Origin of the sequence: Pedobacter sp., from assembly GCF_046462515.1 — a bacterium.
Taxonomy (GTDB): Bacteria; Bacteroidota; Bacteroidia; order Sphingobacteriales; family Sphingobacteriaceae; genus Pedobacter.
Genome location: NZ_JBKGVD010000009.1, coordinates 57,672 through 173,014 on the forward strand (window position 1 = coordinate 57,672; position 115,343 = coordinate 173,014).

At 35.6% G+C, this 115,343-nt stretch carries 114 protein-coding genes (2 of these 114 cut by a window edge); 61 read left to right on the forward strand and 53 right to left on the reverse strand.

Annotated features, from left to right (window positions below; all coding sequences use genetic code 11):
• Nucleotides 1-321 carry the 3' portion of a DUF6265 family protein gene (locus ACLHG9_RS12090; protein WP_410221760.1) on the forward strand. 90 nt of this gene lie to the left of the window's left edge, so the window shows 321 of its 411 coding nt (coding positions 91-411); its start codon lies off the left edge, out of view; it ends in the stop codon at nucleotides 319-321.
• A 162-nt stretch (nucleotides 322-483) separates the two neighbouring features.
• Here the strand turns inward: ACLHG9_RS12090 and ACLHG9_RS12095 are convergent, their stop codons facing one another.
• From ACLHG9_RS12095 to ACLHG9_RS12135, 9 genes are all read right to left on the reverse strand, one after another.
• The gene (locus ACLHG9_RS12095) at nucleotides 484-2,616 is read right to left on the reverse strand and encodes a multicopper oxidase family protein (RefSeq protein WP_410221761.1); all 2,133 of its coding nucleotides are present in this window, start codon (nucleotides 2,614-2,616) and stop codon (nucleotides 484-486) included.
• 7 nt (nucleotides 2,617-2,623) lie between these two features.
• Nucleotides 2,624-2,839 carry a heavy-metal-associated domain-containing protein gene (locus ACLHG9_RS12100; protein WP_410221762.1) on the reverse strand — a complete coding sequence of 72 codons (216 nt, stop codon included), beginning with the start codon at nucleotides 2,837-2,839 and terminating at the stop codon, nucleotides 2,624-2,626.
• Nucleotides 2,840-2,962: 123 nt separating this feature from the next.
• A complete protein-coding gene (gene ygiD / locus ACLHG9_RS12105; protein ID WP_410221763.1) occupies nucleotides 2,963-3,787 on the reverse strand; it encodes a 4,5-DOPA dioxygenase extradiol in 825 nt (274 codons plus the stop codon).
• A gap of 73 nt (nucleotides 3,788-3,860) precedes the next feature.
• Nucleotides 3,861-4,433, reverse strand: a complete 573-nt coding sequence (locus ACLHG9_RS12110) for a YceI family protein (RefSeq protein ID WP_410221764.1) — start codon at nucleotides 4,431-4,433, stop codon at nucleotides 3,861-3,863.
• A 102-nt stretch (nucleotides 4,434-4,535) separates the two neighbouring features.
• Nucleotides 4,536-5,093: a helix-turn-helix domain-containing protein gene (locus ACLHG9_RS12115; RefSeq protein WP_410221765.1), complete on the reverse strand. Its 558-nt coding sequence runs from the start codon at nucleotides 5,091-5,093 to the stop codon at nucleotides 4,536-4,538.
• A gap of 1 nt (nucleotide 5,094) precedes the next feature.
• On the reverse strand, nucleotides 5,095-5,598 hold the full coding sequence (locus tag ACLHG9_RS12120) for a DUF3347 domain-containing protein (protein WP_410221766.1): 504 nt from the start codon (nucleotides 5,596-5,598) through the stop codon (nucleotides 5,095-5,097).
• Nucleotides 5,599-5,631: 33 nt separating this feature from the next.
• On the reverse strand, nucleotides 5,632-6,441 hold the full coding sequence (locus ACLHG9_RS12125; protein ID WP_410221767.1) for a hypothetical protein: 810 nt from the start codon (nucleotides 6,439-6,441) through the stop codon (nucleotides 5,632-5,634).
• Nucleotides 6,442-6,447: 6 nt separating this feature from the next.
• Nucleotides 6,448-6,984, reverse strand: coding sequence for a heavy-metal-associated domain-containing protein (locus ACLHG9_RS12130; RefSeq protein WP_410221768.1), 537 nt, complete (start codon nucleotides 6,982-6,984; stop codon nucleotides 6,448-6,450).
• Between the two features lie 75 nt (nucleotides 6,985-7,059).
• A complete protein-coding gene (locus ACLHG9_RS12135; protein ID WP_410221769.1) occupies nucleotides 7,060-7,461 on the reverse strand; it encodes an HYC_CC_PP family protein in 402 nt (133 codons plus the stop codon).
• A 104-nt stretch (nucleotides 7,462-7,565) separates the two neighbouring features.
• Here ACLHG9_RS12135 and ACLHG9_RS12140 point away from each other — a divergent pair, with 104 nt between their 5' ends.
• From ACLHG9_RS12140 to ACLHG9_RS12155, 4 genes are read left to right on the forward strand one after another with little or no spacing between them, the layout of a single operon-like run.
• Nucleotides 7,566-8,264: a peptidylprolyl isomerase gene (locus ACLHG9_RS12140; protein WP_410221770.1), complete on the forward strand. Its 699-nt coding sequence runs from the start codon at nucleotides 7,566-7,568 to the stop codon at nucleotides 8,262-8,264.
• A 7-nt stretch (nucleotides 8,265-8,271) separates the two neighbouring features.
• Nucleotides 8,272-9,039: an exodeoxyribonuclease III gene (locus tag ACLHG9_RS12145; RefSeq protein ID WP_410221771.1), complete on the forward strand. Its 768-nt coding sequence runs from the start codon at nucleotides 8,272-8,274 to the stop codon at nucleotides 9,037-9,039.
• A gap of 24 nt (nucleotides 9,040-9,063) precedes the next feature.
• A complete protein-coding gene (hutI, locus tag ACLHG9_RS12150; protein ID WP_410221772.1) occupies nucleotides 9,064-10,305 on the forward strand; it encodes an imidazolonepropionase in 1,242 nt (413 codons plus the stop codon).
• The gene (locus ACLHG9_RS12155) at nucleotides 10,283-11,299 is read left to right on the forward strand and encodes a formimidoylglutamase (RefSeq protein ID WP_410221773.1); all 1,017 of its coding nucleotides are present in this window, start codon (nucleotides 10,283-10,285) and stop codon (nucleotides 11,297-11,299) included. The genes hutI and ACLHG9_RS12155 overlap by 23 nt, the downstream gene beginning before the upstream one ends.
• On the opposite strand, the gene ACLHG9_RS12160 is transcribed toward ACLHG9_RS12155, so the two are convergent.
• From ACLHG9_RS12160 to ACLHG9_RS12195, 8 genes are all read right to left on the reverse strand, one after another.
• Nucleotides 11,262-11,423, reverse strand: coding sequence for a hypothetical protein (locus ACLHG9_RS12160; protein ID WP_410221774.1), 162 nt, complete (start codon nucleotides 11,421-11,423; stop codon nucleotides 11,262-11,264). The genes ACLHG9_RS12155 and ACLHG9_RS12160 overlap by 38 nt on opposite strands.
• A 4-nt stretch (nucleotides 11,424-11,427) precedes the next feature.
• Nucleotides 11,428-11,997, reverse strand: a complete 570-nt coding sequence (locus ACLHG9_RS12165) for a 5-formyltetrahydrofolate cyclo-ligase (RefSeq protein WP_410221775.1) — start codon at nucleotides 11,995-11,997, stop codon at nucleotides 11,428-11,430.
• A gap of 85 nt (nucleotides 11,998-12,082) precedes the next feature.
• Complete coding sequence (gene efp / locus ACLHG9_RS12170; protein ID WP_410221776.1) at nucleotides 12,083-12,643, reverse strand: elongation factor P; 561 nt, start codon at nucleotides 12,641-12,643, stop codon at nucleotides 12,083-12,085.
• A 130-nt stretch (nucleotides 12,644-12,773) separates the two neighbouring features.
• Complete coding sequence (locus ACLHG9_RS12175; protein ID WP_410221777.1) at nucleotides 12,774-13,406, reverse strand: ATP-binding cassette domain-containing protein; 633 nt, start codon at nucleotides 13,404-13,406, stop codon at nucleotides 12,774-12,776.
• Nucleotides 13,407-13,410: 4 nt separating this feature from the next.
• A complete protein-coding gene (lpxA, locus tag ACLHG9_RS12180) occupies nucleotides 13,411-14,196 on the reverse strand; it encodes an acyl-ACP--UDP-N-acetylglucosamine O-acyltransferase (protein ID WP_243359212.1) in 786 nt (261 codons plus the stop codon).
• Nucleotides 14,197-14,215: 19 nt separating this feature from the next.
• Nucleotides 14,216-15,610 carry a bifunctional UDP-3-O-[3-hydroxymyristoyl] N-acetylglucosamine deacetylase/3-hydroxyacyl-ACP dehydratase gene (locus ACLHG9_RS12185; protein ID WP_410221778.1) on the reverse strand — a complete coding sequence of 465 codons (1,395 nt, stop codon included), beginning with the start codon at nucleotides 15,608-15,610 and terminating at the stop codon, nucleotides 14,216-14,218.
• 5 nt (nucleotides 15,611-15,615) lie between these two features.
• On the reverse strand, nucleotides 15,616-16,683 hold the full coding sequence (lpxD, locus tag ACLHG9_RS12190; RefSeq protein ID WP_410222288.1) for a UDP-3-O-(3-hydroxymyristoyl)glucosamine N-acyltransferase: 1,068 nt from the start codon (nucleotides 16,681-16,683) through the stop codon (nucleotides 15,616-15,618).
• A gap of 99 nt (nucleotides 16,684-16,782) precedes the next feature.
• The gene (locus ACLHG9_RS12195) at nucleotides 16,783-18,006 is read right to left on the reverse strand and encodes an HD domain-containing protein (protein WP_410221779.1); all 1,224 of its coding nucleotides are present in this window, start codon (nucleotides 18,004-18,006) and stop codon (nucleotides 16,783-16,785) included.
• A 101-nt stretch (nucleotides 18,007-18,107) separates the two neighbouring features.
• Between ACLHG9_RS12195 and ACLHG9_RS12200 the strand changes: the two genes are divergently transcribed.
• The 4 genes from ACLHG9_RS12200 to ACLHG9_RS12215 all read left to right on the forward strand — a co-directional run bounded on the left by ACLHG9_RS12200 (nucleotide 18,108) and on the right by ACLHG9_RS12215 (nucleotide 22,050).
• Nucleotides 18,108-19,661, forward strand: coding sequence for a PglZ domain-containing protein (locus tag ACLHG9_RS12200; protein ID WP_410221780.1), 1,554 nt, complete (start codon nucleotides 18,108-18,110; stop codon nucleotides 19,659-19,661).
• 6 nt (nucleotides 19,662-19,667) lie between these two features.
• Complete coding sequence (gene tsaE, locus ACLHG9_RS12205; protein WP_410221781.1) at nucleotides 19,668-20,084, forward strand: tRNA (adenosine(37)-N6)-threonylcarbamoyltransferase complex ATPase subunit type 1 TsaE; 417 nt, start codon at nucleotides 19,668-19,670, stop codon at nucleotides 20,082-20,084.
• 64 nt (nucleotides 20,085-20,148) lie between these two features.
• The gene (locus ACLHG9_RS12210; protein ID WP_410221782.1) at nucleotides 20,149-21,375 is read left to right on the forward strand and encodes an alanine dehydrogenase; all 1,227 of its coding nucleotides are present in this window, start codon (nucleotides 20,149-20,151) and stop codon (nucleotides 21,373-21,375) included.
• 3 nt (nucleotides 21,376-21,378) lie between these two features.
• Nucleotides 21,379-22,050 carry a M15 family metallopeptidase gene (locus ACLHG9_RS12215; RefSeq protein WP_410221783.1) on the forward strand — a complete coding sequence of 224 codons (672 nt, stop codon included), beginning with the start codon at nucleotides 21,379-21,381 and terminating at the stop codon, nucleotides 22,048-22,050.
• Nucleotides 22,051-22,060: 10 nt separating this feature from the next.
• On the opposite strand, the gene ACLHG9_RS12220 is transcribed toward ACLHG9_RS12215, so the two are convergent.
• Genes ACLHG9_RS12220 through ACLHG9_RS12240 form a run of 5 tightly spaced genes read right to left on the reverse strand, consistent with a single transcriptional unit; the run spans nucleotide 22,061 to nucleotide 26,817 of the window.
• Nucleotides 22,061-22,570, reverse strand: coding sequence for a SixA phosphatase family protein (locus tag ACLHG9_RS12220; RefSeq protein WP_410221784.1), 510 nt, complete (start codon nucleotides 22,568-22,570; stop codon nucleotides 22,061-22,063).
• A gap of 4 nt (nucleotides 22,571-22,574) precedes the next feature.
• The gene (locus ACLHG9_RS12225; RefSeq protein ID WP_410221785.1) at nucleotides 22,575-23,627 is read right to left on the reverse strand and encodes an aminotransferase class I/II-fold pyridoxal phosphate-dependent enzyme; all 1,053 of its coding nucleotides are present in this window, start codon (nucleotides 23,625-23,627) and stop codon (nucleotides 22,575-22,577) included.
• Nucleotides 23,627-24,670, reverse strand: a complete 1,044-nt coding sequence (locus tag ACLHG9_RS12230; RefSeq protein WP_410221786.1) for a glycosyl hydrolase family 18 protein — start codon at nucleotides 24,668-24,670, stop codon at nucleotides 23,627-23,629. Before ACLHG9_RS12230 ends, ACLHG9_RS12225 begins: the two co-directional genes overlap by 1 nt.
• Before the next feature lie 2 nt (nucleotides 24,671-24,672).
• Nucleotides 24,673-25,476: an alpha/beta hydrolase gene (locus ACLHG9_RS12235; RefSeq protein ID WP_410221787.1), complete on the reverse strand. Its 804-nt coding sequence runs from the start codon at nucleotides 25,474-25,476 to the stop codon at nucleotides 24,673-24,675.
• A gap of 12 nt (nucleotides 25,477-25,488) precedes the next feature.
• Nucleotides 25,489-26,817, reverse strand: coding sequence for a D-alanyl-D-alanine carboxypeptidase/D-alanyl-D-alanine-endopeptidase (locus ACLHG9_RS12240; RefSeq protein WP_410221788.1), 1,329 nt, complete (start codon nucleotides 26,815-26,817; stop codon nucleotides 25,489-25,491).
• Nucleotides 26,818-26,870: 53 nt separating this feature from the next.
• On the opposite strand from ACLHG9_RS12240, the gene ACLHG9_RS12245 reads away from it, so the two are divergent.
• The 4 genes from ACLHG9_RS12245 (at nucleotide 26,871) to ACLHG9_RS12260 (ending at nucleotide 30,274) form a co-directional block, all read left to right on the forward strand.
• The gene (locus tag ACLHG9_RS12245) at nucleotides 26,871-28,115 is read left to right on the forward strand and encodes an aspartyl protease family protein (RefSeq protein WP_410221789.1); all 1,245 of its coding nucleotides are present in this window, start codon (nucleotides 26,871-26,873) and stop codon (nucleotides 28,113-28,115) included.
• Between the two features lie 3 nt (nucleotides 28,116-28,118).
• Nucleotides 28,119-28,994 carry a phosphodiester glycosidase family protein gene (locus ACLHG9_RS12250; RefSeq protein WP_410221790.1) on the forward strand — a complete coding sequence of 292 codons (876 nt, stop codon included), beginning with the start codon at nucleotides 28,119-28,121 and terminating at the stop codon, nucleotides 28,992-28,994.
• A gap of 33 nt (nucleotides 28,995-29,027) precedes the next feature.
• A complete protein-coding gene (locus ACLHG9_RS12255; protein ID WP_410221791.1) occupies nucleotides 29,028-29,987 on the forward strand; it encodes a hypothetical protein in 960 nt (319 codons plus the stop codon).
• 95 nt (nucleotides 29,988-30,082) lie between these two features.
• Complete coding sequence (locus ACLHG9_RS12260; RefSeq protein WP_243359170.1) at nucleotides 30,083-30,274, forward strand: cold-shock protein; 192 nt, start codon at nucleotides 30,083-30,085, stop codon at nucleotides 30,272-30,274.
• 40 nt (nucleotides 30,275-30,314) lie between these two features.
• Here the strand turns inward: ACLHG9_RS12260 and ACLHG9_RS12265 are convergent, their stop codons facing one another.
• A complete protein-coding gene (locus tag ACLHG9_RS12265) occupies nucleotides 30,315-31,103 on the reverse strand; it encodes a glycerophosphodiester phosphodiesterase (protein ID WP_410221792.1) in 789 nt (262 codons plus the stop codon).
• A 93-nt stretch (nucleotides 31,104-31,196) separates the two neighbouring features.
• Between ACLHG9_RS12265 and ACLHG9_RS12270 the strand changes: the two genes are divergently transcribed.
• From ACLHG9_RS12270 to ACLHG9_RS12280, 3 genes are all read left to right on the forward strand, one after another.
• Complete coding sequence (locus ACLHG9_RS12270) at nucleotides 31,197-34,508, forward strand: hypothetical protein (protein WP_410221793.1); 3,312 nt, start codon at nucleotides 31,197-31,199, stop codon at nucleotides 34,506-34,508.
• Between the two features lie 25 nt (nucleotides 34,509-34,533).
• Nucleotides 34,534-34,953: an rRNA maturation RNase YbeY gene (gene ybeY / locus ACLHG9_RS12275; protein WP_410221794.1), complete on the forward strand. Its 420-nt coding sequence runs from the start codon at nucleotides 34,534-34,536 to the stop codon at nucleotides 34,951-34,953.
• Between the two features lie 128 nt (nucleotides 34,954-35,081).
• On the forward strand, nucleotides 35,082-36,515 hold the full coding sequence (locus ACLHG9_RS12280; protein ID WP_410221795.1) for a serine hydrolase domain-containing protein: 1,434 nt from the start codon (nucleotides 35,082-35,084) through the stop codon (nucleotides 36,513-36,515).
• 34 nt (nucleotides 36,516-36,549) lie between these two features.
• Here the strand turns inward: ACLHG9_RS12280 and ACLHG9_RS12285 are convergent, their stop codons facing one another.
• Nucleotides 36,550-37,182 (reverse strand): PepSY-associated TM helix domain-containing protein, encoded by a 633-nt coding sequence (locus tag ACLHG9_RS12285; protein WP_410221796.1) that lies wholly within the window; start codon nucleotides 37,180-37,182, stop codon nucleotides 36,550-36,552.
• On the reverse strand, nucleotides 37,183-38,703 hold the full coding sequence (locus ACLHG9_RS12290) for a DUF2271 domain-containing protein (RefSeq protein ID WP_410221797.1): 1,521 nt from the start codon (nucleotides 38,701-38,703) through the stop codon (nucleotides 37,183-37,185).
• Between the two features lie 273 nt (nucleotides 38,704-38,976).
• Here ACLHG9_RS12290 and ACLHG9_RS12295 point away from each other — a divergent pair, with 273 nt between their 5' ends.
• The 5 genes from ACLHG9_RS12295 to ACLHG9_RS12315 all read left to right on the forward strand — a co-directional run bounded on the left by ACLHG9_RS12295 (nucleotide 38,977) and on the right by ACLHG9_RS12315 (nucleotide 46,134).
• Nucleotides 38,977-39,594, forward strand: coding sequence for a GIN domain-containing protein (locus tag ACLHG9_RS12295; RefSeq protein ID WP_410221798.1), 618 nt, complete (start codon nucleotides 38,977-38,979; stop codon nucleotides 39,592-39,594).
• A 182-nt stretch (nucleotides 39,595-39,776) separates the two neighbouring features.
• Nucleotides 39,777-40,454, forward strand: coding sequence for an MCP four helix bundle domain-containing protein (locus ACLHG9_RS12300; RefSeq protein WP_410221799.1), 678 nt, complete (start codon nucleotides 39,777-39,779; stop codon nucleotides 40,452-40,454).
• A 127-nt stretch (nucleotides 40,455-40,581) separates the two neighbouring features.
• Entirely contained in the window at nucleotides 40,582-42,441 is a 1,860-nt protein-coding gene (locus ACLHG9_RS12305; RefSeq protein ID WP_410221800.1) for an ABC-F family ATP-binding cassette domain-containing protein, read from the forward strand.
• Between the two features lie 83 nt (nucleotides 42,442-42,524).
• Nucleotides 42,525-44,387: a tRNA uridine-5-carboxymethylaminomethyl(34) synthesis enzyme MnmG gene (gene mnmG / locus ACLHG9_RS12310; RefSeq protein ID WP_410221801.1), complete on the forward strand. Its 1,863-nt coding sequence runs from the start codon at nucleotides 42,525-42,527 to the stop codon at nucleotides 44,385-44,387.
• Nucleotides 44,388-44,508: 121 nt separating this feature from the next.
• Complete coding sequence (locus ACLHG9_RS12315) at nucleotides 44,509-46,134, forward strand: Ig-like domain-containing protein (RefSeq protein ID WP_410221802.1); 1,626 nt, start codon at nucleotides 44,509-44,511, stop codon at nucleotides 46,132-46,134.
• Here the strand turns inward: ACLHG9_RS12315 and ACLHG9_RS12320 are convergent, their stop codons facing one another.
• Both ACLHG9_RS12320 and nadB read right to left on the reverse strand, forming a co-directional pair.
• Entirely contained in the window at nucleotides 46,135-46,647 is a 513-nt protein-coding gene (locus ACLHG9_RS12320) for a gamma carbonic anhydrase family protein (protein ID WP_410222289.1), read from the reverse strand.
• A gap of 30 nt (nucleotides 46,648-46,677) precedes the next feature.
• Nucleotides 46,678-48,264 carry an L-aspartate oxidase gene (gene nadB, locus ACLHG9_RS12325; RefSeq protein ID WP_410221803.1) on the reverse strand — a complete coding sequence of 529 codons (1,587 nt, stop codon included), beginning with the start codon at nucleotides 48,262-48,264 and terminating at the stop codon, nucleotides 46,678-46,680.
• Nucleotides 48,265-48,712: 448 nt separating this feature from the next.
• Between nadB and nadA the strand changes: the two genes are divergently transcribed.
• The 3 genes from nadA to ACLHG9_RS12340 all read left to right on the forward strand — a co-directional run bounded on the left by nadA (nucleotide 48,713) and on the right by ACLHG9_RS12340 (nucleotide 52,144).
• Nucleotides 48,713-49,705: a quinolinate synthase NadA gene (nadA, locus tag ACLHG9_RS12330; RefSeq protein ID WP_410221804.1), complete on the forward strand. Its 993-nt coding sequence runs from the start codon at nucleotides 48,713-48,715 to the stop codon at nucleotides 49,703-49,705.
• A gap of 85 nt (nucleotides 49,706-49,790) precedes the next feature.
• On the forward strand, nucleotides 49,791-50,831 hold the full coding sequence (thiL, locus tag ACLHG9_RS12335; RefSeq protein WP_410221805.1) for a thiamine-phosphate kinase: 1,041 nt from the start codon (nucleotides 49,791-49,793) through the stop codon (nucleotides 50,829-50,831).
• 71 nt (nucleotides 50,832-50,902) lie between these two features.
• A complete protein-coding gene (locus ACLHG9_RS12340) occupies nucleotides 50,903-52,144 on the forward strand; it encodes a hypothetical protein (RefSeq protein ID WP_410221806.1) in 1,242 nt (413 codons plus the stop codon).
• Here ACLHG9_RS12340 and ACLHG9_RS12345 read toward each other — a convergent pair.
• On the reverse strand, nucleotides 52,139-53,422 hold the full coding sequence (locus ACLHG9_RS12345; RefSeq protein WP_410221807.1) for a DNA recombination protein RmuC: 1,284 nt from the start codon (nucleotides 53,420-53,422) through the stop codon (nucleotides 52,139-52,141). The two genes, ACLHG9_RS12340 and ACLHG9_RS12345, sit on opposite strands and share 6 nt — an antisense overlap.
• A gap of 12 nt (nucleotides 53,423-53,434) precedes the next feature.
• Nucleotides 53,435-54,574 (reverse strand): NAD(P)/FAD-dependent oxidoreductase, encoded by a 1,140-nt coding sequence (locus ACLHG9_RS12350; protein ID WP_410221808.1) that lies wholly within the window; start codon nucleotides 54,572-54,574, stop codon nucleotides 53,435-53,437.
• 85 nt (nucleotides 54,575-54,659) lie between these two features.
• On the opposite strand from ACLHG9_RS12350, the gene ACLHG9_RS12355 reads away from it, so the two are divergent.
• Nucleotides 54,660-55,352, forward strand: a complete 693-nt coding sequence (locus tag ACLHG9_RS12355; protein WP_243359136.1) for a zinc metallopeptidase — start codon at nucleotides 54,660-54,662, stop codon at nucleotides 55,350-55,352.
• Between the two features lie 68 nt (nucleotides 55,353-55,420).
• On the opposite strand, the gene ACLHG9_RS12360 is transcribed toward ACLHG9_RS12355, so the two are convergent.
• Nucleotides 55,421-58,090 (reverse strand): M14 metallopeptidase family protein, encoded by a 2,670-nt coding sequence (locus ACLHG9_RS12360; protein ID WP_410221809.1) that lies wholly within the window; start codon nucleotides 58,088-58,090, stop codon nucleotides 55,421-55,423.
• A gap of 144 nt (nucleotides 58,091-58,234) precedes the next feature.
• Between ACLHG9_RS12360 and ACLHG9_RS12365 the strand changes: the two genes are divergently transcribed.
• Nucleotides 58,235-58,621: an acyl-CoA thioesterase gene (locus ACLHG9_RS12365; protein ID WP_410221810.1), complete on the forward strand. Its 387-nt coding sequence runs from the start codon at nucleotides 58,235-58,237 to the stop codon at nucleotides 58,619-58,621.
• A 40-nt stretch (nucleotides 58,622-58,661) separates the two neighbouring features.
• Here ACLHG9_RS12365 and ACLHG9_RS12370 read toward each other — a convergent pair whose 3' ends face one another.
• Nucleotides 58,662-59,468, reverse strand: coding sequence for a phosphatidate cytidylyltransferase (locus ACLHG9_RS12370; RefSeq protein ID WP_410221811.1), 807 nt, complete (start codon nucleotides 59,466-59,468; stop codon nucleotides 58,662-58,664).
• Nucleotides 59,458-60,390: a type II CAAX prenyl endopeptidase Rce1 family protein gene (locus ACLHG9_RS12375; protein WP_410221812.1), complete on the reverse strand. Its 933-nt coding sequence runs from the start codon at nucleotides 60,388-60,390 to the stop codon at nucleotides 59,458-59,460. Before ACLHG9_RS12375 ends, ACLHG9_RS12370 begins: the two co-directional genes overlap by 11 nt.
• Nucleotides 60,391-60,443: 53 nt before the next feature.
• On the opposite strand from ACLHG9_RS12375, the gene dusB reads away from it, so the two are divergent.
• Both dusB and apaG read left to right on the forward strand, forming a co-directional pair.
• Nucleotides 60,444-61,436: a tRNA dihydrouridine synthase DusB gene (gene dusB / locus ACLHG9_RS12380; protein WP_410221813.1), complete on the forward strand. Its 993-nt coding sequence runs from the start codon at nucleotides 60,444-60,446 to the stop codon at nucleotides 61,434-61,436.
• 44 nt (nucleotides 61,437-61,480) lie between these two features.
• Complete coding sequence (gene apaG / locus ACLHG9_RS12385; RefSeq protein WP_410221814.1) at nucleotides 61,481-61,867, forward strand: Co2+/Mg2+ efflux protein ApaG; 387 nt, start codon at nucleotides 61,481-61,483, stop codon at nucleotides 61,865-61,867.
• A 4-nt stretch (nucleotides 61,868-61,871) separates the two neighbouring features.
• Here apaG and upp read toward each other — a convergent pair whose 3' ends face one another.
• Nucleotides 61,872-62,516: a uracil phosphoribosyltransferase gene (gene upp, locus ACLHG9_RS12390; RefSeq protein WP_410222290.1), complete on the reverse strand. Its 645-nt coding sequence runs from the start codon at nucleotides 62,514-62,516 to the stop codon at nucleotides 61,872-61,874.
• A 24-nt stretch (nucleotides 62,517-62,540) separates the two neighbouring features.
• Nucleotides 62,541-63,857, reverse strand: a complete 1,317-nt coding sequence (locus tag ACLHG9_RS12395; RefSeq protein ID WP_410221815.1) for a polysaccharide deacetylase family protein — start codon at nucleotides 63,855-63,857, stop codon at nucleotides 62,541-62,543.
• A gap of 181 nt (nucleotides 63,858-64,038) precedes the next feature.
• Between ACLHG9_RS12395 and uvrB the strand changes: the two genes are divergently transcribed.
• Nucleotides 64,039-66,087: an excinuclease ABC subunit UvrB gene (gene uvrB, locus ACLHG9_RS12400; RefSeq protein ID WP_410221816.1), complete on the forward strand. Its 2,049-nt coding sequence runs from the start codon at nucleotides 64,039-64,041 to the stop codon at nucleotides 66,085-66,087.
• 6 nt (nucleotides 66,088-66,093) lie between these two features.
• A complete protein-coding gene (locus ACLHG9_RS12405; protein WP_243359116.1) occupies nucleotides 66,094-66,294 on the forward strand; it encodes a YwbE family protein in 201 nt (66 codons plus the stop codon).
• Here ACLHG9_RS12405 and ACLHG9_RS12410 read toward each other — a convergent pair.
• Nucleotides 66,291-67,040: a glycosyltransferase family 2 protein gene (locus tag ACLHG9_RS12410; RefSeq protein ID WP_410221817.1), complete on the reverse strand. Its 750-nt coding sequence runs from the start codon at nucleotides 67,038-67,040 to the stop codon at nucleotides 66,291-66,293. The two genes, ACLHG9_RS12405 and ACLHG9_RS12410, sit on opposite strands and share 4 nt — an antisense overlap.
• A gap of 1 nt (nucleotide 67,041) precedes the next feature.
• Nucleotides 67,042-68,316 (reverse strand): glycosyltransferase, encoded by a 1,275-nt coding sequence (locus ACLHG9_RS12415; protein WP_410221818.1) that lies wholly within the window; start codon nucleotides 68,314-68,316, stop codon nucleotides 67,042-67,044.
• 95 nt (nucleotides 68,317-68,411) lie between these two features.
• On the opposite strand from ACLHG9_RS12415, the gene ACLHG9_RS12420 reads away from it, so the two are divergent.
• From ACLHG9_RS12420 to ACLHG9_RS12430, 3 genes are read left to right on the forward strand one after another with little or no spacing between them, the layout of a single operon-like run.
• Nucleotides 68,412-69,161, forward strand: a complete 750-nt coding sequence (locus ACLHG9_RS12420) for a class I SAM-dependent methyltransferase (protein WP_410221819.1) — start codon at nucleotides 68,412-68,414, stop codon at nucleotides 69,159-69,161.
• Between the two features lie 6 nt (nucleotides 69,162-69,167).
• Entirely contained in the window at nucleotides 69,168-70,694 is a 1,527-nt protein-coding gene (locus ACLHG9_RS12425; RefSeq protein ID WP_410221820.1) for a rhomboid family intramembrane serine protease, read from the forward strand.
• A 7-nt stretch (nucleotides 70,695-70,701) separates the two neighbouring features.
• Nucleotides 70,702-71,265 (forward strand): hypothetical protein, encoded by a 564-nt coding sequence (locus ACLHG9_RS12430; protein ID WP_410221821.1) that lies wholly within the window; start codon nucleotides 70,702-70,704, stop codon nucleotides 71,263-71,265.
• A gap of 8 nt (nucleotides 71,266-71,273) precedes the next feature.
• Here the strand turns inward: ACLHG9_RS12430 and ACLHG9_RS12435 are convergent, their stop codons facing one another.
• Genes ACLHG9_RS12435 through ACLHG9_RS12455 form a run of 5 tightly spaced genes read right to left on the reverse strand, consistent with a single transcriptional unit; the run spans nucleotide 71,274 to nucleotide 75,413 of the window.
• Complete coding sequence (locus ACLHG9_RS12435) at nucleotides 71,274-72,185, reverse strand: glycosyltransferase (protein WP_410221822.1); 912 nt, start codon at nucleotides 72,183-72,185, stop codon at nucleotides 71,274-71,276.
• Nucleotides 72,186-72,190: 5 nt separating this feature from the next.
• Nucleotides 72,191-72,838, reverse strand: coding sequence for an FkbM family methyltransferase (locus tag ACLHG9_RS12440; RefSeq protein ID WP_410221823.1), 648 nt, complete (start codon nucleotides 72,836-72,838; stop codon nucleotides 72,191-72,193).
• Nucleotides 72,835-74,157 (reverse strand): flippase, encoded by a 1,323-nt coding sequence (locus tag ACLHG9_RS12445; RefSeq protein ID WP_410221824.1) that lies wholly within the window; start codon nucleotides 74,155-74,157, stop codon nucleotides 72,835-72,837. Before ACLHG9_RS12445 ends, ACLHG9_RS12440 begins: the two co-directional genes overlap by 4 nt.
• Before the next feature lie 18 nt (nucleotides 74,158-74,175).
• Nucleotides 74,176-74,700 (reverse strand): DinB family protein, encoded by a 525-nt coding sequence (locus ACLHG9_RS12450; protein WP_410221825.1) that lies wholly within the window; start codon nucleotides 74,698-74,700, stop codon nucleotides 74,176-74,178.
• Between the two features lie 14 nt (nucleotides 74,701-74,714).
• A complete protein-coding gene (locus tag ACLHG9_RS12455; protein ID WP_410221826.1) occupies nucleotides 74,715-75,413 on the reverse strand; it encodes a YjjG family noncanonical pyrimidine nucleotidase in 699 nt (232 codons plus the stop codon).
• A gap of 132 nt (nucleotides 75,414-75,545) precedes the next feature.
• Between ACLHG9_RS12455 and ACLHG9_RS12460 the strand changes: the two genes are divergently transcribed.
• Nucleotides 75,546-76,259: a DsbA family protein gene (locus ACLHG9_RS12460; protein ID WP_410221827.1), complete on the forward strand. Its 714-nt coding sequence runs from the start codon at nucleotides 75,546-75,548 to the stop codon at nucleotides 76,257-76,259.
• Between the two features lie 160 nt (nucleotides 76,260-76,419).
• Here the strand turns inward: ACLHG9_RS12460 and ACLHG9_RS12465 are convergent, their stop codons facing one another.
• Nucleotides 76,420-78,609, reverse strand: coding sequence for a carboxy terminal-processing peptidase (locus tag ACLHG9_RS12465; protein ID WP_410221828.1), 2,190 nt, complete (start codon nucleotides 78,607-78,609; stop codon nucleotides 76,420-76,422).
• Between the two features lie 165 nt (nucleotides 78,610-78,774).
• Nucleotides 78,775-79,458: a tetratricopeptide repeat protein gene (locus ACLHG9_RS12470; RefSeq protein ID WP_410221829.1), complete on the reverse strand. Its 684-nt coding sequence runs from the start codon at nucleotides 79,456-79,458 to the stop codon at nucleotides 78,775-78,777.
• Between the two features lie 158 nt (nucleotides 79,459-79,616).
• On the opposite strand from ACLHG9_RS12470, the gene ACLHG9_RS12475 reads away from it, so the two are divergent.
• The gene (locus tag ACLHG9_RS12475; RefSeq protein WP_243359096.1) at nucleotides 79,617-79,946 is read left to right on the forward strand and encodes a YbjQ family protein; all 330 of its coding nucleotides are present in this window, start codon (nucleotides 79,617-79,619) and stop codon (nucleotides 79,944-79,946) included.
• Nucleotides 79,947-80,033: 87 nt separating this feature from the next.
• On the opposite strand, the gene ffh is transcribed toward ACLHG9_RS12475, so the two are convergent.
• Nucleotides 80,034-81,368: a signal recognition particle protein gene (ffh, locus tag ACLHG9_RS12480; protein ID WP_410221830.1), complete on the reverse strand. Its 1,335-nt coding sequence runs from the start codon at nucleotides 81,366-81,368 to the stop codon at nucleotides 80,034-80,036.
• A gap of 216 nt (nucleotides 81,369-81,584) precedes the next feature.
• Between ffh and ACLHG9_RS12485 the strand changes: the two genes are divergently transcribed.
• From ACLHG9_RS12485 to ACLHG9_RS12495, 3 genes are all read left to right on the forward strand, one after another.
• Complete coding sequence (locus tag ACLHG9_RS12485; RefSeq protein WP_243359092.1) at nucleotides 81,585-81,947, forward strand: BlaI/MecI/CopY family transcriptional regulator; 363 nt, start codon at nucleotides 81,585-81,587, stop codon at nucleotides 81,945-81,947.
• A complete protein-coding gene (locus ACLHG9_RS12490) occupies nucleotides 81,944-84,019 on the forward strand; it encodes a M56 family metallopeptidase (RefSeq protein ID WP_410221831.1) in 2,076 nt (691 codons plus the stop codon). The genes ACLHG9_RS12485 and ACLHG9_RS12490 overlap by 4 nt, the downstream gene beginning before the upstream one ends.
• A gap of 248 nt (nucleotides 84,020-84,267) precedes the next feature.
• A complete protein-coding gene (locus ACLHG9_RS12495; protein WP_410221832.1) occupies nucleotides 84,268-86,700 on the forward strand; it encodes a DUF5916 domain-containing protein in 2,433 nt (810 codons plus the stop codon).
• Here the strand turns inward: ACLHG9_RS12495 and ACLHG9_RS12500 are convergent.
• The 7 genes from ACLHG9_RS12500 to ruvX all read right to left on the reverse strand — a co-directional run bounded on the left by ACLHG9_RS12500 (nucleotide 86,697) and on the right by ruvX (nucleotide 91,530).
• Nucleotides 86,697-87,689: a DUF3078 domain-containing protein gene (locus tag ACLHG9_RS12500; protein ID WP_410221833.1), complete on the reverse strand. Its 993-nt coding sequence runs from the start codon at nucleotides 87,687-87,689 to the stop codon at nucleotides 86,697-86,699. The genes ACLHG9_RS12495 and ACLHG9_RS12500 overlap by 4 nt on opposite strands.
• A gap of 132 nt (nucleotides 87,690-87,821) precedes the next feature.
• The gene (locus tag ACLHG9_RS12505; RefSeq protein WP_410221834.1) at nucleotides 87,822-88,142 is read right to left on the reverse strand and encodes a hypothetical protein; all 321 of its coding nucleotides are present in this window, start codon (nucleotides 88,140-88,142) and stop codon (nucleotides 87,822-87,824) included.
• Nucleotides 88,142-88,894 (reverse strand): hypothetical protein, encoded by a 753-nt coding sequence (locus ACLHG9_RS12510; RefSeq protein ID WP_410221835.1) that lies wholly within the window; start codon nucleotides 88,892-88,894, stop codon nucleotides 88,142-88,144. The genes ACLHG9_RS12505 and ACLHG9_RS12510 overlap by 1 nt, the downstream gene beginning before the upstream one ends.
• Before the next feature lie 49 nt (nucleotides 88,895-88,943).
• Nucleotides 88,944-89,780, reverse strand: coding sequence for a glucosaminidase domain-containing protein (locus ACLHG9_RS12515; RefSeq protein WP_410221836.1), 837 nt, complete (start codon nucleotides 89,778-89,780; stop codon nucleotides 88,944-88,946).
• 9 nt (nucleotides 89,781-89,789) lie between these two features.
• Entirely contained in the window at nucleotides 89,790-90,464 is a 675-nt protein-coding gene (locus ACLHG9_RS12520; RefSeq protein ID WP_410221837.1) for a glucosaminidase domain-containing protein, read from the reverse strand.
• A 12-nt stretch (nucleotides 90,465-90,476) separates the two neighbouring features.
• Nucleotides 90,477-91,109, reverse strand: a complete 633-nt coding sequence (locus tag ACLHG9_RS12525; RefSeq protein ID WP_410221838.1) for an O-methyltransferase — start codon at nucleotides 91,107-91,109, stop codon at nucleotides 90,477-90,479.
• 4 nt (nucleotides 91,110-91,113) lie between these two features.
• Nucleotides 91,114-91,530 (reverse strand): Holliday junction resolvase RuvX, encoded by a 417-nt coding sequence (gene ruvX, locus ACLHG9_RS12530; protein ID WP_410221839.1) that lies wholly within the window; start codon nucleotides 91,528-91,530, stop codon nucleotides 91,114-91,116.
• A gap of 136 nt (nucleotides 91,531-91,666) precedes the next feature.
• Here ruvX and ACLHG9_RS12535 point away from each other — a divergent pair, with 136 nt between their 5' ends.
• The 19 genes from ACLHG9_RS12535 to ACLHG9_RS12625 all read left to right on the forward strand — a co-directional run bounded on the left by ACLHG9_RS12535 (nucleotide 91,667) and on the right by ACLHG9_RS12625 (nucleotide 111,827).
• Nucleotides 91,667-92,218 (forward strand): RNA polymerase sigma factor, encoded by a 552-nt coding sequence (locus ACLHG9_RS12535; protein WP_410221840.1) that lies wholly within the window; start codon nucleotides 91,667-91,669, stop codon nucleotides 92,216-92,218.
• A complete protein-coding gene (locus ACLHG9_RS12540) occupies nucleotides 92,215-92,742 on the forward strand; it encodes a hypothetical protein (protein ID WP_410221841.1) in 528 nt (175 codons plus the stop codon). Before ACLHG9_RS12535 ends, ACLHG9_RS12540 begins: the two co-directional genes overlap by 4 nt.
• 83 nt (nucleotides 92,743-92,825) lie before the next feature.
• A complete protein-coding gene (locus tag ACLHG9_RS12545; RefSeq protein WP_410221842.1) occupies nucleotides 92,826-94,091 on the forward strand; it encodes a hypothetical protein in 1,266 nt (421 codons plus the stop codon).
• A gap of 177 nt (nucleotides 94,092-94,268) precedes the next feature.
• Entirely contained in the window at nucleotides 94,269-95,072 is an 804-nt protein-coding gene (locus ACLHG9_RS12550) for a TerC family protein (protein WP_410221843.1), read from the forward strand.
• A 150-nt stretch (nucleotides 95,073-95,222) separates the two neighbouring features.
• Nucleotides 95,223-95,687: a T9SS type A sorting domain-containing protein gene (locus ACLHG9_RS12555; protein WP_410221844.1), complete on the forward strand. Its 465-nt coding sequence runs from the start codon at nucleotides 95,223-95,225 to the stop codon at nucleotides 95,685-95,687.
• A gap of 3 nt (nucleotides 95,688-95,690) precedes the next feature.
• Nucleotides 95,691-102,296, forward strand: a complete 6,606-nt coding sequence (locus ACLHG9_RS12560) for an RHS repeat-associated core domain-containing protein (protein ID WP_410221845.1) — start codon at nucleotides 95,691-95,693, stop codon at nucleotides 102,294-102,296.
• 78 nt (nucleotides 102,297-102,374) lie between these two features.
• The gene (locus ACLHG9_RS12565) at nucleotides 102,375-102,683 is read left to right on the forward strand and encodes a DUF1493 family protein (RefSeq protein WP_410221846.1); all 309 of its coding nucleotides are present in this window, start codon (nucleotides 102,375-102,377) and stop codon (nucleotides 102,681-102,683) included.
• A 273-nt stretch (nucleotides 102,684-102,956) separates the two neighbouring features.
• Nucleotides 102,957-103,289, forward strand: coding sequence for a hypothetical protein (locus ACLHG9_RS12570; RefSeq protein WP_410221847.1), 333 nt, complete (start codon nucleotides 102,957-102,959; stop codon nucleotides 103,287-103,289).
• 223 nt (nucleotides 103,290-103,512) lie between these two features.
• Nucleotides 103,513-103,938, forward strand: coding sequence for a hypothetical protein (locus ACLHG9_RS12575; protein ID WP_410221848.1), 426 nt, complete (start codon nucleotides 103,513-103,515; stop codon nucleotides 103,936-103,938).
• 556 nt (nucleotides 103,939-104,494) lie between these two features.
• Entirely contained in the window at nucleotides 104,495-105,085 is a 591-nt protein-coding gene (locus tag ACLHG9_RS12580; protein WP_410221849.1) for a hypothetical protein, read from the forward strand.
• A gap of 38 nt (nucleotides 105,086-105,123) precedes the next feature.
• Nucleotides 105,124-105,480, forward strand: coding sequence for a hypothetical protein (locus ACLHG9_RS12585; protein ID WP_410221850.1), 357 nt, complete (start codon nucleotides 105,124-105,126; stop codon nucleotides 105,478-105,480).
• Nucleotides 105,481-106,080: 600 nt separating this feature from the next.
• Complete coding sequence (locus ACLHG9_RS12590; RefSeq protein ID WP_410221851.1) at nucleotides 106,081-106,467, forward strand: hypothetical protein; 387 nt, start codon at nucleotides 106,081-106,083, stop codon at nucleotides 106,465-106,467.
• Between the two features lie 174 nt (nucleotides 106,468-106,641).
• Entirely contained in the window at nucleotides 106,642-107,259 is a 618-nt protein-coding gene (locus ACLHG9_RS12595) for a hypothetical protein (RefSeq protein WP_410221852.1), read from the forward strand.
• 58 nt (nucleotides 107,260-107,317) lie between these two features.
• Nucleotides 107,318-107,815 (forward strand): hypothetical protein, encoded by a 498-nt coding sequence (locus tag ACLHG9_RS12600; RefSeq protein ID WP_410221853.1) that lies wholly within the window; start codon nucleotides 107,318-107,320, stop codon nucleotides 107,813-107,815.
• An 86-nt stretch (nucleotides 107,816-107,901) separates the two neighbouring features.
• Complete coding sequence (locus ACLHG9_RS12605; RefSeq protein WP_410221854.1) at nucleotides 107,902-108,489, forward strand: hypothetical protein; 588 nt, start codon at nucleotides 107,902-107,904, stop codon at nucleotides 108,487-108,489.
• A gap of 397 nt (nucleotides 108,490-108,886) precedes the next feature.
• On the forward strand, nucleotides 108,887-109,210 hold the full coding sequence (locus tag ACLHG9_RS12610; RefSeq protein WP_410221855.1) for a hypothetical protein: 324 nt from the start codon (nucleotides 108,887-108,889) through the stop codon (nucleotides 109,208-109,210).
• Between the two features lie 101 nt (nucleotides 109,211-109,311).
• Complete coding sequence (locus ACLHG9_RS12615; protein WP_410221856.1) at nucleotides 109,312-110,202, forward strand: hypothetical protein; 891 nt, start codon at nucleotides 109,312-109,314, stop codon at nucleotides 110,200-110,202.
• Nucleotides 110,203-110,311: 109 nt separating this feature from the next.
• Nucleotides 110,312-111,367: a nucleoid-associated protein gene (locus ACLHG9_RS12620; protein WP_410221857.1), complete on the forward strand. Its 1,056-nt coding sequence runs from the start codon at nucleotides 110,312-110,314 to the stop codon at nucleotides 111,365-111,367.
• A 1-nt stretch (nucleotide 111,368) separates the two neighbouring features.
• Entirely contained in the window at nucleotides 111,369-111,827 is a 459-nt protein-coding gene (locus ACLHG9_RS12625; RefSeq protein ID WP_410221858.1) for a low molecular weight protein-tyrosine-phosphatase, read from the forward strand.
• Here the strand turns inward: ACLHG9_RS12625 and ACLHG9_RS12630 are convergent.
• Nucleotides 111,824-112,495 carry a hypothetical protein gene (locus ACLHG9_RS12630; protein ID WP_410221859.1) on the reverse strand — a complete coding sequence of 224 codons (672 nt, stop codon included), beginning with the start codon at nucleotides 112,493-112,495 and terminating at the stop codon, nucleotides 111,824-111,826. The genes ACLHG9_RS12625 and ACLHG9_RS12630 overlap by 4 nt on opposite strands.
• A 79-nt stretch (nucleotides 112,496-112,574) precedes the next feature.
• On the opposite strand from ACLHG9_RS12630, the gene ACLHG9_RS12635 reads away from it, so the two are divergent.
• From ACLHG9_RS12635 to ACLHG9_RS12650, 4 genes are all read left to right on the forward strand, one after another.
• On the forward strand, nucleotides 112,575-113,135 hold the full coding sequence (locus ACLHG9_RS12635; RefSeq protein ID WP_410221860.1) for a DUF1543 domain-containing protein: 561 nt from the start codon (nucleotides 112,575-112,577) through the stop codon (nucleotides 113,133-113,135).
• A gap of 87 nt (nucleotides 113,136-113,222) precedes the next feature.
• Nucleotides 113,223-114,044 carry an OmpA family protein gene (locus tag ACLHG9_RS12640; protein WP_410221861.1) on the forward strand — a complete coding sequence of 274 codons (822 nt, stop codon included), beginning with the start codon at nucleotides 113,223-113,225 and terminating at the stop codon, nucleotides 114,042-114,044.
• A 77-nt stretch (nucleotides 114,045-114,121) separates the two neighbouring features.
• Nucleotides 114,122-114,427, forward strand: a complete 306-nt coding sequence (locus ACLHG9_RS12645; RefSeq protein ID WP_410221862.1) for a YbaB/EbfC family nucleoid-associated protein — start codon at nucleotides 114,122-114,124, stop codon at nucleotides 114,425-114,427.
• 25 nt (nucleotides 114,428-114,452) lie between these two features.
• Entirely contained in the window at nucleotides 114,453-115,130 is a 678-nt protein-coding gene (locus tag ACLHG9_RS12650) for a metal-dependent hydrolase (protein ID WP_410221863.1), read from the forward strand.
• A 55-nt stretch (nucleotides 115,131-115,185) separates the two neighbouring features.
• Here the strand turns inward: ACLHG9_RS12650 and ACLHG9_RS12655 are convergent, their stop codons facing one another.
• On the reverse strand, nucleotides 115,186-115,343 hold the 3' portion of the coding sequence (locus ACLHG9_RS12655) for a hypothetical protein (RefSeq protein WP_410221864.1). The gene runs 238 nt beyond the window's last position; 158 of the gene's 396 nt are visible here — the last part of the coding sequence; its start codon lies beyond the right edge, outside the window; it ends in the stop codon at nucleotides 115,186-115,188.

Consider the following 115,343-nt stretch of genomic DNA (forward strand, 5'->3'; position numbering starts at 1 on the left):
CAGGGAGATAGTTTAATTGGAAATTCGTATCAATATAACCACAAAAACGAAGGTAAATTAACCGAAACCATGGTATTGAAAAAAATTAATGGCATATGGTATCTGTGCGTTACTGGATATGAAGCAGGTAATGAAGGTGAAACCAATTTCAAACTGGTATCGTTTAAGCAAAAGACTTTCACTTTTGAAAACAAGGGGCACGATTTTCCTCAAAATATTTACTATCAGAATCAGGGGAAGAAATCTTTACTCGCTTGGATAGAAGGGTTTATTGATGGAAAAACAATGAAAATAACATTTCCATATAAACGAAAATATTAATTTCTCTCTTGATCCTGCTGGTTTTGTAAAGGAAATGGGATTAGTCCCAAATTTCTACGCTAAGTGCATTAAATAAATTATAAAATTCATCGCTTGCAAACCCGGAAATAAATTCGGGGTAACAGATATTTTCTTTATCAGGTATATTGTTGGTATTACGGATTAGTAATTTAAGGTAATTCCTGCTCCCAAACCCATATCACTATCATAATGCGAAGATATGGCCAGATTCTTGGAGGCAATAAATTTCAATCCACCCATATACTCTTTATCTGTATTCCACATTATACTTGCTCTTAATCTTTTTGAAACAGGAATATCTTCTCTCATAAACTGCAATCTTAATGTTCCATCATGGTAAACTTCTGCTTGAGCCTGTACCAACATTGGCAATAGGTAGGTAAACCCCACACTAAACATTGCTCTGCTGTCTTTAGTGTTTTTCTGTCCAAAGATATTCTTTTCATGTTCATCTGTCCCCATTTTACGGTATCTCCAATCGAACCCTACAAAGGGCATGAACCATTGCATGCGGTCAACATATCTTCCAAAATGTGTTTCAACTTCATAGCCATGCATATTATTATAGCCTAAACGCCATTCGGTTGTCAGGTTCCAACGGGTATTTGCCAGCATGGCCATACCGTCATTACCATTACTGGCAAAATCATTCTGCGCCATAAAATGGAACATCCTATCGTCTGCATACAATTTACGCTGCGCATATTTAGGATCAGGGATTTCCGGATTTTTAGGTGAGTTCTCATAACTGAAAATTCTGCCCATACCGCTCATCATGTGATACAGAATATGGCAATGGAAGAACCAGTCTCCGCTGGTATTAGCCGCAAACTCAATGGTATCTCGTTCCATTGGCATGATATCCAATACGTTTTTTAATGGCGCATTTTTCCCTTGTTTGTTCAACAATCTAAAATCATGCCCGTGTAAATGCATAGGGTGTCGCATCATACTATTATTATATAAAATGATGCGTACATTTTCTCCTTTTTTAATCAGGATACGATCTGTTTCTGAAACAGTTTTATTATCCATCGTCCACACATAACGGCTCATGTTACCCGTAAGTTCAAAACTAAGTTCTTTTACAGGTCCTTTTGGCAAGGTTGTTTCTTCGGGAGATTTCAGCATATCATAATTCAGGGTTACAGGTATCTCTTTTTCGGCTTCAGGGTACATAACCATGTTCATATCCATAACCTGATTCTGCATTTTCATCCCTTTCATCTCTATAATGTTCCCCTTCATATCCATCATATCATTCATCATCTTCATGCCTTCAAAATATTTCAGTTTAGGCATTTTTGTTGCTTCAACCTTTTCTCCCGAACCTAACCATAAAGAAGCATGTTTTGTCCTGTCTTCAGGTGTTATCAGAAATTCATAGCTTTTATTTTCAGGTAAGGTAACTTCTACATCATACGTTTCAGAAACTGCAATTAAAAGCCTATCCACTTCAACAGGAACCACATCATTCCCATCATTTGCAACCACTTTGATTTTGCCTCCGGCATAACTCAACCAGAAATAAGAAGAAGCGCCAGCATTTGCAATTCTCAATCTTATTTTTTCTCCAGCTTTCAGATTCTTATATTCAAAGCTCTGTTTTCCATTAACCAAAAACCTATCATAATACACATCACTTACATCCATAGCGGTCATTCTCTTCCACTCATTTGTAATCTTAGTATCCAAATGGCCTGCTTTCATGGCTTCTGCATAACTTTGCGTTGCCCCCTTTTTAATGGCAAACCAATCTGAGGCATTATGCAAACTCCTATCAATTTGTTCAGGTTTCATATCTGCCCATTCACTTAATATAACCGGTAGCGTTTTGATTGAAGGTTCTTGTTTTTTATTGAGAATCATAGCCCCATACATGCCAATCTGCTCTTGAAAACCACTATGACTATGGTACCAGTATGTTCCATTCTGAATGATAGGGAAACGATACAGATAAGTTGTATTAGGTTTAATTGGCATTTGTGTTAAATACGGAACGCCATCATATTGGTTGGGTAAAAACAGTCCATGCCAGTGCAAAGCTGTTTCTTCTTTAAGTTTGTTATGTACGTAAATTTCTGCGGTATCGCCTTCGGTAAAGGTTAATGTTGGCATAGGTATGCTTCCATTTACAGCTATTGCCCTTTTTACCTTACCTGTATAATTTACAAGAGTATCGGTTACATATAAATCATATCTAACTACTTTTTGTGCCTTCGCCGTATTACCTAACTGCAACAGCAACGCAATACCCAACAGAAAATAACGCATATCCCGATTAAATTTGTTCGCTAATCTGGTAGTTCGAATTTGTACCTCCAAGCGCTTCCTGTAGTTTATCAGTTGCCACATGTTTATCCATCGTAATTACCGCGGTTTTTGTGTCTTTTGAAGGGATAACTTCTGTAATTTCTGGGATAGACATTAATTTGGTTTTCACGGCATTTTCACAGCCTGAACAGGTCATGCCTGTTACGTTATAAGTATGTTTCATAATCAATAATTTTGATATACAAAGTTACTGCAACACACAGGGTAGGCTGTTATACATTAAGCATAAAAGTTTATAAAATTTTATGCTGACGCATAAAACTTAAAAAATAATTTTAAGGAAAGACTAAGCGATTAGAACAGACGTCATGGTTAAAGAACCTCCTACTTCTTTATCGTTAAAAAGCAATGTGTTTTCTTTTTCTCCTTGTAGCGCAAGGCTATAGATCAATGGTAAATAGTGCTCGGGAGTTGGTACTGCCAAACGAGCCTCGCTACCCATATTCTGATAGTTGATCAAAGTCTGATGATCACGGTCTATGATGGCTTTTTTAAAGCGATAACTCGCTTCTATTGCCCAGTCGTATCCGCCGCCATTAATCATCTCCCAGCTCATCATCCTTAAATTGTGAACAATATTTCCACTGCCTAATATCAATACGCCTTTTTTACGCAATGCCGAAAGTTCTTTGGCTAAACTATAATGATATGCCGGACCTTGTGTAAAATCTATACTCAATTGTAGCACCGGAATATTTGCCTCTGGATACATATGACGAACCACTGTCCAGGCACCATGATCTAATCCCCAATCATGATCCAGTTCTACATGAGCAGAAGTTAATAATTCTGCTGTTTCTCGAGCTAAAAGAGGATTTCCGGGAGCAGGATATTGCACATCAAACAAAGCCTGAGGAAAGCCACCAAAATCGTGTATAGTTGGAGGAAAATCCATGGCTGTTATCTTAGTACCTCTGGTAAACCAATGCGCAGAAATTACCAATACTGCCGCGGGCTTTTCTATTCCCTGCGCTACATTTGTCCAATTGGTACTGAATTCATTATTTTCAATACCGTTCATAGGCGAACCATGCCCCATAAACACAACAGGCATTTGATCTGTTTTTGCCAGGTTTTGCGTAAAGTTTTTAAATTGGTTTAAGGTTTCCATATCTCCTGCCTTTAAAAAAAATGAGCTTGTTAAGTAAAACCCAACAAGCTCATTTCTGATTATTTTTATGCTATTATTTAGATTTTACGAACTGTAGGTTTAAAGTAATGTCTACATCTTTTGCTACCCCTGCACCTGTAGGATCATATTTTATATTATAATCTAAACGGTTAATCGTAGTTGTTGCGGCAAATCCCGCTTTTACATTACCTCTTTGGTCTTTCACTTCTCCACCATAAGTAACTTTAAACGTGACATCTTTAGTTACATCTCTAATGGTTAATTTACCATTAAGTTCATACTCATTGCCTTTAAGCTTTTTCATTGATGTACTTTCAAAAGTCATTTTAGGATATTTCTCTGCATTGAAGAAATCATCAGTTTTTAAGTGGTTATCTCTCATCTCAACACTGGTGCTTACACTGGCTACCTCTACTGTAAAAGAAACTTTTGCATCAGTGAAGTCAGCTTTATCAGAGGTAAACTCTCCGTTAAACTTTTTAAAAGATCCGTTTACCAGAGATATTCCCGAATGTTTTACCGAAAAATTCACGAATGAATGCATCGGATCCGTAGTCCATTTAGTTTGTGCAAATGCAGCAACGCTAAATGTAGCCGCAATTAAGAATAGAAATAATTTTTTCATAAAATGATACTTTTAGGGTTTTTAATTTTTCCGCTTTATTTGTTCTTAATCATGCAAAAATACAATCCTGGTTTTATCAGATCGTTGATGTATGATAAGAAATCAGATCTTATCTATGGTATTACGTTCGCTACTGCTCTTAAACTGAGAAGGTGTTAAACCCGTTTCTTTTTTGAACTGAGCCGAAAGATGTGCCACACTACTATAATTAAGTTGAAAAGCAATTTCACTTAAAGTTAACTCATTATAAGCTAAAAGTTCTTTTACCCGTTCAGTTTTTTGTCTGATATAGTAATGTTCAATGGTAATCTTAGCCGTATTAGAAAATAGGGAACTCAGCTGTGAGTAATCCATCCCTAATTTATCGCTTAAATAGCTAGATAAATTAACCTTAAGCGGCTCTGCTGTATAATGAACCAAATCTATAATCAGCGTTTTGATTTTTTCTGTGATCACTTTGGCCCTGTCTTCTAAAAGTTCAAAACCTACTCTGGCTAAAGCTGCTTTTACTTTATCTAACTGCGCATCACTTAGGGTTTTATCTAACAAGGTCACTTCTCCCAGTTCAATACCAACAGGGTTAAGGCCGATACTTTTCAGCTCGGCCTTAACCACCATTTTACAGCGGTCGCATACCATATTTTTGATATGCAGCTTCATCTTATTTTTTAGCTATGGTTTCTGTTACTTCTCCACAGGCAAACATTTTGCTTCCATAAAATGGATTTTGAACTGGTTTTACCTCATTTAGCCAACTTTTCTTAACCATAGGGCAGTACTGCACATAAACTTCTTCATTATTCAAGTTAAGATTTTTAACCAGCTTGATCATTGAAGTAGCCACGCCGTCGAAGTTTTTTCTTTGTGCTTTTAAATCTGTTTCTGCTGGCATAGGTTGTAGAGATTTTTTCAATTCTCCATTTACTTTATTCCACTCTGCTTGTTGCGTTGCACTTAATGTTTTTACCGGAAATTCTTCAATTACTGTTAGCAGCTTTTGAGCTCCCGCGCCCGCTTCTGTCGCGTTATCTTTAGTTAAAGCATTTTTGGTTTCAAAATATGCTTTAAGAGCGTTGTTAAACTCTCTTTTGGCAACTACACTTTGTGCGTTTACATTTAAGCCTATTATCATCAACATGGCTACTAAATAAAATATCTTTTTCATATCGTTCTTTTTGTTTTATGTTTTGTTATTTTTTTATTTTAATGCGTTAAAGAAGTTTAATTCCAAACGGGCCAGATACATGTTCTTTAGGTATCTGTTCTGCATATCGCCCGCAACCTGAAACCTGTACCCTAAATCAATCCGGGTGCGGCTGTTAAAAATAAACTGAACTGCCGGAGCAAAATCAAGATAAGATTTTCCATTTTCGGGATTGGTTTTTCCTAAAACCTCAAAATAAAGGTTAAAGTTTGGTTGCTTGTAGTTTTTGTACACAAAAGGCAGGAGCAAATAACCTGAAGATACACTGTAGTTTATCATTTTATCAGGAGTGGGCATTCCTGCCACCTGCTTGCTTTTTACATCAAAAGCCTGGTTATAGCCAACAGTACCTGAGATGGCTAATTTATGTAACAATTGCGTAAATATAACTCCTGCCTGCCAACCAGAATTATCTCCCTCTAAATTGATGTCTTCTGTTACTAGCGGTAAATTGCTTGTACTTACTCTTCCAAATACAGCGCCTCTAAAATGGCTATGCGCTTCATCTAAAGACAAGAAGCGATATTTTGCATACACACTTCCGCCCTCAATAGCATACCTGCCTTTTGCATCAGAAACAAATCCTTGTAAATGAAACATCAAATTCTTGTTTAATCCAAACATCACTTCGGGCATTAATCTATTGGTAAATTTAGGATTTATTGCTCCTTCGGTAGTTAAACGTACACCAATAGATTTTGTGGGCATGTTGCTTGCAGGTTCAGAATAGATATACAGTTCTTGTGCAATTGCCGATAGGCCTGTTAATAAACCCATCAGCAATATCAATATTCCTCTTTTCATCCGTTATTAAATACTTAAATGGTAAACTCTGGTTTTTTTGCCATTTATTACGCCTGTTCCTGTTGTGTAAGTATTTAATTTTAATTCTTTTGATTTTTGTTTGAAGGTGTTGTTAGAAACAAAATTTTTATCAATTACCGTAACTCTTGTAGGACCGCTAAGGGTTTTTTCTTTGGCATTTACAAAATGATAAACCTTGCCTTTTATCACAGTTTGTCCGTTTGAATCAACCTTTGCATTATCAAAGTCAATTGTTGCGTCCAGTTTTCCAACAGAAAAACCGGCATCGATAACTTTTTTGCTCAGATCATCAAAATTTACTTCTGCGTCTTTTTTGAATGTAATTACAAAAACATTTTTGTTCAGGTCTGGCTGAACATCGCTTACATATGATAATGATCTGATAGATTTTTCTGTAGCCTGCGAACACATTGAACAGGTTAAACCTGTAGCCTGTAATTCAACTTTAGAAACTTGTTGAGCAGATACTTTATTTATAGCAAAAAGCACCAAAAAGCTTAAGATAACTTTTAATGATTTCATGATTTTTAATTTAAGATTTATAAAATTTTATCCGATAAAATTTCTTCCGCAAACCTTTTGTTCGCGGTATAAATCCTAAATTCTAAAAACACGGTTAAGCACATATAACCCAAGTTTTGGAGGTTCGGGAGGTGCTTTATTAAAGAAATGTATTAAAGCTGGCTGATCAAATATTACATCATTTGCGATTATCGGAAAAGGTAAAGCCACATCTACTGAAAAAACTTCTGGCAATTTAACCGCAACAGTCATTTGATGACTGTCTTTTATTTTTAAATCTACCTGAGTATTTTTACAACATTTGTTATCTGCTTTATTTACCGGTTCATTCTTGCAAATTCCACAAGCCGTTTCATTGGTAAAAAGATCAACCGATGCTAATTTGCCTCCGCAAAAATGCATACTCAAAGCCAGGCCCAATACACTTACAATGTAGAAGACACAAAGACTAAAAGCTATTTTTCGGTTAAACCTCATAAAGTACAAATGTAAAATATTTTTTTTTAACCCTTAAAATGCACCGTAGTAACCAAGGCTCAAAAATTTTAAATATCTTAGCAAGATTACTAATAAACCACATTATGAAAAGATTTTTAGCTCTTTTTTTTACATTTCTGTGCCTTAATGCTTTTGCTGCAAAACCCAAACATCAATACATAAAAATCACGACCGAAAAGGGAGAATGTATCATTATGCTGTATAATGAAACGCCTTTGCACCGCGATAATTTTATCAAACTGGCAAAACAGGGTTATTTTAACGGCTCGTTATTTCATCGGGTAATTAAGAACTTTATGATACAAGGTGGGGATCCTACCTCAAAAAATGCTCATCCTGATTCTCTTTTGGGTAATGGTGGACCAAAATACACCATACCGGCAGAATTTAGAGATAGCTTATTTCACAAAAAAGGCGTGCTTGCGGCTGCCAGAGAAGGTGATGGAGTTAATCCCGAAAAGGCTTCGAGTGGCAGCCAGTTTTATATTGTTCAGGGCAAAACATTTACAGATGAGCAGCTTGATCAGTTAGAACAAAAGAGATTGAAACACAAAATTCCAAGTTATCAGCGTGAGGTTTATAAAACCATTGGCGGTACTCCTCATTTAGACAGAAATTATACTGTATTTGGCGAAGTAATAAAAGGCTTGGACATGGTTGACAGTATTTCTGATGTAAAAACCGGGAAAGCCGACAGACCTGTTGAAGATGTGGCTATGACGGTTACTGTTTTAAAAAAGAGGGAAGCTAAAAAATTAGAAAAAGCATTAGGATTAAAATAAAGTTTAGATGAAAATCATATCATACAATGTTAACGGCATTCGTGCTGCTGCAACAAAAGGTCTTTTTAACTGGTTGCAGGCCACTGATGCTGATATGGTCTGCTTACAGGAAGTAAAGGCATTAAAAGAGCAAATTCCTGATATTATAGCGCTAATTGAACAATTAGGTTACCATCATTACTGGTTTGCTGCAGAAAAAAAAGGATACAGCGGGGTAGCTATTTTAACTAAAATCAAACCCAATCACGTAGAATACGGATGTGGTGAAGAATGGATTGATAAAGAAGGCCGGATATTGAGAGCCGATTTTGATTCCTTTTCTTTAATGAGCCTTTATATGCCATCGGGTTCTAGCGGAGATGAAAGGCAGGCAAAAAAATATGAGTTTATGGCTTTCTTCAACAATTACATTCATGGGCTGCGAAAAGAACACCCTCACTTGATTATCTCTGGCGATTACAATATTTGCCATAAGCCTATCGATATCCATAATCCTAAATCAAATGCCAATTCATCTGGTTTCTTGCCAGAGGAAAGGGAATGGATGGAAATTTTTATCAATAATGGTTTTATCGATTCTTTTAGGCATTTTAACCAAGACCCTCATCATTATACTTGGTGGAGTTACCGCGCAGGAGCTAGAGGAAAAAATTTAGGTTGGCGTATTGACTACCATTTAACCACACGTGAAATGGAAAACAGCTTAAAAAACGTAAGGATTTTACCCGATGCTATACATTCTGATCACTGCCCTGTTTTACTTGAACTCAACTGATTTTATTTTCTTAAACCCTGAGTTATGCTAATCACACATATTAAAGGACTTGTAGGCACACACCATAAAGATGTATTATCGCTTCGTGGCAATGAGCTTGCCCATTTGCCCATATTGGAAAACGCATGGCTTTTAATTAAAGATGGGTTAATACATGATTTTGGAGAAATGGATAGCATACCTGCCGAAATAGCCCAGGTTCAACCTCACATTTCTGCAGAGGGGCGCTTTGTTTTTCCTTCGTGGTGCGATAGCCATACCCATATTGTATTTGCTGCTCCTCGCGAAGAAGAATTTGCAATGAAAATAGCAGGAAAAACTTATGAAGAAATTGCAGCAGCGGGGGGAGGAATTTTAAATTCTGCGAGTAAAGTGCAAACAGCAACAGAAGATGAGTTATTTGATGCTGCAAGCATTCGCTTAAATGACATGATCAAACAGGGAACAGGCGCTGTTGAGATCAAAAGTGGTTACGGATTAACCGCTGAAAGCGAACTGAAGATGCTCAGGGTAATTAAACGGCTTAAAGAACGTTTCCCTATTCCGGTTAAAGCCACATTATTAGCAGCTCATGCCTATCCTACAATATACAAAGAAAACCACCAAGGTTACATAGACCTAATCATCAATGAGCTTTTACCTCAAGTTGCTGCAGAAAATTTAGCAGATTATATAGACGCTTTTTGCGAAAAAGGTTTTTTTTCTAACGAAGAAACCGCACAAATACTTGAGGCCGCAGCCCTATATGGTTTAAAGCCGAAGATCCACGCTAACCAGTTATCTTCAAGTGGGGCTGTACAAGTTGGCATTGCGCATCATGCTATTTCGGTTGATCATCTGGAAGAAACCGATCATGAAGTATTAGAAGCATTGGGAGAAAGCACTACCATCGGAACCTTACTTCCATCCTGCTCTTTTTACATCAATATTCCTTTTGCCAACGCCAAAGGTCTTATACAAAATAATGCAATTGTAGCGCTGGCCAGCGATTACAATCCTGGCTCTACTCCGTCAGGAAACATGAATTTTGTGGTTTCATTGGCTTGCATCAAATTAAAAATGCTGCCAGAACAAGCTGTTAATGCTGCAACCTTAAATGGAGCGGCCGCAATGGAAATCAGCGATAAACTGGGTAGTATTACTAAAGGCAAAACAGCAAATATTTTCATTACGCGTCCCATGTCTTCGTTGGCTTATCTGCCTTATAGCTTTGGCCAAAGCCAGGTAGAAACCGTAATTTTAAATGGTAAACTTTATCATGGATAGCTTTAAAATCTATACAAAAGAAGACATTAAGGTTTATGTAAAACCTCGTAAAGGTGAAACCAAATTGGGTGAAAAAATCCAAATCCTCAATGGCCCTTTATCAGCTCAACACCTTAAGATCTTTGAGGCCAAAGTTGTACTATTGGGTATTCCTGAAGACATTGGTATTAGAGCAAATTATGGGATAGGAGGTGCCAAAACAGCATGGCCGACATTTTTAACCGCTTTTCTTAACTTACAGCAAAACATTTTCTTAAATGGAGAAGATATTTTGCTACTTGGGCATTTTGAAATTGGCGAACCAGAAGAAGACAATATCGAATCGCTACGCCAAAAAACAGCCCTAATCGATGATTTAGTTTCTCCCGTAATTGAAACCATTGTAAAAGCGGGCAAAATTCCTGTAGTTATAGGTGGGGGACATAATAATGCTTATCCTATTATTTCTGGCACAAGCTGGGCCTTAAGTCAGAAAATCAATGTTATTAATATTGATGCCCATACTGATTTACGTGACGTAGATGAAGGGCGACATAGTGGAAATGGTTTTAGCAGCGCTTTTGCGCATAAACTTTTAGCAGGATATACAGGTTTTGGCATCCATCAGAATTATATTAGTGAAACCCTGATGAACTATAGCCAGAACAATCCTGTAAAACTCGTTTATTTCGACGATTTTCTCTCTAAAGACCAAAGCCCTATAAATACTTTTAAAAGCATTACAGAAAGCGTAAAATCACCTTGTGGTTTAGAAATAGACTTAGATAGTATTGCCGGAGTTTTAGCAAGCGCAGCAACCCCTTCTGGATTTGGATTAAATGAGGTAAGAAAGATGATTTTGGCCACAGCAAAGAAATTTTGCTATCTGCATTTATGTGAAGGCGCCCAAAAGCTTGAAAATGGGCAAACAGATCTTTTTATTGGTAAAACCTTAAGCTACTTGGTAAGCGATTTTGTTAAAGCTCTTCATCTTCGTAGCGCTGTGCTTCTCTAAGCATGATCTCCATATCTGCCAATTGCTCATCTGTAAGCGGATCTTCTTGTTCCTGCATTTCAAAAATTGCAATCATGGTTTCTTCGTATTGCTTTGCATTGGTTATTTTAAAATCCGCGTTCATGACATTAATTTTTGAAAATAATTAATTTTTGAGGTGTTATACAGGCATCAAGCTTGATATCATCCAAATTTACATCTTTAATTTCATCTATTGCATCAAAAAGACTCAACCCTATTTTCTGTGTATTCATGCCAGCCAGAAATCTGTCATAAAAGCCTTTGCCATACCCCACTCTGTTCCCCTTTTGATCAAAGGCCAATAAGGGGATAATTGTCATGTCTATTTCTCCATGATAAGCCTTTGTTTCTGAATCTGGTTCGGGAATACCATAACTATTTATTTTAAGCTGCTGCTTTCCAGCATAAATGTAATTTTCCATTAAATTTTGGGCAAAATCAGCTTTTGAAACCAGTATTTTAATTTCAGGGTGATTTTGTTCAAGCCAGTTAATGAGCAGAAAAGTATCTGGTTCTCTCTTTTTGATAATGGGCAAAAAAATATGAATGGTTTTTACAGATGTAAAATCCAGCTGCATAAATTGCTGTAAAAGCTTTTTGTTCAGTTCTTTAAATGCTTCTTCAGAAAGTTGACTTCTTTGCAGTAAAGATTTTTTTCTTATTTCATCTTTTAGCATGTAAACTAAGGTATAAAAAAAAGATGGCTTCGGGAACCACTCCGAAGCCATAATCAACCTAAACCTAAAACTAAACTATGAAAATTTATTTTACTCTTTCTATATAATCGCCAGTGCGTGTATCAACCTTAACTTTATCGCCTTGGTTAATGAACATCGGCACTTTTATTTCAACACCTGTTTCTACAGTAGCATATTTTAATGCGTTTGTTGATGTATTACCTTTTACGGCAGGCTCTGTATATGTTATCTCTAATTCAACGTTTGAAGGTAATTGTGCCATAATTGGCTCTTCACTTTCAAAGGCCACAATTACATTGGTGCCTTCTTTTATGAATTTAATTCCTTCGCCAAACAAAAACTTTGGAACATTGTACTGCTCAAAAGTATTGTTATCCATTATTACCAAATGATCTCCATCTTCATATAAATATTGAAAATCATTTGTTTCTACCCGGCAAATTTCTACCTCTTCATCAACACGGAAACGGTATTCAACCAGTTTGCCTGTTTTTACGTTACGCATTTTTGCCTGATAGAACGCTCTTAAGTTTCCTGGAGTACGGTGGATAAATTCTTCTACCGCAACTAAATCTCCGTTAAAACGAAGAATATTTCCATTTTTGATATCAGATGCTTTTGCCATTTTCTTTTTGAAATTTAGCGTCCAAAACCCGCCTCATTTCGTGGCGCAAAGGTATAGACATTTTTTTAATTATACAATAGTCTTTTTATTTTTTTATTTTATGATTTGTAAACAGCTGTTACAGTGCCTTTTAAACCATTTTTTGTTTTAATTTATAGGCCATGATCTGGATCTGTTCTTTACAAAAATCATATTCATGTTGTTGGTTAGACCCCAATACAACTAATTTGTTTGCCGTAAATTTTTCTACCAAAGACAAGTACCAGCTGGTTCCCTGAGTATCTAAATTGGATGTCGGTTCATCAAGAACCAGCATTGGGGTATCCGAACAGAATGCCAAAGCAAGTTTTGTACGTTGTTTCATTCCCGAAGAAAAATATTTTAGCGGCTTATTTTTTGCTCCGGCCAAAGCGAGAAGATCTAAAACACCTTCTGCATCAAATCCCTTTACATAATTTTTAAAGCTAAAGTGAAACGCTATAGTTTCAGCAAGTGTAAACTCTTCAATTAAATCAAGATACGGCCCAGCAAAACTAATATGGCTGAAAATCTGTTCGGGTATGATTTCTTTATCTTGTTGATATATAATCGTTCCCTCAGAAGGGCTAAGATTGGCCATTAGTATGCTCAACAATGTTGATTTACCTGAGCCATTTGGTCCTAATACGGCGTAGCTGTTTCCTGCTTCAAAGGAATAATCAATCCCTTTAAAAATCCACTCTTTATTAAATCTCCTACCTATATTTTTCAGGGTGATATGCATCTATTTACATATTTGACCCAAAGCCACGCATTACCCCACGAGCAGAATTGCGAATAAAATCTACGATTTCATCCCTGATTTCTGTAGGCTGAAATTCTGCTTCGATTTTATCTAATGCTTTGGTTACGTTGTTATTCTGTACAAACAATACCCTATAGATTTCCTGTATCTCGTTAATCTGTTCTGATGAAAATCCCCGGCGACGCAACCCAACGGAATTGATACCCACATAAGAAAGTGGCTCTCTTGCTGCTTTTACATAAGGAGGCACGTCTTTACGCACCAAAGAACCTCCGGTAACAAAAGCATGCGATCCTACCTTCACAAACTGGTGAATAGCCACCAAACCTGCTAAAACCACATAATCGCCAATGGTAATATGCCCTGCTAAAGTTGTACTGTTAGAAAAGATACAATTGTTCCCTACCTGGCAATCATGTGCAATGTGCGAGTAAGCCTGTATTAAGCAGTTACTGCCAACCACTGTTTTCCATTTATCTTTGGTACCTCTGTTTATGGTAACACACTCTCTGATTACGGTATTATCGCCTATTTCTACGGTGGTTACTTCTCCGGCAAATTTCAAATCCTGAGGAACGCCTGAAATCACCGCTCCGGGAAAAATGCGACAGTTTTTTCCGATACGGGCTCCATCCATAATCACTACGTTAGAACCAATCCAAGTTCCTTCTCCAATTTCTACGTCTTTATGAATTACCGCGAAAGGCTCAACAACTACATTATCGGCAATTTTTGCCTGAGGGTGTATGTACGCTAAAGGTTGTATCATGTTTCTTTGTTGGGTTCGTTTATTTAACTTTTGTTATTTGAGCCATCATTTCTGCTTCTACAGCAATTTTATCTCCTACCATACCTATACCTTTCATCTGTGCAATTCCACGGCGTATAGGCTCCATCAAATCGCAACGGAAAATAAGCGTATCTCCCGGTTGTACCTGCGCCCTAAAGCGCACATTATCTATTTTTAGAAAATAAGTAAGATAGTTTTCGGGATCAGGAACAGTATTTAACACCAAAATACCGCCTGTTTGAGCCATTGCCTCTATTTGTAAAACTCCTGGAAAAACAGGGGCGCCCGGAAAATGTCCTTTAAAAAACTCTTCATTCATGGTTACGTTCTTAACGCCCACTACATAGGTTTTTGTCAGCTCAATTACCTTATCAACAAATAAGAACGGTTGACGGTGAGGTAAAATATTCATGATCTGAACAGTATCAAAAACCGGTTTAGCATTGATATCGTAGTTCGTGATCTTTTTCTTTCCTTTTTCTTTTTTGATAGCGGCTTTAATTTTTTTAGCAAATGCCACATTAGCAGCGTGTCCTGGCCTTGCAGCCATAATATGACCTTTTAAGTGAACTCCTACCAGAGCAAGGTCGCCGATCATATCTAAAAGTTTGTGTCGGGCTGGCTCATTCTGATAGCGCAACTCCATATTGTTTAATATGCCCTGAGGTGCTACATCAATCTCTTTACGGTTAAAAATTTTGGCCAAATGTTGTAATTCCTGTTTGGTAACTTCCTTATCAACAATTACAATGGCATTATTTAAATCTCCCCCTTTAATCAGATTGTGATTAAGCTGGTATTCCAGTTCATGCAGGAAGCAAAAAGTTCTGCATGAGGCAATTTCTTTTTTAAACTCATCAATAGTAGAAATTCCTGCATGTTGGCTACCTAAAACGGGCGAGTTATAATCGATCATACAGGTAAAGCGATAATCGTCAAGTGGCATCGCCACAATTTCTACTTTCCTGTCTGGCTCTGTATAAGTAATGTTATGAGGGATTGTGTAATATTCTCTGTCTGCATTCTGAATAGCCACACCTGCCTCTTCTAAAGCCTCTACAAATTTAATTGAGCTTCCGTCCATGATTGGTGTTTCCGGACCATCTACCTTAATCAGTACATTGTCCAGATCCATTCCTACCAATGAGGCCATAACATGCTCTACTGTGCTTATACTAGCCCCGTTTTGGGTAAGTGTTGTTCCCCTTGCGGTATCTGTTACATTATCGCAATCAGCATCAATTATTGGTTGTCCGGGAAGGTCCACTCGCTGGAATTTAAATCCATGATTATCGGGTGCCGGGCAAAATGTTAAAGTGACATTAGCTCCGGTGTGCAGACCAACACCTTTCAATGAAATTTCTCCCTTAATTGTCTTCTGCTTAACGTTCATGCTCATTATTCTGTTTCCTTAATATTATCTATTACAGCATTAAGTGCCGCAACTTTTGCTTCAAGTTCTCTTAGCTTTCTTTCTACTTCCGGCAAGTGTTTAAATATAACTGTAGATCTCATCCATTCTTTTAATGGCTGAGCCGGACTACCATGCCATTGCTTATTTTCTTCGGTATTAAAATTTATGCCCGCTTTTGCTCCAACCTGAGTTCTTTTGCCCAAATTTAAATGGCCGGCAATGCCCACTTGTCCTCCTATTACCGAATTAGAGCCAACTTTAGTGCTTCCAGAAATGCCTGTTTGCGCTGCAATAACTGTATGTGATCCTACATCTACATTATGTGCGATCTGGATCAGGTTATCTAATTTCACACCTTCTCTTACATAGGTTGAGCCCATTGTCGCCCTATCTATAGTTGTATTAGCCCCAATTTCTACATTGTCTTCTATAATAACGTTGCCTATCTGCGCAATCTTACTGTAAGAACCGTTTGTTTGTGGTGCAAAACCAAATCCATCACTACCTATAACGGTGTTGGAATGTATAATTACTTTATTGCCTATTTGGCTGTGTTTATATATTCGCACTCCAGGGTTAATCTGGCAATTGTCTCCCAATGTAGCGGCGGCGCCAATAAATACCTGGGCGTAAAGCTTGGTGTTATTGCCTATAACTGCATTTTCTTCAATGCAGCAAAAAGGCCCTACATATACGTTCTCTCCTATTTTAGCCGAAGGATGTACAAAACTCAGGTCTGAAATGCCTGATTTATGCTGTTCGCTGTTTAAAACTTCATCATACTTTTCTAAAAGTACGGAAAAGGCGCTGTAGGGGTCTTTTACCTTAACCAAGGTACTACTTACCGGTTTTGTAGGTTCAAAACTCTGAGCCACAATAATTACAGAAGCTCCCGTAGTATAAATAAAGTTCTCGTATTTAGGATTAGACAAAAAGCACAAGGAACCCGGAACACCATCTTCTATCTTAGAAAGCCTGTCAACCAATACCTTTTCATCACCTACTATGGTGCCGTTTAAAAATTCGCTAATCTGCTTGGCAGTAAATTGCATCATGCAAAGTTAAATGTTAAAATGATACGAACAAAAAACCTGTAACGTTAAGATAACGTAATTATCGTACTTTTTTATTTTGTCATTAGTTAAAAGTTGCTAAAATTCTTTACTATAACATAAAATATGCTTTTTCACTGTTTTGTCTAACGATTGTATATTAGACAGATCAGAAGCTTTTGCAATATCAACCAATTTTCCTGTTTTCATCAAAATATTGGTGTTGGCTGTACTCATGTTATAGGCTCGGTTTTTAATTGTATCCGTAAAAACAAAATAAGAAACTTCTTTCTCGTTTAAGCCCAGCTTATTTTTTGTGTTTTTTGCCAGCTGCATTACACGATTCTGATCTGGTTCTTCATTTGTGATCTCTACTTTATACAGTTTTCTGGCTTTTAACATTCTGCACATTCTGGCTAAAATCTCATCTTCTGAGTCTGCCCACACTTTTATAGCCGCGTGGATATCCTGATCGTCGAGTTGGGTAAATTTATTTAAATGGATTTCTTCATTAAAGAAATTTTCATCGTTTACATTATTTTGTAGAAAATGTTGCAAAGCTGGAGTAGCAAACAAGATATGCCCCTTTGATGAAAGTTCTTTGGCCCGCTCAAGTATTTTTACCAGTAATTGCTCTGCAGCAATAACTGTTTTATGAAGATATACCTGCCAATACATTAACCTGCGGGCTATTAAGAATTTCTCTACAGAATAAATTCCTTTTTCCTCTATCACCAGTTCATCATTAACTAGATTAAACATCTTGATAATGCGATCAAAACTGATCACACCTTCACTTACGCCGGTAAAAAAGCTGTCTCTGTTAAGGTAATCCATTCTATCCAGATCTACTTGGCCCGAAATAAGCTGGCTGAAAAAGGCTCTGTGATATTGGTTTTTAAAAATTGAAAGCGCAAGGTCCAGCCTCCCATCAAATTCTTCATTCAGCTTATTCATAATGAGCTGAGAAATGTCCTCATGCTGAATTCCACGAGCAAGAGTATGTTCTAAGGAATGCGAAAAAGGTCCATGGCCTATGTCATGCAATAAAAGTGCAATTGTGGCGGCTTCTTCTTCCTCTGCACTGATAAAATGCCCTTTGTTTCTTAATACTTCCAATGATAATCCCATTAGATGCATTGCTCCGAGCGCATGATGAAAACGGGTGTGTAATGCTCCGGGATAAACCAGATGGGTCATTCCCAATTGCTTAATATATCTTAATCTCTGAAAGTAAGGATGCGAGATAAGGTCGTAAATTAAATCAGAAGGAATAGTAATGAATCCATAGACCGGATCATTTATGATTTTCTTTTTGTTCAAATTCTAAATTGTAAATATACGGTACAAAAATTGTTAATTTTATCGACAGTAAAAAAGCGATGTCTTTTTTTACTTGTTAATTTACATAAAAAGGAGAGAAAATGCAGAAAACCAAAATTTTATGGGCCGATGATGAGATCAACCTTCTTAAACCTCATATATTATTGCTGAATGAAAAGGGATATGATGTTGCTACATTTACCAATGGCAATGATGCTTTGGAAGCATTCGGAAAAGAGCATTTTGACCTTGTTTTTTTAGATGAAAATATGCCCGGCTTAAGTGGTTTGGAGACCCTTACAGCGATTAAAAATATTAGATCGGATATCCCGGTAGTACTCATTACCAAAAGTGAAGAAGAAAACCTGATGGAAGATGCCATAGGCTCTAAAATAGATGACTATTTAATTAAACCTGTTAATCCAAAACAAGTTCTTTTAACCATTAAAAAGTTAATTGACAACAAACGTTTAGTTAGCGAAAAAACATCATCAGCTTATCAGCAGGATTTTAGAAAACTGGGTATGACCCTTAATGATAAGCTAAACTATGATGAATGGGTAGATGTTTATAAAAAGCTCGTTTTCTGGGAACTGGAATTAGAGAAACTCGACGACCCGCAGATGCATGAAATCTTAACCATGCAAAAATCTGAGGCCAATGCGCAGTTCTCTAAATTTGTTGAAGACCGCTATTTAAACTGGGTAAATGACATGGATCCCGCTCCTCTATTCTCTCACCAATTGTTAAAGAGTAAAGTTTTTCCTTTAATCAATAGTGGAACACCTGTTTTTTTCATATTGATTGATAATCTGAGATATGATCAGTGGAAAGTTATTCATCCGCTTATTACAGAACACTTCAGGCTTGAGGAAGAAGATATTTATTGTAGCATTTTACCTACAGCAACTCAATACGCTCGTAATGCCATTTTTTCAGGGCTAATGCCTTTAGATATGGAAAAAAGATTTCCTGCTCTGTGGCAGAATGATGACGATGAAGGTGGAAAAAATTTACATGAAGAAGCCTTCCTTGCAGACAATATTAAACGTACTTTAAGAAAAGAGTGCAGATTTTCATATCATAAGGTCTTAACCTTTGATCAGGGCAAAGATCTTACAGATCAGGTAAACAATTTAATGCACAATGATTTTAATGCTATTGTTTACAATTTCGTGGATATGCTTTCTCATGCCAGAACCGATATGCAAATGATCAGAGAGCTTGCCAACGATGATGCGGCTTACAGATCTATTACCTTATCATGGTTTGAACATTCGCCTTTGCTTGATCTACTTAAGAAATTAGCCCAAAAAAGAGTTAAAATAGTTTTGACCACAGATCATGGAACTATCAGGGTAAAACACCCGAGCAAAGTTATTGGCGACAGATCTACTAATACTAATTTACGTTATAAACAGGGTAAAAACCTTAATTTTAATCCTAAAGAGGTATTTCTCATTAAAAACCCTCATGAGGCCAAATTACCAAAGATCAATATCAGCTCTAATTACATTTTTGCAAAAGAAGATCAATATTTTGTGTACCAGAACAATTACAACCAGTTTGTAAATTACTATAATGAAACTTTTCAGCATGGAGGTATTTCTATGGAAGAGATGATTATCCCGATTGTAACTTATACTTCAAAATAGAACAAGATGATTATTGAAATAAATAGTGAAGATCAGCTCAGAGAGGTTGCGAAAAGCTTACTCAAATTTACACAGGGACAAAAATTTATTGTGTTTGAAGGTGACATGGCCGCCGGAAAAACCACTTTTATTAAAGCTTTTTGTAAAGAGTTAGGGTCTGAAGATGTTATTAATAGCCCTACGTTTTCAATCGTAAATGAATATGACAGCTCTCACGGCATTATCTTTCACTTTGATTTTTATCGCCTTAAAAACATACAGGAAGCTTATGATATCGGTTATGAAGAATATTTTTACAGCAATCTATATTGTCTGGTAGAATGGCCCCAAAAGGTAGAAGAACTGTTGCCAGACCATTATATAAAGGTTAAAATAGAGGTTTCCGGATCTTCTGGGCGCAGATTTGAATTCATACGATTTTAAATTATTAATCCCGTTTACCCATCTTTTTTTGCTAACTTTATAATATTATAACCAGCTAATACTCATGGCGTCAGGATTAAAAGATGTTATAGCCAGCATTGCGCAAAGAGGACTAATTCAAACGCAGGAAGCTTTACTAAAAACGGATAAAAAAAATAACAGCCTACATATTGGTATTCCTAAAGAAACTTCTTTTCAGGAGGCCAGAATTGCGCTTACTCCTTTATCTGTTGCTTTATTGATTAATAACGGACATAAAGTCATTATTGAAGCAGGAGCAGGTGATGGCGCTAATTTTTCTGATAAAGATTACAGCGAACAAGGTGCTCAGATTTCTTATAACAAAAAGGATATTTGGGCAGCAGATATTATTGTTAAAGTTGCTCCGCCCTGTATAGAAGAAATAGAGCTCATGCACAAAGGGCAAACCCTTATTTCTTCTTTGCAATTTGGCATGTTAAAAGAACCCGTATTAAAAGCTCTTTTAGAAAAAAAGATCAATGGCCTTTGCTTTGAATATCTGCGTGATGAAGGGAATGTTTTAAGTGTGGTACGGGCAATGGGCGAGATAGTAGGTGCAGCATCCATCTTCATTGCAGCTGAGTATTTAAGTAGTGTACATGATGGAAAAGGCCTGATGTTAGGCGGATTCACCGGCGTTCCACCAACAGAAATTGTAATCTTAGGCGCAGGTACCGTGGGCGAATATGCTGCAAGAACCGCCCTGTCTTTAGGTGCAGAAGTAAAAGTATTTGACAGTTCGATCTTTAAATTACGGCGGTTACAAAATAATTTAGGAAGTCGTGTTTTTACTTCGGTAATGCAACCCATTGTTTTAGAAAAAGCCATTACAACCTGCGATGTTGTTATTGGTGCGATCCGTTCTGAGCATGGCCGTAGCCCCTGTGTGGTTACAGAAGAAACGGTAAGTAAAATGAAACCTTTTTCGGTTGTGGTAGATGTAAGCATTGACCAGGGTGGCTGTTTCGAGACTTCAAGAGTAACCAATCATAAAGACCCGGTTTTTATTAAATATGGCGTAACGCATTATGGTGTCCCCAACATTGCTTCAAGGGTGCCAAGAACCGCTTCATATGCTTTAACAAATATTTTTGCACCAATATTAGTTGATATTGGTGAAATGGGCGGGCTTATGAATATGATCTGGAATAAACCCGGGATAAGAGAAGGTTTATATTGTTACAGAGGTCATTTAACCAATAAAGATCTGGCCAATCTGTTTAATCTTCCGTATAAAGATTTAGACCTTCTTGTCCTTTCTAACCAATAAACTATGAAACTGATCTTATCTCTTCTTTTTTTCTGTATCACTACTTTGGGCCATGCACAAAATCCTTACGGCTTAGAGGTCATTAGCAATTATAATGCATACAAAAAAAGTATCATCCAAAACCCAGATAATGAGCTTATAGAAATAAAAAAAGCCATTCCTTCTGTTGTTCTCGACATCAGATATGCTACAACCAATAACTTTATGCACCAGATTATGTACAAACAGGCCAGGGCATTTGCCCGTAAACCCGTTGTAGAAAAACTAAAAGTTATACAGGCCCGGCTAAAAAAAGACGGTTATGGGTTAAAAATTTTTGATGGCTACAGGCCTTATGCCGTTACGGTTTCTTTTTATGAAAAAGCCACAGATAAAGCATTTGTTGCTAATCCAAATAAAGGCTCAAAACATAACAGAGGTTGTGCATTAGATTTAACACTTATTGACCTTAAAACGGGTAAAGATATCCCTATGCCCACACCTTATGACAGTTTTGAAGATGCCGCATCTCCTACTTATGCCAATTTACCAGCTAACATTATTAAAAACCGCGATTACCTGATAAAAATCATGCATGACAACGGTTTTAAGGTCGTTAACAATGAGTGGTGGCATTTTGATTTTAACGGATGGCAGAATTACAGTCTGATGGATATTCCTTTTGGAGCTTTATAGCCCAATTTGCTTAATTATCTCCGTATTTACTTATTTCTACATCGGTTTTATTTGCTTTAACCAATAGAGTAAAAAGATAGCTGTATTCCTCATCTTTGATTTCTTCAATAGGAGCTTTGCCTCCAAAAGCTTTAATCAATGGCAAAATGGTATTGGAGTGACCTACAATCAGGACTTTTTTCCCGTCGCTATACTTTCTGATTCTTTGTACCAAAAGTTCGGGCTTAGCAGGATCATAAGTATTTATAACCAAACCTATTCTGTCTGCCAAAGGAAAAGCTGTAAACTTGGTTCTTTTATAAGGCGTAGAAAAAATAGAGTCAATCCCTTTACCCCTTAATTCTTTCATTAAAGCCTCTGCCCTTATTTTTCCTTTTTCAGATAGATCCGGGTCTTTATCTATAGCATTACCGATGTCTTTTTCGGCATGTCTTACGATCCATATTTTAACAGATTTTTGTGCTTTAAGGTTTAAACTTAAGGTAACTGAGAGGAAAAGGAGTAAAATTAATTTTCTCATGTCATTAGCATTTTAAAGCTGATTTTAATTGTTCTATTTGTTGTTTTGAATGCCAGCTGCAAACAATAATCCTGTTTATAACGGGGCTGCTTGCGGTTGGATAGGGAAACGACGAAACCAATATATTATTTTTAAGCAGTTTTTTCTCCATATCTTCTCCTTTATATAAGAAAACCGGAAAATCCTTTGCAAAATGCCATTTATCTGTTTCAAGGCCTGAAGAGAATTCTTTATTTAGCAACATTAAATGCTCATAAGACTGCTTATAAATGCCTTCTGCTTGCATAAAGGCATATAACCCCGCAGCAGATGAAGGAGAAGCGCCTATAAATTCATCTGTCTGTTTTAATGCTTTAATTAGCTGCTGAGGACCTAAAACCAATCCTGCATCAACACCTAAAGCTTTAGCCATTGAGGCTACAAGCAAAACTTTAACATGATTTGTTTGAGGTACAGATTTCAATACGCAACTTCCTTCATTTAATACTCCTATACCATGCGAATCGTCAACAATTAAAATCACTTCTTTACCAGGATCAATTTTACCAATAAACGAGAAATCGTAAATCTCTGGCCATAGGTTGTTAATGGAATTACTTACCAGAACCCATTTTTGTTGCTTGCTTTGGTTAATTTCTCCCAGCAGATTTTCTGCCCACTGGGCAAAGGTTCCCTTAATTTCCGGATCACCCTTTGTCCACAGAGAAGGATGTGTATCTGGGGCATACCTTAGCGTTCCCCAATCTGCAAAATGAGTTACCGTTAGCTTTGCGGCTAGATACCCACTTGATGAAACTAAAGCGTCTTCTGCACCGTATTTCAATGCTGTAAAGGCTTCAAATTCGTTATAAATACCAAGTTGTACGTTATTACCCCTGCTGGTTCCGTTATTAAGCCCATATTTTTTTATCCCTTCTATAAAAAGTTTTATGAAAGAGGTATTCTGCGGTATTCCTAGATAGGCCGTACCGCCAAAATAAAGATAGTTTTTACCCTCTATTTTTATAGATGGCGCTAAAGCTCTGTTAAGATTTTTAAATTGGTGTTCAATGTTCATTAGTATTTCCGTCCTAACTGATCATTTGCTGCTTTAATTAAAGAGTTGGCATTGTTAGAATCATTGGCAAACTCCCAGAACATAATGCCGTTTGCCTGTTCTTTTGCCAACTGTGTTTTCAATTTAATGGTGTTTATGCCATTAAACCAGTAATCTACCCCCGCAAGCGTTACTTTATCCTGGGTTATATCTAAGCCCGCTGTTTCAAATTCTCTGTAAGCTTTAGAGCTTCCGGCTGCATTTTTACCATATAAAGGCATGCCCAATACTGCTTTACTTCTTGGTAATCCTTTTGTATTAAGCCATATATCTGTGCTATAAACACTCATTTTATAACTTGCGTGCTGATTAGGATCATCTTTATCCCAAGTCTGGCCATCGTACTGCATAATATTAAAAAAGTCAATATACGGATAAACCTCTGGTTTAATACCATCTCGTATCCCCCCTGTATACACAGCAGGCGTTACGGCAGCACTTAAAAATTTACCTGTTTTATGTAGCTCCGTTGATAATTCTCTCATCAATAAGGTATAATTATCAGCAGATTCAACACCTGCAGATGTAGAAGGATACTCCCAATCCATATCTACACCATCAAGATTGTTTCGTTTAGCAAAATCTACAATAGCTGTTACAAATTTTGTACGGGCAGTGGAAGATTTTGCAATATTTTCAAAAACGGTTTTAGCTCCTGAAACCGATATTCCGAATTTTATTTTATTAGCTTTGGCATTTGCCGAAACCGTACCAAAACGCACAGATTGAGATAAAGCTTTTAATGAACCATCTGCAGCATCTGCAGGCTCTAAAAAAGCATAAAACAGGTGTGTAATCATTTTGTACTTACTTGGGTCAATTGTTGCCGGATCTCGATAACTAGGCATATATGCCACAATCTTGAAACTGTTGTCTTCTATAAAGGGGGTTGGGGTTACCTCTATGGATTTAGGGACATCTGTTTCTGGCAAAGGATCCGATTTCTTACAAGATGTTACAAAAAAAATAAGAGCGCCTACTACGGTTAAAATTCTTTTATACATTTTTATTTAGTAAGCTGCGAAGTAAAAAATTCAAATTGCTGTTTAATAGATTTAGACCAATAAGCCCTGTTGTGCTTTCCGGGTTGTGAAATATAGGTGGCGTTGAGCTTCAGTTCATCGCATTTTTGCTTAAGATCATTATTGGATTTATAGAACATGTCTTCATTTCCACAATCGAAAATTATAGGTTTGGGATTTCCTTTCAGCAATTGAATATTATCTATTACAGAGTATTTTTTCCACAGATCATTTTCTGCGTGCTCCTCACCCAGTAATGCCGCTATGCCATATTTCCCAAAACTATCTAATAAGCGCACGCCGCCACTTGTACTGCCCGCTCCGCTAAACAATTCTGGTCTTTTGATAAAAAAGTAAAGCGCACCGTGTCCGCCCATGCTTAACCCGCTGATAAAGATATTACGTGTATCTACTTTGTATTTTTTCATAATATCCGGATAAAGTTCATCAAAGAAAAAACTTTCATATTGCCCATCTTTCTTAACCGGACTGTTGATATACCAGCTATTGTTTAAACCATCCGGGCATACAATCGTAAAACCATATTCATCCGCGTATTTTTGTGCATTCATAATGGAATTCCATTGTTTATAGGTACCTCCGTAGCCATGCAACAGAAAAATAACAGGTGTTTTTACTTGCTTAGGATTATTCTTTGGTGTAAATACCCAAACGGTATCGGGCTTAGAGAGATTCTTACTTTGATAAACTAACTGATCTTGAGCAGAGGCCAAAAAGCTTCCTGATATAAATAAAGAGAAAAAGAGCAGTTTTTTAATGGTTTTCATATTTAAGCAATACTAAAAATTATCGTGTATATAGGTAACTATTCGTACCATTTCATTTCTAACTTCAGAGGTAGGCATTACAAAGTTGTTGTTCATAAATGAAAATAAAAACAACTTCCCCTTTTTCGTAATAATATAGCCACTTTGATTATGGTTGTTACTTAATGTCCCGGTTTTACCAAAAACAAAAGGATGATCAGTTTTTGGATATGCATTTCTAAGGGTTCCGGCTTTACCTCCTGCCGGAAGCATATTAAATAATTTCTGTTGATTATTTTCCTCCTGATATATTTTCTCAAGAAGCTTTATGATATCTCTCGGAGTAAAAAGGTTTCCTCTCGATAATCCTGAACCATCTACCCAACTAATTTTTTGAGGTAGGTCGTTAAGGTATTTTTCTTCAATGTACTTAATTACTTTTTTTGCGTTAAGCTCTAATCCTAGCTTATCAGCATAGGTTAATAACAATTGTTCTGCCACGAAATTATCTGAGGGCAGCATCATACGCTTTAATATCGTGTCGGTTTTCAAGTTGTAAATGGTCTTTGCATTGGCCGGCATTTTTTCATCGATTACTTCTATTTGTTTTTTCAACGTATCTGCAAGTAAATTAACCGTAAGACCTAAACTTACTTTATAAGGAATTTCCTGGCTAAAATTATTTGGAATGGCTACGTTTGGTGTAGTAAAATGATTTTGCAGAAAATCTCTTTTAACATTAAAGCTCCCCTGTGTTTTTGGGCTGTCGATACTTACACATGAAGAAAACAACCGAGGAGAAACCTGAATACCTCTTTTTTTATTTGAAGCTATGGTTACAAGATTGTCCATGAGAGGCAACTCGTTAATTTCTGCTTGATAATAATCATTATAATCATCCCATTGCCAACCGTTACCATAAAAATCGCCAGTATATCTGCCCGGCGCATAAAAAAGCTTTTTATTGGTATTTTTTAAAAAGTTAAAAGCTTTTGTTCCTTTTAAGCTGGTATGCAAAAAAGATGGGTCGCCCGTTCCCCAGAAAATCAACGAATCTCCTCTTTCTACATAACGTAGTGAAGGAATAGAATCAGGAGCCACTTTTAAAGCTGCATAAAAAGTAAACAATTTGGTGTTTGATGCCGGAGTAAAGTACCGATCTCCGTTATGCTCAAAAATCATTTCTTTATTGGCCAGATCATATAGCGCAAAACCGTAAAGATATTTATCTGTAACCTTAGAGTTTTTAAATTCGTTCTTAACCTTTTTTGCTATAATCTGATTAGTTTTACAAGCGGTGAAGCTTAGGGCAAATAGTAAAACAGCAGCTATTTTAGCCAGCCACAAATACTTTTTAAACATGTATTTTGATTTAGTTGTGTTTATTATGGCTTCGAATTTATTAATTTAGTTTTATGAAGTTTCACAAAAAGAACAATTGTGTTAATTTTTTTTGTTTTTGCGGCATCGTTCTTTTATTGATAACTTCTGTTTTCAAAAGAGCTCAGGCTCAGTATTTTCAGTTTCCAGAGCACCGAAAAAGACAAACCCTCTCGTTTGAATTAGTAAAAAACATTGCCATCATTAAACTTTACATTAACGACAAGGGTCCTTTTAATTTTATTTTAGATACCGGTGTTGATCCCATGGTTGTTACAGATCCTTCACTAAAAGAAAGTTTAAAAGCAAACAACACCCGCAAAATAATGATAACGGGTTATGACAATACCAATACCGTTGAGGCTTATGTTACACATGAGTTACCCGTAAAAATAGGCGATGCAGAAGCTTTAAACTCGCCTGTCGTTTTTCTTAAAGAAGATGTTTTTAACCTTTCGGGCTATTTAGGTAAAAAGATATCTGGCTTAATTGGTTATAATTTTTTCAGCAGCTTTATAGTTAAAATAAATTACATTAACAGAACGCTCACTTTTTATTCCCCAAAGAAAAGGGTTAATCCAAAAGGCGATAAAATTCCGTTTGAATTTATCAACCGCAAGCCTCACATTACTGCACAAGTTCGTTTTAACCAAAGCAACTACCCTGTTAAGCTGATTGTAGATTGTGGCGCCAGTCATTCTTTATCCTTAGAAACCTTTAATAATCAATCTTTTGCTGTACCTTCTCCAAATATTGATGCTAACCTGGGTGTTGGTTTAACTGGGGTAATTAGCGGTAAGAAAGCCCGGATCGATGGGTTAAAAATAGGGCGTTTCGACTTTAGTAATATCATATCAAATTTCCCTGAACTTATCCCTGATAGTGTTAAAAAAATAGCCCGTAATGGCAATTTAGGTGCAGAAGTATTGAATCGATTTAACGTTACTTTTGATTATCCCAACCAGATCATGTACCTGAAAAAAAACAGTCGGTATACAGAGCCCTTTGAAGATGACATGATGGGTATTGAAATTTATATGGAAGAGGGCCCGCCATCACGTTACCTAATTACAAGAGTAGATGAAGGATCTGTGGCTCAGAAAGCGGGTATATTGCCTAACGATGAAATCATTGCACTAAACTTTAAACCTATAGATAGTTATACCGTAGATGAAATAGCTAATTTGTTCAAAGCCCGTGATGGCAATGCTATTTTAATGGAATGCTGGCGAAAAGATCAAAGAATTATTAAGTTAATCCGATTAAAAAAAAGAATATAACCCATGTTTAAACAATTTATTTGCATAACCGCCTTTTTAGCGCTTTTCTCTTCATCATTTGCACAACAAGCCGATTCTGTTGTTTTTGTAAACGCCCACTGGAACAAAAAGAAAGTTTCTAAGCGTACACACCTTCTTACTCATCATTTTAATGAAAAGAATCTGTTCGCTGCAAACCAGAATATTTCTTACCTCGAGGTAAAAAACAGAGGAGAAAAACCATTTATTACCTTTGGTTTTGATCCCCGCACACTTAAAGAAACACGAACTTTCGCAGATGAAAATAACGCTTTTGCAGCCATTAACGGTACTTTTTTCGATATTAAAAACGGTGGCTCTGTAGATTATTTACGTGTTAACGGCCAAACCATAAACGAAAACCAGTTGGGAAAAGGGGGCAGCAGGGCTCTTCACCAAAGAGCAGCTATTGTAATTGATCGTAACAAATTGCAGATCAAAAAATGGGACGGCAGTCCTGATTGGGAAAAAAACCTGGGAGAAAGTAATGTAATGTTAAGCGGTCCTTTACTCATCATAAATAACCAAAAGGAAACCTTAGATACAGTTGCTTTCAATAAACTGCGTCATCCACGCACAGCAATTGGCATAAAACCCAACGGCAATCTGTTATTTTTAACGGTAGATGGCCGAAATGAGAATTCTGATGGAATGAGCTTATTTGAATTAAGTAAAATCATGAGCTGGCTGGGCTGTACCAGCGCTATTAATTTAGATGGTGGTGGCTCTACTACACTTTGGGTAAGAGGTCAAAATGAAAATGGCATAGTCAATTATCCTTCGGATAATAAAAAATGGGATCATAATGGTCAACGTAAAGTAGCTAACGTAATTTTATTAAAAACATCTCCTAAACAATAATATATTTGCGGCCAAATCGTTTCCGGTGGCATTATGAAAGTTCATTTTAAACTCTTTTCTATATACAGCCTACTTATTTTCAGTGGCACATTTCTTTTTTCATGTGGTGGTTCTGAACAGCAAAATTCTTCAGATAAAAAGCAGAAACCAGATAAAGAACTTACTTTTAGAGAGATAAACGGTATTCGTTATTATGAAGTGAAACGACGCTTTAGCAATGGCTTGTCTTTTAACAAAGATGGCTTTATGCAGATTCCAACCTGGATTATAGAATACAAGCATCCAGATACGATGTTAGCTTATAGTCCTGAGAAAAAGGGTATGGAAGCATTTTACCTGCATTTTGACCATGGAAGGGTATATAATTTTGCACGAGAATATTTCAGACTCAGAAAGGTTACCAAAGACAGCATTGTATTACAGCGCTTAGAAGTAAAAGCCAGAATGATAGAGGGTGGAGAGGTTTCTGATGTTATCTCAACTTATTATACGATGGATTATATCCAGAACGTGCTTAAAACAACTGTAGGAGAATTGCAACGCCCTACAAAAGCAGATACAGCATATATCACATCACTTTCAGAAAGAACATATCGAAATCCGGGAAATCCTGATACCGCATTTGCTGCAACAGAACCTGTAATATTTAAACCTAAGAGTAATTTTGTTACTGCCGCAAAGATCAATGAGAGAGATACCATGAATAACCGGCAATCTTATGCTTATATGTATCCCGAATATCGGTTAGAAATAAAAAGAGCTTACAGAGATTTTAATTATAGGTTTTCTGTGGTGGTTGATGTAAAAGGAAATCTTTATGTAAACCGGGTTGAAGGCGTAATGCCAGATGATATGCCTGCCAGAAAAAAATTATTGCAGGGTATTACCGATGTTTACCTTAAAAACTTGTTTACTGTCATTCCGGGCAAAACTTTGGGCATTCCTCATTCAAGCGAAGTAACCATAAATTTAAAGGGCATTTTTTCACAGTAGCGTGTCATAAAAAATATTTTTTCAATGTATTTTCTTCTTTTTGCTTTTTTAGAATTTTAAATCCGTACATTGCACCTTATTTAAAATTAATTCTAATGCAAGAAGGAACAGTAAAATTCTTTAATGTTACAAAAGGCTTCGGATTTATCATTCCTACAAACGGAGGTCCTGAAGTTTTTGTACACTCAACAGGCCTTATTGACGAAATTCGTGAAAACGATAAGGTACAATTTGATGTTGAGCAAGGTAGAAAAGGCTTAAATGCCGTTAATGTGAAAGTAATCTAATTATTATCATATATTTTTTTTACCAAAAAAGGCGATGTTTTTATTCATCGCCTTTTTTATGCTTAAGCCTCTCGAATAAGAGCTCTGGCTCGTTTGTAGTAATATAATCTATATTTCGCTCTATGAGTTTATCCATATCTTTTGCATCATTTACCGTCCATGCATTGGTACTCAAACCTATCTCGGCCGCCCTTTCTATCCAATTATTTTTATTTAAGGCTGTGTAATGGTAGTCGAAACCAGAAAGCCCATCCCTTTTTAACTGATCAGGATCTATATTGGCCTCTAAATATGAAACCTTAGCCCCTTTTTCATGAGCCACCAAATATTGACAGATATGGTAGCTGAAACTAATATATTCTATCCATTCCTGAGCTTTTAATTCATGTACAATTTGCAACACTTTTTGCGTAAGCAAAATTTCCAGGTCTTTATTTTTCTGAGGCTTGATCTCTAATATGAGCTTTGTAGATTTTTGAGATAAAGCCGCTTTGATATAAGATTCCAACGTGGGGATATACTCTCCGTTACTCAATTGTTTCGCTCTCAACTGCTGATAAGTTGACGTTGCTATAGGCAATCCCATAAAATCAGGATCATGATTAACAACGGGAATACTGTCTGATGTGAGCTGTACATCAAATTCAGAACCATAACAATTTAACTTTATGGCTTCCTGCAATGATGCAATTGAGTTTTGAGGTAAATTTTTAGCTTTCCATGCTCCTCTGTGCGCAATAACCTTATTCATATTCAAGATACTATGATTTTGTGCCATTATTTTTGTGCTGAATACCAACACCATAAAAACTAATCTGATTAAATTCATTTTATTTAAAATTACAAATTCAGCAACATTTAATGGTATTTGCGTTATAAATGCACCTACATTTTTTTAACTTTAGTTTTCGTTATACCTAATATGGGCAGTAATTACGATTTATTGATCGAAAAGATAAACGAATTTATCCGTAAATTCTACCTCAACAAGCTTTTGAGAGGCAGTATATACGCAGCTGCAACCATATTAGCTTTATATCTTATCCTTTTTGTTTGGGTTTATTACAGTTATCCTGGAACCACTGCAAAAACCATTTCTTTTTTTGCTTTTATAGGTATAGCTCTCGCAGCTGTTTTTTTCTGGATTATTAAACCAGCTCTATCCTATTTTAATTTAGGGCGGATCATTAGCTTTGAGGAGGCCGCTAATTTAATTGGTAATCATTTTTTTAATGTTAAAGATAGGTTATTAAATACACTGCAGCTGCACGAGCTGGTAAAAACATCTTCGCAGAATACAGATCTTATTCTTGCGGGTATAGATCAGAAGATTAGCGAATTAAAGCCTATACCCTTTGCGCAGGCTGTAAACATAAGCGACAACAGAAAATACCTTAAAATTCTATTTATTCCTTTAGGTATCATCTTACTTATTGCTATTATAGCCCCTGCTATCTTAAAAGAAGGCACCCATGGCTTTATTCGTTATAATCAAGAAATATTGCCTAAAGCTCCTTTTGAGTTTGCTTTGGAAAATAAATCTCTTATGGTTACCCAAGGAGACGATATTACCTTGAAATTAAAATTGAAAGGCGATCATTTTCCTCAGGATATTTATATAGAAGATGGCAGCAATTCTTACAAGTTAGATAAAGAGAACATCAGTACTTTTTCTTATACATTTAAAAACTTACAGCAGAGTAAGCACTTATTTTTTAATGGTGGAGGCTTCAGATCAAACACTTATTTTATCGAGGTAAAACCCAGACCAAGCCTGTTAAACCTAAGTGCCGATTTGGTATTTCCTGTCTATCTGAACCGCGAAAACGAACACATTTCCAATGCCGGGGATCTGTTGGTACCTGAAGGCACAAAAATAACGTGGATACTCAAAACGGAGAACAGCGATAACATTGACTTTACCTTACAAAAGCGAAAAGAAATTATTGCCGTGAAAGACAATATTGCGCAATTTAATGCGATCCTAAGGTATAATGCCGATTACAGCATAACTCCGCTTAATGGATTTGTTGCAAATCGTGATACTTTGAAACACCAGATCAATGTGATTGATGACCAGTATCCCGCAATCACCGTTACTGAAACACCCGATAGTTTAAGTCGTAAAGCACTTTATTTTAGTGGGAATATTTCCGATGATTATGGTTTTTCTTCACTCAGATTTAAGTTTATCCTTAAGGAAAAGAACTGGAAGATAAATGAAACTTCAACAATAATCCCTATTAAAAATAAGCAGACTGAAAATAGCTTTTTCTTTTTGTGGAATCTCAGAAATATGGAGCTGAAACCCGGCCAACAAATCGAATATTTTTTTGAAGTAGCAGATAATGATGGCGTAAATGGCCCTAAAAAGACCAGGTCGGAGGTTAAGATTTACCAGGAACCTACACAGCAACAAGTGGCCGAGCAGATTGCAGAAAACAGTAACACACTCAAACAAAAAGTAGAACAGACCATAAAACTGGCCAAGACCATAGAAAAGGAAAGCAAAAAGTTAAGTGAAAATCTACTTCAAAAAAAGACGCTCAACTTTGAAGACAAAAAAGCGATAGAGCAACTACTCGAAAAGCAGAAACAACTTGATCAATCTATCAAAGATATTAAAGAACAAAACCAGAAGAACTCTTTTCAGAAAGAAGAGAACAATGCCCTGAACGATGAGCTAAAAGAAAAACAAAAGAAAATAGATGACCTGTTCAACAACGTTCTGGATGAAAAAACCCGTGATCTGCTTAAGAAGTTACAACAGCTCATGGACCAGAATAACAAAGACCAAACGCGTAATGAACTGTCTAAAATGCAGATGGACAACAAATCGTTAAAGAATGAACTAAATCGTATTTTAGAATTGTACAAACAACTTGAATTTGAACAAAACCTGCAAAATAAAATAGACCGACTTAATGATCTTTCTCAGCAACAAAACGAGTTAAGCAAAGAAAGTAAGGACAAAAATTCGCCGTTAAATAACCTTAAGGAAAAGCAGGAACAGCTTAACAAAGAATTTAACGACCTGAAAAAAGAGCTTAAACAGCTTGATGAGAAAAATCAAAGCTTAGATCGTCCCAATAGCTTTAAAAATCCTGATAAAGAAACTGCTGAAATTGAGAAAAACCAACGAGAAAGCAGTGACCAGCTTAATCAGAATAACAAGCAAAAAGCCTCTGACAAACAACAGAAAGCAGCTCAGCAAATGCAAGATTTAGCCCAACAAATGCAAGAACAACAACAAGCAGGTGCAGAGCAAGAAAATAAAGTAAACGCTCAGGAGCTCAGAAAAATTTTAGAAAATTTGCTAAATACTTCTTTTGAGCAAGAGAAAGTGATGTTGGCCTTAAGAAAAATGGCTTCAACAGATCCTGGCTATGTAGCACAAGCGCAGCAGCAGAGTCTCATTAAAGATAACATGAAAACAATTGCCGATAGTTTACATACACTTGCTAAAAGAGTTCCACAAATAGAAAGTACAGTTAACGATGAGGTAGAAAAGATCAATTTCAATATGGCTAAGGCTTTAGAACTTTTAGGCGACAGAAGAACACCTGAAGCTAATCGTTCGCAACAGTTTGCCATGACTTCCATTAATAACCTTGCTTTAATGCTAAATGAGGCGCTTGAACAACTTCAAAATGCGATGAAGAACTCTAAAGGCGGTAAGGGTAAAGGACAGCAAAGCCTACAGGAACTACAAAAAATGCAGGAACAACTTAACAAGAACATGCAAAATGCCAAGGAAAAAATGCAAAATGAAGGCAATAAAGGAACTGTACCTAAAGGACAAATGAGCCAAGAATTTGCAAAGATGGCACAACAGCAGCAGATGATAAGAGAAGCCTTAGAGAAACTTAACCGCGAAGAAAACAAAGACGGGAAAAACGGATTGGGAAATCTTGACCAAACTGTACAAGAAATGAAGAAAACCGAGAATGACTTGGTAAATAAGCGTATATCAGACGAGACCATGAACCGGCAACGAAATCTAATGGTTAAATTACTGGAAGCAGAAAAAGCACAGAGAGAACAAGATGAAAGCTCTAAAAGAGAAAGCAAGTTGGGAAAAGAATTTCCGCCACAATACAAGCAGATGCTAGATAAATTCAATAAGCAACAGCTTATAGAAACAGAATTATTGCAAAAACTTCCCCCTAACCTTAATTATTATTACAAAATAAAAGTGGCCGAATATTTCAAATTACTAAATTCGCCCCGTTAATCATTAACCGGTAGAGAATAAGCTCATGGCAAAAATCAATTTTTTTAACGAAGATACCACTTATAACCTCAAAGGAAAACGGGCTTTAAAAGGCTGGGTAGAAAAAGTTATTATTGCCGAAGGCTATAAATTAGAGGAACTGAACTTCATTTTTTGTTCTGACGAATTTTTATTGCGTATAAACCAAGATTTTCTACAACATGACTATTATACTGATGTAATTACTTTTGATAACTCAGAGGAGCCAAAAACCATAGTGAGTGATATTTTTATCAGTATAGACCGTGTTAAAGATAATGCCAAGCTAAATAACGTTACTATACATGATGAGCTTTGCCGCATTATGATACATGGAACTCTGCATCTTTTGGGCTATAAGGATAAAACCTTAAAAGAAAAATCTTTAATGACCCAAAAAGAAGACTACTGCCTAAGTTTACGCTAACCCTCTTTTCCTATTTTTGCAACATTCTGCAGGTTTAAACACGTTATTTCCTGATAGCTTCTTTTTGTTAGGAAAATTTTATACATTGGTTTTATTGTAAATAACTAACCAAACACCTGTTTTAAGCTATGAATTTTAAGTTGACATCAAAAAGTGTTGCAAGATTACTTGCATTCTTAATGCTCTTTTCTGCGTTTTTGTCTTCGTGCTCTAAAAAAGGAGACCCTAAACCAGAAGAAATACAAAAGCCCAAATCGGATGCTAAAGATCTGAGCGGTTTAAGCATACTAAAATCTGAGAACCCTTCATTAACAGGTGATGGCTATGTTTACAAATCGGGGGCTAAATTCTATGTAACCTTACCAATGGGCTCAACCATCAATGCTGTAAAAGTTAAATTCAATTTTTCAGATAACGCTACTTTAAAAATTAACGGATCAACCGTTTCTGGCAATACCGCAACTGTAGATTTGAACAGTACGCAGGATGTAGAGATTACCTCTGAAAGCGGTTTCAAATCAAATTATACCATTCTTGCTCAGGTGGGAATCAAAGAAATCGACGAAATGGTTTATCCTTTTATAGAAAAGTATGGTATGCCTGCAGTATCTTATGCGATCGGCAAAAACAGCATAGAAAACGTGGTTTATAAAAATGCCACGGGTTTTGCTGTTGTAGAAACCAAAGAACGGGTAAGACCTGATTATATGTTTAGACTTGCTTCTATGTCTAAACAACATACGGCTATTGCTATTATGACCTTAATTCAGCAAGGCAAAATAGGTATTGACGATTTGGTTTTTGGCCCTACAGGAATTCTCAAAGATTCTTTTCCCTCAGTAGGTCCTAAATCTGCAAAAGTTACCGTCAGACATTTATTGGAACATACAGCTGGCTACACCGGAGATCCGATGTTTTCTGCTGCTTATAATGGTTATACATTAGACCAGCGCATACAGGTTATGCTCAACTCAGCTCAAAGTGAACCTGGAACTGTATTTTATTATTATAATATGGGTTATGGTGTTTTAGGAAAAATTATAGAAGTGGTTTCGGGAAAAGACTATGAAACTTACTTAAAGGAAATATATGCACCAACAGGTGCGCAGGTTTATATTTGTGGAACCAGTCCAAGTCAGAGGCGACAGAAAGAAGTGGCTTATTACGCTCAAAACGGCTCATCCGGTTATGGAAATGATATGAATGTGGCAAAAGCAGCCGGAGGTGTGCTAATTAACACAGAAGATCTGTTCAAAGTATTATATAGCGTAGATGGGGGCACTATTAGGCAAGATATTTTAAATTCAGCCACAAGAACATTAATGTTCACGCCTTCAGCCGTAACCAAAGGTTATGCAAAAGGGTGGCGAACCAATCATTCGCTTTTCAATGGTTTTTACCATGGTGGAAATCTGGCCGGAACCGCAACCTTCTGGATATATGGCGAAGAATACAGTGTGGCTGTATTATTGAACTCAAGAAGCGAGGATAGCCAGTTTGATGTTGATTTGATTGTGTTAACTAACAATATTATGAAAAAAGCCAAAGAATTAGGCTTGTAACAAAAAGCGGAGAAAATCTCCGCTTTTTGTTTTTTTAAGGCACCAGTAAAATATAAAGCAGGTAACAGAATATTAATCCTGCAATAGCAGTAACTATTCCTGGGGCCCGTTTCTTTTTTATAAAAAGTAATAAGATCAATCCTGTTAATGAGATAATGATAAGCAATATTGCCGAAACATCAATGACCCAGCCCCAACCTTTTCCTGAATCACGGCCTTTATGAAGGTCATTCATCAGTGCCATCAATCCCATTTTTATTTCTGTTATCTCATATTTGCCCGTTTCTCTGTCTATAAAAACATCGCATGAATATGCGGGCCCTTTAAACGTAACTGCCACCTCATAATCATCCGTTTTAAATTCGGTAACGGCTCCTCTAACACCGTACTTATTCCTTATAAATTCTACAATTTCTAATTTGGCTACTTTTCCTGTATCGGGCATATCTACCCATTTTACATTTAACTGTCCCGAATTTTTTACATCTACCTGCTTATCTCCACCAAGCCAGGAAGGGTGATTTAAAGTTAATCCTGTAAAAGCAAAAAACAGCACAATGGCAAAACTTATCATCGAAAGATAAATATGTAGCCATCGTGATAACTTTGCCAGTTCTTTTTTAGGTTTTTTGGTTTTGAATCCTGTTGTTTTCTTAATTTCCGTCACTTATTTCTTTTTTACAAAATCAAAAACAACATTTGATATTTCTACATTTCCTGCATTAGTTTCACGCTTAGCTGATTTTTTCAACTCCATTGGTTGTCGTAAAATTTCATCAGTACCATGCTCTTTAGAAGTTTCTATGATAATAGTATAATTACCCTGAGGTACATAATTGCCATTATCATCTTTCCCATCCCATTTTATGGTGTATTTACCAGGATTTCTGGTTGCACCGGTTACAGAAGCATAATTCTCTTTATCTGCTTTAAATCTTTCTCCATTTATTCGATACCAGTTTTTAAGATCAGGTACCCATTTAGTTTTATTGTACATTAAGGCCAGGTTCCGAACAGGTTCTCTTTTGTCATTTTCAACCCATATAGCCACAAACGGCCGATGTGAATTTCCCTGAATGGCGTTAAATTCAAAGTTAATAATCAACTCGTATTTTGTATCCCAAGGTTTTTCTGCCTGATTAAAAAATGTAGGGGTATTAATTGTTTTAAGGGTATGGCCTTCTTTTACAAGATAATCTTTCCAGTTATCACTCTCTATAATTTTGCCATTTTTAGTTACAATAAGATAGGCTGCGCCTTCAACGGTTTTAGCCAATTCTTTGCTTTCATTTATACTCAATACATTAAAAGCGGTTGCCAAAGCACCGGCATCAGTTGCGCTCGGTGCAATTACTGTGGCACTAATAATCTCATTAACCGGTTGAGCGGTTTTAGGATTGATGATGTGTGAATACCATTCCTTACCTATCTGAAACCCCCTACGATAATTGCCACTGGTTGCTACAGCATTATTGCCAACATTTAATTTAGCTAAGGGTAAATCGTTTTCTGCACTGGCTAAAGGATTAGTTACATAAATTAAATCTTTTTCGTCTCCTTTAATAACCAGATCTCCCCCTATGTTTATTACGATATTGTCAATTTTTGCCACTTTTAATGCTGCTTCGCAAGCTTTGTTAATGATGTAACTTTTTGTAAAAGTATTCATGGCTAAAGGTACGTTATCTAATCTTGTAGCAGTTAAATTTCCCTGATTTAAGCTATAATGCTGTTCCTGCATCTGGCTAACAGCTAAAGCAAGTTCCGCTTTCAATGGTTTTTTCTGTTTTTTTTCAGCTTGTGCCCATAAATTCCCGGCAACTGTGGCAGATATATTTAAGGCTCCATTAGTCTTAGTTTTCCATTGCTCAAAAAGATTAAGCATTTCAAACAGCTCTGCAGAAATCTTAATTGATTTATTTGTTCCGGCAGTCATCCACTTATTGAATTCGCTATTGCGATCATAAGAGCTTAAAATAGCCGAAAGCCTGTTAATTTCGGTTAAAGCCGCCTGTTCTGCCAGTTCTACCTGTTTTTCTGAACTGCTGCTTATTTTGAACTCTAAAGAAGTACCCAAAACATTTTCATAGTTATTTACATAGAGCTGTTTAAGAGGTTTCCCATCTGCTTTTACTATTGAAACAGAAAATGATAAACCTAACGCCAGTACCAAGGCTGAGAATTTCATGTCTTATTAAGTTTAATTCTAAATAATAAGCAAATGTAAAAGCCTTATTCTATATAAACGATTCTTTCAGGATTTTTTTTAGCTGTCACTCATGAATTTATAAAAGTTTTTGTCGAATAATAATGCCCGTTCGTCGATAAGTACGGTTTGCATGTATAATACAAACCATAGTCATGCAACCTTTTTAACGATTTACGGTCTTATAGATGTAACCATTTGGTTGACAGGTTAAGAAAAAGACACACAAATTTTTAAATATAAAATAACACACAAATGAAAACCTCTATTAAAAACATCATTATTTTAAGCATAAGTGCATTTACTTTAATATTCTTTGGTTTTACAGCTAATGCAACTGAAACAAACAAAGTTACTAGCCTTACTCAAATCAGAACATTTAACCAACTTAATGTAAGTGGTAATGTAGAGATCATCGTAGTACAAAGTGAAACACCTGGCGTTAAAGTTTATGATAGTTATTATTCAAAAAACGCCTTAGTGCAGGAAAAAAATGGCGAATTGAGAATAAGTTCTTTTGATAAAGAGCCTCTAACAGTAGTTGTTTATGCAAGCACATTAAAATCTATTACTGCCAGCGGAAATGCCAAGGTAAGTACTTTAGGAAAATTCTCTGGTTTATTCTTAGATATTGATCTGAAAGATAATGCAAATGCAACTTTAAACAGCCAGACTTTAAGCCTTTCTGCTAAAGTAAATGACAAAGCACAACTTACGTTAACAGGTAGTTCTAATGAGTACAATGCGGTATTAAATAATTTGGCAAAACTTAATCTAAATCAGTTTGTTACAGAAAGTACAAACATTGAAACACAAAATTTAGTTAGTCAAAACAAAAGCGTAAATACACTTGTTATTTCACAAACACTTTAAAAATCATTATACATCATAAATTTAGTTTAGTTTTAGTTAGTTAGAAAATGCGGGTGGATGTCCGCATTTTCTGCTTTTATACCTTTTCATTCCTGATAACGTCTGTATCATTTTTGTCGCTTTATGCTCCGATATGGGTATAATTTAACTATTTTGTAAGTATAAATCTGTTCGTTATGAAAATGGCTTATACCCTCAAGCAAAAAACTAAAATTGCCTTACTATTATTTGCTATTATGGCTTGCATGTTACTAATACGTATACTGGAAGACAGAAGCGTGGTTAAAATGGAGAAAGCATTCAGTTCTTTATATAACGACCGTCTTATTCCTGCAACAGACCTTTTTTTCATTTCTGAAAAGCTTTACACCAAAAAATATTACTTGGAAGACTATGTATATCGTTCAGAAAAGTCTTTAACTCTGCAACGGCTTAAACTTAATTTCAATGATCTCAACAACGGAATAGACTCTTTAATTGGAGCGTATGAAAAGACTTTTTTAATAAAAAAGGAGAAAGTAAGCCTGGCTAATCTAAAAGTCAAACTTGCTGAAAACAGAAAACTTGAGGAAATTTTAATGAGCACTTCCTATTCTGATGAAGCACAAATCAGAGAATTATACCATTCTATAAACGAAAAATCGTTCAGAAATATAACAGCGCTCCTAAAAGAACTTACTCAAGTACAATCTTCAACAGGCAAAGAAATTAGCAGTGAAACCGAAAAAATTATAAAAGGGACCAAATTATATAGCAATGCCCAATTGGTTTTGGCTATCATTATTGGCATTCTTATCGTAGGAATTATTTTTACTTCAAATGCCATTAAGATAAAAAACGATAATTTCAGGCTCAACTAATTACCTTATATCTATTTTCTGTTTAACTATCGTAAAAAACTTTAGCCCTTATAAACATGTAAACCTGATTAAAATTATTAATGTTTACTTTTGCATCTAATTTCTTATCAGCTAATACATTAATAATTTGAGCACATTAATCGCAGCAGAAGGTCTTGGCCATGCATATAACGACGAGTGGTTATTTAAAAATCTTACCCTGGGCATCAATGCCGGGCAACGTGTTGCACTTGTTGGCATAAACGGAGCAGGTAAAAGCACCTTACTTAAACTTCTTGCAGAGCAGTTTCCCCCCTTAGAAGGAAAAATTGTAAAGAATAAATCTGTAAAAATTGGTTTTTTAAATCAGGATCCTTCTTTCCCTTCAGAATATACAATAAGTGACTTCATTTTTTCTGCTGATAACAAGCAGCAACAGTTGATAAAAGAATATGAAGAATTACTTGAACAGAAAGATATAGACCAATATAAAATCAATGATTTATATGACAAATTAACTGAACACAATGCTTGGGAATACGAGCATCAGATTAAGACCATTTTAAGTCGAATGGGTATAAATAATCTGGGGCAAAAAATAGATACTTTGTCGGGTGGACAGAAAAAGAGGTTAGCTTTGGCCAAATTATTAATAGAAGATCCAGAAATCTATGTCTTGGATGAGCCAACTAACCATTTAGATATAGATACCATTGAATGGTTAGAGAAATTATTGACCACCGGCAATAAAACCATTTTATTAGTTACACACGACAGATATTTTTTAGACAATATATGTAATGTAATTATTGAGTTAGATAGAGGTAAAACATTTAATTACAATGGAAATTACGCTTATTTTTTAGAGAGAAAGGCAGAGAGAGAAGCATCAGACGTAGCGACCTTTCAAAAAAATAAAAACTTATTAAAAAAAGAGCTGGAATGGATGCGCAGAATGCCACAGGCTAGGGCAACAAAGTCAAAAGCAAGAATAGAAGCTTTTTATAATCTGGAAGAAAAAACAAAACAGAAATCAGACCATCAAAAAGTAAATTTAAATATAAAAATGTCCCGCCAAGGAGGTAAGATTATTGAGTTAGAAAATATTTCTCATGGTTTTGATGAGAAGTTGCTTATCACTCATTTTAGCTATACTTTCAAAAAGGGAGATAGAATTGGATTGGCAGGAAAGAACGGAACCGGTAAATCTACTTTTCTAAATATCATTACACAGAATATTATCCCTAATTCTGGAAAAATCGAAACCGGAGAAACAACTGTTATTGGTTATTACAAACAAGGTGGTTTAAGTTTTAATGAAAAAGATCGGGTAATAGATGTAGTTAAAGCAGAAGCAGAATATATAAAAATGGCCGACGGTCAAACTATTTCAGCCTCTGCCCTGCTTACGTTATTTTTATTTCCTCCAAAAAAACAACATGGTCTTATAGAGAAGTTAAGCGGAGGAGAAAAAAAACGTTTGCATTTAATGAAAGTATTAATGCAAAACCCTAATTTCTTAATTTTAGATGAGCCAACTAATGATCTGGATATAGACACTTTAAATGTACTCGAAGAATTTTTAGAAAATTATCCGGGTGTTTTAATACTTGTTTCGCATGACAGATACCTCTTAGATAAAATGAGTGAACAGCTTTTTATTCTTGAAGGTAACGGTAATATTAAAATATTTAATGGAAATTATTCTGAATATCGTTTAGATCTGGAAGCACAAAAAGAAGCTTCAGTTAAAAAATCTAAATCTACAGAAATTCATAAAACTGAAAACAACAGTAAAAAATTAAGTTACAAAGAGCAAAAAGAATTAAACGATCTGGAACTTAACTTAGCTAAACTTGAAAGTGATCTCAAAGAGAGATCAGAGTTATTAAATAACATTGATCCTTCTGACTATTTAAAAATTCAAGAAGTTTCTGCAGAGATGGAGAAATTAAATCAAATGCTCGAAACAGAAATGATGCGGTGGATAGAGTTATCCGAAAAATAAAAAATATTTTTCGGATGTTTCACGTGAAACATCCGAAAACAAGTAACGTTAAATACACGTGTTTCACGTGAAACAAAAAATATATGTTCAAAGAATATGATGTAATTGTGGTGGGCGGTGGCCATGCAGGATGCGAAGCAGCGGCAGCAGCAGCAAATTTAGGTTCTTCTGTCTTACTGATAACCATGAATATGGAAACCATAGCACAGATGAGTTGTAATCCTGCTATGGGTGGGGTTGCTAAAGGACAAATTGTACGTGAGATAGACGCGATGGGTGGCTACTCAGGTATTATTGCCGATAAAACAACTATTCAGTTCAGGATGTTAAATAAATCTAAAGGTCCTGCCATGTGGAGCCCACGTACACAAAATGATAGAAAACGCTTCGCAGAAGAATGGAGATTAGCTTTAGAAAGAACTTCAAATATTGATTTTTGGCAGGAAATGGTAAGCTCATTGCTCATAAAAAACAATACTGTTGTAGGTGTAAAAACAAATTTAGGAGTAGAAATAAAAGGAAAATCTGTAGTATTAACCAATGGAACCTTTCTAAATGGGGTAATTCACATTGGCGAGAAAAAAATGGGTGGTGGCAGAACGGGTGAAAAATCTGCAACGGGCTTAACAGAACAACTGGTAGAATTAGGCTTCGAAGCAGGAAGAATGAAAACTGGAACTCCTCCACGCATCGATGGAAGATCTTTAAATTATGCAATGATGGAGGAACAGTGGGGAGATGAAGAACGAGGCAGGTTTTCTTATACCAATGTTGAATTGCCACAAGAACAACGTTGTTGCTGGATCACTTATACCAATGAAAAAGTTCATGAAACTTTGAAAGAAGGCTTTGAAAAGTCTCCTATGTTTACAGGCAGAATAAAAGGTTTAGGTCCAAGATATTGCCCTTCAATAGAAGATAAAATAAACAGGTTTGCCGAACGTGAAAGACATCAGATCTTTGTAGAGCCTGAGGGATGGAATACTTGTGAAATCTATGTAAATGGTTTTTCAACTTCTTTACCTGAAGATGTCCAATATAAAGCACTCACACAAATACCTGGTTTTGAAAATGCAAAAATGTTTAGACCGGGATATGCTATAGAATATGATTTCTTTCCTCCTACGCAGTTAAGTTTAACCTTAGAAACCAAATTAATCAGTAATTTATTTTTTGCAGGCCAAATAAATGGCACAACAGGCTACGAAGAAGCTGCAAGTCAAGGGTTTATAGCAGGAATCAATGCCCATCAAAAAATAAATGAACAGCATGAACTTATATTAAAAAGGTCTGAATCTTATATCGGTGTTTTAATTGATGATTTGGTAACTAAAGGCACTGAAGAACCTTATAGAATGTTTACTTCAAGAGCAGAACACCGTTTGTTATTAAGACAAGATAATGCAGATATACGTCTCTCTCCTATCGCACATCAATTAGGCTTGATAAATGATGATCGTATGGAAATTGTAAACAGAAAAATTAAAAACGCAGATGATATTTTTTCCTTTACAAAAAAACAAGGCGTTGATATGAACGAAGTAAATCCTTTATTAGATGAATTAGGTAGTTCGCCATTAACACAAAATGTAAAACTCTTTAATTTATTAAGTCGCCCGCAAGTAAGTATAAATGATATCAGAAAAGCAAACAGTTCTTTTAACGAATTCTTAAATAACTTTGACAAAGAAACGATAGAGCAAGCTGAGATTAAAATTAAATACGATAGTTATTTTGAAAAAGAAAATGAAATTGTAGCCAAAATGCAAAAGATGGAAGACAAAACCATTAACCCTGAATTTGATTACAATCTTCTTACCTCATTGTCAAAAGAAGCAAGAGAAAAACTTTTAAGGATAAAACCAAGAACTTTAGGCCAGGCATCAAGAATTTCTGGGGTTTCACCTTCAGATATTTCAGTTTTAATGATTCATATGTCTAAATAATTGATTTTCAATAAGATAATATTAAAAATAAGCAAATTAAAAAATTTACATATAAACGATTATCTTTTTGTTTTAATGATATTCATCCAAAAACGATAAAAACCAATTAAATCGCTTAAAAATGGCTAAAAATAAAAAGTATAAAAATTTAGGGTCTTTTTTAACTTATTCTCTCTTGATGATGTTCATTTTTGGTTGTGCAAGTATGAGAACACCAGAAGGAGGTCCTAGAGATACAACTCCTCCAAAGGTTTTAAAAATGGAACCTAAAAATTTTACCACAAATTTTTCGGCCAAGAAAATTTTCATAGATTTTGATGAATACATCAAACTTCAAAATGAGTTTAAAGAATTTTCTATCTCTCCTGAATTAGAAACCCCTGCTCAGCTTAAATACAAGTTAAGAAGATTAGAAATAACTTTGCCAGATACACTTGAAAAAAACACAACTTATACTTTAAACTTTGGAAAAGCAATCACGGATATCAATGAAGGAAATATTTTAAAGAATTTCACTTATGTATTTTCTACCGGTCCTACTCTCGACTCTTTAAGTATATCAGGAAATGTTCGTGACGCCATTACTTTAGATCCTGTATTAGATGCAACCGTTTTAATTTTTCCATTAGAAAGAGATAGTCTTTTCGGGAAAAGGAAAGCTTCTATTTTTACAAGTACAGATAGCAGCGGAAATTTCAAACTGAACAATCTAAAAAAGGATAAATATAAAGTCTATGCTATTAAAGAAAATAACGGTGATAGAATCTATCAGCAGGAAAATGATCAGCTGGCTTTTATAAAAGAGCCGATTACTTTAAATAATAATATAGATTCTATAAACTTGCTCTTATTCAAAGAAAAAGCAAAGAATTTTAGGATTACAGACCGTAAAATAAATAGCGATGGAAGTATATTTCTTTCATTCAACCAACAGTTGAATAAACCCGAAATAACTGTTACCGAACCTTTAAATATAGACGGAAACAAGCTTTTTCAGTTTACAAAGAATAAAGATTCAGTTAAACTCTGGCTGAAAGATCTTTCTTTTGATTCAGCTAAAATTGCAATTAAAGACCAGGGAAAATTATTAGAAACTGTAAAATTAACCCGTGGAAAGAGAGATACATATACACGAAATATAGCTGCTGGAGATAATTTACAAAGTGGTAAATTAAAACCATCTACACCTTTAAAATTAACTTTTAACTTCCCTATCGAAAATATAGATATGAGTAAAGTTCTTTTATTAGAGGATTCTATTCCAAGAAATAGCTTTACATTAAAGAAGGATTCGGCAGATTTATTAAGTTACGTTATTGAATATCCATGGAGGAAACAGGAAAAATACATATTGAACATCAAACCTGACGCAATAACTGGCATTTTTAATAGCAAAAACAAAGAAATCATTAAGTCATTTACACTTGCTGATGCATCTGATTACAGTACCCTATCACTTAATATAAAAGTTCCTGATACCAGCAAGAATTACATTGTTGAAGTTGTAGATGAAAAGAAGAATTTAGTATATGCAGAATCTGTAAACAAAAACAAGGTAATTACCTTAACTAACTTTAAAACAGGAATTTATTTTGCCAGGGTAGTTTATGATGAGAATAAAAATGGCAAATGGGATACAGGTAATTTAAAAGTTGGCTTACAACCAGAAAAAATATGGTACGAACCAAAAGAACTCTCTATAAGGGCTAACTGGAAAAGAGAAGAAATTATAAATATCCCTAAATAATTATTGGTCGAACCAACCTGAATACATGATATAGTTATCAGGTAGTTTATTTAATAAAGCCCGTTGCTCATCTGTAATGGGCTTTATTTTTTTAGCCGGAGTACCCGCATAGATATAACCGCTTTCACAAATCGTATTTTCTAAAACAACCGATCCGGCAGCTATAATACAATATTCTTCTACTATGGCATGATCCATTACAATTGCTCCCATACCTATTAAAACATGATCTTTAATAACACAACCATGAACAATAGCGTTATGACCTACATTAACCCTATTACCTATATGGGTTGCTGCTTTTAAATAAGTTGCATGTATAACGGCACCATCCTGTATATTAGTTTGATTGCCAATTGTAATACTATTCACATCACCTCTTATAACAGCATTAAACCATACAGAACATTGGTTTCCCATGGTTACATCTCCAACTATAGTGGCATTTGGTGCTATAAAACAATTATCGCCCCATACTGGACTAACACCTTTTACTGGTAATATGATTGGCATCTCTGTAGTCAAAATTCTAAGGTTAAAATATTAAATAATAGTGTCTTCTAATTTATTGGCATGATTAGGATAATCAGTAGTATAATGTAATCCCCTACTCTCTTTACGGTGCATAGCAGATTTAATGACCATATAAGCAACTTGGATCACATTTCGTAACTCGCATAACTTTACTGAAACCTTATTATTCTTATAGAACTCTTCTGTTTCTTCAAACAATAAATATAAGCGACGCAATGCACGATCCAACCTAAAATCTGATCTTACAATTCCTACATAATCACTCATAATCTTTTGCGTTTCACGTAAATTATGAGTAACCAGAATATCTTCGTTTATTTGTATAACTCCTTTATCATCCCATTCAGGAATATTTTCAGGAATAACATTATTTTTAAATGAAGCTACAGCAGATTCAAAAATACGATGGGCAAAAACGGTTGCTTCTAACAAAGAATTAGAAGCCAGTCTGTTAGCACCATGTAAACCTGTAGAAGAAACTTCTCCACAAGCATATAAATTATTAATAGAAGACTTTCCATGTTCGTCAACCATAACACCGCCACACATATAATGAGCAGCAGGTGTAACTGGTATATAATCTTTGGTCATGTCTATACCAATAGATAAACATTTGGCATAAATATTTGGAAAATGCCTTAAAATATCTTCCTTACTGCGCATTGTAATGTCTAGGTAAACGAAATCATCTCCCGATTTTTTCATTTCATTATCAATCGCTCTTGCTACAATATCACGCGGAGCCAAAGAACCTCTCTTATCATATTCATACATGAATTCCTCTCCGTTTTTTCTTCTTAAAACTCCACCGAAACCTCGAACTGCTTCAGATATTAAAAAAGAAGGGTACTCACCCGGATTATACAAAGCCGTAGGATGAAACTGAATAAATTCCATATTCCTGATTTTTCCTTTAGCTCTATAAACCATAGCCATTCCATCTCCTGTAGCAATTACTGGGTTTGTTGTAGTACTATAGATATGTCCACATCCTCCAGAAGCCATCACAGTAACATTTGCCAATATCTTTTCAACATCGTTACGTTCTGTATTAAAGGCATATATGCCATAACAGTTAATATCTTTACTGCTTTTATCAACATGAACGCCTAAATGATGTTGGGTAATTAACTCTAAACAGAAATAATGTGTTAATATTTCTATGTTTTCATTTTCATGTATCTGTTTTAATAATACACGTTCAATTTCATAACCTGTAATGTCTTTATAATGTAGCACACGATGCTCAGAATGCCCACCTTCTTTTGCCAAATCAAACACTCCCGATGGATCTTTATCGAAGTTTGTGCCATAATCAATAATTTCCTGAATACGTTGTGGCCCCTCTTTAACTACAATTTCAACAACTTTTTCATCACATAAACCATCACCTGCAATTAAGGTATCCCGTATATGTTTTTCAAAAGAATCAGACTTATCAACAACTACTGCTACTCCACCTTGAGCATATTTGGTATTGGATTCATCCTCATTAGATTTGGTAACTATCAGAACCTTACCATACTTTGCAGCTTTCAATGCAAAACTTAAACCTGCTATACCTGATCCAATAACCAAAAAATCTACTTTTTTCATTATAATATGTAAGCTAAAACAAATGTGTGTTGATAATTTTTAAAACTATGTGAATAGTATGTATAAATATTTACAACAACTTTTTTTGATTGTTTAAAGCTAATGTAAAAAGGTAAATTGAACACAATATTTTAGTAATTTTTAAGCAACTTTATAACACTTATCAACTTTTGACAAACATTACAAGAATACACATTTTGGTATTGATAAGTTTTTAATCTGAAAAGTATAACATTGAAAATCAGTTAAAGTTTAAAATAAAAAGTCTTTAAAAATGTTAGTAATTATGGGAAAACTCATTTATCAAAATTTTATTTGAGAAGTTTTAAACAATATTCACATCCTAATAAACAACAAGAATCCTTTTATATTAATAAATTATATTTTATTGAACTGTTGAAAGCTGTGTATCTTTACAAAAAATTAATGAACGCTAAAAGCATATCGAATGGAAGTTTTAGAAGAATTAAATAGAAAAGGTTATATAGAAGAAGAAATAAATCCTACTCTGGATTTATTTGCTGAAATAGATAAACTTAAAAAAGAGAAGAATGCAATTATTTTAGCACATTATTATCAGGATCCTGATATACAGGATATTGCTGATTACATAGGTGATAGTTTAGGCTTATCACAAGAAGCTGCAAAAACAGAAGCTGATGTGATTGTTTTTGCCGGAGTACATTTTATGGCTGAAACTGCTAAGATTTTATCGCCTCAGAAAAAAGTTTTATTACCGGATTTAAAAGCTGGATGTTCATTAGCAGATAGCTGCCCACCACATTTATTCAAGAAATTTAAAGAAAATTATCCTGATCATCTGGTAATAACTTATGTAAACTGTACAGCAGAACTAAAAGCATTAAGTGATATTGTTTGTACGTCAACAAATGCAGTTCAAATTGTTGAAAGTTTACCGAAAGACCAGAAAATAATTTTTGGTCCAGATAAGAACTTAGGTGCATATGTAGCTAAAAAAACCGGAAGAGATTTAGTTTTATGGAATGGTGCCTGTATGGTACATGAGATTTTTAGCAGAGAAAAAATTACCAAGCTTAAATCAAGACATCCAGAAGCTAAGTTTATTGCACATCCTGAATGTGAAGATGCAGTATTAGAAATGGCCGATTACATTGGTTCTACTACTGGATTGTTGAAATACACCATAAACAGTGATGCGAAAGAATTTATCGTAGCTACAGAAAGTGGCATTATTCACCAGATGGAGAAAGCAAATCCGGATAAAACATTTATTCCTGCACCACCAAATAACAGTTGTGCATGTAATGATTGTCCTTATATGAAGCGCAATACACTAGAAAAATTGTATCTGTGCATGAAAAATGAAATACCTGAAGTTACTGTACCTGACCATATTATTGCAGGAGCTAGAAAGCCGATTGAAAGAATGCTGGAAATTTCAGCGAGTTTAGGCTTATAGAATTAAAACTTCATATTTACAGTCCTATAGTGATTGGTATAGAAATTAAGAGAAAACCATCTGACATCAGTAGATAATTTATTATATGTTTGAGAATAAAGAACGTACATCAATAGCAGAATTAGGCGAGTTTGGTTTAATTAAACATTTAACAGATAATTTTAAAATTAAGCATGAAAGCAGTGTAAAAGGAGTTGGAGACGATGCTGCTGTATTTGATTTTAAGGATAAACAGGTATTGATATCAACAGATCTGTTGCTAGAAGGGATTCATTTTGACCTCTCTTATGTACCATTGATGCATCTTGGTTATAAAGCAGTGCAGGTTAACCTGAGTGATATTTATGCCATGAATGGTATGGCTACTCAAATTACTGTTTCTATAGGTGTCTCAAGTAAATTTCCTTTAGAAGCTGTAGAAGAAATTTATAAAGGAATTGAGTTGGCTTGTAATAAGTTTAATATAGACTTGGTTGGTGGAGACACATCGGCGAGTAAACAAGGTTTGGTTATCAGTATTACCAGCATAGGTTATGCAGCAAAAGAAGATGTAATTTATAGAAATGGTGCACAAGAGGGAGATTTATTGTGTGTATCTGGAGATTTAGGTGGTGCTTATGTAGGTTTACAAATTTTAGAAAGAGAAAAACAGATATTTTTAGAAAATCCACAGATTCAACCTGATCTGGAAGGAAAAGATTATATCATAGAACGACAATTAAAACCAGAAGGCAGACGTGATATTGTTGATTTATTGGCCCAAATAAAAGTAAAACCCACATCAATGATCGATGTTTCTGATGGTTTGGCTTCTGAGATTTTGCATATAGCTACACAAAGCAATGTAGGTGTTAGAATTTACGAAGATAAACTACCAATAGATCCGCAGACTTATGAAACAGCTCGAGAATTAGGATTAGATCCCACAGTATGTGCCTTAAATGGTGGAGAAGATTACGAACTTTTGTTTACTATTAAACAGGCTGATTATGATAAAATTAAAAACGATGTTGATATTAGCATTATAGGTCATGTAACAGATAAAAATTCTGGATGTGTAATGGTTTCAAAATCAGATGTTTTACATGAATTAAAAGCCCAGGGATGGAATGCTTTTAGAAAATAAATGTGTTTATTTGTATGTTAAAAAGATCCGATACATGATTTTTTAAACATATTTGAAACAAATAAATTAAGTTGAAGCGTATTTTTGTATTTTCTTACTATGGTAAGGAAACCTATCATACGGGATATTACAGATTATTAAGTCTTGCTAATACTTTATCTGAAAATTTTGAAGTTTACTTTATTTATGGAAATATAAAGGAGGTAAAAAAAGGAGAAAATAAAGAAAACTTAACAGAAATTCCATTATTATACAAAAACGGAATTTTACAGAAAGTATATTTTTTTTTGCAGAAAAGAAGCCCATATAGCGCTAAACTATTGGTAATTCTTAATTATTTGTTTACTAAACGAGAAATATTCGATTTACAAAAAGAAACACTTTTCTATTTTAATAACAGTGAAATTAAACCGGCTAAAGACGATATAATTTTTACATCTTTTCCCTCATTATCTGCACATAACTTAGGATATAAATTAAAGAAAAAATATCATTCAAAATTAGTTTTGGAATATAGAGATCCTGGAGTTTTTGGATACAATCTGATCTATGAAAATGAATGGATGTCTAAAGTAAGAAAATTATTTTTAAAAAAACAGGAAATTAGAAATCTGGAAAGTGCGGATTTATTATTAACAATTTCTGATTCCATAAAGAAATTTTTTCCGGAAAGATATTTTAACAATGTACATGTGGTTAGAAATGGATTTAATAACCATAAAATTGATAGTTCTTTAATAAGAGATAACCAACAGAAATTTATTTTATCCTATTTAGGATCAATATACAGTAGTCAGTTAGAGGATATAACTTTTTTTGAAGCTGTTAAAGAATTTTTAGTTGAATATAAAATTTCACCGGATAGGTTTTTACTGAAATTTATAGGCGTGAATGATAGAACAGCACTGAATAAAATCATTATCAGATATGGTTTAGAAAATTACACCAGTATATCTGATAAAATGCCTATAGAAAAAGCCTATGATGAACTTTATGATTCATCTATGTTTTTTCACCTAAAATATGGTAATAGAAAAGAAGTGATTACGACTAAACAATATGAATATCTAGCGTTTCAAAAGCCTATTTTACTTCCGGTTTCTGACAATGGAGATATTGCCGAGAGCATTAAAAAGTATAATGCAGGATATGTTTGTAATCATAAAAAAGAAATCATAGAAGTATTGATTAAGTCTTTTAAAAATCATTTAGAAGGAAAGCCTTTAAAAATTAATCATACCAAAGAAGAACTGTATGAGTTAAGTAGGCAATCTCAGGAAGAAAAGTTATTTAAACTAATTAATGAGCTATAGATCTTCCCTGTCTAAGAATTTTTTATCTATCTGCTTGTTGTTTTTTGTTTTAGCTCCTAATTTTTTGATTTTTTCAACTTTTCCGATCAGATTTCCACTGCCAAATTGTAATTTTTTAAAAGCATCATCATGTGCTTTTTGAGTTTGTTCTATATACTTACCTATTTTTTCCATATCGGCTAAAAAACCCACAAACTTATCATATAAAGAACCTGCCTCTTCTGCTATTTCAAAAACATTTCTGTTCTGCCTTTCTATCTTCCATATACTTGCAATTGTACGTAATGTGGCTAACAATGTACTTGGGCTTACAATAACCACTTTTCTATCCCATGCGTAATTAAACATTTCTGTATTGCTTTGTATGGTAGTGCTGAAAGATGATTCGATAGGCATAAAAAGTAAAACAAAATCAGGTGAATTTATCTGGTATAAATGCTGATAATTTTTTGCAGAAAGGCCATCTATATGGTTTTTAACAGAAGCTACATGTTGTTTAAGAAAAACAGATTTTTCATTTTCATCTATAGCATTCACCATTCTTTCATACGCTATGAGCGATATTTTAGCGTCTATAATCAAATGTTTTTCATCAGGAAGGTAAATTATCACATCGGGCTGCAAACGCGTGCCATCGGCGCTTATTAGATTTTTTTGAATACTATACTCACGTTCCTTAATTAACCCTGAGTTTTCTAAAACTCTTTCCAAGATAATTTCGCCCCAGTTACCTTGCTTTTTATTGTCGCCTTTTAAAGCGCGGGTTAGATTATTTGCATCATTTTGAATTTGTTTGCTTTGATCCATAAGCTGAAAAATAACGCCCTTTAACTGATTTCTTTCATCAGCTTCACTTTTATATACTTTATCTACCTTTTCTTCAAAAGATTTTATATTTTCTTTCAAAGGCTTTAAAATTTCATTAAGCTGTGTCTGGTTTTGAAGGGTAAATTTGGCTGTCTTCTCTTCAAGTATAGCATTAGCCATTTTATCAAACTCTAATTTAAATTGCTTTTGTAAGTCTGTTAAGTTTTGCTGCTGCTGTTTATAGAGTTCTTTTTGCAAAAGCAGATTTTCTTCTGCTTTTGTAGCACGTGTATATTCATTTAACAACTGCGCCCTAACCTGTGTAAGTTCTTGCTGTATTTTTTGATTTTCTTCTTTTAAAAAATTAATAGAGAATATATCTTCAGGATTGCTTTTTTCAGATTTTTTAAATAAAAAAATAGATAATAAAACCAATAAAACAACTAACAAACAAATAATGATGAGCTCCATAAAGAGAAGAAATTAAAAAGTACTTAAAACTAAATCGGCGATATCCTGCCCTGTCTGGCTGCCCATGGCTACACCCATTCCATTACATCGAACCGCACAAAAAACATCAGAATCAATTTCTTTAATTATAGGTTCTAATTGCTTACCAAAGGCCATGATACCACTCCAGTTATAATCTATTTCAAACGCAGTATCAGGCAAGATAATATCTTTCAATATGGCATATAGAGATTGCTGAATTTTTTCTGTATGACCAAAGATAGTGGTTTCTTCGGTTTTAAAATCCAGATTTCGGCCACCGCCAAATAATATGCGATTATCAATATTTCTAAAATAATAATAGCCCTTATCATAATGAAAAGTTCCTTTTACCTTTAAAGAAGGTATGGGTTTAGTTACGAGAACCTGTCCCCTGCCCGGTTTTACATCCAGGTCTTTAAAGAAAGAAGAAATAAATGCGTTATTAGCAAAGATCAATTTTCTACAACTAAAAATTCCTTGTTGTGTTTTAATATTAATCTGTTGAGCATCACCTTGCTCAAAACTTGATACTTCACATGAATTTAATATCTGAACACCAGAAGCAGTTGCTTTGTTAATCAAAGCCTTCATCATTTTACCAGTATTGATTTGTCCCTCAAATTGGTTTTCAATTAAAGTACTGATATGGTTAAAACCAAAATAATCTATCTTTTTATTAGCTAGGGTAAAAGCGTTTTTACCCACAATATCTTCAATTAGGCTATTAAAATGGCTAATTTTTGATACACATAAACTGGTCAGTTGTTCATCTTCTTTCTTAAAAAGCTCAAAACCTCCGTAGTTGTTAAATTCTATGTGCTTATCTCCTAACAATTGCCTTAACTTTTGCAGGCCATTCCATCTTCTTTTAATCAAATCATAAAGCCCCTCTGTTCCTGAGGTTTTTTCCTGCTCAATTAACTCAGAAAGGCTTCCAAAGCAAGCAAAACCCGCGTTTTTGGTACTTGCTCCACTAGGTAAAAAACCTCTTTCCAAAACCAGTACATTTAATTTTGGATTATGCTGTTTTAAAGCTATAGCAGCCGTTAAGCCTACTATGCCACTTCCAACAATAATAATGTCTGCAGAAAAAAAACTGATTTTTTCCCAATAAGAAAAGTTGTAATTCATTCTCCTAAATGTAAAAAAATAATAAGAAATAAATATGGGAACGCTTTTTGATTATCAGATTTTGAGATTGAAAACACATACAAAAATGGAAACCTATTTAATTTTATTCGTTCCAGTTCTTCTACTTAGTATGTTTGTGCAGTGGCGATTTAAAAACAAATTTGCTAAATATGCAGAAATGCAGCTCAATTCTGGTTTTTCAGGGAAAGAGGTTGCAGAGAAAATGCTACATGATAATGGCATTTATAACGTAAAAGTAGTAAGCTCTGAAGGTCAACTTACTGATCATTATAATCCACAAGATTTAACGGTAAATCTAAGTACAGATGTGTACTATGGCCGTAGTGTAGCTGCTGCTGCCGTTGCAGCACATGAATGCGGGCACGCCGTACAACATGCCAAATCTTATCACTGGCTGCAATTCAGATCCAATATGGTGCCTGTTGTAAGCATCTCTTCTACCCTTTTACAATGGGTATTACTGATAGGTGTGTTACTCATAGGATTTACAGGAAATCCGGTAGTTTTAGGTATAGGGGTGTTAGGTCTGGCTTTAATAACCATCTTTAGTTTAATTACTTTACCGGTTGAGTTTGACGCAAGTAACAGAGCTTTAGCATGGTTAAAAAATAATCAGAATGTAATGTACACCAGTGAAGAAAATGCACAGGCAAAGGATGCTTTATGGTGGGCTGCTATGACTTATGTAGTAGCCGCATTGGGTTCTTTGGCTAACTTACTTTATTATGCTTCAATGCTATTTAGAAGCAGAGATTAAGAGGGGTTGGGTAAAAAAGAAAAACCGCTGTAATTACAGCGGTTTTTTGTTTAAAAGCTTATTAGTAATTAATTATATAATTGGTTAAACATCCATTTAAAAGTTCCGTGGGTTTGAGATCTGAAAGTAATTTCAGGACCAAAAGCAATTAACTTACCTTTTCCTACAGGAGCTTCAAAGGCAGCTACTCCGTTTTTCAGATAACCTTGTCCCCAGGCCCAGCCACTGCGTAAAGGCTTATCGGTATCAAACCAGGCTAAGGGTTTAATGTTATTATCAGTAATTTTAAAAACAGGGCTGTTATCAAAATAAACATCTGTTAGTTCATCCAAACCCCAGTTTGCATTTAAATTTTTATCTAGCTTAACACTTAATACACTACCCGGAACATAGAACTTTTCTGCAGAAAGTTTAATTTCTTTACCATTTGTAGTTTCAGTTAAAGCATCTTTTACGCCCAGGTTTAAGTGATTGGCTAAGTTGGTTGCCGAACCGATAGCCACAATATTTCCACCTGCTTCAAGGAAATTTTTTAATTCTGGAATTGACTTTTCAACGGTCATACGACCTACTCTTGATTTATATTCATCAGGGATATTAGTAATATCTTGGTTAAATTGTCCGCCTCTTCCTCCTGTTGTTCTTGCAGGAATAGAACCACCTACTAAAATGATTACATCATATTTATCTTTAAGTTTTCCTGCATCAACATCCGGAGGGTAAATTACAGTTGGATTGTAATGGTATTGTTCCATGATGTATCTGATCCATCCAGACGGCATAGAACCCCCGTAAACATCCCAAAGCGCAATACGGGCAGGTTTTACTGCTTTTGCATTTTTAGGCTTTTCAGCAGCAATCACTCTCATACCAAAATTACGTTCAGCTTTGGTAAGAGCTTCTTTTGCTTTTGCACTGGCAGGAACATAGAAAGCACCATTAGAAGGATCACGTAAAACTTCTACTCCTGCTTTTAAAAGATCGTTTACAGCTAAAAAACTTTCATTAGCTTGAGCGCTTAAAGCGTAACCGCGGGCATTAGCAGGTAAAGGTTTAGGTTTTGCAATTAATAATTCGCCAACAGGAAGTTTATTAAAAGGGCCGTTAAAGCCATCTAATATTCTATCAAATTTAACATTCATTAAATAAGCTAAGGTCCATCCTGCTGCATCATAAGGCGCAATTGGAGGCCCCCCCTCGTATTTAAAATCATTAGGATGATCTTGTGGCTCAAACATATCTAAGATATGTGGTCTGAAGGCCTGGTCTGTTTTTACAATATACGATCCTGCAGGATATTTTTTTCCATTAACCGTAAAATCAGCGGTTGCTTCCTGTACCTGAATACCTGTTCTGATCAATGCATTTAAGAAGCGGATAGCTGTGGTAAAATCCGGTTGATCTGAAGGAATAATGTAACCTCGGGCATCTCTGTTTGCCGGATCTTTCATTACCTGATCAAGATATTTTTCAGGAATTTGTTTTCTTTCAGTTACACTAACAGGCGCGGTATTGGTTTCTTTTGCATAATTGGCATTAATGGCTTCAATTTTTTTAGGAGAAAATGACCAGGTATCTGTAAGACCTCTGTCAATAGAATTTTTTCCCATTTGGTATATATTATAAAGCAACTCATCGCTATAACGTTGCGCGTAATTCAATACGGCATAGTTTAATGAAACCGAATAATCAATCGCATCTTTATAATACCATACTTTAGGTTGTACCGGATTTGGAGAATCTCCGTTAGGTAGCAAGCGAGCAGGCACAAGAGGAATATTCATTGGATTTGGGCTACCAACAATTTCAGTTAATAAACCGATCATGTTATGGAAGTAGGTAGTTGTACGTAAACCACCGTTATACCACGTAGAAAAAACAGATCCGCCCCTTTGTGTGTATCCTGGTTTGCCTTCAATATTTAAGCGGTTATGCATAGCTGCTCCTACAGCATCAAGACTGGTCATGATAATAGGATCAAAAACATAGTTGTAGGGATCACGATAAGGCGCCCCTGCAACAATAGTTCCAGCAGGCCCAGCCTGATGGTGGTTATACATGATTTGAGGTATCCACTCTACAAATAACTGCCTCCCTATATTTTGTGTTTCCTTTAGGTTTAACATAAAGAAATCACGGTTATTATCATGTCCTGCATATTTTTCATATAAACGGGGAAGACCTGCTAAAGATCTTTTTTCAGGAGTGGTTTCACGCATGTACCAGTTACTTTGTAATTCTTGCCCGTCAGGATTGGCATGCGTCATTAAGATAATTACCTTATCTAAAATATTTTTGGTTTCTTCATCATTTCTGCTAGCAAACGTATAGGCAGTTTGTATTAACTGATGTATACCCACCGTTTCATTGGCATGTAAACCACCGTCAATCCAAACAATGGCTTTTCCACTTTTAGCTAAGACCTTGGCCTGCTCAGGAGTTAAGCCTTCTGCTCTGGCTAGTTTTTGCGAAATTTCTTTATATTTCGCTAAATTTTTGTGATTTTCAGGAGAAGTAACAATCAGCATAAACTGATCTCTACCTTCTTCAGTTTTACCAATGGTGGTATATTTAATCCTATCAGAACTTGCTGCAAGTTTCTTGAGATAGGCTTCGGTTTGTGTAAAATTGGCTAATTGATAATTATCACCAATGTTAAACCCGAAAAAAGACTTGGGTGTAGGTATTTCCTGCGCCTGCACATTTAATGCGCCTGCTACCAGAAATGCTATACACATTTTCCTAACGTAGCTTTTTAACATCATTTAAAGTTTAGTTTACAATTTCATATCAAATATAGAAGTGAAAGACATTGAAAAATATAACTCTTATATTTGTTACATTTTTTCAATAAGACGATAAGTTCGGTATAATTTTTAGATATGACTTTAGAAGAAAGAATCGCCGGTTCAAAAACTAGTATTTTTAAAGCTGTTTTTCCAAGTACAACAAACCACTACGATACGCTTTTTGGTGGTACGGCTATGCATATGATGGATGAAGTAGCTTTTATTACGGCTACGCGTTTTAGCAGGCAGAAAATGGTTACTGTAAGCAGCGACAGAATTGATTTTAAACAACCTATTCCTGCCGGAACTATTGTTGAACTGGTTGGGCATGTAATTCATGTGGGTAATACCAGTTTAAAAGTAAGTGTAGAAATATACATAGAGCAGATGTATGCTGAAGGCAGAGAATTAGCTATACATGGCGAATTTACTTTTGTTGCTTTAGATGAAAACAAAAAACCAACGAGGGTAATTAAATAAAAACTGGTTTCTTGATTTAAAAATACAAGCCAAGAAAAGCTTAGTTTAACAGCCAGAACAAATAGGTATATACCAAAGGGGCTGCAATCAACAAACCATCAAAACGGTCTAAAAAACCACCATGTCCTGGTAAAAAATTGCCAGAATCTTTTACACTCAAACTGCGTTTTAACATTGATTCTACCAGATCTCCCAGTGTGCCAAAACAAGAGATAATCAATGCCATTCCTGTCCACTCCAAAAGAGATATTTCATGAAACCATATACTAACTATAAAAGCTACAATTAATCCTGTAAATATTCCTCCAAAAAAACCTTCCCATGATTTTTTTGGTGAATGACGCTCAAACAGACGATGTTTGCCAAACTTCATTCCAAATAAATAAGCCCCCGTATCATTTGCCCAAAGCATGAGTAAAAATGCTAACGGAAAATGAAAGCTATAAGAATTATCGGTTATGAAACCTAGACTAAAGAAAAAAGAAAAGGGAAGGATTACAAAAATCAGCCCTAAAAAAGTAAAAGCGATATTGGAAAAAGGATGTTCGCTTTTACGGTAAAGTTCTGCAATAAATACAGCAAAAAACAACGGAATATATAATAAAAGATTTTTAACTGGGATATCGATAAAATGAGATGCTGCTATGCTGCCAAAACAAAGTATGGCTAAAGAAACTCCAATAAACAAGTTAGGGTGTGCTTTTGTTGTTTTAATCATTCGGTAAAACTCCAGCAAACAAACCACACTTAATAACAGATAAAATGCGGTAAAAGTATAGGCTCCTAAGAAAATAGAACCTAACATAATAATGGTAAAGAAAAATGCGGTAATGGCTCTAGTTTTCATAAGGTTGCGGTATGTTGCTTTGACTGGCTTTCTTTTTGATAAACAATAAAAGTGAAACGGTTAAAATAGCACTAAGTATGCTCATATATAGAGGAACGCTTTGCATGTCGGATTCATTAAGCGGAAGGTTCTTACTTTGATAATAATAAGCCACAATAACGGCGTAAGCATTGTTTAAAAAATGTGCAAAAACGGCGTACCAAATACTTCCTGTCCAGAAATATAAATACCCAAAGGTTGCGCCTAAGAACATGCGGGTAAAAAAACCAAAAAACTGAAAGTGAATACAGCTGAAAATAATTGCCGATAGCCAAATGGCTACATGGGGATTAACCACTAACCTGAAAATGCTGCGCTGCAATCCACCTCTGAAAATAAATTCTTCACAAATTGCTGGAGTTACGGCAATTACCAATAAATTTATAATAAGACCCCATCCCGAAGATGTTTTTAAAATAATTTCGGTTGTTTTGGCCAGATCTGTTTCCATTGCCCGCATCCAGTTTTCTACATTTTTTAAGAAAGAAGGAAGAGACATTTTTTGGTTAAGTTCATTTACCCATGACAAAAAAGGCAGGCTGCATAAACCTATAAAGGCCGCCATAAATAATAAGTTAGGCTTAGGTGTTTTAAAACCATAAAACTTATTTAGAGGTTTTCTTTCAACTACGGCAAGTAAAATAGCCGGAGTTAAGAATAAACCCAATTGTTGTGACGTTAATATAATTTTAAAAGCCCCTACATTTTTTTCATTAAGCTGATTAGACAAAACAGCCATTAATGTGTCTAAGCCATATAAAAGATAAACAATTATACAGGCTGCTATGGCAAAAACAATTAATCCTAGAATGGCAAATAAGCCTAAAAACATAAGTTGTATAATAGGATTATTCTCTTGCTTACCGGGTGCGTTTGGATACATTATTTTAATTATATGTAACTTTGCAGTTAATAAAACAGGGTTGAAGATATAAAATGTCAGTAAAGATAGGAAATATTGATTTAGGAGACTTTCCTTTATTGTTAGCTCCAATGGAAGATGTAAGTGATCCTCCCTTTCGTTATGTATGTAAACAAGGAGGGGCAGATATGATGTATACAGAATTTATTTCATCGGAAGGTTTGATAAGGTCTGCAGCTAAAAGCCGTCAAAAGTTGGATGTTTTCGAATATGAAAGACCAATAGGTATTCAAATATTTGGCAGCGATATAGAAAGTATGCGTGAAGCAACTGAAATTGCCACCCTTGCCCAGCCTGATCTGATAGATATTAATTACGGATGTCCAGTTAAAAATGTAGCGTGTAGGGGTGCAGGCGCTAGCTTGCTACAGGACATTGACAAAATGGTTAAAATGACGGAAGCCGTTGTTAAAGCAACACATTTACCGGTTACCGTAAAAACCCGCTTAGGCTGGGATGATAATACAAAGAATGTTTATGAAGTAGCAGAGCGGCTGCAAGACGTAGGCATACAGGCTTTAACCATACATGGACGTACAAGAGCGCAACTTTATAAAGGAGAAGCAGACTGGACATTGATCAGAGAAATTAAAAGAAATCCAAGAATCAAAATACCCATATTCGGAAATGGAGATGTGGACAGTCCGGTTAAGGCGGCTAACTGGCGCTTGGAATATGAAGTAGATGGGATTATGATAGGACGTGCGGCCATAGGTTATCCATGGATTTTCAGAGAAATCAAACATTTTTTTGAAACAGGAGAACTAATGGACGGACCAACATTGGAAGAACGTGTGTTGGCTTGTAGAACACATTTAACTAAATCAATCGAATGGAAAGGTCCTAAAACAGGGGTGTTTGAAATGCGCAGGCATTATGCCAATTACTTTAAAGGCTTACCTGATTTTAAACCGTACCGTATGCAATTGGTTAAAGAAGAAAATATTGAAGTAATATACAGCCTACTTGACGAAATTTCAGAAAAATACCTGTTTGCAGAACTTTAAGTTAAATGGCCTGATTATTGAGTACAAAAGATTAAAAATAAGCTATGGTTACGGCAACAACACAAGGCGTAAAAATCTCTATAGAAACGATTTACCAGGATCATCAATCTGATTGGGCAAATGCACATTTTATGTTTGCTTACCGTATTTCTATAGAAAACCTTACAGATTATGCCGTACAGCTTTTAAGCAGAAAATGGCTTATTTTTGATTCTAATGGAACCTTAAGAGAAGTAGAGGGACAAGGAGTGGTAGGAGAGCAACCTGTAATAGAACCCGGAGAAAGTTATGTATATGTTTCGGGATGTAACTTAAAAACCGAAATAGGAAGTATGCGTGGTTATTATATTATGCAACGTGTTTCTGATGAGAAGAATTTTATTGTTGATATTCCTGAGTTTGAGCTAATCGTTCCTTATAAGCTCAATTAGTATCTTATTTCTTTGCTCCAAAGGCCAAATCTCCGGCATCACCTAAGCCTGGTACAATATAGGCTTTGGTAGTCATTTCATCATCAATTGCACCTAACCAAAGATGTGCTTTAGGCAAATTTGCCCTTACATGTTTAACGCCCTCTGTGCTTGCAATAGCAGAAACAATGTGTAACTTTTCTATTTTATATTCATTGATGAGTTCTTTGGCGCAAAGTACCATGCTTAAACCTGTTGCCAACATAGGATCAGCCAGTATAACGGTTTTTCCTTCCAGCTCAGGAGCTGAGATATGTTCCATCTGTATAATGAAATCTCCCCCCTTTACCACCTTTCTGTAAGCAGTAATAAAAGCTGATTCAGCTTTGTCAAAAACACTCAGTAAACCTTGGTGCATGGGTAAGCCGGCCCTTAATATGGTGGCAATAACGGGTTGTTGTACTAAAACGCTACTATTAGCAATACCTAAAGGAGTGGTAGTTTCAATATTTTTATAAGTCAGATGCTTGCTAATCTCATGTCCAAAATAAGCGCCTATACGTTCAAGATTTTTTCTGAAACGCATAGAGTCTTTTTGAATAATCTCGTCTCTTAACTCAGCAATATAAGTATTGGCAATACAGGAAGTTTTACTAATATCAACTATCATCATGCTAAAATTGTATAAATATAATTATTTAACGGCCATTTCTACCATAAATCTGTAAACCTCAGACCAGCCTTTCCAGGTCTCCGTTTCTGAGAGCGATTCGTTATGCCATAAACAACAAAAAGTGCCATTTACCAGTTTAACATTTCCCATTATTTTAGAGATAGTCTCTTTTGCCTTTTCGGGATTTAGTTTTAAATAAACTTTTAAGGTAGAATCCATCACAGCAAAAGGATAAACCTTTAATACAGATTGCTTTTCAAGCTGAAGATCATACCAGTAAAATGAGGTACAGGTACCCGCTCTGAATCCTGGTTGTGAAGCATATCCCATGCTATAATCATGTAAAATATCCACTTCTTTTAGTTGAAGATAAGTTTTTGGTAAATGTAATCTTAAAAAATGCTGTCTCGATTTATGAATAGGTTTTTCTATTAACATAGAAAGGTTTTTTATTTCTTCTGTTAACAGATGTTTATGTTGGTTTGAAGCATATGAAGGATGTATGCCTATATCAGCATATTGAGCCGTTTCTTTGATTAGAGCGTTAAAGTTTTCTTTACCAGGTTTGATGTTGACATCGTATCTTTTATCACGTTTATGGGCATAAAGAAAGAAAAAGATTGGGTTTAGATTATGCTTATTATGAATTTTTCTGAGCATTTCATACGTATCAAAAGGGTCTTTTCTTTTTTTCAGGCCAGTTAAGAGCACATTCTTTAAGCGTTCTTTATCTTTTTCTAACAAAGCCTTAATTATACGGGCTGTATTCTTTAAAATGCCACTGTTTCGAAAATGATAAGCTCTGTCAATATCAAAAGTAGGAACAAACTTAAAAGCCCTTGAGCCGAATTTTAAAAGAGGGAAGTATTTAAGAAGTATATTCTTAAGCATGAGCGCCCAGACATCAATTACCGGAATATACAGTAAATCAAGCTGAAATAGTAAACTGTTTTCTGCCTTAAAACGCAAGTGTTTGTCGGGTTCAAAAGGCAGGTATTCTTCATAACGTGAAACAAAGTAAAAAGAAGCAGCAAAAACATCGAAAGGCAAAAATCCGTTCTTCACGGGAAAAGGAACCTGAGTATCTCCAAAAATGATCTGATCAATATGCTGCGGCTGAATTTTGGTTTCAAATAAAAGTTTACAAGATCCAAAATGCAATTCCTGTTTAAGAGGCTGTTCTGCATAGCTAAACTTTGGTCCGTCATATTGTAAAAACTCAATTTCATTTGAAGTAAAAGAAAGGTCTTCTTCATACAACAGAATATCTTTAAATATGAAGTTAAAGATATATTTTACCCGCGGAGTAAGCTGTTTGCAAAAGATGAGTAGAAACATATTAAAACAGAACAAACGGTTCAAATTACATAAAAATACCAATAAGACTTCAGAAAAAGGAGATATAATTTAAAGAACTTTTGTTGAAATAACTCATCTGTAGGTCATCTTAATTTTAACCTGTTAAAACAAAACGGGTAATTTTTGTGATTAAATAAACAAGGCTTTATTTTTACATTGCATGAAATTCAAACTCATATCAGATTATAAACCAACCGGAGATCAGCCTCAGGCCATAACACAACTGGTAGAAGGCGTACGGTCAGAAGAACATTATCAAACCTTATTGGGTGTAACTGGATCCGGAAAAACATTTACTATAGCTAATGTTATTGAGCAAACCCAAAAACCAACTCTGATATTAAGTCATAACAAAACACTTGCGGCACAACTATATGGCGAGTTTAAACAGTTTTTCCCAGAAAATGCAGTTAACTATTTTGTGTCTTATTACGATTACTATCAGCCAGAGGCTTACATGCCAACCACTAATACTTATATAGAAAAAGATCTGAGCATAAATGAAGAAATAGAAAAACTGCGGTTACGTACAACTTCGGCATTAATGTCTGGCAGGAGAGATGTAATTGTTGTTTCATCCATTTCGTGTATTTACGGAATGGGAAACCCTGAAGATTTTTCGCGCTCTGTATTTAGGTTTGGTGTAGGAACCAAAATCACGAGAAATTCTTTTTTACATCATCTGGTAGAGATTTTATATGCAAGAACCATTAATGATTTTAAACGGGGAACTTTCAGGGTAAAAGGAGATACGGTAGATATTTTTCCTGCATATCTGGATAACGCGTATCGTATATCTTTCTTTGGAGACGAAATAGAAGAGCTTACGGTAATAGACCCTGTTACGGGAAAAACATTAGAAAAAATGCAGGATATGGCAATTTATCCGGCAAACCTGTTTGTTACGCCAAAAGACAGATTTAACCAATCTATATGGGCCATACAGGAAGAACTTGAGGTAAGAAAGAACCAGCTCACCAAGGATGGGCTTTTGCTTGAAGCCAAGAGATTGGAAGAGCGGGTTAACTTTGATATAGAAATGATGAAAGAACTGGGCTATTGCTCAGGAATAGAAAATTATTCCAGATTTTTTGATGGTAGGCCTCCGGGAATGCGTCCCTTCTGTTTATTAGATTATTTTCCAGATGATTATTTAATGGTAATTGATGAGAGCCATGTTACCGTTCCGCAAATAAGGGCTATGTATGGCGGAGACAGATCGAGAAAACTTGCTCTTGTGGAATACGGCTTCCGTTTACCTTCGGCATTAGATAACCGGCCTTTAAATTTTGAGGAATTTGAACGGATGGCACCACAAACAATTTATGTGAGTGCAACACCTGCCGATTATGAATTACAGAAATCGGATGGTGTAGTGGTAGAGCAAGTAATCAGACCAACTGGATTATTAGACCCTTTAATAGAGGTAAGGCCTGCAGTTAATCAGGTTGATGATTTGCTAGACGAAATAGATAAAACCGTTAAAGCTGGAGACAGGGTTTTGGTTACTACGCTTACCAAGCGGATGGCAGAAGAACTAACCAAATACATGGATCGTTTAAATATCAGATGTAGATATATACATTCTGAAATCAAGACCCTAGAAAGGGTAGAAATTTTAAGAGGATTGAGATTAGGCGAATTTGACGTTTTGGTAGGAATTAACTTATTAAGAGAAGGATTAGATTTACCTGAAGTAAGTTTAGTGGCCATATTAGATGCAGATAAAGAAGGTTTCCTGCGCTCAGATAGGGCTTTGATACAAACTATTGGAAGAGCTGCCCGTAATGACAGGGGGAGGGTGATTATGTATGCAGATGACATAACCGATTCAATGGAACGCACAATTACAGAAACCAATCGCAGAAGAGAAAAGCAAATTGCCTATAATACTGAACATGGCATTACTCCAAAAACAGTAGGTAAATCTAAAGAGGAAATTTTGGAGCAAACCTCTGTACTGGAAATATCTGAAAGTAAAAAAGCTAAGGCAAGAGCCTATGTTGAAATAGACGAAGTAAGCATTGCTGCAGATCCTATTGTACAGTACATGAGTAAAGCAGAACTTAAAAAAGCGATTGACCAATCGAGAAAAGATATGCAAAAAGCGGCTAAAGACACCGATTTTTTACTTGCAGCACGTTTACGTGATGAGATGTTCGCTTTAGAAAAAGTATTTGAAGAACGCTTTGGAAAATCAGAGAAATAGAAATATATGGATGGACAAAACAGAAAAGATATTTATCCGGGACTTGAAGTAGGCATTATCTTAAAAAAAGATCAGCGGAACGGAAATATTACTTATGGTGTGGTAAAGAACATTCTAACCTCGGCTTCTTTTCATTCAAGAGGAATAAAAGTTAGGCTGGAAGATGGGCAAATTGGGCGTGTGGCAGAAATTGTACAGGAAGATTAATCGTTTGTTCTGCCATGCCTTAAATAATAGCCGGCTAAACTTACTGCGATTACGAAATGATTAAAAACATTCGGGAAAAAGCCATAATAATGAGTAAAAATCTTAAAACGCTCTTTTAAGCTTTCCCAATGTTTTTTCTTGCTCATGCCACCTACAAGGTATTTTGCTACATACTGATGAGTATTTACAATATTAGATGATTTTTTTGCAGCCTTTATAATCCAGTCTATATCCGAACTGTATTTATATTTCAAATCATATGGCTCTGTAAGACTTCGTTTTACATAAATGGCCTGGTGGCTTATGTTCATTCCGTATTTAAAACTCTGCCAGTTAAATTGTTCAGGTGCTTCATGTCTGCGTTGCCCTAAACTGTGCCAGTCCTCATCATACATTTCTGTTTCCCCATAATAAATATCTCCTGAAGGTGCAGTATTAAAAACATTCTCAACAGTATGATTATCATATATTTCATCTCCGGAATTCATAAATAATACATAGTCGCCTTTGGCTAAAGCCAGCCCCTTATTCATGGCATCATAAATTCCTTTATCTGGTTCTGAAATAAAACAAGCCAATTTATCCTTGTATTGCGCTATCTTCTCATATGTACCATCATTAGATGCGCCATCTACAATAATATATTCAATATTAGGATAAGTTTGATTCAATACCGATAACATGGTGCGTTCAATGTCTTTAACATTATTATAAACGATGGTAATTACACTAAGTTTCGGTTTCATATTATTTAGGTTGTTCGGCAATTAAGTGTTGGTATAGTATTAAATGTTGGTAAGCAATAACTTCAGGGGCAAACTCATTTAAAATGGTCCTACGGGCTTCTTTTTGTATTTCTTCTTTATCCTCTGTTAGATACAACCATTCAATACCATCTGCCAGATCAGCAACAGACTGGTATTTTGCCAGATAACCGTTCTGCAAATGTTTTACCATATCAGGAATACCGCCCGTTTCAAAAGCAACTACAGGAGTTGCGCAAGCCAGACTCTCCATCACAGTATTAGGAAGGTTGTCTTCAAGAGAAGGCGTTACAAATACATCGGCAGCGGCATAACATTTTGCCAGATGTTCATCTTTATTAATAGTGCCTAAAAACGTGGTTTTAAAAGGAAATTGAGGGACCTCTTCCAGGTCTTTATTTCCAAAAATAACTAGCTCTATCTGGTTGTTATCAATTTCAGGCCTTGCTGCAAGCTCTTTTAAAGCTTCAAGAAGATAAGGGGTTCCTTTATGTTTATCATTTTTAGAGGGCATGAAACCACTTAAAATAACAAACTTTTCTGGACTTATCTTTAAGATTTTCTTAGCTTCTGCTTTAACATAAGGTTTAAAAACAGAGATCTCAATGGTATTGGGTATAACAGAGATGTTTCTTAAGCCTAATAAGCTACTGTGTTTAACTGATGAGGCCATCCAGTTACTGGGCGCAATGATGTGAAAATTAAGATTTGAATAAGCTTTTTGCTTTTTTAACCAGTTACGATGAGAGAGGTCTTTTTCTCCTGCAAATCTTAATAAAGGACAATGTCCACATTGTTTATGGTAGTTTTCACAGCTGTAACGTACATGGCATCCGCCGGTAAAGGCATTGCTATCATGGAAAGTCCATACAATAGGTTTATCCAGCTCATCAAGCTGAGCCAAAAACCTTGGAGATAGAAAACCATGATTGATCCAATGGATATGAATAATATCGGCCTCTTTTACTAAAGAGTTTTTTAATACAGATCTGCCAAACCATTGTAGAGAAAAAGGGGTTCGGGTTGATTTTTTGGTAAATACCCGGGATAGATAGCGTTCACCAAGGATGTTAAAAACAGCTCTTATTTTAGAAAAGAAGTGTTGGCTTAAATTGAAAATCCTGGGGTTGTGCCCAAATTTATAGAAAACCAATACATCTGATGTACAATTGGCAGCATTTAATGAATCACTTAAACGAAGACAGGCCCTGCCTGCTCCACCGTTTCCATCATAAGTATTTAAGTGAACAATTTTCAAATCAATCAAAAATAATATTTATTGAGAAGGCTTACTAAACCTTAACGCAAAAAATTACTCAAAACATATGCAAAAAAATTTGGTTAATTAAATTTATGAGCAATGTACTCACCAACAGAGATTTTTGGTTAAACTACTGGCAGCGAAAAACAGGGCTGGCAGTAGAAATTCCAGAGAACTATTTATTCCATAAGCAATTAACAAGCATTGTTAAACAAGATCATATAAAAACTGCCATTGAATTGGGTGGTTTTCCTGGATATTATGCCGTTTATCTCAAAAAATATCATAATCTGGATGTAACCCTGCTCGATTACTTTATACACCCACCCATTACTTCTGCGCTCTTGGCCGCAAACAGACTGCAGTCGGATGATGTAAAAATCATAGAAGCAGATTTGTTTGCTTACACTCCACAAAAACAATATGATCTGGTATTAAGCTGTGGGCTGATTGAGCATTTTAAAGATACCAAAGACATTATAGAGCGCCATGTAGCTTTTCTAAAACCCGGAGGAAGCCTGTTTATTACCCTTCCTAATTTTCGAGGCATAAACGGATGGTTTCAGTTAAAATTTGATAAAGAGAATTACGATAAGCATAACATCGATTGCATGGATCCAAAATTATTGGAGAGAATTTGTAAAGATTTGGGGTTAGAGGTTTTGCAATCGGAATATTTTGGTAAATTTAGTGTATGGTTAGAAAATGAGAAAGAGAAACCAACTTGGGTAAAAACCTTTAAAAAAGCTGTATGGTTTTTAGGAAAAGTATTTACCCGGATATTTTCTTTTGAAACCAAACAACTCTCGCCATATATTATGGTTTATGCAAAAAAGGTCTAAATTAATATGAAGATAAGCTGGGGGTATTCCCCTAAAACAGAAAAATTTGTCCCCCTCGGAGAATTCTCATCAGACAGATACTTAATTGTTGTTAAAAAAGCGATAGAAAACTTAGGATGGAAGCTCAGTCACATTTCTAAATCAGGAATTATTGCTTATACACCGCTTTCATTCCAGTCTTATAGTGAAGAAGTTTCTGTAAGAATTCAAAACAATTTCGCGGTTGTAAAGAGCGAATGTGTAGGCATTCAGCTTTTATTTAATGATTATGGTAAAAATGAAGCCAATTTAGAAAAGCTGTTTCATGAGTTTGAGTATGTTCAGTTTCATTTGCGGGAAAACTGGGAAAATGAACTGGCTGCTTTTGAGCAGGAAATAGCTGAACAGGATGAAAATTACTTTGAAAAAGCGCCTTTAGCGGTAAAGAATAAAATAAAGAATGTGCTTTATATCTTGTATCCGCAAAAAGGTTATACCGTTACGCCACTTTTAATTTATGCCTGTATTCTGGCGCTTGTATTCTTTGCCGTTTTCATTTTTGTATATAGTGCGCTTCTACTCAGAAGCACAAATGATCAAATTGAGCTTATTTCCAAGTTAAGAGAAATTCCCATTAAGGTTGGCGTGCTTCGCAGGAATGAGGTTTTATCAGGAGAATACTGGAGGTTAATTACTTACCAGTTTTATCATGCAGGATTAGGGCATCTGTTCTTTAACATGTATGCACTGGTTTATCTGGGATTGCTGGTTGAAAATAAATTGGGATGGAAAAACTTTTTATTAATCTATCTTTTAAGCGGAATATGTGGAGGATTATTAAGTGTTTCATACCATGAACAATTATCTACAGTAGGGGCGTCGGGTGCTATCTTGGGATTGTTTGGAGCACTCATTGCGCTAATTTTAAACCAGTATTTTGAAAAGAATGCATCCAAAGCATTACTGATCAGCACCGTTCTGGTTGTTATATTGATGTTGATAAATGGCAGTATATCGCAAGGAGTTAATAATATTGTTCATATAGGAGGCTTTATTTCGGGCTTTATTTTTACTTATTTGCTAACTTTTAAACAAAATATAAAGCCTGTGCTCAGGTATTCAGCTGTTTTTGTTTTACTTATAGGATATGGCTACCTAACTGTAGCTTTTACACCTAATTACCAACATGACGAGTTTTTAAAATTAAAAAGAGATTTTGACGAGAATACGCTGGCTCTATCAGATGTATTATGGATGAAAAATAATTCCTCTCAAGAAGAAAAATTGGATTTGTTGTATGAGAGGGGAATTTATCCGGCCAAAAACAACCTTAAAATTGTTCAAAAAATGAATAAATTGGTTTTAAACAAAAGATATACTTTAGATAAAGAACTCAAAACCAAGCTGGCTAAAGAAACCTATGATCTGGTATTGCTTATTGAAAAAGATATTAAATCAGACCATAAATACAAGACAGAGATTGGTAACAGAGTATATGCTTTGCAGGAAATGCAAGTTAAATTTGCGGATAGTCTATATAAGGCAGAACAATAGTAATACTATGAAACAAACTTATCTCTTAACGATATTGATTCTTTTAGTCTTTTGTGCAACTAAAACAAGTGCGCAAGATACAGAAGCAAGTGAAATAAATAAAGTTGTAAACTCAAAATACATTGCTAGCAGAAAGGTTTTTACAGGAAAACTGAACGATATAGAAAATAAAGATATCAGGGAAAAAATAGCAAAAGAACTAAACAGGAGTATTGCTGATGATAAAACCATATTGATTAATTATTTTCAGCGAGGGCCAAATTGCATCACATATGAATATAATAATGAAGCCTATTCTTCTGTGTTGAACAACACAGTTAATATCTCAAATCGAATGACATCTGGGAAAAACGCTGTGGATTTCTTTGTTTATGCTAAAGACGCGTTTCATTTAAATGTATTAAAGAAAAGGAATGATTTTATATTGGATTCGGGCTTTTTTCAAAGTAATATCTTTACTATACAGGAAAATTGTGCGGCATTTTTAATCTTAAAACCTGATGGGAGATTTATTAAATGCTATGACGAAGATTATTTTACCGAAGTTGATAATTTTTTGAATCAGAAATAAATAGACAATTAAAAAGAGGGGGATGCAAACTTTTCTTTAATAAATCTTATAACCCTTTGTACCAAACTACCTTTTCTGTGTGTTAAAAAGTGCTTAATAGCAGTATAAGCCTCTTTATTTTCTTCAATAAGCTCAGGGAAGTTACTAATTGGTTTTGGATTAATAATGACATTGTAAATATCATTTAGACCCGAATGGACTCCTGATCCATCGTGGCCAATATTATTGATCAATGAATGCGCAGGGTTTAAGGTTAGACCGCCTTTTAAAAAAATAGAAGCATACCAACGTATAGCCCAAGAATTATTTTTACCCCGTTTAAATTCCTTAACCTGCTTCCAGAAATTCATGGAATGATCTATGGAAAAAGCCTTTATTTTTTCTTTATCAAACTGTTTAATCAGAATATCTATATTAGGCTCAAAGTGTTTCCAGGCTCTTTCCCAGGTAGCCCAGCCCCAGCTACTTGCAGCCCGGTAAAAAAAAGTTTCAGGGAGATTATTTTCTTTAAGATTATACATGTATGCCCCAATATGCATAACCCTTTCTTCATCCTGATACCTGTCTAAGGCATTGTTGAAATACGCTAAAGTATGAGGAGAAGAGATCAGATCATCTTCAAATACAATTACTTTCCCATAATCTTTTATAAGCTGAGAAACACCTTCAATAATGGAATTGGCTAAACCTGTGTTAGTCTTGCGTTCAATAACTTTAACAGATTTGAAGCCTTCTGTATTGTTGATAATAGATCTTACCTCGTTAACTTTTTCCTGATCATCATTGCTTTTTGCCCCATCTGAAAAAATAAATAAACGACTATCTGATGCAAGCGTATTCTGTTGCAGGAACTTGATCGTACGTTCCGTATGCTGCGGACGATTGTAAACAAATAACGCTATAGGAGCAAGATTTTGCATTGAAATTAAATGGCTAAACAGTTTTGTTCTTTATAAAATACAGATGTGGCCTTGTAATAAAAAAGGCCTGGAGAGATACCCGAAAAATACAGCTCTTTAAATCCCTGTGCAGATAAGAAAGATCTGGCTTCTTGATAAGTTTCTCTTTCCGAGTCGTCAAGAACAACTACTCCGTTGGCAGATAAAGCATTAACCGCATGTTTACAACAGTTTATCCGGTCTCTGCCATCCACAATAATTACATCGAATTTTTTTCCGGTCAGCATGGCTTTTTGCGCATATTCGCCATTTGTTTCTAACCGTGTAAATATCATTTCGGCATTTTCAGCTTTTTCGTTTACAATTTTTTTATACCAAGCCTCATCATGTTCAACAGAAACAACCGAACCTACTCTTTTTGCATAAAACAAAGTAGAGTTACCAGAGCCGTATTCAAAAACACTTAAGGATTTATTTAACCTGCTCTTTATAAAATCTATAAATGAATAAGTTACCCATGGAATAGGCTGGCCTTCGGCATCAATAGCCTGTTTTTTATCAAAGGCATTGAACCACCCAATTTCCTTTAAATAGCCTTTGCCATTATAAGAAAGCAATGCAGTTAATCTTTTAGGCTTTGCAATTAGTTTTGCAAGTGCTGTAAATTTATTCAACGTTTAAATATTTTTTGAAATATACTCACCAAAAATACAGATTTTAACATCATTATGCCTTGTCTGCGGGTTTTAGGAATAAAAAGAATAAGAAAGGTAGAAGAAGCATAAGCCAATACAGTGGCTATTGCTGTTCCCATCATGCCCATTTTTGGAATTAAAATAATATTGAGCACCACGTTTACAATGGCCCCGAAACCTGTACGGATAAAAGTTAATTTATGATAACCTTCTGCAATTAATACTTGTGTACTGGCTACGCCTAAAAAGACAAAAAGAGAGCCCCATACATGTACAGTTAAAACCGGAGCTGCGGCCGCATACTGTGCTTTAAAGAGCTTGTATATCAAAGGAGAGGCAAAACTGATAAAAATAGCGAACGATAGACTTAGCCAGATCATAAGATCATAAAGGTTTTGAACTCGTTTCATATACCGTTGCTTATCATCTCTCTTTGCATTTAAGATAGCCGGGAATAAAGAAGCAACAATGGCTCCCGGAACAAAATTCAGCGCTTCGCTAAACATTACAACCGTAGCGTATGCACCTGCGGCAGCACCTTCATCCCCCAATAAATTCTTTAACATAATGGTATCTATACGCATATAAACAGAAACCATAATGCCAGATATGATTAAAGGCCATGAAAAGCTGAGCAGTTTTTTGGCCAGTTTTTGATCAAAACGCCAGTCAAATATTTTTCTATCACCCCGATTATAAGTTAAGAAATACCCAAAAGAAAGTACAAAAACATCAAATAAGGCAGCATAAACAAAATCAATAAAATCTGCATTATTTCTTATCAAGATAATTTTAATCGCTGCAGAGATAAGGTTTCCGATTACCTGCACCTGCATAATGTACTTAGATTGTACCTGCGACTGAAAAAAAGCATCGATCACAGTTAAAGACTGTAATAAACCGGTAAAAGAAAGAATAAATATAATCTGATAAGAAATTCCATTTAAAGGAAAAAACTGCCAAGCTCCAAAAATAAGTGGAATACAAACTGCTCCTGCTATTACTTTCAATATAAAAGCGGTTCCCAGGATTTTGTTTTTGTTTTGAGGAAACTGGTGTAGTTCTTTAACAATGAAACTGTCTAAACCCAGGCCGGCAAAAGCAGCAAAAAGAAAAATATAAGAAATAGAAGCATTGAGGTCACCATTTTTACCCGCAAGGAGATAGTTAGCTAAAAAAATACTTACTACCATTTTAATGGCTAAACTACCTACACGGCCAAACATTAACAGGCCGGTATTTTTAAAGTACTTTTTAAAGGCTTCTTCATCAAAGCCGGTTTTAGCCAATAACTTCATGCGGTCAAATATGCAAAATTAGCTTTTTTGCTTATAACTATTCTCAATGCGCACTATCTGTATAAGGTGGTGCTTCAAATGGATTTGAATAAATCTAACCCATTGCTTAGCGTTTAACAGGTTTAAGACGGGATGTTTTACTTTAACAGAAGGATCTGCTGTTTTTATGAAATCAAATTGTTTTTCAAACATAATTTCAAAATCTGTGATCAATTGACGGGCAGCTTCTATGCTGATCTTCTTTACCCTGCCTTCTATTCTTTCAGGAGCCTTTATTTTCTTTCCAGATGGGAACTTGCCCCATAATAAAACCATTCTTACTTTGAAAAGAGTAGGCCCCTTTGTTCCCTGTCCTTTTATACAATTGCCAATAGCCATCATAGAGAGCAAGCTAGAATCAAAAATATGACTATAGACCTCTGCATAGCTCCAACCGCCCATAGGTGGTGTTTCAGTAAATTGTTCAGGATTCAGGGTTTCTAATATTGCCCGGTACTTTGCGGTTAACTGTTGTATAGATATTTTGATTCCTGATAAACCCATTAATCTAAAGTTAATTAAAAATGTAATAACAATTCTTCCAGATGATTGATTTGCCAGTTTACATCTGCTGGTTTTTCTATGTTAGCGGGATTAAAAAATATGGCTTTGATCCCGAAATCCTGCGCTCCTCTGATATCAGCCTCTAAACTGTCGCCTATCATAATACTTTCATGTTTAAATGCCGAAGCTTTATTTAAAGCATATTCAAAAATGGCTTTGTCGGGTTTGTTTACGCCCACATCTTCAGAAATAATCACATTTTTAAAGTAAGGGTTCAATTTAGAAACACTCATTTTTGTCAATGTAGTTTCTTTAAAGCCATTAGAAATAATATGTAACTGGTATTTACGCTGAAGGTAATTCAACACTTTTGGGGCTCCATCAAATAAATTGGTTTTATAAGGGCTTATGCGAACATAGTCCTGTTCAAATTCATTAGGGATTAATTCGGGTTTTATTCCCAATTCCAGAAATGTTTTTTTAAATCGTTGTTCTCTCAGGGTTTCCTTGTCGATTTTTCCATTATGATACAGAGCCCATAAAGCATGGTTATTAACCGTATAAAGCTCTATAAATTGCTGTGCTGAAGAAACACCTAAAGAATTTAAATCATATTTATCATACAACTCTAAAAGTGCTTCCTGTGCATTGCGGTCAAAGTCCCAGATGGTATGATCTAAATCAAAAAAGATGTGTTTAATGGTATTTTCCATGATATATCGATAAAGGTAAGGCATAAAAGTAAGATCCGTTTAAAGCAGATGTAAAAAAACAGCAAAATGTAAGCTTCGGGCTTTTTACTTTCGGCTAACCGATAGACTGTTAAGGAATTGTATTTTTGAATTATGAAAATAGAAATTTGGTCGGATGTGATGTGCCCGTTTTGTTATATAGGCAAAAGGCATCTTGAAACAGCAATGGATAAATTGCCGTTTAAGGATAAAATAGATATAGAATGGAAAAGCTACCAGCTTAATCCTGATTATCAGAACGAAAATCATGAAACGGTTTATGATTACTTATCACGCAGTAAAGGAATGAGTGTAGATCAGGCAAAACAAATGACTGCTCAGGTCAGAAACATGGCCAGTGAAGCGGGATTATCTATAGATTTTGATAGAAACATACCGGCTAACACGTTTAAAGCGCATCAGCTAATACATTTTGCGGTAACTAAGAATTTACAAAATCAGGCGGAAGAAGCGCTGTTTAAGGCACATTTTACCGAAGGAAAAGATGTAAACGATAAGGGTGTATTATTAGATATTGCCAGTGATTTAGGTTTGAACAGAGCAGAAGCAGAAGAAACACTTAATAAAGAAACATTTGCAGAAGCAGTAAGATATGATATTTATGAAAGCCAGCAGATAGGGGTACGAGGCGTTCCCTTTTTTGTGCTCGATAGAAAATATGCACTTTCTGGTGCACAGCCGGTAGAAGCATTTGAGGCGGCTTTAAAACAGAGTTTTGATGAATGGAGTAAAACACAACAAACTCATCTTACATCTCTGAATTCTGATAATCAGGCTTCATGTACTGATGAAGGCTGTAGTTTATAAAAAATTAAAGAGACTTTTTGAAAAGTCAGTCGTCACCCTGAATTTATTTCAGGGCTCTTTGTAGAGATACTACAAAATATTTAAGATTCTGAAACAAGTTCAGAATGACGAAATCCCTAAACTTTTTAAAAAGTCTCTTTAGTGTAAATGTGCTAAAGCACTATTTTAAAGAATTAATATTATTGGTAAGCTTAAAATTATCGGCATTTCTCATCAGGTCTACCATGATTTTAACGCTTTCATCCTCAATAAAATCATCATTAATGGTCTTATTAGCTGCTTTATCTGTTTTGCTTAATGCAGGTAAACCTTTTGAGGCACGAATTTCATTTAAACGGGCTAGATTTTTATTTTCTATCTGATCGCGTTCTGCTTTAAGCTTAGCTTCATTTAAAGGAACAGAAGTCTCATTCTCTTTTTGCTTAACCTCGGCTACATCTTCTTTTAAGATTTTATACTCAACTGATTTTTCCATACGCTGATTATGTAACTGATTTAAGGTAGCCTTAGCTAAAGTAAAATCATTAAAAGGCGTATAATTCGAAGCCTTAATCATGTCAAAAGGTAAAGCAGAAGGTTCTGTATCTTCACCAATCTTATCTAAAGGATAAATTGAGGGGAACTGAATATCAGGAATTACACCCTTATGCTGCGTACTGTTACCACTTACACGATAGAATTTAGCCATAGTAAGATTAATCTGGCCTAATACTGGAACCCCGTTTTTATCTACAATCGTTACCGTGTTAGAGTTTTTATCGTTTTTAGCCGTTTCGTTTTTCTTATTGAAAAGACTCATCAGCTTTTGGATCATAGAAGGATTCATGATAGAGTTCAGATCAATAGAAGACTGTACGGTTCCTTTTCCATAAGTTTGTGTGCCAATAATAATGCCTCTTCCGTAATCCTGCATGGCTCCTGCAAAAATCTCAGAAGCAGATGCGCTTAGACGGTCAACCATAACACCCAAAGGACCAGACCAAGCAACCCTGCTTTCTTCATCATCATAAACTTTTACGCTGTTTCTGTAATCTTTTACCTGTACAACCGGACCCTTACCTACAAATAAGCCAGATAATTCAACAGCTTCATTCAGAGAACCCCCGCCGTTTGCTCTTAAGTCTACAAGCACAGCATCCACTTTGTCCATATTTTTCAATGTATCCAGCAATAACCTTACGTCGCGTGTGGTGCTTTTGTAATTTGGATCGCCGGCATTAGCCGCTTTAAAATCTGCATAAAAAGCAGGGATTTTAATGATACCTATTTTGTAGGTCTTTCCATTATCAGTAATGGTTTTTACTGATTTTTTGGCCGATTGCTCTTCTAGAATAATCTTATCTCTTACTAAGGTAACAATCTTGGGTTTTGATGATAGATCCTGTCCAACAGGAATAACTTTTAAACGTACAACAGTACCTTTAGGGCCTTTAATCTTAGCTACGGTATTGTCTATACGCCAGCCAATTACATCTTCAAATTCTCCGTTTTCTCCTTGTGCAACAGCAATGATTTTGTCTCCGGCATTAAGTTGCTTACTTTTAAATGCCGGGCTTCCAGCAACAATAGAAACAATTTTGGTTACTTCGTTATCTAATTGAAGTGTAGCACCAATACCCTCAAGAGATCTTGACATTTCCTGATTGAAGGTCTCTGCGTTTCGAGGGTTAAAGTAATTGGTGTGTGGGTCAATAGCCTCTGTAAAAGAATCCATCAAAATTTGGAATACATCCTGGTTATTAACTTTTGCAGCCTGCGATTTTAAGTTCTGATACCTTTTAGTTAAAGTTTCTATGTTTTTGGCCTGATCAGAACCGGTAATTTTTAAATTAACCAGTTCATATTTTATGCGTTTGTTCCAGATGTTGTCGAGTTCATTTTGAGATGCTGCCCAAGGTAATTTCTCTCGGTCATAAACGTAAGAATCATTCTGATTGAAGTCATATTTTGCATTTACGCGAGAAAGGGAATAATCAATGCGCTGGTTATATCTTTTTAAATAGACATTAAACATATAAAAAGGAACGCTTAGGTCTCCCTCTCTAAGGTAATCATCAAAATTATATCTGGATTTTTCAAACTCTGTAATATCAGCGTTTACAAAATAACTGCGAGATGGGTCTAAAGCCTTAATATATCGGTCAAAGATAATGCTCGAAATAGAGTCGTTAACCTTGATTTTTTTGTAATTATAGTTCTCGATCAACGAGACCAATTCCCTGCTAACCAAACTTTGTTGATCATCAGGCTTAATGTTAATCACTCCTTCTACAGGTTTTTGTGCTTTGGGCTGCGCATTGCAGGCCAGCACAGCTGCTGTAAGTGTGATTGTGAATATTTTTTTTAGCATCTCTCTAACTGTTTTAAAATCCATTGTTGTAAAAAACATCATCCAATATGATACCAATTTTTTAAATAAACAAAAAAGACACAGCGATTTTCTGTATCTTTTTTGTAAACTTAGTGAAAAATGACTTTATGCTCGCACAAAATCTATGCAAGAGCATGAGTAACCTTAACTTTTGCCTTTGCTTTTTTCTGTAAGTATAGATTTACTTACTCTTATGCGCTGATTGTATTGAGGCAAATTAGAGGCTTTTGCCAGCTCTTCGGCCCTTAACAGATCTTTAGATGCCAGCCCAAATTCTTTTTTCTTGATTTTAATATCTGCAATACCCAATACAGAATCCAAATAAATAGACGGATTATTTAATTGCTGAGCTAATATGCCCTGTTGTGTATAGAACCACATAGACTGAGTTAGTTTATTTGCGGCAAAATAGATGCGGCCAAGCATATTATATGATAACATTTGCCCGTTTCTGCTTCCGATCTTTGAGTAATTTTTCAATGCAGATTTAAGAACAACCTGTTCGGCTTCATTATAATTCTCTTGTTCAAGGAGCAAAGCGCTGATTTTTAAAAGAACAGAACCGTACTTATTGTATTTTTTGTCGGCATTATATTCTTCAGCGGCTTTTTTATATAATGAAATAGCTCCACTCAAATCTCCCATTTGTTCATTAAACTCTGCCAATTCCATTTGCTTATCGGCATTCGATACTTTTGTACTGATAACAGCGATATTAATAGCTGGCTGGCTTCCTGCATTTTCTGCCCCGTTTGGGGATATAAAGTTTTGAGCCATAGCCCAATTACATGCTATAAATGCAACGAGCGTTAATGCTGTTCTTTTCATTTTGTAAAAGTTGGAAAGCAAATATAACAAAATAATTACATCATTAAATCTGCTTTTATTCTGATTTTCAGGAGATAAAGAAAATAATGGAACACTGTTGACAAAAAATGTAACAAATAAAGCAGATTAAAATCTAAATTGTAAACAGACGAATAAGCATGTTAATTACAACGACAAATCAGGTAGAAGGTAAAAAGGTAGTGAAATACCTGGGCCTTGTAACAGGAGAAACTATTATTGGGGCAAATATATTTAAAGATATTTTTGCCGGTATAAGAGATATTGTTGGTGGAAGATCGGGCTCGTACGAGCAGGTTTTGAGAGAAGGAAAAAATACTGCCGTTAATGAAATGCAACAATACGCTGCAGCATTGGGTGCGAATGCTGTAATTGGTGTTGATCTGGATTACGAAACGGTAGGAAATGGCGGAAGTATGTTAATGGTTGCGGCAAGTGGTACGGCCGTTATTTTAGAGGATCTTCCGTAATAAATAAGGGTGTTTAAATCTGGAAAGTAAACCCCTGAGAAATGGGAAGTACAACCGTTTTAAACACCCGTTTATTTTTTGCAAAAATTAGCGCTGAGGCATCTTTGGCATATTTCTCATTAATTTTGCTGCTGCTGCAGGGTTTGAAAACTGTTTCATCACCTTGCGCATATCTTCAAATTGCTTAAGCAGTTTACTTACATCTTCCAACTTAGTTCCCGAACCTTTGGCAATTCTGGCTCTGCGACTTGGATTTATTGCGTCAGGATTTTCTTTTTCAAAAGCAGTCATAGACTGGATAATCGCTTCAACACTTTTAAAAGCATTATCATCAATATCAACGTTCTTCATCATTTTTCCAACGCCAGGTATCATGCCCATTAAATCTTTCATGTTACCCATTTTCTTAATCTGTTGGATTTGGTTGTAGAAATCGTTGAAATCAAACTTATTCTTACGGATTTTCTTTTGAAGTTCTGCGGCTTGTTGCTCATCAAATTGTTGTTGAGCTCTTTCTACCAAAGAAACCACATCGCCCATACCCAAGATACGGGAAGCCATTCTGTCTGGATAGAAAATATCCAGCGCATCCATTTTTTCGCCTGTACCAATAAATTTGATGGGCTTATCAACAACCGATTTGATAGATAAAGCAGCACCACCACGAGTATCACCGTCTAACTTGGTTAAAACAACACCGGTAAAATCAAGTCTGTCGTTAAATACTTTTGCAGTATTTACAGCATCTTGGCCAGTCATTGAGTCAACCACAAATAAAATTTCATGAGGCTTGGTTTGAGCCTTAACTTCAGAAATTTCGGCCATTAAAGCTTCATCAATTGATAAGCGGCCGGCAGTATCTATAATTACAACATTGTTGCTGTTCCTTTTGCCTTCGGCAATACCCTCTAAAGCAATGGCAACAGGATCTTTAGATTCAATATTGGCATAAACCGGAACATCAATCTGCTCACCTAAAACCTTCAGTTGATCAACAGCCGCCGGACGATAAACGTCGCCGGCAACCATAAGCGGCTTTTTGCCTTTATTCTTAAGATGTAAAGCAAGTTTGCCTGTAAAGGTGGTTTTGCCCGCACCGTTTAAGCCTGCAATTAATATAATGGTAGGGTTATTTTTTAAATCAAGCTCTGTAGCCTCGCCACCCATTAAAGCAGCGAGCTCATCGTTCATGATTTTTGTAAGTAGCTGCCCAGGTGAAATAGAAGTTAATACATTTGCTCCTAAAGCCTTTTCCTTTACCTGATCTGTAAAGGTTTTGGCCGTTTTATAGTTTACGTCAGCGTCTAATAGCGCTTTACGAATCTCTTTCATGGTTTCTGCCACGTTAATCTCCGTAATACTGCCTTGACCCTTTAAGACCTTAAATGCTCTGTCTAACTTATCCTGTAAATTTTCAAACATTGTTTTAAATGCTTTGGTATTTTATTAAAAGGCAAAGGTATTGTTTTTTTGCCTAAAAGCTATTTTAATCCTTATTATAAGAGCATTTTTCTGCTTTGGCTCTTTAAAATATTTAACCTCTATTCCTTTTTGTATCTAAAAAGTTACATAGATACTAATCTATTAGTTTTGATATTAATTTATTAGTAGTAAGTTTGTTTATCAAAATTTCACAATATGATCAAATTAGCAAAAAGAGAAGAGCAGATTATGCAGGCATTCTGGGATGTGGAGAAAGCTTTTATAAGAGATATTATTCCTTTGCTGCCAGATCCAAAACCTCATTACAATAGCGTGGCTACAATGGTGAGGATTTTAGAAGAAAAAGGGTTTTTGGGACATGAGGTAATTGGTAATATTTTCTGTTATTTTCCAATTATTAGTAGAGAAGAATACCAGAAACATGCTTTAAAAGATGTGGTAAGTCAGTATTTTGATAACTCTTACCCGCGAATGCTGGCTTTTTTTGCCAAAGAACAAAATCTTTCAGAAGAAGAGTTAACTGAGATTATTACGATTATTAAAAATAGGAAATCATGACCTTTTATGTATTAAGTGTGGCCCTGATATTAGCAGGTTGCCTCTTGTTTTACAAACTATTACTGCAAAAGGAAACTTTCTTCCCTTTAAATCGGTTTGTACTGTTGATCTGCCTGGCGCTTTCTTTTGGTTTGCCTTTGGTGCCGGTACCCCAACAATGGTCTTTTAGAAAGGCAAATGTAGAAATTCCCTTGCCTGAAAAACCTCCTCTGCCAATATTAAAAGCCGATAAAAACCTTCAAGAGCAGAAAGAAGCCTCATTTAATACCGATCATGCTCAATTAGAGGCCAATGATTCTTTCTTTAAAGATATAGCTCCTTTAAAAGTCTTACAGTGGATCTATTGGCTGGGTGTAGCTGTATTTGGTATCAATTTTCTTTTTCAGTTAGGTGTTCTGCTTTATAGGGCTTATTCGCGGCCCGTGATTAAAGATGGGCGTTTTAGGATTGTTGAGCTTTCAGGAGATCAGGCTCCCTGTTCTTTTGGCAATACCATTTTTATTAACCCTGAAAAATACGATTGGGATACCTATAACCAGATTATTATTCATGAGAAGATCCATATACAACAAGGACATAGCTATGATATTCTTTTGATTGAACTTGCGCTGGTTTTCCAATGGTTCAATCCTTGTGCCTGGATGTATCGTAAAGCCATAGAAGACAACCTTGAATTTTTAACCGATAATGAATTGTTGGCTCACTCGGATATTGAACCTGAAAGCTACCAGATGAGTCTGGTAAAAGTTTCGGTGCCCCATTTTCCGGTTAGCTTAACTACCAACTATAATCAATCCATACTTAAAAAAAGATTAGTTATGATGAACGCAAAAAAATCTAACGTAAATTCTACTTGGAAATACCTATTTATTCTGCCTTTATTAATGGTTTTTATGGCTTTTCTTAACGAGCCTGTAGCTTATGCCAAAAACAGCAGACAGTTTTCCGGTAAAAGTAACCCGTTTCAATACATGCAAAGTGAAGGTGACTGGTTTGCCACCATTAAGGGTGATAAGATTAATGTTCGCTTTACATCTGATGATGACGGTGATAGCAAAAGTACACAGACTTTTTCTGTGAACGATTTTAAAAATCTTCCGGTAAATACCGAAGGAACGTTCTCGATAAGCCGGGATGCGGGTTCAATGGCTTTTACGGGGAAGTTTGAAGGAAACACAGGCAGAGGAAGGTATAAGTTTAACCCTGATGCGGGCTTTAAAAACTTTATGGATAAAGAAGGGATAGCGGGCCTTAAAGAGAAAGACCTTTTGGTATTCTTCCTGATCAATGTGAAAAAAGATTATGTGAAATCATTAAAAGACATGGGCTATCAGCAAATATCTAAAGAAGAGCTTATTCCTTTGGTTGCCTTAAATGTTAATACCGAATATATCCGATCTTTAAAAACGGCAGGAATTGAGGGGCTTACTTTACAACAGCTTATACCGTTAAAAGCGTTGAATGTGGATGCCCCATTTGTTGAAGGGGTTAAAACCTCTGGTTATAAAAAAATCTCAGCCGACAGATTGATTACGCTAAAAGCTAATGGTATAAATGGCGAATACCTTAAAAATGTAAAAGCGGCCGAAGCTGAAAATAGTAAGACCGCTGAAGTAGAAACAAAGACCGCTGTTAGTAAATCAAAGGAAGCTAAAAAAATCACCATGCAGGCGGGAGAGGATGACGAACTGGGAAAATTGATTGCCCGAAAAGTGTTGAATGTTACACCTGAATATGCACAGGGTTTTATCAATATGGGGCTGAAAGTTTCAGATGATAACTTGTTTGCTTTTAAATCACTTGGTGTTACACCTGAGTTCTTCGAAAGCTTTAGAGCGGCGGGCTTAAAAGTAACTGATGAGCAACTGATTTCTTTTAAATCTTTAGGGATTACTGCCAGCGATTTTAGTGAGTTTAAAAAATTAGGGTTCAAGAGTGTGAGTGTTGATGATGTAATCTCGGCAAGAGCTACGGGAACTTCACCCGGCTTTATTAACTCCATGAAGAAAAAAGGTCATAACTATGATTCTATAGAAGACTATATCAAAATGAAAGTACTTTCTATAGAGTAAATCTCCAATATTTTACTTGAAATAAACCAAATCTACAAACTTGTTCCCTGGTTATTTATGGCAGGGAACAAGTTTGGCAAGGGAGCCTTTTGCCTAAAAAACCGTTATTATTAAATCAATTTAAAACTTAACAAGCTTCATTACTCGTTTTTTTGTAATCAGGGCCCTGATAAAAAATGTTAAAAACAGATGTTAAGTGAAACATATACAGGCTTAATGCCATCTAATTAAAATAAACCAAACAAACAATGAAAATAAAAGCGCTATTTTTTGCTTTTCTATTGATAAATATTGCTGCATTTGCGCAAAACACTGCTAAAAAGAGACTTCCTGCAAAAAGAACTGAATCAGCAATAAAGATTGATGGAGTACTGAATGATGAAGCTTGGGCAGACGCCCCTGTTGCTGGTGATTTTATCGAAATGAGGCCAGACCCGGGCAAACCAGAATCTAAAGATAAAAGAACCGAGGTAAAAATCCTGTATGATGATTTTGCCATCTATGTAGGTGCTCGTATGTATGATAATCCTGAAAGTGTAACAAGAGAGATTGTACAAAGAGATAATATAGGAAATGCAGATTTTATAGGGGTAATTTTTGATACCTTTTTAGATGGGATCAACGGAAATGGGTTCTTTGTAACGGCGGCGGGCGTTCAGTTTGATGCGAAATATTCGCAGATAGGCGGAGAAGATGCCAACTGGAATGCAGTTTGGGATAGTGCCGTAAAAATAGACGATAAAGGATGGACAGCAGAATTTAAAATTCCATATTCGGCTTTGCGTTTCTCTACAAAAGAGATACAAAACTGGGGTTTTAACATCACCCGTAAACGTACAGGCGTTAACCAACAGTTTTTTTGGAATTCGGTTGATCCCAAAGTAAGTGGTTTTATTAATCAGAGTGGAGTATTAGAAGGTTTGCAAAATATAAAGGCGCCTTTGCGTTTATCTTTTTCACCTTATGTAGCTACGCTTTTTAGCCACTATCCCTATAATACACCGGAAATTAGTAACTCAAAAGTTTCTTTTAGTGGCGGAATGGATGTGAAATACGGGATTAATAAAAGTTTTACACTTGATATGACCCTGATACCCGATTTTGGTCAGGTACAAAGCGATAACCGTATCTTGAATCTAACACCCTTTGAAGTTCGGTTTGATGAGAACAGGCAGTTTTTTACAGAAGGAACAGAGATGTTTAATAAGGGCGATTTGTTCTATTCTAAAAGGATTGGATCAATTCCTTCATATCATGATTTATCCAGTGTAAAACCTGGTGAGACACTTATAGAAAACCCACAGGAAGCCAAGATCCTTAATGCTACAAAAATATCAGGGCGTACAGCCGGAGGTTTAGGAATAGGTATTTTTAATGCCTTAACCAATAAAATGTATGCTGAAGTGGAAGATGCGCAGGGCAACCGTCGCCGGTTTGAAAACCAGCCTTTAACCAATTATAACATTATTGTTTTAGACCAGTCGTTAAAAAATAACAGTTCGGTAAGCTTTATTAATGCCAGTACACTTAGGCAGGGCAGTGCTTATGATGCAAATGTAAGCTCTGCACTTTTTGATCTGAGCGATAAACATAACAAGTATTTTGTTAGTGGAGATGGAAAGATGAGTTACGTTACAGAAAGCTCAGACAGAAACAATAGAAATGGTTACAGCTATAATTTAAAGTTTGGCAAAAAGAGCGGGAATTTTACTTGGCAATACATGCAGGAGCTAGCTGATACCAAATTTGACCCATCTGATATGGGATTCTACCAGAACAATAACTTTTTAGACCAAGGAATTAGTGCGGGCTATAATATTTACAAGCCGAGTAAGTGGTATAATCAAATACAAGCATGGCTTGGGATTGAGTATTCAAGAAGATATAAACCAGGAGACTACCAAAAGTTTGGCATTTACCCAGGAGCTTATATGCAGTTTAAAAATTTCTGGTCTGTTGAGCTGAATGGCTTTTGGGAAGCAGAGCAGAATGATTTTTACGAGTCGAGAAATGGTCAGGTCTATAAAAATCCTGAAAGTTATAGACTGGCAGTTTACGTAAATCCCAACAGAGCAAAACCTTACAACTTTGGAGGAAATATCCGTTATCTGGCACAACCTAAATACAATAGCCGCAGCTATAATTTTTATTTCTTCCAGAATATGCGTTTTAATAACCGATTTGCCATGGGTATAGATCTGAACTATAATCCTAACTTTAATCAGGTAAACTGGGTTTCAGCTAATGGAAATACGGCCCTTTTCTCAAAATATGATAGACGTACGGTAGAAAACTCGATAGATGCCAAATATAGCTTTAGCAACCGGATGGGCATTACCTTTAGGGTTAGGCATTATTGGTCTGATCGAAGAAATAAGGAGTTTTATGAGTTACAACCTGATGGCTACCTAAAATCTTACACAGGAGCAGCACCTCAAAATGTTGATCGCAACTATAATGTATTTAATATAGACTTGGTATATGTGTGGCAATTTGCACCAGGAAGCGAGCTAAGTGTTACTTATAAAGATGCTGCAGAAACCAACGAACGGTTTTATACAATGCAATATGGTAGAAATCTAGATAAAATCCTATCAAGCCCACAAAATAATACCATCTCTTTAAAGGTGTTGTATTATATTGATTACTTGAATCTAATGAAAAAGAAACATAATAATTAGCGAGGAAAAGCAAAGACCAGGCCTAAGGCCAAAGCCTGACTGGCCTGGACTTTCATGTCCATATTCTTATCATATAAAATAACTCCTGTTAAGGATACATTCATAAAACGGTTTATTTTAGAAAGAACAGAAAGATCTAAACGGTGGCTGATGTTTTTTAGCTCATCATAAGGAATAAAGATGTTATACTTTGATTTAAGTACGGTGTTTTTAACGATCTCTTTCTCAAAATTACTTACAACCTGGAACGCAAGCTCGTTTCTGAACTGATGGCCTTTTTTAACACCAAAGTTGTTAGGGTTGGTTTTATAAATAGTGGTATCTAATACAAAAGTTTGGCGGGCTGTGCCGGTACCGATACGGGTAGAAAAAACCTTGCTGGGCTTGTATTCAAAACCAAGAGACTCTGTAATATATCCGGGGGCCATAAATCTGGATAACAATTTGGCTTGTTCATTACCCTGTGCATCTTTAGAATAAGAAAAACCCTTGTCAAATTGAGATTCAAAACTTAGAGAGGCAAAGAAATACCAGTTTTTAGATAATTGTATTGCAGCTTTGTTATCCCAGTAAATACGATCACTGGTTTTCTTTTGCAGCTGATCTTTATTCTTTACTTTTCCATATTGCAAAATTACCTCACTGGTATAGCTGTAGCTTTCTTTACTGTATTCGGCTTTATGGTTTACCAGTCCGCCAATGGCTATAGAGTTTACACCACCGCCTTTCCAATTGTTACTGAACGAAGCCTGGTTTACGTTAATGGTAACTGTTGCTTTGGTTTTCCAGTAATTAATCTTTGCCTGAACCAGATTTGCAGGTAGCGTAACAGGTTCAAAAATAAGAGCGCCTAAACGGCTGGGTAGCGGATTGCGTTTAAGCTTAATTTCCATATCCTTTAAATTAAAAGGAATGGTATCAATCTCTTGGGCAAAAGTATAATGAGAGCAAAAAAGGGCTATGAGAAAACTATATAACAACTGCTTCATTGCTTACAAAATAACAGAAAAATAAAGCGGAATAAAAATAAGAAGCCAGATTTGAGGTGTAATTTATTGATATTGTGTTTCTTGCACTGCAGCTGAAATAAAATCAGCATGATAGAATGTCTATATTTTTATTTAAAGAAAGCTTATCCAAAAACAAAAAGTACGGTTTTTTAAATAATTCATATCCAGCTCTTTCTGGTACGCTTCTTTTTCAAAGGGAATTTGACTGTAAGCCAGTGCATGCTTTTTATATCTGAGCAAATTAAACAGGTAAAAACCTAAATAAAGAAGGTAAAAGAATAAAATGAGCAATTCAAGCTGCTGCCTAAAATGAATCTTTTCATGGTTAACTAAAACCCGATCTTCTTTATAGGTCGCTTTTTTAATGAGGATAAACGGGTAAAGCGCCATAGCGGCGGCAGGTAATTTTGGTACAACAATAAAAAAAGCCATTACAGTTTTTCTATGGTTACTTTAGGTAGAGAAGGTAATTTGAACATGCTCGGATTACGCTTATATGAAGCATAACTATTCTTTACAAACTGTACAAAGGCATATTCACTTGCAGAAAGCACAAATTCATAAGTTGGTCTGTATTGGGCCATAAAATCACCTATCTCAACGTCACTGGCTTTGGTTAGCCGTTTTACGTATTCCGGATTGAAACGGAAGTCGATAACTTCATCCCTATAATCATTTTCCAGTATCTTCTGTAGCTGGCGGGCATTTTTGCCTTCTCGGCTTAACAGGTTATAGATTGCGTCAATACCCAAACCAACGCCAGTCTGCCCTAAATTTAAAAGATCTTTGGCGCTACCTTTATCCAATTTATACTGGTATTCTTTTTTACGGCTTTCATAAAGTTCCTGAGGTGTTTTAGCTTTTCCATAAATAGGGACCTCTTTTAACCGTATCCCTAAAGATCTGAGTTGAAAAACAATAGCGCTTTGATTTTTATAGATAACCGTATCCAATGCATAACCGCTAAGTGCAGCAAATAGAGTGTCTCCGGGTTTGATATTGGTTGTAAACTCACCCTTACTGTTGTTAAAAATGCCTTCATCAGAAGATGAGTTATAGATATATACCTTGGCTAATCTCAGTTTACTATCTTTATCTACAACGAAACCTTGAACCATTTTTTGCTGGGCAAAAAGGTTAAAAGAGGTACATAGCAGAATAAACAAGATTATCCGGAATTTCATTTCAGCAACAAAACTACAATTTATTACAAACTTGCAATTCTTGTTAACATTATTTAACTACAATAAGTTTTTGACCAATTTTGATATTGTTATCTGGTAACTGATTTAAAGATTTAAGGTCATCCACAGATAGTTTAAACATTTGAGAAATCTTATAAAGTGTATCACCCTGTTGCACGGTATAATATTTTCCATCTAAATTAGAAGGAGGGTCTTTGGGTGCAACATTAACCGGAGTAAACAGTTTCTTCTCATTAGGAATATTGGCATTTATTTCTTTGAATACACGATCTTCTCTTGCCAGTTTCTCTCTTTCGCTTTCAGGGCTGTCATATAGATACAGCTGGTATTTCTCAATGAGGTTGATCAGAAGATCTGGGTATTTTGGGTTTGTAGCATAACCGGCATTTTTTAAGCCAATGGCCCAATTTTTATAGTCGTTCTTATCCAGCTCAAACAGGGCACTATAACGTTTTCTTTTTAAAAATTCAGAATGATCTCTGTATGATTCCCGAGGGTCTTTGTAAACTCTAAAACAATCATCTTTCTGGTCATCATCTTTGTAATAAGCTTTGCCTTTCCAGTCAGAAGTACATTTGATGCCAAAATGGTTGTTTGCATATTTCGCCAGATCACTGGCACCACTACCTGATTCTAAAATTCCCTGCGCAAGAGTGATACTGGCCGGAATACCATACCTGTTCATTTCTTCAATAGCAACGCCTTTAAAAGCATCAATATAAGTAAGTGTAGTATATGAAACAGGGTTGGGATTTTGTTTTTGGGCTTCTTTCTCTATTTGTTTATTGTTTCGGCTATACTGTCTGGTTTTACAGCTTGACAGAAATGCAACCGCAAGGCAAAAAATAAATACATAATATCTCATAAACAATGGTTATAGTTTAAGTTTTTGTCCTGGTTTTAAGGCGTTAGATTTCAGGTTATTTTTTGTCATGATAGACTTAACAGAAGTTTTAAATTTCTTGGCAATCATGCTCAGATTATCTCCTGATTTAACAATATAAGTTTTCAGAGGAGCTCTTTTAACAGCTTTTACAGGTTCGGGCTCAACCAAAGGCTCTTCATAGCCGTCGGGTCTTTCATCATAACTCCAAAGTTGGTATTTATTGATAATGGCCATTACCTGAGCGCCCCATTTCCGGCTTCCGGCATATCCCCCTTTTTGTATACCTTTTACCCAGTTCTTAAAGTCGTATTGATCATATTTATCAAATAAACCGTTAAAATGTTCCCTGCTTTTTAAAAAAACAATGAAGTGATTATAAGATGAATCTACTGTGGGGAAATCTCTGTAGGAAGATCGTATTTCTGTACTGCTGTTTTTGCCTTTAAAGCCAAAATGATTGTTCAGATAGCGGGCAACTTTACTTGTTCCAGCACCGGATTCATGTATGGCTATGGCTAAAATAACGCTGGCCGGAATAAGGTGCAGCCGCATGAGCTCTTGCGCTTTTGGTGCGTTCTCAATTATATAATCCTGAGTTACAGATTGTGCTTTAACCAAGTTAAAGCTGAGAAGCGCCAATACAAGAAAAGTAAAGTTTTTCATGTGTGGGTTACATTATTTTTTCCGTATAACGAACAACCCGTCGCGAACGGGCAAGATTAATTTTTCTACTCTTTGGTCTTTATTAACCTTATCATTAAATAAATGTATGTTCTGGGTATCTTTATCTTGTGCTTTTTTTACAATCTTACCGCTCCAAAGCACGTTATCTACTATAATCAACCCGCCGGGTCTTACCTGATCAAAAACCAGATCGTAATAAGTCCCGTTATTTTTTTTATCGGCATCTATAAAAACAAGATCAAAAGTTTCTGCATTTAAATTCTGTAAACTATGCTGAGCATCGCCAATCAGGTACTTTATTTTATGCTCTAAATGCGATTTTGCAAAGTTGCTTCTTACCATGTCTTCCAGCTCGGCATTCACATCCAGCGTATAGATTATGCCTTCATCTGTTAAGCCTTCAGCTAAGCATAAAGTTGCATAACCGGTAAATGTGCCTATTTCAAGAATTCTTTTAGGAGAAATGAGTTTACTCAAAAGACTTAAAACCCTTCCCTGATAATGTCCGCTTATCATTCTTGGCATAAGCACTTTAAGATGGGTTTCTCTGTCTATGTGCTTTAACAGATCGTTTTCAGGTTCGCAGTAATGCAGTAAAAGTTCCTGTAGTTCTTCGCTGATCATGTTTTTATAAACGGGTTTTATCCATAAAATATTGCAAAATGAGTGTGGCCGATATGGTATCAACCCGCTCTTTATCTCTGCGCTCGCTCTTTTTGAGGCCACTTTGCATAATGGTTTGTTGGGCAATTTTTGAAGTAAAGCGCTCGTCAACCAAGTGTTGTGGAATATGCGGAAAGTTCTTTTTTAGCGTTGTACAAAAGCCCTTTACATGTTGCGCATTTTCAGAAGGAGAGCCATCCATTTGTTTAGGATCGCCAATTACAAAGGCATCAATAGCCTCTGTCTCCATATATTTTTTAAGATAAGGAATAATATCTTTAGGGTGTATGGTATCTAAACCGGTAGCAATAATCTGCAAAGGATCGGTAACGGCTAAACCGATGCGTTTGGTGCCATAATCAAATGCAATAATACGTGCCATCAAATGCAAAGATAGGCTTTTTTAAAAATAGCTTCTAAGGCCGATTAAGCAAGATTCAATCAACAGAAAAAAATTTTTATAACTTCATGCAACGTTTTAAAAAAAGCGATGTCTTTTGTTCAGAAAGCTTTAAAATTTGGAAACTGTTTACGTAGACAAGCATACTTCTTTAGTTAGCGATTGCAAGAAAGGCAATAGGAAGGCGCAATTTGAATTGTACAAATTGTATGCCGGGGCAATGTATAACGTGGCCTTGCGTATTGTGAACGATGAAGCAGAAGCAGAAGATGTGTTACAGGAAGCTTTTTTAGACGCATTTAATCGCATAGCCGATTTTAGGCAGGAAACAACCTTTGGCCTATGGATTAAGCAGATTGTAATTAACAGGGCCATTAATTATCTGCGTAAACGTAAAATGGAACTGGTGAGCATGGATGATGTGGATATTGCGGATGAAGGAGCAGACGATGCGGAAGATAACATGCTTAAAGTAGAAGCGATAAAAAATGCAATGGAAAGAATGCCCGATGGATACAGGGTGGTATTAAGTCTCTATCTGTTTGAGGGATATGATCATGAAGAGATCTCTCATATTCTGAAAATAACAGAGAATACCTCCCGCACACAGTACATGAGGGCAAAACGTAAGTTAATTAGTTTGTTGGAAACGAAAGGAGTAGAAAGATGAATAATAAGTTAGAGAGCTTTATAAAAGACAATAAGAAGCGATTTGAAGAGAAAGGCCCATCTCAAGAATTATGGAACAGAATTGAGGCAGATCTGGCTAAAAAAGGAGCGCCCAAAACCATTAAACTTTACAGATGGATGAGTGTGGCAGCGATTCTGATATTGGGTATAGGAATATATTTTGGCTATAGCTATCGCAGTTTAAATAAGAGTATTGAAGTAGCGGATATTAACCCTACACTGGCTAAAAAAGAAGTGCGTTTTGCCAGTATGATTGAAGAAAAACGAGACAGCCTGAACAATTATGCTAAAACAAATCCCGAACTGTACCAGGAGTTTACCACAGATCTAAGCAGGTTAGACAGAGACTATGAAGATCTGAAAAAGAAACTGCAAACCAGTGTAAACCGTGAGATGGTGGTTAAAGCCATGATGAAGAACAGGGAGATTCAACTGCAAATTTTAACACAGCAGTTAAGTATTATAACGCAGGTTGATGCATATAAGAAAGACAGCAGCTTATAATAAAAGCTATAAATGACGTCAAAAAATAGCGAGGATAAATAATACAATAAACCGGGCAGAACGCTCACAAAATATTTAACACAATGAGAAAAGAACTATTTGGTATGATGGCCCTGATCCTATTCTCGGCCCAAATAAAAGCACAGGAGGCACCAGATGCGCCACGTGTTACAAAAAAAGAGAGAAAAATTGCATCAGCTCCGGTTTACGCCGGAACGAAGAATTCAGAATCTTCTTTAGAGTCTTATATTTCTGTTTCAAGAACTAAAACTTCTAACGGAGATAGAGTAGAAACAGTTAGTACCTATTCTTCTTCGCAGGATATGCAAGATGAGCCGCAGAAAACGAAAACATTTTCCAAGTCATTTAGCATAGATAAGAATGACGACATAGAATTAAAAAACGTTTATGGCGGTATGGTAATTAAGATCTGGAATAAGAACGAGATTAAGGTAGATGCAGATATCAAAGCTTATGCAGATAGCGAAAGCGAAGCTCAAACCCTAATTGATAACGTAAACATAGAAGCCTCAAAAAATGGTAATCAGGTTAGTTTTAAAACTGTTATCAATGATAGAAATAATAACATGGGAAGAGGCAGAAGTAATGGCAGAAGCTGGAGACGTGAAGTAAAGGTAATGATGACGGTTTATATGCCAGCCAGCAATGCTTTAACGCTTAGCCAGCAATACGGAAATGTAGAAATGCCAGATTACAATGGTGCTACCTCTATAAAGGTACAATACGGCAACCTGGTTACCGGAAATCTTAACAGCAATAATAATTACATTTCTATACAATATGGTAAAGCAGATTTGCAAAATGTAAATACAGGAAAATTTAAATTTCAGTACGGCGGAGGGGTAAAAATAGGTAATGTTGACGAACTGGAATTAGAAGCACAACACACTTCAGTAGATGTTAAATCAGTAAAGAAAACAGCTAATGTTAAAGCGCAGTACGGTAGAGGTGTTACCATTGGTTCAATAGGGGGCTTAAGCCTTACCGCACAATACACAACCGTAAATGTGGGTAAACTCAATGGCATCTTTACCGGTAAACTGCAATACGGTAAACTGAACATAGACGAAATAGAAGGCGCCTCTAAAACAATTAATGTAGAAGCACAATATACTACAGTTAATTTAGGGTTTGCAGCGAACTTTAAAGGAGATTTTAATGTAAATACAGCTAACAGCGGCTTTAGCTATGGCAGCAATGTAAGTGCACGTAAATTGAATGACGACAGAAATTACAGCTCACGTAGTGATTATGAGGGTAAAGTAAACAAAGGAGGAGCATCAAATATTAGCGTAAAATCACAATATGGAAGTGTAAGATTTAACTAAAGCCAAACAAACAAGCAAATGAACCAAAGGCCCCGGAATTATTCCGGGGCTTTTTTGTATGGTAGCTAAATAGTAGAAAACAACCGGGAGGAATGTAACAATATTTGCGTTCTGAAATCCAAACAGCGCAATAAAAAACAATAAGAGAGGATTGGTACAGAATTAATCATTTGTTTTATGGTTAAACCGCTTCCAATTTTTATTTTAGTAGCAGATAATTTAGCCTTACATATGGAATTTTTAAGTACTCCCGAAGCATGGATCTCTCTGTTGACTTTAACGGTTTTAGAAATCGTTTTAGGTATAGACAATATTGTTTTTATTTCTATCCTGTCTAACAAACTTCCGCAAAGTCAGCAGAAAAAAGCAAGGCAATTGGGTTTGGCCTTAGCCATGATTACCCGTGTACTGCTTTTATTATCACTAAACTGGATCATGACTCTTACGGCACCACTGTTTAGCATAGGGCATTGGTTTGGCTTAACGGACGCAGAGTGGCTGCAAAAGTTTGAAATATCGGGCAGAGATCTGATTCTCTTAATAGGCGGTATGTTCCTGATCTATAAGAGCACCCATGAAATTCATCAGAAGCTGGAAGGAGAAACAGAAGAAGGGGCAAACGTAAAACCTCATTCATTTGCTGGTACCATTGTGCAAATTCTGATCTTAGATATTGTTTTTTCGCTCGATTCAGTAATCACAGCCGTAGGTATGGCACAACATATAGAAATTATGATTGCTGCGGTAATTATTGCAGTAATTATCATGATGGTTTCAGCCGGGGCCATTAGTGATTTTGTAAACAGGCATCCTACCGTAAAAATGCTGGCGCTGTCTTTCTTATTGCTGATCGGTGTTTCATTGATAGCAGAAGGTTTAGATCAGCACATACCCAAAGGTTATATTTATTTTGCCATGGCTTTTTCTGTGATTGTAGAAATGCTTAACCTGAGGATGAAGAAGAAAAGTGAGGTTAAATAACAGCGCATAATAAGTTATTTTTTGGTTAACTATCCTTATTCTTACTGTCAAAAACAAATATGAATTAATGTACTTCCTGTTTTGAAGTACATTAATTTTGCTTTTCTTTAAAAAAAGGCATTATTTTGGCCCAAAATCAAAAATGCCCTCATGAAGTTCAAAATTCTTTCCCTTCTATTTTTTTTAGCAACTATTGGTTTTAAAGGGTTTGCACAGCAGCTTTCTTTTACTTATGATGCAGCAGGCAATCAAACTCAACGCCAATGGATCTGTATAAACTGCAGACCGGGTACTTCCCAAAGCAATACAGAGCCCCTGGTAATGGAAATTAAAAACCATGATTCAGATAAGCAGCAGCTTAAAATGACCAAGATTATTGCAAGTCCTAATCCTTTTAAAGAAGTGCTGAACCTGAGTTGGCAAAGCAATGAAAAGATTTATGTAAAAGAGATCAGCATTTATACCGTAACAGGTGTAAAAACACATGATCTGAAACCCACACCTGCACAACAGGAGCTTGCGGTTCCGTTTAGCCATATGCCTGTAGGTACCTATATTGTATATATCGTACTCTCTAATCAAAAAAGAGAAACCTTTAAAGTAATTAAGAACTAATTGATGAAACGCTTTTTTTCAATAATCCTGATTGGCTTTATTAGCCTTCTACCTAATTATGTGAAGTCTCAGGCAAAATATAAAAACCTAAATAATGATACGATAGGGCCTAAGGTCTCTCCAATATTAAAAGAAAATGATTTAAAAACAGAAATCATTAAAAATACCATTGAACTACAGTTTCCTAAGAATATCGATGGATTGGTTGCAAAAGGAATGGATAGCATTGGTATAAAATCTAAACAGGTTAGTGCTGTCTCTTCAGGCTCAAGCACTGTTTTGGGTAAAACTAATGGTGTTTTAGATGTGTCTCAAACCGGATCGGCTACTTATAGTATTCCTTTTACACTCCCTCCTGGGATAGGAAATATGGTGCCTCAAATAGGTTTAACCTACAATAGCCAGGCTGGAAATGGAACAACGGGTTTAGGGTGGAATATATCTGGGCTATCTTCAATTACAAGAATAGCGTCTTCTTATTTTCACGATGGTAAAATAACCGGAACTAATTTTGACCAGAATGACCGTTTTGCGTTAGATGGCCAGCGGCTTGTATTGAAAAATGGCACTTATGGAGCCGATGGAGCTGAATATCAAACCGAAAATTTCTCAAATATAAAGATAGTTTCAAGAGGCGTGTCTCCATCGGGAGCTAATTATGGTCCCGCCTATTTTGAAGTATTCTACCCTGATGGGTCTAAAGCTGTTTACGGGGGAAATGCAAATGCTATGACCAATACCAGCTATGCTTTAACCTATATGGAAAACAGTTTAGGCGCAAGAATAAACTATGTTTATGCAGTATCAGATAATACCATCATTGTAACCGAAATTAATTACGGTTCAATGGGAAGTACTCCGGGTCTCAATAAAATTCAATTTGAATATGAGGAAATAAATCGTGCCGAAATGAATTATGTTGGAGGGGAACGTCTGTACAGAAAAAGCTTATTAGACAAAGTAAAAATTATTGCTAATGGGAGTCCTTTCAGGACATATTCCTTGATTTACGAGAATGTTCCTGTTTTAAATTATAAAAGAATAGTACAATTAAGAGAGTTAGATGGAAGCAATCCAACCTTTTTAGAGCCCATTAATTTTAGTTACGGCACAACATCAAACTATGTGAGTGTAACAACCATTAATAACTTACTAGGTCCTAACAATTATATTGGTAGTCATTTTGAAACAGTTATTGCGGATTACTCAGGAAATGGGATGATGGATATACTGGTGTATAGGAAATTTGAAAAAAACAGATTTTGGCTATATACCGATCCACAATTAAATACCCAGCAAATTAAAATAGGAAATGAAGTAAATATCGGAGACTTTATTAACATCTTTTCAGGGAACATTTTAAATCCTGAACATAAATTGTTATCAAGGCAAGGGGTTATTATTGTAAAAAGCAATAATGGCACTTCGTATAAATTCTCTACATACGCCAATGCCCCATATGCCCCCATCATCTTACAGCAGGAACGGATTTGGGAAAATGTACCTTTAACCCCTTCATTTAATTCAGAATGTACAGGCTATCCTATGGGAGGGGACAAGAAGCCAATGACGTTTTTATCCGGTGATTTTAATGGCGATGGTATCACAGATGTTCTAGCAATATCTGAATCGATTCTTGTAACCGGAGAATATCCGCAAGACCCTACAGATCCGCAATATAACCCAGGTAATTGCGATCAGGCTTACAATGGTTTCGGGTCTTCTATTCATTTGATCAGCCTGGATAACAGATTATCTACAAACTTTGTAACTGACCTGGGAATGTTAATTCGTGATTATACGGAGCATCCTTATATAAACAGCAAAAGTCATTTATACACCGGAGACTTTAACGGCGATGGCAAAACAGATCTTATGCAGATATTTGATGGAGAATTATATGTATATGGCCTAAACTCATCAAATTCTGCTATGGAGTTGCTATGGAAAACAACTGATACGAGAATTAAATTCTATGAACAAATTCTAATTGGCGATTATAATGGCGATGGCAAAACAGATGTTATGTTCTCTACCGGGTTTAACAATTTATTTGCCATGTTCTTGTCAACAGGTAAGGCATTTCAAAAACAGGAAGAAAATTATCCTTTTAGTCGAAAAACATCAACGTGGGATGGTACTACTTTAAAAGAATACAATTTAATACCTGTTGATATAAATGGCGATGGCAAGACAGATATTATAGAGACAAATTCGTCTACCCAAAACAATGTAGGAGGTACTGCACAAGCAACGGTTTACCATAATACAGGAACGGCACCTAGTTATAAACAACATTTTGAGCTTGGTGGAAGCACGGGTAACCTAAGCATTGGCGACCATTACCCGATGCCCGTGTTTTTAAATATTGATAAGATTAATCCTAGATTAGAGTTCGGCCTGTTGAGCAGAGATGCGATGCGCATTTTTAATTTTCAGAAAGATTTTAAATCTGAAGCGCAGATAAAACAAATAAGCCAGGATAATGTAACCTATAAGATTGATTACGCACCCCTAACAACAGAAGAGATTCCCGGAATAATACCCTATGATTCAAGTATTGAGCAGGTATATCCTTTTGTTGATATAGAAAATATTCCGGGACTTAATGTGGTAACTAAAGTAACCAGAACCTATAAATCATCATCTATACAACAGGTTTTTGGCTATGGCCTTGGCGTATCGCATATGGAAGGTTTTGGGTTTATGGGCTTTGGTAAAACCATAAGAAGTAACTGGCATGTTGATGCTGCAGATCCTAATCTTATGTTTGATATTGTTCTGTCTAACCCTCAGCTACGTGGAGCTCCGGTTAAAACCTTTACTTCAAAAGGATTTTATCTTAACCCCTCGGTTGTTAACAGTGCGGTTCCTCTGCCTGATATCACACTCTCTAATGAGGTAAACAATGCCCAGGTTTCAGAGGCATCTAACTCCATTACCTTATTGCCGGGCTTTGAAGCCAATGGAGCCAACGGCACTTATGTAGCGCGTATTATGGATCCAGCCACCGGCATTAACGATGGAGCCACCATTTACAATTACATAACCCGTACCGATTATACTTATCAAACTACATTGCTGCCTAATAAAGTGTTCATCAATACGCCAATATCAGTAAGTACAAAAGATCTGTTAAATGGCACCCATACGTTACAACTTAATGAATACGACAATTATTATAACATTACCAAAACCACTACAAATTTAAGTGGAGCGGGCATAAAAACAGAAGAAATTACCTATGATAATAACCCGGCAGGTTACTACATTGGCAGACCCCTTACCCGTAAAACAACCAACAGTATAAGTGGAGATACCCATACCACAGAAGAGCAATATACCTATACCGGAAGTTTGCCTACACAGATCAAAAGAAAAGGAAATGGTACAGTATGGCTAACCGAAAATCTTACTTATGATACTTTTGGAAATGTTACACAAAAAACAATAGTTACGCCTAACAACGGGCAAAGAAGCACCTCTTCTGTTTATGATCCTACAGGTAGATTTGTTAGCTCCGTTACAGATGCAGAAGGTTTAACCACCTCATATACCTATGATCTGGGAACAGGGAATATATTGACCCAAACCAACCCTTACGGGCAGATTACAAGCTTTACTTATGATATTTGGGGCAGACCCAAAGAAAAAACAGATTATGCCGGTAAAAAGAGCTATACCAATTATCAGGCAGGGCCTAACGGTTATATCATTACCGAAACAGATGATGAGGGGCATGAAAAAGTTACTTATTACAACCATTTAGGCCAAAGCACGGAAGTAACCGAAAAAACCTTAACAGGTAGTTTAGTGGGTACAGCTACCCAATATGATGTATATGGACGTGCTTACCGTCAAAGTCAGCCTGCGGCTCCGGGTAGCTATAACCAGTGGAATGAAACAGCGTTTGATGAATACGGGCGTATAAAGAAAACCACCGCTTATACGGGCAAGGTAACCAATTATAGTTATAACGGACTAAGCACCACGGTAAACGACGGGACCAAAAGCATAACCACCACCAAAAATGCATTAGGGCAGACCATAAGTTTGCAAGATCCAGGAGGAACTATAAATTACGCTTATTATGCACATGGAGGGTTAAAAAATGCGAATTATGATGGTGCAATACAAAGCCTTGAGTACGATGGCTGGGGGCGGAAAACCAAGCTCACAGACCCTAGTGCGGGGGTATATACCTATGCCTATAACGATTTTGGTGAAATTACGCAAGAAACTACCCCTAAGGGTACCACCAGCTATACTTATGATAACGCAACGGGCAAGCTCACAGCCAAAACCCTTACTGGCGATGCCACTAATCTGGGTTATGCTTACAGCTATAACACTACCACCAAACTCTTAGAGGGCTTAACCTTTACAAATACTGATGGGAATAATGCCAATTATACTTATACTTACGATAACAATAAACGCCTTGCCAGCACGGTAGAAGACAATGTGCACGCAACCTTTACCAAAACCTATACCTATGATAGTTTTGATCGTATTGCTACAGAAACTTACCAGGCTAAAGATAAAGCCAGCAATACTACGGCCAACCGTACAATAGCTTATACCTACCAAAATGGAGAGGTGCTACAGGTTACAGACCAGACTACAGGGCAAATCCTCAGTAAAACCCAAACCCTAAAACCTAATGGTTTACTGGCTACAGAATTACAGGGGGCTAATCTTAAAACCACCTATACTTATGATGCATTTAACCTGCCGCAAAGTGCCATAACCGAGCGTACAGGTACTAACCCGGCAACCTTAATGACATTAGGTTACAGTTTTGATGCACAAAGGGGCAACCTAAACAGCCGTAGCAACAGTGCGCTATCATGGAGCGAAAGCTTTAGTTACGATAATTCAGACCGACTTATTGGTTTTAATGATAACAATGGCAGCAATACACAGGCCTATGATGCACGTGGCCGTATTACCCAAAACAGCCAGTTGGGCAATTATGTATATAGCGGAACAGGCTACCAGCAAACTGAATTGAACAACCCAACGCCCACAGCTTACAACTGGTACCAAAGCCGCAGCTTGCAGCAGATTAGTTTTAATGCTTTTAAACAACCCGTAAACATCAATGAGCAAGGTGCAGAGCAAATAGATTTTCAGTACAATGCGGCATTGCAGCGCAGCCATATGTACTATGGCAGTACCGATGCCGATAAAATGCTGCGCCCTATGCGTCGGCATTACAGCGAAGATGGGGGGATGGAAATTACCCGTAACCTAACAACGGGCGAGACCAGCTTTGTATTTTACCTAGGCGGAGATGCCTATAGTGCACCAGCTATTTACAAAGAAGTACATAACAACAGTGGCACTGTGCAGGATCTGTATTACCTGCACCGTGATCATCTGGGTAGCATAGTGCTCATTACAGATGTAAACGGCAATGCCGTAGAGAAAAGGCAATTTGATGCCTGGGGCAACATTGTAGCGCTTACCGATGGCAATGGCAACCCTTTAACAGCTTTTGTGGTATTAGACCGGGGTTATACGGGGCATGAACATTTATTAGGCGTTGGGCTGATCCATATGAACGGCAGGCTCTATGATCCTAAGTTGCATAGGTTTTTATCTCCTGATAACTTTGTACAGGATGCCTCTAATACACAAAACTTTAACAGATATGGGTATGTGATGAATAATCCTCTGATTGCTAATGATCCGAATGGTGAATTTATATGGCTTGTTCCGGCACTAATTTTTGTAGCTAAAGCCGCTATTACTGGGGCTGCTATAGCAGCAGTTAGCTATACGGCAAGCGTGGCTTTTAGTAAAGGAGGATTTGATAATTGGAACTGGGGGCAATTTGGCAAATCAATAGGTTTTGGAGCCGTATCGGGAATAGCAACGGCAGGAATTGGGAGTGCTTTTGGCGAAATAGGCAAATTTGGCCATGAAGTATTGAGAGGTTTGGCTCATGGGATTGCTCAGGGAGGTATATCTGAATTATCTGGAGGGAATTTCTTGCAGGGCTTTGCTGCTGGGGGATTAGGTTCTTTAGCAGGAAGTGGTTGGCAGGCGTGGGGCGGTAAAGTGGCTGAAAGCGGGTTGGGAAATATTGCTTTTTCTGCTCTTTCTGGAGGGGTTGGAGCCGAACTTACAGGAGGGGATTTTTGGCAAGGTGCAGCAACAGGAGCAACTGTGACAACGCTTAACCATTTGGCTCACATGATAATGCAGGAAAGGGAGTACGAGTATAATGGCAAGAAATATACAAATAAAGCAGAATTATATAGGGATATTTTACTTGACCAAGCCGCAGAACAATTTGGGATAAAAGATATTTTAGCTCTAGGAGCAGCAATAGATGGGATGGGACTTATTGATAAGCCATTTCAAACACCTGGCGCTTCGAAAGGGACTTCATTGCTTTCAAAAGAATTGTCAAAAGCATTCCCCCAAAAAATGCCAGTTAGATTGCCGACCATATCTAATAGATTTACATTGAAATTCACGAATGTTTTAGGGAGATTTATGGGTAGAAGCATCCCTATTGTTGGATGGGGGATACTAGCATACGATGTAAGTAAAACATTCTATAATACACAAAAGATATATAATAGATTAATAAGGTAGAGAAATGGATAATGCAAAACCAAGCTATAAAGAATTGTGGCAAAGCAATATTGAAGATAATAAATATTATTAGTTAATATGGTAGATCATTTCGAGGAAGTAAAAGAGTTCATAAGCGCTTTTTGGTCTTATAATAAAAATAAAATAACCATTGAGAAGTCTTTGGATGATTTAGGTATGTATGGGGATGATAAAAAGGATTTTCTAATGTCTTTTATCGAAAAATTTAATATAGAAGCATCAGATTTAGATTATGATAAATTTTGTGAACTGGAAATATTTAATCCTTTGAAAATTTTATTTTTTAGAAAAAATGATGAAAAACCAAAAATTAAGATAGAACATTTAATAAATGTAGTTAAGAAAAAAAGGTGGTTTAACCCCTAACTGGTTTAAGTGTTCGCTCGCGGCCACTTAAATCTAAACCCAGTTTGGCGCAAGTCTTGTGGTTTTGGCTTGAGAGTATGATGACTTGTGCCTGTTAGGTTTTAGAGATAGCGTTATTGCTAAAGCACAATTCAGGCCATGGCTCGGTATATGGCACTAAGACTTGCGCTAAAGAGGGAAAGTACCCCTTGGGTTCATTTGGGAAACCTATATATAATAAGCCCCAAGCCCCACCACCAGCTCCGAAACCTCGAAACAATTAAAAAATTAATAATGAATCATTATAAGATGTTAATAGCGGTATTTATCTATATGTTAATCGGTCTTTGCTGGAACTATTTTAGCCACCCGTGGTATTTATTTGTTTATCAGGTAATCCTTTTATTTTTATTCCCTTGGGTTATCCCGTGTAAAAGATTAAGCACAGAAAATCTACTGGCGTTTATCTTGTTTTTTATTCATATAGGTATGCTGGATAAAATTAACAGACAGTTTTTAGCCAATATGAATATAATAGAAGATATCTATCTTATTGGTAGAGTTGTTATTGGGATTATAATCATAATTATTATGGTTATAACCTTAAAGGGAAGAAAGCTAGTTTAACATGTGTTTGTTGCTGATTAGGAATCCTATTGAAACTGGCGAGTGGATTGGTAACGAGTTATAATAAAGAATGGCTAGGTGTGTTAATGAAAAGTACGGGAGAAAAATATGTAAGGGTTAATGTTATGCACACGCCATAGGCGTGCGCCAGCGAGGCAAGATTTCCTTTAATATAAATAGTATAATGGATATGTTGATAGTAGAAAGGTTTCTTAAAAAAATAATGAGAAATATTTATTCTCTATTTTTTGCTTTATTGTTAATAATGCTATGTCAATGCAGAAACAAAGAAGCCCTTGTTATCTCAAATGATTCTAATGGCTCAATCTATTATTTTTATTCTCCGGCACCTTATGTAAGGCCCATTGATAGTCTTTTTTTGGGTGGCTTGCAACTTAAAAAACTAGATACGTTGAGTTATAATGGGCGAATTCCTCCAAAAACCATAATGGAATTGCCGCTATTTGGATCTTGGGAGAAATTAATAGATGAAGAATATGGAGGGAAAATTACGTTTTTCTTTTTCTCAGTACCCACGTTACGCAACCATACATGGAACGAAATAGTAAACAGACAACTTTATGAAAGCAAGAAAACATTCACTTCAGAAGACCTTAAAAAACTAAATTGGAAGATCGGCTATCCTTGATTAGCATAATTATGAGAATTATATCCGGTTCTTTATAGATGAACTCATATTTACCACCCCAAGCGAAGAAAATATGAGTTGTTCAACACTTGTTTTGTTCTTGAAATAATCTATCCCTTATAATATCATACAGCATCGAAATAAAATATAAAAAAGGTCTTATTTATTTTTTAATATATATCATACTCTCATTTATGGGGATGTTTATATTAAAAGGATATATAAAACATAAAATTAGTATAGAAAAATACCATGATTTATTAAGTCAAATAGCTATCCCGGCAAGCTATTTTATTAAATATTTTAGTTTTTATCTAGGTTTTTTAATACTGGTTCCGTTAGTTGTTTTATTTTATAAAAAAGGGGCCAAGCCAAGTGCTTTTACAATTGCAGCTACTTTAAGCTTAATCTTGTTTGTGATTTTAGATTTTGTTTGGTTCTATCGCATATTCTATCCCTCTTAATGGAATTAATTTGTCTCAAAGAATTAGCTCTATTAGTGCTTTCTGTTTATTTTGGTAGAGGAGGCTCACGAAGTAGTTGGTAAATAAAGATTATGAAAAAAAAGGTATACGTTTTATTAATCATTGTAACTGCATTTGCAATCATTTGCTTCAGCGTTTTTTATTTATTTAAACGCAGTATCTTAGAAGAGCTGGAAGAAAAAAACAACGACATAGAATTAATTTGGACATCATTATATCAAAAAAGCGCCAAGAGATTGTTTGATTTAGATAGCCTCTCCGTTGTTAATGGTATAAATTGTAACACTGATTCTTTACGCTTAACCATTCTTAAAAATAAGAAGGAAAGAAATATCAAAGATGTAGAGGCTTTGTGGTTACTTGAATACAATACCAATAAACAATACCTAAAAATTGAACATTGTTACACAGAAAAGGCGACTTTAAAAGGAAAGCTGGATAGTCTTCAATATGATGCTATTGAATTAAATCAAATTGTCGAAAAATATAACATATATGTGAAAGAGTTTAATCTTTTTTATTCAACATTTCCCAACTTTATTTTTGCAAAAAATGGTGGATTTAAAAGAAAAAAATATTTCTACTTAAAATTTGGCATGGATAACGAAGCTCTATATCTAGAAAAGAAAAAAATAGAAAAATGGATTGAAACTGGTGAGTAGATTGACGCTAACGAATTTAAACATTCCCTGAAGAATTTATGAAAACGGAGCTGACTTTAACCGAACTTGAAAAAGCGCAAGAAAATGAAGGAATATCGCTTTTCATACGAGAAATAATAGCTATATTATTATCAGCTATAAATGATTGGCCGAGTAAAACTACTAATCTTGCTGATTTTGATATGGAGATTAGTCATTTTCTAAAAAATGAAGTGACAAAAAGTAATATAGAAAAAAAGCTGCTACATATTAATTATACAAAGAATGCTTGGGAAGCTGAATCTTTGAGTAATCTACAGGAAATATTTTCATCCCATTTTGAAAACAAATCATTTAAGGAAATAATTTTGGAGTTGGGGTTTGAGATCAAAAGTAATGAGAAACCTAAAAGTTAGGCTAAAATCTTATTTCTATTTTCCAAGATGAGAAAAAGCATCAAGATATCTTTAATTTGTTGTAGCATTAAGCGCTTGCTCTTCACACCCAGTTTGGCGCAAGTCTTGTGATTTGGGTTTTAGAGTATGATGACTTGTGCCTGTTAGGAGATAGCGCTATTGTAGCTAAAGCACAAGTCGGGCCATGGCTCGGTCTATGGCACGAAGACTTGCGCTAAAGAGGGAAAGTACCCCTTGGGTTCATTTGGGAGATGAGTATAATGGTATTTTTGGGAAGTTAAATGTGCATTTTGATGTAGATTTATATGTTTAACATTTTTTAGCCGACGCTAATGTAGAAATAACCATGAAATTCGGTTCTTCATGCAATAGTAATTTTTCAGAAAATACAGTCTATAAATATTCTTATAGTACTGCTGTTAGGTTTGGAGTACATAGTTCTTATTCTAACTTTTATATGTCAATGCTAAAAATATATAACGTAAGTTCTAACCAAGATAACTATAAACTTATACATTGATTTTCAAAATGATAAATATGTAAAGGATCAAGAATTTTTCCACCGAGAAATCTTATTCCTATTCCATAAAAGCTAGAAATATGAGATGTATAGTATGTATTTTAGGTAAAAATTTAGATGTTAATAAATTGTCTTTAAGGATAGGGCTAGAGAACATCACTATTAAATATAAAGGAGAAAAAATAGGGAAAAGAATTAGAGACTATTCGAGTATTACCTTGCCAATAAGTAAAAATGAAGATTTTGACTTACAAGAGCAAATAAGTGATGCTATAAGATTTTTGAGAGAAAACAAAAAAAGATTAGAAATAGTGAAAAGCTTTCCCAATATTGACTTTTCTACCATAAATTTTGGAGTTCATTATCAAAGTAAACAAGATGCTGTTCATGGGGCTTATTTTCCAAAAGAATTGGTAGAACTATGCTCCATATTAGATTTGGGTATTGAAATTTCTTTTTACTCATAATAAAGAGGAACTATATGAATTAGATTTTTGGAGAGTAGATTTAGATTACTTATTGAGTTCCCTAAGATTAGACCTTAACTTTATTGTTTGCTTTACGGTTCCTTAAGTGAAGAACTGTTTTATGGAAAAACGAATAAATAGTCATCCCAAACATATGAAAACCAAAATGAAAGCATGAAAAAGCAAATGTTATTTTCACTCATATTTGTTGGTAGTATAGCCATGAGTTGTAAAAAGACTTTGAGTGAAAAAGTACATTTTTCCTATATTGGGTTTGCTACGAATCCTAAAAGTAAAATGAACCATCTTTTGTTTTTCTGCATAGAGAATAAAAGCTCGGATACCATATATCTTTCCGAAAAACAAATACGTATAAGTGTAAAAGATAATGCATCAAGTGTGCGTGAAGAAGAGGCTCTTTCAACTGTATGTGCATTTCCACCCCCTTTAAATGATCAACGATTTATATCTACTGTTTGTTATGATGAAGCAAATGTAATGAAGCAAAAAGAGAGAATGGCTACCCAATTTGCAGTGAATTTGTTTATGGAAAATTTTTCAGACGATAACTTTTCTAAAATAGAAAAAGAAGATATCATACAGCTGATTGAAATTAACAGTATTGTTTTATTGCCAAAATCAAAAACGAGTTTTGAGCGAAATTTCAGAAGTGAAAAATTTGAGCGATCATATAAAGTGAAAGCTGAAATAGCTGACACGCAGGAGTTCTGTTATTTCTATGATAAAAACAATGTCAGGGTAAGTGTTTTTAATAAACCTATTTATAGATAATCACTTGTGTTTATAAAGAGATGAAACTAATTAGAGGGTGTGTTTAGATACTATGATCATGACTAAAATAATTAGAACAGCAATTATAATAAGCTTTATGCTTTTATGGAGTTGCCATGAAAAATATGATCAATCTTTATATAATCTTAGATTTCATCTCAATCATTGGATTGAGATAGACTTCAATTCAAGAGAAACAAAAATTGAGATAATGAAATACAAGGATAGCCTAATCCTAACAAAAAAAGAAGAACAATCAATTAAGAATTCTTATATCAAAAATAAGATATATGATTTTTATGGAGATAAAGTATTCTGTGAAGAATTGCCTGTAATGCCGCCCATCGATTTAATAATATCGGTTAATATAAAAGGAAAAACTCAGGCAAATATCACGATTAGTGATAGGCTGACTAGTGGAAATAATATGGAAACGAAAAGAATTATCAAATTTCGAGATGACCTTATGAGTGTTTTAGAAAATAATGAGAGCTTTAAAAAGGTACAGGACACGCTGTATAAGTACATAAAAGAAAATAAAATTATACTTTTATAAAACTGCTTTCCGATATAGAATCTATGATTATAAAGAGATTAAAGATTGCTTTCGACTATATGTTCTGTTTAATGATAACGATGCTAATGTCTTGTTCAACAGAAAAATCTGTATGGAACTATAATAGTAATCTTGTCGAAATCATAACTCAAAGTGCCGGAGATTGTAATATTGCAAAAAATGTGTTTCATTCGGTTGAAGTTACCGATAGTATCAACTTTGATGATCCAAAAGCTAAGCTTTTTGGTTTGTGTAATGAAAAATCAGCAATAGAAAAGTATATTAAGGCTCTTCAGGTTGATGCAGAGCTCAATTATAATGGAAGTTTCAGAATTTCTGGGTATCCGGTTCATTTAATTTCGTTGCAAGGGCACTCTCAAAGTGCAGTAGGTAAAGAAGAAGGCTTTCTTTTAATTCAGCATAAAAACAAGACTTATTTAATCAAGGTTTTTTCTTTACAACCTGAAGCGGAACATATTAGGTCTTTTTATAAAAATGGATACATTTTAATAATCAAAGATTTTAATGAAGCGTATGATGTTCCGTACAAAAAAGAAATCTCAAGGATTGAATATGCAATTGTAAAAATTGAAAAGGACGCAGTGGAGATTCTAGATATAAAAATGGGCGAAGAGCTTTTGGAAAATCAATTTAAGAAATATACCAAGAACTAAGTATGCTATATAAATAAAGAGCGTTAAATTAATGATTGAGTATAAAATATTTGGTCTCTTTAAAACCAATAAGCTCATGTAGCTGTTTTTTCTTCAGGATAAAATCGTTTCTTTGCGCTTCAGGTATTTTAAATATGGTATCATTTTTTGAAGCCCTCGCTGGCGAACGCGTGCCGCGTGTACATCATAGGTTTAAATTAACAAAAAACACAAAAATACAATCATTGAAGGGGCTTTTTCATTCTTTAATGATATTAATATGCTCAGTAGTTTTTTTTGTTTTTTATTTGAAAAAAATATATTTATCCCTCTGTCCTTATTGCTTGTGGTCTTCTTTCCTTTTTACATCCTCCCAGTAATTCTTCTCTATAAAAATTACTTAAAATATGCTGAAAATATGGTTGTTGTTTTACAGGAAAACATGATAATCGTAAACGGCAAGACCTATACTTCTGATGAAATCGATTTGATAGAGATCTATGCCACAATGCAGCATGTTAAAAAGAGCGCAGGGGCCTATACGTTTTCACATAACGAATATTATTATTATATAGCCATAGATCTAAAAGAAGAGAAAACGATTGTTTTAAATAGCTTGTTGGGACAGGACCTGGATGAAACCTTGAAAAAAGCGTTTCCGGATACCAAGGTAAAATATACCTATTCTTTTTTTTCGAGGCTGATGATAACAGAAAACTCTTTCAGCAAAGACAGGGTTTAGAAATTAAGCGGTCTTTAAATGATTAAATTGTCCATAGTTTTAAGCCAATAATAATTAAAATACCTAAATTCGCAGCAAATTAATTCCAACAAATAATCTAAATGAAGAAGCTTATAAAAACGCTGGTTTTTAGCTTAAGCATATGCAGTGTTTATGCACAAACTACACAAACCAGAGATAATGCCGGCCTAAGAGGTGATGCCGGTGCTACGTCAGGGTTTTTTGAAACCGGAAACCCTACTAACTACCCGATTAATACTCCGGCTACTTGGTGGCATATGTTAGATGTAAGACATTCTAATACCACAAATAATTATGCAATGCAATTTGCATCAAGGTTTTATAATCAGGAGTTGTGGTTTCGTACCACAAATAACTTACCCTCTCAAACATGGTCTAAGGTGTTGTTAGAAACTAATGGGCACATCCCTATTGGTATAGAAAATGTAGATAATGATCAAGGTTGGCACAAAGTAATGCAATTGCATAGTCAGGATGAGGCAAAATTTTTGGTTACCTCTGGTGGCGGAGTAAAAGTAGGAATGTTTGCTCACCCATTATATAATGGGAAAATAGGGACAGAAAGCCAACATGACCTTACGCTTACAGCGGGGTACTGGAACGATGTAATGACATTAAAAACCAATGGAAACGTAGGTATAGGCACATTAACCCCATCAGAAAAACTATCTGTAAACGGTAAAATAAGAGCAAAAGAGATTAAGGTAGAAACCGCCAACTGGCCTGATTACGTATTCTCTGATAATTATCTGCCTAAATCATTGCCAGAAATAGAGCAGTTCATTAAAAAGAATAAACATTTACCAGAAGTACCTTCGGCACAAGAGGCAGAACAAAACGGGGTAGAATTAGGAGAAATGAACAAAATCCTCTTGAAGAAGATAGAAGAACTTACCCTGCACCTGATAGAAAAGGATAAAGCAATTCAGGAATTATACAAGCGGGTTGAACGTTTGGAGAAAAACAAATAATCCCCAATCAATAATTTAAGCAATATTAACAGCTATATCAGGATTATCCTCATATAGCTGTTTTTTCTTCAGGATAAAATCGTTTCTTTGCGCTTCAGGTATTTTTATTATGGTATCATTTTTTGAAGCGTCACTTTCAGAACTTTCAGTACATCGCGTAGGCAATAAACAGCAGGATGAATTTTATGTGCTGTCAGATAAATCTATGCACATACAGGACGAACTGCTTAACCAGTTATTGAAGCAGTATTTTTTGGCGCCCTATCAAAAAATAAATGAAATATATCGCTTTACGCATCCCAACAATGATTTGTCGTTAAATGAGATTTTTCATTTTGCTGAAGAAGTTTTTAACAATGGAGAATTGTTTCATGAGAACAGCAAGAAAATAGCCACCTATTTATATGAAATTTCTAACCACCCTAAAATAAAATCGGGAGAAGTGTATGTGGTCTATTTTGAAAATGTTCAGATAGAGGGCGATTTGCATGATGCCATTGGTATTTTTAAATCAGAAACCAAAGAAAGCTATTTAAAGGTATCGCCCGCACAAAACGGATTTACCATCAGCTATGAACAGGAAGCTATCAATATCAATAAATTAGATAAGGGATGTCTTATTTTCAACACTGAAAAAGAAGAAGGGTATAAAGTAGCGGTAATTGACCAGACCAACAGAAACGGAGAAGCGGTTTACTGGAAAGATGAGTTTTTAAAACTGAAGGTGCGTAACGATAACTTTAACCAGACCCAGAATATATTAGGCGTTTATAAATCATTTGTAACCGAAAAGCTGGATGAAGAATTTGAAGTAGAAAAGACCGATAAAATAGATCTGCTTAACCGCTCAATGAAATACTTTAAAGAAAAAGAAAGCTTTGATCTGGATGAATTTGCAAATGAGGTAATCGCAAACCCCGAAGGGATCGCACTCTTTAAAGACTACAAACAAAGTTACGAGCAGGAGTTTGAAACCCCAATTGCCGATACCTTTGATATTTCTAATGCGGCGGTTAAAAAGCAAGCCAAAGATTTTAAGAGCGTATTAAAGTTAGATAAGAACTTTCACGTTTACATCCACGGCAACAAACAGCTTATAGAAAAAGGATATGACGGAGAGAAGGATATGAATTATTACAAAATATTCTTTAACGAAGAAAGTTAAAATGGAACCGGAGAAAAGAATATTAATGGTTTGTCTGGGCAATATATGCCGATCGCCACTTGCAGAAGGTATAATGCGGGCAAAAGTGCTTGAAAGAGGCTTAAACTGGGAAATCGCATCGGCAGGTACGGGCAACTGGCATATCGGGCAGGCTCCCGATCGCAGGGGCATTGCTGCGGCTAAAGCCTTGGGTTATGATATCTCTAAGCAAAGAGCGCAGCAGCTTACATTTGAAATGCGGGCTTACTATGATCATATTTTTGTGATGGACCATAACAATCTGAGAGATGTGCAAAGCCTTTTGTATGATGAGGAAAGCAAAAATAAAATAAGCTTATTTCTGGCAGATCAGCAAAGCGTTACAGACCCTTATTTTGACAATGCCTTATTTGAACCGGTTTGTAAGCAGATAGAAGAACGCTGTGAAGAACTGATAGAAATATTATCAGCTCAGGTTTAAGATTCTAACTGGTTATTTTCTGTTAAATAAATATAGCTGAACATACAAAAACATGCAATAGCTCCCATTATATGCCATAAAAAATGGGTGCCGTTACTTAACCAGCCCCAACCATCGGCAATTCTAAAAGTTAATGCGGCAATAAAAGCGCCTACAGCAGCAATAACCCATTTCACATTTTTCCAGCGGGTATAAATTAAATAACTGAGCACAGAGAAAAATACCAGACCCGCCATAGCTGCATAATTAATATTAATAAAAAGCTGCCGGTCTTCTATACTGATAAACCATCTTAGCAAATAGCGTAAAATCAAATACACTCCTATTACCAGAACAACATAATACCAGCGCATCAACTGCAGCATGAAATAAATTCCGGCAGCAACGCATAAGATCATAATGGGTATCCAGTCCATTAAAATGAATACATGCCATTTTCTGAAGGCGTGGTAAATACTTCCGCCTATGCCACCTATATACAGTAACAAGATGCAAAAACTTAAAAAAAGATGCTCTTTGTATTTCTTGTGGATTTTAAAAGACCAGTAAATGGCAATAAGCAGAAAAATAAAGGCGGTAAGGGCATTTAAAGGCTCAGGAAAAGCCTGCTTTAAATTAGTTTCGGTATATAACATGCCGCCGTCTAATGGTTTTTGCTGTAAAAACATATATTAGCATTATAATTCCATAACTTCTAATATTGCTATAAAGTTTCAGAATATCATATTTTAAACAATACCGTTACAAATGAAAGATCAGGTAAAACTTTTTATGATTATGCTTGGCTGTAAACCTGAAGATAGGCATACAGAGCAGCATGATATATTTTTTGGTATAGCGGCAGATCTCAAGAGCCTGGTTCCTAAGATAAATGCTTTCTGGCCGGAGGCTAATGGAAAAATACATATTGATGCCTATCGCGAAATAACCCGTGTTAATGATTTTGCCATTGAAATTGTACCTCGAAATCAGGCTGTAGTACATGCAGAAAAATTGTTCTTTCTGAATTTGGGAGGCTATAAGGAGCATATTTTTGAAGAGTTTCATTACAAATTCCTGAGCGTTGCAACCGGAAAAGCTGAGGCTACCAAACAGGCAAAAGAAACCGCTTTTTATCAGCATTACGGATTTGAAGGTGCTGTTTCGCACATAGATGATAAATACGGAGTAGATGTAGATGATATTTTTGAGATTGCAGATATTTTGTGTGAACAGGATAAAGCCACATATCAAATAAAGATTACCCCAATACCAGGTCAGCAAGAAGATGAACCAGTTATAGGTTACCTACCTTTAAGCAGATTATAATGCTTTGCATATTTATGTAAAGAAATCATTATTTGTTTGCTTTTTCGGGCTTTTTTATCATATTTATGTAACTAACTTAATGTAAGTATGAGCTTTAAGAAAGCTTTTTCTTTCTTTTTGGTACTAATCATCTTTGTTGCGCAGTTAAAAGCTCAGCAGCAAAAAATCAATTCCTTTTATTTTGATACCGATAAAAGCGTACTGGAAATACAGCAGGAAACTTTAATAAAGCAATTTATTAGTGAACTGGATACGACTAAAATAAAGGAAATAGAAATTTTAGGCTATTGCGATGATGTAGGGAGGAAGGGCTATAACGATACTTTATCCTACAAAAGAGCAGCTTATGTTCAACAACTTTTATTAGCTAAAGGAATTGATCCAAGCGCAATAGTGATGCTAACAGGAAAAGGGAAAATAACCCTGAAAGATAAAAAAGATGTATATGCAGAACGGGCCAACAACAGAAGAGTTGATATCATTATTAAATATCTGCCACCAGTGCCAATCGCCAAAGCAAACGAGATTTTTTCAGACACCTTAAAAGTAGGAGATAAAATCATTCTTGAAAATGTACTGTTTGAGAATAGCAGGCACCAGATACTTGAACAGTCTATACCTGTGGTAGAACGTCTGGCAGATGTTTTATTAGCTAAAAAGAAATATAGTATAGCTATTTTGGGGCATATTTGTTGTAATCCACCTGGAGTAGATGTAATTGATTTTGATACCGGAGAACGCAACCTTTCTGAAGCCAGAGCCAAAATTATTTACGATTACCTTATTTACAGGGGTATAGAGAAAAAGCGCTTAAGCTACAAAGGTATGATGGCTAATTACCCTTTAGGTAAAGGAGACCGTTATGATAGGCGTGTTGAATTACAAATTGTTGCTATTGCAGAGCAGTAGCAGATTTTGAACAGTTAATTCATTTCAATTAAAACAAAATTCAGTTAATTTCGCTTAACCTATAATAAGAGATTTTTATGTTTGATAAATTGATGGCTGCACAGAGCAAAGCCGAAGAAATTAAGAAGAGATTAGATACCATATCCGTTTACGGCGAGGTAGAGGGAGGAGCAATTAAAGTTACTGCTACTGCCAATAAATCAATAACAGCTATACATATTAGCGAAGAGTTTTTTAAACAGGCCGATAAGGAAGAGTTGGAAGAATTGTTGCAGACGGCAATGAATAAAGCTCTTAGCCAGGCAGAACAGGTGAGCGCAACAGAAATGCAGGCTGCTACCAAAGATATGTTAGGTGGGCTTGGCGGATTATTCGGAAAATAAGGATAAAAAACAACATTGATCATTTATGAAATATACCTATTACGGCCAGTCTTGTTTCCTGTTGGAAACCAGTACAGCAAAATTGTTGTTCGACCCATTTATTACGGGTAATTCTTTAGCAAAATCTATCGATGTGAATTCAATTGAAGCCGATTATATCCTGCTAAGTCATGGGCATGCCGATCATATCAGCGATGCGGTTTCAATTGCCAAACGTACCAATGCCAAAGTTATTTGTATGCCTGAGATCAATACCTGGCTGGAAAAACAAGGTGTAACAAATGTTCATGAAATGAACTATGGAAAATACAAGTTTGATTTTGGTTCTGTAAGAATGGTTTGGGCTACGCACTCAAGTAGTTTGCCTGATGGAAGTTATGGCGGTAATCCGGCGGGTTTTGTAATAGATGCCGACAATTTACAGATTTATTATGCCGGAGATACAGGGCTTACCCTTGAAATGAAGTTACTGGCAGAACTGTACCAATTGGAATATGCTATTTTGCCAATAGGGGGTAATTATACCATGGACCCAGCTGATGCTGCAATAGCCGCTGATTATGTAAAATGTAACACCGTTATAGGTGTTCATTATGATTCTTTTCCGGTAATTGCCATTGATAAGAATTTTGCCTTAGAAAGCTTTAAAAGAGCGCAGAAAACCCTTTTGCTTCCGGGCATAGGAGAAACCATAGATCTTTAACATTGTAAAATAAAAAAGCTCCGATACGGAGCTTTTTTATTTTTAACCTAACCAGTTAGTTTTTTTTAGCAGCCTCTTTATTTGCTTTATAGCGCATGTCTGGTGTGCCATCTTTCTTTTTAGGGCCTGGAGCTGAAGCAGTTTTGTTTGCTTTGTAGCGCATATCCGGAGTTCCGTCTGCTTTAAGCTTAGCGCCTGTAGTAGCTGCTTTGG

Coding starts and splice junctions, on each gene's coding strand:
- ACLHG9_RS12095 (WP_410221761.1), bottom strand. CDS start 2,616: ATGCGTTATTTTCTGTTGGGTATTGCGTTGCTGTTGCAGTTAGGTAAT.
- ACLHG9_RS12100 (WP_410221762.1), bottom strand. CDS start 2,839: ATGAAACATACTTATAACGTAACAGGCATGACCTGTTCAGGCTGTGAA.
- ygiD (WP_410221763.1), bottom strand. CDS start 3,787: ATGGAAACCTTAAACCAATTTAAAAACTTTACGCAAAACCTGGCAAAA.
- ACLHG9_RS12110 (WP_410221764.1), bottom strand. CDS start 4,433: ATGAAAAAATTATTTCTATTCTTAATTGCGGCTACATTTAGCGTTGCT.
- ACLHG9_RS12115 (WP_410221765.1), bottom strand. CDS start 5,093: ATGAAGCTGCATATCAAAAATATGGTATGCGACCGCTGTAAAATGGTG.
- ACLHG9_RS12120 (WP_410221766.1), bottom strand. CDS start 5,598: ATGAAAAAGATATTTTATTTAGTAGCCATGTTGATGATAATAGGCTTA.
- ACLHG9_RS12125 (WP_410221767.1), bottom strand. CDS start 6,441: ATGAAAAGAGGAATATTGATATTGCTGATGGGTTTATTAACAGGCCTA.
- ACLHG9_RS12130 (WP_410221768.1), bottom strand. CDS start 6,984: ATGAAATCATTAAAAGTTATCTTAAGCTTTTTGGTGCTTTTTGCTATA.
- ACLHG9_RS12135 (WP_410221769.1), bottom strand. CDS start 7,461: ATGAGGTTTAACCGAAAAATAGCTTTTAGTCTTTGTGTCTTCTACATT.
- ACLHG9_RS12140 (WP_410221770.1), top strand. CDS start 7,566: ATGAAAAGATTTTTAGCTCTTTTTTTTACATTTCTGTGCCTTAATGCT.
- ACLHG9_RS12145 (WP_410221771.1), top strand. CDS start 8,272: ATGAAAATCATATCATACAATGTTAACGGCATTCGTGCTGCTGCAACA.
- hutI (WP_410221772.1), top strand. CDS start 9,064: ATGCTAATCACACATATTAAAGGACTTGTAGGCACACACCATAAAGAT.
- ACLHG9_RS12155 (WP_410221773.1), top strand. CDS start 10,283: ATGGTAAACTTTATCATGGATAGCTTTAAAATCTATACAAAAGAAGAC.
- ACLHG9_RS12160 (WP_410221774.1), bottom strand. CDS start 11,423: ATGAACGCGGATTTTAAAATAACCAATGCAAAGCAATACGAAGAAACC.
- ACLHG9_RS12165 (WP_410221775.1), bottom strand. CDS start 11,997: ATGCTAAAAGATGAAATAAGAAAAAAATCTTTACTGCAAAGAAGTCAA.
- efp (WP_410221776.1), bottom strand. CDS start 12,643: ATGGCAAAAGCATCTGATATCAAAAATGGAAATATTCTTCGTTTTAAC.
- ACLHG9_RS12175 (WP_410221777.1), bottom strand. CDS start 13,406: ATGCATATCACCCTGAAAAATATAGGTAGGAGATTTAATAAAGAGTGG.
- lpxA (WP_243359212.1), bottom strand. CDS start 14,196: ATGATACAACCTTTAGCGTACATACACCCTCAGGCAAAAATTGCCGAT.
- ACLHG9_RS12185 (WP_410221778.1), bottom strand. CDS start 15,610: ATGAACGTTAAGCAGAAGACAATTAAGGGAGAAATTTCATTGAAAGGT.
- lpxD (WP_410222288.1), bottom strand. CDS start 16,683: ATGCAATTTACTGCCAAGCAGATTAGCGAATTTTTAAACGGCACCATA.
- ACLHG9_RS12200 (WP_410221780.1), top strand. CDS start 18,108: ATGCAGAAAACCAAAATTTTATGGGCCGATGATGAGATCAACCTTCTT.
- tsaE (WP_410221781.1), top strand. CDS start 19,668: ATGATTATTGAAATAAATAGTGAAGATCAGCTCAGAGAGGTTGCGAAA.
- ACLHG9_RS12210 (WP_410221782.1), top strand. CDS start 20,149: ATGGCGTCAGGATTAAAAGATGTTATAGCCAGCATTGCGCAAAGAGGA.
- ACLHG9_RS12215 (WP_410221783.1), top strand. CDS start 21,379: ATGAAACTGATCTTATCTCTTCTTTTTTTCTGTATCACTACTTTGGGC.
- ACLHG9_RS12220 (WP_410221784.1), bottom strand. CDS start 22,570: ATGAGAAAATTAATTTTACTCCTTTTCCTCTCAGTTACCTTAAGTTTA.
- ACLHG9_RS12225 (WP_410221785.1), bottom strand. CDS start 23,627: ATGAACATTGAACACCAATTTAAAAATCTTAACAGAGCTTTAGCGCCA.
- ACLHG9_RS12230 (WP_410221786.1), bottom strand. CDS start 24,670: ATGTATAAAAGAATTTTAACCGTAGTAGGCGCTCTTATTTTTTTTGTA.
- ACLHG9_RS12235 (WP_410221787.1), bottom strand. CDS start 25,476: ATGAAAACCATTAAAAAACTGCTCTTTTTCTCTTTATTTATATCAGGA.
- ACLHG9_RS12240 (WP_410221788.1), bottom strand. CDS start 26,817: ATGTTTAAAAAGTATTTGTGGCTGGCTAAAATAGCTGCTGTTTTACTA.
- ACLHG9_RS12245 (WP_410221789.1), top strand. CDS start 26,871: ATGAAGTTTCACAAAAAGAACAATTGTGTTAATTTTTTTTGTTTTTGC.
- ACLHG9_RS12250 (WP_410221790.1), top strand. CDS start 28,119: ATGTTTAAACAATTTATTTGCATAACCGCCTTTTTAGCGCTTTTCTCT.
- ACLHG9_RS12255 (WP_410221791.1), top strand. CDS start 29,028: ATGAAAGTTCATTTTAAACTCTTTTCTATATACAGCCTACTTATTTTC.
- ACLHG9_RS12260 (WP_243359170.1), top strand. CDS start 30,083: ATGCAAGAAGGAACAGTAAAATTCTTTAATGTTACAAAAGGCTTCGGA.
- ACLHG9_RS12265 (WP_410221792.1), bottom strand. CDS start 31,103: ATGAATTTAATCAGATTAGTTTTTATGGTGTTGGTATTCAGCACAAAA.
- ACLHG9_RS12270 (WP_410221793.1), top strand. CDS start 31,197: ATGGGCAGTAATTACGATTTATTGATCGAAAAGATAAACGAATTTATC.
- ybeY (WP_410221794.1), top strand. CDS start 34,534: ATGGCAAAAATCAATTTTTTTAACGAAGATACCACTTATAACCTCAAA.
- ACLHG9_RS12280 (WP_410221795.1), top strand. CDS start 35,082: ATGAATTTTAAGTTGACATCAAAAAGTGTTGCAAGATTACTTGCATTC.
- ACLHG9_RS12290 (WP_410221797.1), bottom strand. CDS start 38,703: ATGAAATTCTCAGCCTTGGTACTGGCGTTAGGTTTATCATTTTCTGTT.
- ACLHG9_RS12295 (WP_410221798.1), top strand. CDS start 38,977: ATGAAAACCTCTATTAAAAACATCATTATTTTAAGCATAAGTGCATTT.
- ACLHG9_RS12300 (WP_410221799.1), top strand. CDS start 39,777: ATGGCTTATACCCTCAAGCAAAAAACTAAAATTGCCTTACTATTATTT.
- mnmG (WP_410221801.1), top strand. CDS start 42,525: ATGTTCAAAGAATATGATGTAATTGTGGTGGGCGGTGGCCATGCAGGA.
- ACLHG9_RS12315 (WP_410221802.1), top strand. CDS start 44,509: ATGGCTAAAAATAAAAAGTATAAAAATTTAGGGTCTTTTTTAACTTAT.
- ACLHG9_RS12320 (WP_410222289.1), bottom strand. CDS start 46,647: ATGCCAATCATATTACCAGTAAAAGGTGTTAGTCCAGTATGGGGCGAT.
- nadB (WP_410221803.1), bottom strand. CDS start 48,264: ATGAAAAAAGTAGATTTTTTGGTTATTGGATCAGGTATAGCAGGTTTA.
- nadA (WP_410221804.1), top strand. CDS start 48,713: ATGGAAGTTTTAGAAGAATTAAATAGAAAAGGTTATATAGAAGAAGAA.
- thiL (WP_410221805.1), top strand. CDS start 49,791: ATGTTTGAGAATAAAGAACGTACATCAATAGCAGAATTAGGCGAGTTT.
- ACLHG9_RS12345 (WP_410221807.1), bottom strand. CDS start 53,422: ATGGAGCTCATCATTATTTGTTTGTTAGTTGTTTTATTGGTTTTATTA.
- ACLHG9_RS12350 (WP_410221808.1), bottom strand. CDS start 54,574: ATGAATTACAACTTTTCTTATTGGGAAAAAATCAGTTTTTTTTCTGCA.
- ACLHG9_RS12355 (WP_243359136.1), top strand. CDS start 54,660: ATGGAAACCTATTTAATTTTATTCGTTCCAGTTCTTCTACTTAGTATG.
- ACLHG9_RS12360 (WP_410221809.1), bottom strand. CDS start 58,090: ATGTGTATAGCATTTCTGGTAGCAGGCGCATTAAATGTGCAGGCGCAG.
- ACLHG9_RS12365 (WP_410221810.1), top strand. CDS start 58,235: ATGACTTTAGAAGAAAGAATCGCCGGTTCAAAAACTAGTATTTTTAAA.
- ACLHG9_RS12370 (WP_410221811.1), bottom strand. CDS start 59,468: ATGAAAACTAGAGCCATTACCGCATTTTTCTTTACCATTATTATGTTA.
- ACLHG9_RS12375 (WP_410221812.1), bottom strand. CDS start 60,390: ATGTATCCAAACGCACCCGGTAAGCAAGAGAATAATCCTATTATACAA.
- dusB (WP_410221813.1), top strand. CDS start 60,444: ATGTCAGTAAAGATAGGAAATATTGATTTAGGAGACTTTCCTTTATTG.
- apaG (WP_410221814.1), top strand. CDS start 61,481: ATGGTTACGGCAACAACACAAGGCGTAAAAATCTCTATAGAAACGATT.
- upp (WP_410222290.1), bottom strand. CDS start 62,516: ATGATAGTTGATATTAGTAAAACTTCCTGTATTGCCAATACTTATATT.
- ACLHG9_RS12395 (WP_410221815.1), bottom strand. CDS start 63,857: ATGTTTCTACTCATCTTTTGCAAACAGCTTACTCCGCGGGTAAAATAT.
- uvrB (WP_410221816.1), top strand. CDS start 64,039: ATGAAATTCAAACTCATATCAGATTATAAACCAACCGGAGATCAGCCT.
- ACLHG9_RS12405 (WP_243359116.1), top strand. CDS start 66,094: ATGGATGGACAAAACAGAAAAGATATTTATCCGGGACTTGAAGTAGGC.
- ACLHG9_RS12410 (WP_410221817.1), bottom strand. CDS start 67,040: ATGAAACCGAAACTTAGTGTAATTACCATCGTTTATAATAATGTTAAA.
- ACLHG9_RS12420 (WP_410221819.1), top strand. CDS start 68,412: ATGAGCAATGTACTCACCAACAGAGATTTTTGGTTAAACTACTGGCAG.
- ACLHG9_RS12425 (WP_410221820.1), top strand. CDS start 69,168: ATGAAGATAAGCTGGGGGTATTCCCCTAAAACAGAAAAATTTGTCCCC.
- ACLHG9_RS12430 (WP_410221821.1), top strand. CDS start 70,702: ATGAAACAAACTTATCTCTTAACGATATTGATTCTTTTAGTCTTTTGT.
- ACLHG9_RS12435 (WP_410221822.1), bottom strand. CDS start 72,185: ATGCAAAATCTTGCTCCTATAGCGTTATTTGTTTACAATCGTCCGCAG.
- ACLHG9_RS12445 (WP_410221824.1), bottom strand. CDS start 74,157: ATGAAGTTATTGGCTAAAACCGGCTTTGATGAAGAAGCCTTTAAAAAG.
- ACLHG9_RS12450 (WP_410221825.1), bottom strand. CDS start 74,700: ATGGGTTTATCAGGAATCAAAATATCTATACAACAGTTAACCGCAAAG.
- ACLHG9_RS12455 (WP_410221826.1), bottom strand. CDS start 75,413: ATGGAAAATACCATTAAACACATCTTTTTTGATTTAGATCATACCATC.
- ACLHG9_RS12460 (WP_410221827.1), top strand. CDS start 75,546: ATGAAAATAGAAATTTGGTCGGATGTGATGTGCCCGTTTTGTTATATA.
- ACLHG9_RS12465 (WP_410221828.1), bottom strand. CDS start 78,609: ATGCTAAAAAAAATATTCACAATCACACTTACAGCAGCTGTGCTGGCC.
- ACLHG9_RS12470 (WP_410221829.1), bottom strand. CDS start 79,458: ATGAAAAGAACAGCATTAACGCTCGTTGCATTTATAGCATGTAATTGG.
- ACLHG9_RS12475 (WP_243359096.1), top strand. CDS start 79,617: ATGTTAATTACAACGACAAATCAGGTAGAAGGTAAAAAGGTAGTGAAA.
- ffh (WP_410221830.1), bottom strand. CDS start 81,368: ATGTTTGAAAATTTACAGGATAAGTTAGACAGAGCATTTAAGGTCTTA.
- ACLHG9_RS12485 (WP_243359092.1), top strand. CDS start 81,585: ATGATCAAATTAGCAAAAAGAGAAGAGCAGATTATGCAGGCATTCTGG.
- ACLHG9_RS12490 (WP_410221831.1), top strand. CDS start 81,944: ATGACCTTTTATGTATTAAGTGTGGCCCTGATATTAGCAGGTTGCCTC.
- ACLHG9_RS12495 (WP_410221832.1), top strand. CDS start 84,268: ATGAAAATAAAAGCGCTATTTTTTGCTTTTCTATTGATAAATATTGCT.
- ACLHG9_RS12500 (WP_410221833.1), bottom strand. CDS start 87,689: ATGAAGCAGTTGTTATATAGTTTTCTCATAGCCCTTTTTTGCTCTCAT.
- ACLHG9_RS12505 (WP_410221834.1), bottom strand. CDS start 88,142: ATGGCTTTTTTTATTGTTGTACCAAAATTACCTGCCGCCGCTATGGCG.
- ACLHG9_RS12510 (WP_410221835.1), bottom strand. CDS start 88,894: ATGAAATTCCGGATAATCTTGTTTATTCTGCTATGTACCTCTTTTAAC.
- ACLHG9_RS12515 (WP_410221836.1), bottom strand. CDS start 89,780: ATGAGATATTATGTATTTATTTTTTGCCTTGCGGTTGCATTTCTGTCA.
- ACLHG9_RS12520 (WP_410221837.1), bottom strand. CDS start 90,464: ATGAAAAACTTTACTTTTCTTGTATTGGCGCTTCTCAGCTTTAACTTG.
- ACLHG9_RS12525 (WP_410221838.1), bottom strand. CDS start 91,109: ATGATCAGCGAAGAACTACAGGAACTTTTACTGCATTACTGCGAACCT.
- ruvX (WP_410221839.1), bottom strand. CDS start 91,530: ATGGCACGTATTATTGCATTTGATTATGGCACCAAACGCATCGGTTTA.
- ACLHG9_RS12540 (WP_410221841.1), top strand. CDS start 92,215: ATGAATAATAAGTTAGAGAGCTTTATAAAAGACAATAAGAAGCGATTT.
- ACLHG9_RS12545 (WP_410221842.1), top strand. CDS start 92,826: ATGAGAAAAGAACTATTTGGTATGATGGCCCTGATCCTATTCTCGGCC.
- ACLHG9_RS12550 (WP_410221843.1), top strand. CDS start 94,269: ATGGTTAAACCGCTTCCAATTTTTATTTTAGTAGCAGATAATTTAGCC.
- ACLHG9_RS12555 (WP_410221844.1), top strand. CDS start 95,223: ATGAAGTTCAAAATTCTTTCCCTTCTATTTTTTTTAGCAACTATTGGT.
- ACLHG9_RS12560 (WP_410221845.1), top strand. CDS start 95,691: ATGAAACGCTTTTTTTCAATAATCCTGATTGGCTTTATTAGCCTTCTA.
- ACLHG9_RS12565 (WP_410221846.1), top strand. CDS start 102,375: ATGGTAGATCATTTCGAGGAAGTAAAAGAGTTCATAAGCGCTTTTTGG.
- ACLHG9_RS12570 (WP_410221847.1), top strand. CDS start 102,957: ATGAATCATTATAAGATGTTAATAGCGGTATTTATCTATATGTTAATC.
- ACLHG9_RS12575 (WP_410221848.1), top strand. CDS start 103,513: ATGAGAAATATTTATTCTCTATTTTTTGCTTTATTGTTAATAATGCTA.
- ACLHG9_RS12580 (WP_410221849.1), top strand. CDS start 104,495: ATGAAAAAAAAGGTATACGTTTTATTAATCATTGTAACTGCATTTGCA.
- ACLHG9_RS12585 (WP_410221850.1), top strand. CDS start 105,124: ATGAAAACGGAGCTGACTTTAACCGAACTTGAAAAAGCGCAAGAAAAT.
- ACLHG9_RS12590 (WP_410221851.1), top strand. CDS start 106,081: ATGAGATGTATAGTATGTATTTTAGGTAAAAATTTAGATGTTAATAAA.
- ACLHG9_RS12595 (WP_410221852.1), top strand. CDS start 106,642: ATGAAAAAGCAAATGTTATTTTCACTCATATTTGTTGGTAGTATAGCC.
- ACLHG9_RS12600 (WP_410221853.1), top strand. CDS start 107,318: ATGACTAAAATAATTAGAACAGCAATTATAATAAGCTTTATGCTTTTA.
- ACLHG9_RS12605 (WP_410221854.1), top strand. CDS start 107,902: ATGTCTTGTTCAACAGAAAAATCTGTATGGAACTATAATAGTAATCTT.
- ACLHG9_RS12610 (WP_410221855.1), top strand. CDS start 108,887: ATGGTTGTTGTTTTACAGGAAAACATGATAATCGTAAACGGCAAGACC.
- ACLHG9_RS12615 (WP_410221856.1), top strand. CDS start 109,312: ATGAAGAAGCTTATAAAAACGCTGGTTTTTAGCTTAAGCATATGCAGT.
- ACLHG9_RS12620 (WP_410221857.1), top strand. CDS start 110,312: ATGGTATCATTTTTTGAAGCGTCACTTTCAGAACTTTCAGTACATCGC.
- ACLHG9_RS12625 (WP_410221858.1), top strand. CDS start 111,369: ATGGAACCGGAGAAAAGAATATTAATGGTTTGTCTGGGCAATATATGC.
- ACLHG9_RS12630 (WP_410221859.1), bottom strand. CDS start 112,495: ATGTTTTTACAGCAAAAACCATTAGACGGCGGCATGTTATATACCGAA.
- ACLHG9_RS12635 (WP_410221860.1), top strand. CDS start 112,575: ATGAAAGATCAGGTAAAACTTTTTATGATTATGCTTGGCTGTAAACCT.
- ACLHG9_RS12640 (WP_410221861.1), top strand. CDS start 113,223: ATGAGCTTTAAGAAAGCTTTTTCTTTCTTTTTGGTACTAATCATCTTT.
- ACLHG9_RS12645 (WP_410221862.1), top strand. CDS start 114,122: ATGTTTGATAAATTGATGGCTGCACAGAGCAAAGCCGAAGAAATTAAG.
- ACLHG9_RS12650 (WP_410221863.1), top strand. CDS start 114,453: ATGAAATATACCTATTACGGCCAGTCTTGTTTCCTGTTGGAAACCAGT.